At 71.4% G+C, this 115,343-nt stretch carries 94 protein-coding genes and 1 pseudogene (2 of these 95 cut by a window edge); 52 read left to right on the top strand and 43 right to left on the bottom strand.

The features are described from left to right. Together H295_RS0101010 and H295_RS0101005 are read right to left on the bottom strand one after the other, a co-directional pair. Nucleotides 1-2,501 carry the 5' portion of a hypothetical protein gene (locus tag H295_RS0101010; protein WP_020133479.1) on the bottom strand. 148 nt of this gene lie to the left of the window's left edge, so only the first 2,501 of its 2,649 coding nucleotides appear in the window; its start codon is at nt 2,499-2,501; its stop codon lies beyond the left edge, outside the window. 285 nt (nt 2,502-2,786) lie between these two features. Further along, nucleotides 2,787-3,500, bottom strand: a complete 714-nt coding sequence (locus H295_RS0101005; RefSeq protein ID WP_020133478.1) for a hypothetical protein — start codon at nt 3,498-3,500, stop codon at nt 2,787-2,789. Nucleotides 3,501-3,757: 257 nt separating this feature from the next. Here H295_RS0101005 and H295_RS44615 point away from each other — a divergent pair, with 257 nt between their 5' ends. After that, nucleotides 3,758-4,240, top strand: a complete 483-nt coding sequence (locus tag H295_RS44615) for a hypothetical protein (protein ID WP_063741177.1) — start codon at nt 3,758-3,760, stop codon at nt 4,238-4,240. 21 nt (nt 4,241-4,261) lie between these two features. Here H295_RS44615 and H295_RS45120 read toward each other — a convergent pair. The 3 genes and pseudogenes from H295_RS45120 to H295_RS0100980 all read right to left on the bottom strand — a co-directional run bounded on the left by H295_RS45120 (nt 4,262) and on the right by H295_RS0100980 (nt 9,658). After that, a pseudogene (locus tag H295_RS45120) lies at nt 4,262-5,043 on the bottom strand (IS5 family transposase). Between the two features lie 44 nt (nt 5,044-5,087). Next, the gene (locus H295_RS0100985) at nt 5,088-5,996 is read right to left on the bottom strand and encodes a carbon-nitrogen hydrolase family protein (RefSeq protein WP_234021543.1); all 909 of its coding nucleotides are present in this window, start codon (nt 5,994-5,996) and stop codon (nt 5,088-5,090) included. A gap of 413 nt (nt 5,997-6,409) precedes the next feature. Beyond that, entirely contained in the window at nt 6,410-9,658 is a 3,249-nt protein-coding gene (locus H295_RS0100980; RefSeq protein ID WP_028808927.1) for a S8 family peptidase, read from the bottom strand. A gap of 346 nt (nt 9,659-10,004) precedes the next feature. Here H295_RS0100980 and H295_RS0100975 point away from each other — a divergent pair, with 346 nt between their 5' ends. After that, on the top strand, nt 10,005-10,475 hold the full coding sequence (locus tag H295_RS0100975) for a hypothetical protein (protein WP_020133472.1): 471 nt from the start codon (nt 10,005-10,007) through the stop codon (nt 10,473-10,475). Between the two features lie 61 nt (nt 10,476-10,536). On the opposite strand, the gene H295_RS0100970 is transcribed toward H295_RS0100975, so the two are convergent. After that, a complete protein-coding gene (locus H295_RS0100970) occupies nt 10,537-11,697 on the bottom strand; it encodes a magnesium and cobalt transport protein CorA (protein ID WP_020133471.1) in 1,161 nt (386 codons plus the stop codon). 148 nt (nt 11,698-11,845) lie between these two features. Between H295_RS0100970 and H295_RS0100965 the strand changes: the two genes are divergently transcribed. Then, nucleotides 11,846-13,015 (top strand): winged helix DNA-binding domain-containing protein, encoded by a 1,170-nt coding sequence (locus tag H295_RS0100965; RefSeq protein ID WP_020133470.1) that lies wholly within the window; start codon nt 11,846-11,848, stop codon nt 13,013-13,015. A 10-nt stretch (nt 13,016-13,025) separates the two neighbouring features. Here H295_RS0100965 and H295_RS0100960 read toward each other — a convergent pair whose 3' ends face one another. The 4 genes from H295_RS0100960 to H295_RS0100945 all read right to left on the bottom strand — a co-directional run bounded on the left by H295_RS0100960 (nt 13,026) and on the right by H295_RS0100945 (nt 18,627). After that, nucleotides 13,026-13,673: a LysE family translocator gene (locus tag H295_RS0100960; RefSeq protein WP_028808926.1), complete on the bottom strand. Its 648-nt coding sequence runs from the start codon at nt 13,671-13,673 to the stop codon at nt 13,026-13,028. Nucleotides 13,674-13,830: 157 nt separating this feature from the next. After that, a complete protein-coding gene (locus H295_RS0100955; RefSeq protein ID WP_020133468.1) occupies nt 13,831-14,622 on the bottom strand; it encodes a S1 family peptidase in 792 nt (263 codons plus the stop codon). 214 nt (nt 14,623-14,836) lie between these two features. After that, a complete protein-coding gene (locus H295_RS0100950) occupies nt 14,837-17,653 on the bottom strand; it encodes a helix-turn-helix transcriptional regulator (RefSeq protein ID WP_028808925.1) in 2,817 nt (938 codons plus the stop codon). A gap of 143 nt (nt 17,654-17,796) precedes the next feature. Then, nucleotides 17,797-18,627, bottom strand: coding sequence for a helix-turn-helix transcriptional regulator (locus H295_RS0100945; RefSeq protein WP_028808924.1), 831 nt, complete (start codon nt 18,625-18,627; stop codon nt 17,797-17,799). Nucleotides 18,628-18,743: 116 nt separating this feature from the next. On the opposite strand from H295_RS0100945, the gene H295_RS0100940 reads away from it, so the two are divergent. Together H295_RS0100940 and H295_RS0100935 are read left to right on the top strand one after the other, a co-directional pair. After that, nucleotides 18,744-20,411 (top strand): AMP-binding protein, encoded by a 1,668-nt coding sequence (locus H295_RS0100940; RefSeq protein ID WP_020133465.1) that lies wholly within the window; start codon nt 18,744-18,746, stop codon nt 20,409-20,411. A gap of 43 nt (nt 20,412-20,454) precedes the next feature. Then, nucleotides 20,455-22,041: an AMP-binding protein gene (locus tag H295_RS0100935; RefSeq protein WP_020133464.1), complete on the top strand. Its 1,587-nt coding sequence runs from the start codon at nt 20,455-20,457 to the stop codon at nt 22,039-22,041. A 10-nt stretch (nt 22,042-22,051) separates the two neighbouring features. Here H295_RS0100935 and H295_RS0100930 read toward each other — a convergent pair whose 3' ends face one another. After that, nucleotides 22,052-22,816 (bottom strand): hypothetical protein, encoded by a 765-nt coding sequence (locus H295_RS0100930; RefSeq protein WP_078616544.1) that lies wholly within the window; start codon nt 22,814-22,816, stop codon nt 22,052-22,054. A 183-nt stretch (nt 22,817-22,999) separates the two neighbouring features. Here H295_RS0100930 and gcl point away from each other — a divergent pair, with 183 nt between their 5' ends. Further along, nucleotides 23,000-24,784, top strand: coding sequence for a glyoxylate carboligase (gcl, locus tag H295_RS0100925; RefSeq protein WP_028808922.1), 1,785 nt, complete (start codon nt 23,000-23,002; stop codon nt 24,782-24,784). 650 nt (nt 24,785-25,434) lie between these two features. Here the strand turns inward: gcl and H295_RS0100920 are convergent. Both H295_RS0100920 and H295_RS0100915 read right to left on the bottom strand, forming a co-directional pair. Continuing rightward, a complete protein-coding gene (locus H295_RS0100920; RefSeq protein WP_020133461.1) occupies nt 25,435-26,325 on the bottom strand; it encodes a 2-hydroxy-3-oxopropionate reductase in 891 nt (296 codons plus the stop codon). Between the two features lie 31 nt (nt 26,326-26,356). Next, complete coding sequence (locus tag H295_RS0100915) at nt 26,357-27,178, bottom strand: TIM barrel protein (RefSeq protein WP_020133460.1); 822 nt, start codon at nt 27,176-27,178, stop codon at nt 26,357-26,359. Between the two features lie 137 nt (nt 27,179-27,315). On the opposite strand from H295_RS0100915, the gene H295_RS0100910 reads away from it, so the two are divergent. The 7 genes from H295_RS0100910 to H295_RS0100880 all read left to right on the top strand — a co-directional run bounded on the left by H295_RS0100910 (nt 27,316) and on the right by H295_RS0100880 (nt 32,809). Beyond that, nucleotides 27,316-27,567 carry a hypothetical protein gene (locus H295_RS0100910; protein ID WP_043216915.1) on the top strand — a complete coding sequence of 84 codons (252 nt, stop codon included), beginning with the start codon at nt 27,316-27,318 and terminating at the stop codon, nt 27,565-27,567. 47 nt (nt 27,568-27,614) lie between these two features. Next, the gene (locus H295_RS0100905) at nt 27,615-27,923 is read left to right on the top strand and encodes a helix-turn-helix domain-containing protein (RefSeq protein ID WP_199788551.1); all 309 of its coding nucleotides are present in this window, start codon (nt 27,615-27,617) and stop codon (nt 27,921-27,923) included. An 84-nt stretch (nt 27,924-28,007) separates the two neighbouring features. Beyond that, nucleotides 28,008-28,520: a 2-oxo-4-hydroxy-4-carboxy-5-ureidoimidazoline decarboxylase gene (uraD, locus tag H295_RS0100900; protein ID WP_020133457.1), complete on the top strand. Its 513-nt coding sequence runs from the start codon at nt 28,008-28,010 to the stop codon at nt 28,518-28,520. Nucleotides 28,521-28,522: 2 nt separating this feature from the next. Beyond that, nucleotides 28,523-28,918: a hydroxyisourate hydrolase gene (gene uraH / locus H295_RS0100895; protein WP_020133456.1), complete on the top strand. Its 396-nt coding sequence runs from the start codon at nt 28,523-28,525 to the stop codon at nt 28,916-28,918. A 2-nt stretch (nt 28,919-28,920) separates the two neighbouring features. Then, the gene (pucL, locus tag H295_RS0100890; RefSeq protein ID WP_020133455.1) at nt 28,921-29,814 is read left to right on the top strand and encodes a factor-independent urate hydroxylase; all 894 of its coding nucleotides are present in this window, start codon (nt 28,921-28,923) and stop codon (nt 29,812-29,814) included. A gap of 10 nt (nt 29,815-29,824) precedes the next feature. After that, the gene (locus tag H295_RS0100885) at nt 29,825-31,204 is read left to right on the top strand and encodes an 8-oxoguanine deaminase (protein WP_028808921.1); all 1,380 of its coding nucleotides are present in this window, start codon (nt 29,825-29,827) and stop codon (nt 31,202-31,204) included. A gap of 228 nt (nt 31,205-31,432) precedes the next feature. Beyond that, a complete protein-coding gene (locus tag H295_RS0100880; protein WP_020133453.1) occupies nt 31,433-32,809 on the top strand; it encodes a nucleobase:cation symporter-2 family protein in 1,377 nt (458 codons plus the stop codon). On the opposite strand, the gene H295_RS0100875 is transcribed toward H295_RS0100880, so the two are convergent. Continuing rightward, nucleotides 32,794-33,543 carry a chitosanase gene (locus H295_RS0100875; RefSeq protein ID WP_078616543.1) on the bottom strand — a complete coding sequence of 250 codons (750 nt, stop codon included), beginning with the start codon at nt 33,541-33,543 and terminating at the stop codon, nt 32,794-32,796. The two genes, H295_RS0100880 and H295_RS0100875, sit on opposite strands and share 16 nt — an antisense overlap. A gap of 97 nt (nt 33,544-33,640) precedes the next feature. Further along, nucleotides 33,641-34,462, bottom strand: a complete 822-nt coding sequence (locus H295_RS0100870; protein ID WP_020133451.1) for an AraC family transcriptional regulator — start codon at nt 34,460-34,462, stop codon at nt 33,641-33,643. Nucleotides 34,463-34,549: 87 nt separating this feature from the next. Between H295_RS0100870 and H295_RS0100865 the strand changes: the two genes are divergently transcribed. Next, complete coding sequence (locus H295_RS0100865) at nt 34,550-35,413, top strand: NAD(P)H-binding protein (protein WP_020133450.1); 864 nt, start codon at nt 34,550-34,552, stop codon at nt 35,411-35,413. Between the two features lie 109 nt (nt 35,414-35,522). Here the strand turns inward: H295_RS0100865 and H295_RS0100860 are convergent, their stop codons facing one another. Beyond that, a complete protein-coding gene (locus H295_RS0100860; protein WP_020133449.1) occupies nt 35,523-36,986 on the bottom strand; it encodes an MFS transporter in 1,464 nt (487 codons plus the stop codon). Nucleotides 36,987-37,070: 84 nt separating this feature from the next. On the opposite strand from H295_RS0100860, the gene H295_RS0100855 reads away from it, so the two are divergent. Then, the gene (locus tag H295_RS0100855) at nt 37,071-37,466 is read left to right on the top strand and encodes a winged helix-turn-helix transcriptional regulator (protein WP_020133448.1); all 396 of its coding nucleotides are present in this window, start codon (nt 37,071-37,073) and stop codon (nt 37,464-37,466) included. Nucleotides 37,467-37,497: 31 nt separating this feature from the next. Here H295_RS0100855 and H295_RS0100850 read toward each other — a convergent pair whose 3' ends face one another. The 6 genes from H295_RS0100850 to H295_RS0100825 form a co-directional block, all read right to left on the bottom strand. Next, nucleotides 37,498-37,914, bottom strand: a complete 417-nt coding sequence (locus tag H295_RS0100850; protein WP_028808919.1) for an acyl-CoA thioesterase — start codon at nt 37,912-37,914, stop codon at nt 37,498-37,500. Between the two features lie 55 nt (nt 37,915-37,969). Next, nucleotides 37,970-38,605 carry a hypothetical protein gene (locus H295_RS0100845; protein ID WP_020133446.1) on the bottom strand — a complete coding sequence of 212 codons (636 nt, stop codon included), beginning with the start codon at nt 38,603-38,605 and terminating at the stop codon, nt 37,970-37,972. A gap of 108 nt (nt 38,606-38,713) precedes the next feature. Continuing rightward, nucleotides 38,714-39,313, bottom strand: a complete 600-nt coding sequence (locus H295_RS0100840; protein WP_020133445.1) for a histidine phosphatase family protein — start codon at nt 39,311-39,313, stop codon at nt 38,714-38,716. Nucleotides 39,314-39,471: 158 nt separating this feature from the next. After that, nucleotides 39,472-39,864, bottom strand: a complete 393-nt coding sequence (locus tag H295_RS0100835; protein ID WP_020133444.1) for a DUF5955 family protein — start codon at nt 39,862-39,864, stop codon at nt 39,472-39,474. A gap of 18 nt (nt 39,865-39,882) precedes the next feature. Further along, nucleotides 39,883-42,306, bottom strand: coding sequence for a hypothetical protein (locus H295_RS0100830; protein WP_020133443.1), 2,424 nt, complete (start codon nt 42,304-42,306; stop codon nt 39,883-39,885). Nucleotides 42,307-42,430: 124 nt separating this feature from the next. Further along, complete coding sequence (locus H295_RS0100825) at nt 42,431-43,639, bottom strand: pyridoxal phosphate-dependent aminotransferase (RefSeq protein ID WP_020133442.1); 1,209 nt, start codon at nt 43,637-43,639, stop codon at nt 42,431-42,433. An 87-nt stretch (nt 43,640-43,726) separates the two neighbouring features. On the opposite strand from H295_RS0100825, the gene H295_RS0100820 reads away from it, so the two are divergent. After that, nucleotides 43,727-44,365 carry a winged helix-turn-helix transcriptional regulator gene (locus H295_RS0100820; RefSeq protein ID WP_020133441.1) on the top strand — a complete coding sequence of 213 codons (639 nt, stop codon included), beginning with the start codon at nt 43,727-43,729 and terminating at the stop codon, nt 44,363-44,365. A 61-nt stretch (nt 44,366-44,426) separates the two neighbouring features. Here H295_RS0100820 and H295_RS0100815 read toward each other — a convergent pair whose 3' ends face one another. From H295_RS0100815 to H295_RS0100805, 3 genes are read right to left on the bottom strand one after another with little or no spacing between them, the layout of a single operon-like run. Beyond that, nucleotides 44,427-45,251: a hypothetical protein gene (locus H295_RS0100815; RefSeq protein WP_028808917.1), complete on the bottom strand. Its 825-nt coding sequence runs from the start codon at nt 45,249-45,251 to the stop codon at nt 44,427-44,429. Next, complete coding sequence (locus tag H295_RS0100810) at nt 45,251-46,516, bottom strand: VWA domain-containing protein (protein ID WP_028808916.1); 1,266 nt, start codon at nt 46,514-46,516, stop codon at nt 45,251-45,253. The genes H295_RS0100815 and H295_RS0100810 overlap by 1 nt, the downstream gene beginning before the upstream one ends. 45 nt (nt 46,517-46,561) lie before the next feature. Then, nucleotides 46,562-48,046: an IucA/IucC family protein gene (locus H295_RS0100805; RefSeq protein WP_020133438.1), complete on the bottom strand. Its 1,485-nt coding sequence runs from the start codon at nt 48,044-48,046 to the stop codon at nt 46,562-46,564. Between the two features lie 101 nt (nt 48,047-48,147). Here H295_RS0100805 and H295_RS0100800 point away from each other — a divergent pair, with 101 nt between their 5' ends. The 3 genes from H295_RS0100800 to H295_RS0100790 are packed head-to-tail and all read left to right on the top strand — an operon-like array spanning nt 48,148 to nt 50,884. Next, a complete protein-coding gene (locus H295_RS0100800) occupies nt 48,148-49,668 on the top strand; it encodes an IucA/IucC family protein (RefSeq protein ID WP_020133437.1) in 1,521 nt (506 codons plus the stop codon). Between the two features lie 20 nt (nt 49,669-49,688). After that, nucleotides 49,689-50,594 carry a HipA family kinase gene (locus tag H295_RS0100795; protein ID WP_028808914.1) on the top strand — a complete coding sequence of 302 codons (906 nt, stop codon included), beginning with the start codon at nt 49,689-49,691 and terminating at the stop codon, nt 50,592-50,594. After that, a complete protein-coding gene (locus tag H295_RS0100790) occupies nt 50,591-50,884 on the top strand; it encodes a SelT/SelW/SelH family protein (RefSeq protein WP_020133435.1) in 294 nt (97 codons plus the stop codon). Before H295_RS0100795 ends, H295_RS0100790 begins: the two co-directional genes overlap by 4 nt. Here H295_RS0100790 and aceB read toward each other — a convergent pair. Together aceB and H295_RS0100780 are read right to left on the bottom strand one after the other, a co-directional pair. Further along, nucleotides 50,874-52,499 carry a malate synthase A gene (gene aceB / locus H295_RS0100785; protein ID WP_020133434.1) on the bottom strand — a complete coding sequence of 542 codons (1,626 nt, stop codon included), beginning with the start codon at nt 52,497-52,499 and terminating at the stop codon, nt 50,874-50,876. The genes H295_RS0100790 and aceB overlap by 11 nt on opposite strands. Nucleotides 52,500-52,632: 133 nt before the next feature. Next, a complete protein-coding gene (locus tag H295_RS0100780; RefSeq protein ID WP_020133433.1) occupies nt 52,633-53,232 on the bottom strand; it encodes a nucleotidyltransferase family protein in 600 nt (199 codons plus the stop codon). 193 nt (nt 53,233-53,425) lie between these two features. Here H295_RS0100780 and H295_RS0100775 point away from each other — a divergent pair, with 193 nt between their 5' ends. Continuing rightward, nucleotides 53,426-53,710: a DUF5955 family protein gene (locus H295_RS0100775; protein ID WP_028808913.1), complete on the top strand. Its 285-nt coding sequence runs from the start codon at nt 53,426-53,428 to the stop codon at nt 53,708-53,710. Between the two features lie 141 nt (nt 53,711-53,851). On the opposite strand, the gene H295_RS0100770 is transcribed toward H295_RS0100775, so the two are convergent. Further along, on the bottom strand, nt 53,852-54,643 hold the full coding sequence (locus H295_RS0100770; RefSeq protein ID WP_020133431.1) for an IclR family transcriptional regulator: 792 nt from the start codon (nt 54,641-54,643) through the stop codon (nt 53,852-53,854). A gap of 282 nt (nt 54,644-54,925) precedes the next feature. On the opposite strand from H295_RS0100770, the gene allB reads away from it, so the two are divergent. Both allB and alc read left to right on the top strand, forming a co-directional pair. After that, nucleotides 54,926-56,263 carry an allantoinase AllB gene (gene allB / locus H295_RS0100765; protein WP_020133430.1) on the top strand — a complete coding sequence of 446 codons (1,338 nt, stop codon included), beginning with the start codon at nt 54,926-54,928 and terminating at the stop codon, nt 56,261-56,263. 53 nt (nt 56,264-56,316) lie between these two features. Beyond that, a complete protein-coding gene (alc, locus tag H295_RS0100760) occupies nt 56,317-57,432 on the top strand; it encodes an allantoicase (protein ID WP_028808912.1) in 1,116 nt (371 codons plus the stop codon). A 333-nt stretch (nt 57,433-57,765) separates the two neighbouring features. Here alc and H295_RS0100755 read toward each other — a convergent pair whose 3' ends face one another. Beyond that, a complete protein-coding gene (locus tag H295_RS0100755) occupies nt 57,766-57,969 on the bottom strand; it encodes a hypothetical protein (protein WP_020133428.1) in 204 nt (67 codons plus the stop codon). A gap of 169 nt (nt 57,970-58,138) precedes the next feature. Between H295_RS0100755 and H295_RS0100750 the strand changes: the two genes are divergently transcribed. From H295_RS0100750 to H295_RS0100740, 3 genes are all read left to right on the top strand, one after another. Further along, a complete protein-coding gene (locus H295_RS0100750; protein ID WP_043216843.1) occupies nt 58,139-59,398 on the top strand; it encodes a sensor histidine kinase in 1,260 nt (419 codons plus the stop codon). Between the two features lie 124 nt (nt 59,399-59,522). Beyond that, on the top strand, nt 59,523-60,212 hold the full coding sequence (locus H295_RS0100745; protein WP_028808911.1) for a response regulator transcription factor: 690 nt from the start codon (nt 59,523-59,525) through the stop codon (nt 60,210-60,212). A gap of 40 nt (nt 60,213-60,252) precedes the next feature. After that, nucleotides 60,253-61,440: a cytochrome P450 family protein gene (locus H295_RS0100740; protein WP_028808910.1), complete on the top strand. Its 1,188-nt coding sequence runs from the start codon at nt 60,253-60,255 to the stop codon at nt 61,438-61,440. Between the two features lie 70 nt (nt 61,441-61,510). On the opposite strand, the gene H295_RS0100735 is transcribed toward H295_RS0100740, so the two are convergent. Then, nucleotides 61,511-62,533 carry a Gfo/Idh/MocA family oxidoreductase gene (locus tag H295_RS0100735; protein WP_020133424.1) on the bottom strand — a complete coding sequence of 341 codons (1,023 nt, stop codon included), beginning with the start codon at nt 62,531-62,533 and terminating at the stop codon, nt 61,511-61,513. A gap of 129 nt (nt 62,534-62,662) precedes the next feature. Here H295_RS0100735 and H295_RS0100730 point away from each other — a divergent pair, with 129 nt between their 5' ends. From H295_RS0100730 to H295_RS0100710, 5 genes are all read left to right on the top strand, one after another. After that, nucleotides 62,663-63,400 (top strand): GntR family transcriptional regulator, encoded by a 738-nt coding sequence (locus H295_RS0100730; protein ID WP_199788550.1) that lies wholly within the window; start codon nt 62,663-62,665, stop codon nt 63,398-63,400. A 120-nt stretch (nt 63,401-63,520) separates the two neighbouring features. Further along, nucleotides 63,521-64,669 carry an ROK family glucokinase gene (locus H295_RS0100725; RefSeq protein WP_020133422.1) on the top strand — a complete coding sequence of 383 codons (1,149 nt, stop codon included), beginning with the start codon at nt 63,521-63,523 and terminating at the stop codon, nt 64,667-64,669. After that, nucleotides 64,666-65,250, top strand: a complete 585-nt coding sequence (locus H295_RS0100720; RefSeq protein WP_020133421.1) for a hypothetical protein — start codon at nt 64,666-64,668, stop codon at nt 65,248-65,250. Before H295_RS0100725 ends, H295_RS0100720 begins: the two co-directional genes overlap by 4 nt. An 85-nt stretch (nt 65,251-65,335) precedes the next feature. After that, the gene (locus H295_RS0100715) at nt 65,336-68,179 is read left to right on the top strand and encodes a DEAD/DEAH box helicase (RefSeq protein ID WP_020133420.1); all 2,844 of its coding nucleotides are present in this window, start codon (nt 65,336-65,338) and stop codon (nt 68,177-68,179) included. Then, complete coding sequence (locus tag H295_RS0100710) at nt 68,176-70,371, top strand: SWIM zinc finger family protein (RefSeq protein ID WP_020133419.1); 2,196 nt, start codon at nt 68,176-68,178, stop codon at nt 70,369-70,371. Before H295_RS0100715 ends, H295_RS0100710 begins: the two co-directional genes overlap by 4 nt. 244 nt (nt 70,372-70,615) lie before the next feature. On the opposite strand, the gene H295_RS0100705 is transcribed toward H295_RS0100710, so the two are convergent. Then, nucleotides 70,616-72,043, bottom strand: coding sequence for a glycoside hydrolase family 43 protein (locus H295_RS0100705; protein ID WP_020133418.1), 1,428 nt, complete (start codon nt 72,041-72,043; stop codon nt 70,616-70,618). A 742-nt stretch (nt 72,044-72,785) separates the two neighbouring features. On the opposite strand from H295_RS0100705, the gene H295_RS0100700 reads away from it, so the two are divergent. Next, a complete protein-coding gene (locus H295_RS0100700; protein WP_020133417.1) occupies nt 72,786-75,089 on the top strand; it encodes a beta-L-arabinofuranosidase domain-containing protein in 2,304 nt (767 codons plus the stop codon). 186 nt (nt 75,090-75,275) lie between these two features. On the opposite strand, the gene H295_RS0100695 is transcribed toward H295_RS0100700, so the two are convergent. The 3 genes from H295_RS0100695 to H295_RS0100685 form a co-directional block, all read right to left on the bottom strand. Next, nucleotides 75,276-75,932, bottom strand: a complete 657-nt coding sequence (locus H295_RS0100695) for a response regulator (RefSeq protein ID WP_020133416.1) — start codon at nt 75,930-75,932, stop codon at nt 75,276-75,278. Continuing rightward, on the bottom strand, nt 75,929-77,248 hold the full coding sequence (locus H295_RS0100690) for a sensor histidine kinase (protein WP_051135481.1): 1,320 nt from the start codon (nt 77,246-77,248) through the stop codon (nt 75,929-75,931). The genes H295_RS0100695 and H295_RS0100690 overlap by 4 nt, the downstream gene beginning before the upstream one ends. A 167-nt stretch (nt 77,249-77,415) precedes the next feature. Beyond that, a complete protein-coding gene (locus H295_RS0100685) occupies nt 77,416-79,653 on the bottom strand; it encodes an MMPL family transporter (RefSeq protein ID WP_020133414.1) in 2,238 nt (745 codons plus the stop codon). Between the two features lie 577 nt (nt 79,654-80,230). On the opposite strand from H295_RS0100685, the gene H295_RS0100675 reads away from it, so the two are divergent. From H295_RS0100675 to H295_RS0100660, 4 genes are all read left to right on the top strand, one after another. Then, on the top strand, nt 80,231-80,893 hold the full coding sequence (locus H295_RS0100675) for an NAD(P)-dependent oxidoreductase (protein ID WP_020133412.1): 663 nt from the start codon (nt 80,231-80,233) through the stop codon (nt 80,891-80,893). Nucleotides 80,894-81,195: 302 nt separating this feature from the next. After that, the gene (locus tag H295_RS0100670; RefSeq protein WP_028808908.1) at nt 81,196-82,494 is read left to right on the top strand and encodes an alpha/beta fold hydrolase; all 1,299 of its coding nucleotides are present in this window, start codon (nt 81,196-81,198) and stop codon (nt 82,492-82,494) included. 74 nt (nt 82,495-82,568) lie between these two features. Continuing rightward, nucleotides 82,569-83,204, top strand: coding sequence for an MBL fold metallo-hydrolase (locus H295_RS0100665; protein ID WP_020133410.1), 636 nt, complete (start codon nt 82,569-82,571; stop codon nt 83,202-83,204). Nucleotides 83,205-83,234: 30 nt separating this feature from the next. After that, complete coding sequence (locus tag H295_RS0100660; RefSeq protein ID WP_020133409.1) at nt 83,235-84,014, top strand: exodeoxyribonuclease III; 780 nt, start codon at nt 83,235-83,237, stop codon at nt 84,012-84,014. A 36-nt stretch (nt 84,015-84,050) separates the two neighbouring features. On the opposite strand, the gene H295_RS48675 is transcribed toward H295_RS0100660, so the two are convergent. Continuing rightward, complete coding sequence (locus tag H295_RS48675; RefSeq protein ID WP_020133408.1) at nt 84,051-84,470, bottom strand: GDSL-type esterase/lipase family protein; 420 nt, start codon at nt 84,468-84,470, stop codon at nt 84,051-84,053. Between the two features lie 27 nt (nt 84,471-84,497). Then, on the bottom strand, nt 84,498-84,968 hold the full coding sequence (locus H295_RS48670; RefSeq protein ID WP_420706176.1) for a hypothetical protein: 471 nt from the start codon (nt 84,966-84,968) through the stop codon (nt 84,498-84,500). A gap of 630 nt (nt 84,969-85,598) precedes the next feature. On the opposite strand from H295_RS48670, the gene H295_RS0100645 reads away from it, so the two are divergent. After that, on the top strand, nt 85,599-86,006 hold the full coding sequence (locus tag H295_RS0100645) for a DUF6278 family protein (protein ID WP_020133406.1): 408 nt from the start codon (nt 85,599-85,601) through the stop codon (nt 86,004-86,006). Between the two features lie 126 nt (nt 86,007-86,132). Further along, nucleotides 86,133-86,879 (top strand): amino acid ABC transporter ATP-binding protein, encoded by a 747-nt coding sequence (locus H295_RS0100640; RefSeq protein ID WP_020133405.1) that lies wholly within the window; start codon nt 86,133-86,135, stop codon nt 86,877-86,879. Nucleotides 86,880-87,049: 170 nt separating this feature from the next. Here the strand turns inward: H295_RS0100640 and H295_RS0100635 are convergent, their stop codons facing one another. After that, nucleotides 87,050-88,615, bottom strand: coding sequence for a CocE/NonD family hydrolase (locus tag H295_RS0100635; RefSeq protein ID WP_020133404.1), 1,566 nt, complete (start codon nt 88,613-88,615; stop codon nt 87,050-87,052). A gap of 116 nt (nt 88,616-88,731) precedes the next feature. Then, entirely contained in the window at nt 88,732-89,490 is a 759-nt protein-coding gene (locus H295_RS0100630; protein WP_020133403.1) for a hypothetical protein, read from the bottom strand. Between the two features lie 144 nt (nt 89,491-89,634). Here H295_RS0100630 and ggt point away from each other — a divergent pair, with 144 nt between their 5' ends. Next, nucleotides 89,635-91,431 carry a gamma-glutamyltransferase gene (gene ggt, locus H295_RS0100625; protein WP_020133402.1) on the top strand — a complete coding sequence of 599 codons (1,797 nt, stop codon included), beginning with the start codon at nt 89,635-89,637 and terminating at the stop codon, nt 91,429-91,431. A gap of 78 nt (nt 91,432-91,509) precedes the next feature. On the opposite strand, the gene H295_RS0100620 is transcribed toward ggt, so the two are convergent. Continuing rightward, entirely contained in the window at nt 91,510-94,017 is a 2,508-nt protein-coding gene (locus tag H295_RS0100620) for an ATP-dependent Clp protease ATP-binding subunit (protein ID WP_020133401.1), read from the bottom strand. Nucleotides 94,018-94,300: 283 nt separating this feature from the next. Next, complete coding sequence (gene map / locus H295_RS0100615) at nt 94,301-95,068, bottom strand: type I methionyl aminopeptidase (protein ID WP_020133400.1); 768 nt, start codon at nt 95,066-95,068, stop codon at nt 94,301-94,303. A gap of 32 nt (nt 95,069-95,100) precedes the next feature. On the opposite strand from map, the gene H295_RS0100610 reads away from it, so the two are divergent. The 9 genes from H295_RS0100610 to H295_RS0100570 all read left to right on the top strand — a co-directional run bounded on the left by H295_RS0100610 (nt 95,101) and on the right by H295_RS0100570 (nt 106,498). After that, nucleotides 95,101-95,352 carry a helix-turn-helix domain-containing protein gene (locus tag H295_RS0100610; RefSeq protein ID WP_028808906.1) on the top strand — a complete coding sequence of 84 codons (252 nt, stop codon included), beginning with the start codon at nt 95,101-95,103 and terminating at the stop codon, nt 95,350-95,352. A 134-nt stretch (nt 95,353-95,486) separates the two neighbouring features. Further along, nucleotides 95,487-97,436: a hypothetical protein gene (locus tag H295_RS0100605; RefSeq protein ID WP_020133398.1), complete on the top strand. Its 1,950-nt coding sequence runs from the start codon at nt 95,487-95,489 to the stop codon at nt 97,434-97,436. 179 nt (nt 97,437-97,615) lie between these two features. Then, entirely contained in the window at nt 97,616-98,458 is an 843-nt protein-coding gene (locus H295_RS0100600; protein WP_020133397.1) for a nitrilase-related carbon-nitrogen hydrolase, read from the top strand. After that, nucleotides 98,455-99,744 carry an aspartate aminotransferase family protein gene (locus H295_RS0100595; protein ID WP_020133396.1) on the top strand — a complete coding sequence of 430 codons (1,290 nt, stop codon included), beginning with the start codon at nt 98,455-98,457 and terminating at the stop codon, nt 99,742-99,744. Before H295_RS0100600 ends, H295_RS0100595 begins: the two co-directional genes overlap by 4 nt. A 23-nt stretch (nt 99,745-99,767) precedes the next feature. Beyond that, complete coding sequence (locus H295_RS0100590; protein ID WP_020133395.1) at nt 99,768-101,327, top strand: PucR family transcriptional regulator; 1,560 nt, start codon at nt 99,768-99,770, stop codon at nt 101,325-101,327. A gap of 155 nt (nt 101,328-101,482) precedes the next feature. Then, on the top strand, nt 101,483-102,325 hold the full coding sequence (locus H295_RS0100585) for a nitrilase-related carbon-nitrogen hydrolase (RefSeq protein WP_028808905.1): 843 nt from the start codon (nt 101,483-101,485) through the stop codon (nt 102,323-102,325). Between the two features lie 31 nt (nt 102,326-102,356). Then, complete coding sequence (gene hydA, locus H295_RS0100580; RefSeq protein WP_020133393.1) at nt 102,357-103,751, top strand: dihydropyrimidinase; 1,395 nt, start codon at nt 102,357-102,359, stop codon at nt 103,749-103,751. A gap of 11 nt (nt 103,752-103,762) precedes the next feature. Further along, entirely contained in the window at nt 103,763-104,782 is a 1,020-nt protein-coding gene (locus H295_RS0100575) for a TIGR03842 family LLM class F420-dependent oxidoreductase (RefSeq protein WP_020133392.1), read from the top strand. A gap of 165 nt (nt 104,783-104,947) precedes the next feature. Then, nucleotides 104,948-106,498 carry an NCS1 family nucleobase:cation symporter-1 gene (locus H295_RS0100570; protein ID WP_020133391.1) on the top strand — a complete coding sequence of 517 codons (1,551 nt, stop codon included), beginning with the start codon at nt 104,948-104,950 and terminating at the stop codon, nt 106,496-106,498. Between the two features lie 35 nt (nt 106,499-106,533). On the opposite strand, the gene H295_RS0100565 is transcribed toward H295_RS0100570, so the two are convergent. Further along, nucleotides 106,534-107,205 (bottom strand): hypothetical protein, encoded by a 672-nt coding sequence (locus H295_RS0100565; protein WP_020133390.1) that lies wholly within the window; start codon nt 107,203-107,205, stop codon nt 106,534-106,536. Between the two features lie 197 nt (nt 107,206-107,402). Beyond that, nucleotides 107,403-108,407 (bottom strand): carboxymuconolactone decarboxylase family protein, encoded by a 1,005-nt coding sequence (locus tag H295_RS0100560; protein WP_020133389.1) that lies wholly within the window; start codon nt 108,405-108,407, stop codon nt 107,403-107,405. Nucleotides 108,408-108,575: 168 nt separating this feature from the next. Here H295_RS0100560 and H295_RS0100555 point away from each other — a divergent pair, with 168 nt between their 5' ends. Genes H295_RS0100555 through H295_RS0100545 form a run of 3 tightly spaced genes read left to right on the top strand, consistent with a single transcriptional unit; the run spans nt 108,576 to nt 111,305 of the window. Further along, on the top strand, nt 108,576-109,790 hold the full coding sequence (locus tag H295_RS0100555) for a sensor histidine kinase (RefSeq protein WP_020133388.1): 1,215 nt from the start codon (nt 108,576-108,578) through the stop codon (nt 109,788-109,790). Beyond that, a complete protein-coding gene (locus H295_RS0100550; protein ID WP_020133387.1) occupies nt 109,787-110,449 on the top strand; it encodes a response regulator in 663 nt (220 codons plus the stop codon). Before H295_RS0100555 ends, H295_RS0100550 begins: the two co-directional genes overlap by 4 nt. 37 nt (nt 110,450-110,486) lie before the next feature. Beyond that, nucleotides 110,487-111,305, top strand: coding sequence for a class I SAM-dependent methyltransferase (locus H295_RS0100545; protein WP_020133386.1), 819 nt, complete (start codon nt 110,487-110,489; stop codon nt 111,303-111,305). Between the two features lie 18 nt (nt 111,306-111,323). Here the strand turns inward: H295_RS0100545 and H295_RS0100540 are convergent, their stop codons facing one another. Further along, nucleotides 111,324-112,319 carry a phospholipase D-like domain-containing protein gene (locus H295_RS0100540; protein ID WP_020133385.1) on the bottom strand — a complete coding sequence of 332 codons (996 nt, stop codon included), beginning with the start codon at nt 112,317-112,319 and terminating at the stop codon, nt 111,324-111,326. Nucleotides 112,320-112,594: 275 nt separating this feature from the next. On the opposite strand from H295_RS0100540, the gene H295_RS0100535 reads away from it, so the two are divergent. Then, complete coding sequence (locus H295_RS0100535) at nt 112,595-114,451, top strand: gamma-glutamyltransferase family protein (RefSeq protein WP_020133384.1); 1,857 nt, start codon at nt 112,595-112,597, stop codon at nt 114,449-114,451. Nucleotides 114,452-114,598: 147 nt separating this feature from the next. Continuing rightward, nucleotides 114,599-115,343: the 5' portion of an inositol monophosphatase family protein gene (locus H295_RS0100530; RefSeq protein ID WP_020133383.1), read on the top strand. It continues 101 nt past the right edge of the window; 745 of the gene's 846 nt are visible here — the first part of the coding sequence; its start codon is at nt 114,599-114,601; the stop codon falls past the right edge of the window.

The following is a 115,343-nucleotide window of genomic DNA, read 5'->3' as shown; positions in this document are numbered from 1 at the left end:
CGGTAGACGACACCGAGGTCGGTGGCGACGGCGAGACCCCCGTTGGGGGTGACGACCGCGGAGTCGGCCGGCACGTCGGGAAGGTTCGCCGAGATGTCCTTCCAGGTGGTGCCGCCGTCCTTCGATTCGAAGAGATGCCCCACGCCGGCGCCCGGTCCCTCGGTCCACTGCCGGGAGAAGCCGCTGACCGTGAGGTAGACGTGGTCGGCGTTCTTCGGATCGACCGCGAACCCGCTGAGGTAGCGGTTGGGCACGGTGCCGTCCGCGCCGGTGGCGGGCAGGGCGATGTCGTGCCAGCCGGTGCCGTCCGCGTTGCCGACGGCGATGCCACGGGTGAAGCCCTGGTTGTTGCAGGGACCGCACCAGGCCGCGTACACCTTGCCGCCCGAGGCGGCGACGGCGGTCGCGGTGTGGCCCTCACCGAGGTCGTGGACGCTCTTCCACTCGCTGCCGCTGCGGATGGCGTAGCCGTGGGTCTGCACCCAGATGTGCCGGCCGCCCGCGATCCACGTCGAGCTGTTCTTCGCGTCGGCCGCGAGCGGGGCGATGAAACGCGCCTCACTGGTGGCGTTGTCGGGCGGGGCGACCCCGTACGACGTCGCCTTGCTCGGGTCGGTGATCCAACTGCCGTCGTTGACCGCGCAGTTCTGGGTCACCTGGATGGCGAGGTAGACGTACTCCTCCGCGATGTTGCAGCCGTTGGCGGGGTCGGTGAGGGTGTCGCCGCCGTCGCCGCCGAAGTTGGAGCCCATCACGGTGTCGTTGCTGCGCAGCACGGACTGGCCGTTGTCCTGGAGGCCGCCGGTGACGGAGACACCGCCGTGGTCGAGGTCCTTGCCGATGCCCACCGAGTAGTACTGGAGGGTGTCGATGGTGCCGTCGTTGAGCGAGGTCCAGTCGGTGGCGTGCCCCGAGGCGTCCTGGGAGCCGTTCACCGGGCGCTTGTAGACGCCGCCGTCGTTGCCGACGTACACGAAGCTCTTGCCGTGGTAGCGGCCGATGGCGACGCCGTGCTGGTCGGAGTGGGTGGTCTGGTTGCAGTCACCGGACTGCTTGGCGGGGTCGATGGACCAGCAGGGGAAGTTGAAGTTCCAGTACGGCCCGACCGTCGACCAGGTGGAGCCGCCGTCCTTGGACTCGTAGACCTCTTCGAGACCGGCGTACACGTGGTCAGGGTCGCTGGGGTCGACGGTGAGGAACTGGTTGTACCAGGCCTGCACGCCCGGCATGTAGCCGGCGCCGGTCAGCGCGGAACCGGAGGCGGCCAGCCCCTTGTAGTCGGCGATCTTCGTCCAAGGGCCGGTCGGAGCACCGGACTTGGAGACGTAGATGCCCTCCAGGCCGCTGTCCGGGTTGGTGTTCAGCTGCTCGGGGGACTCGTCGATGGCGTAGTAGCGGGAGCCGTCGGCGGAGCGGGCGAAGGTGACGCTGCCGACGTCGTCCACGTCGGCGGGCAGGTCGCCGAGACCGCTGGTGATCCGGGTCCAGGTGCCGTGGACCTTGGTGTAGAAGCCGTTGTAGTCGTCACCGCTGCGCCAGCCGACGGCGAGCACGACGTTGCCCGGATGCTTCGGGTCGATCGCGATGTCGTTGGTGATGTTCTTGTACGGGGCGGCCGGGTCGTGGGCCAGCGAACCGCCCGGCAGGTAGTCGGGGTTGGGCGCGAACTCCAGCTTCCAGGAGCCCTTCAGCGTCTTCGTGGAGTGGCTCCAGACACCCTCGCTGGTCGCCGCCCACACCTTGCCGCCGCCGAAGCGCAGCTCGTGGATGGTGGTCGACTCCAGCTCGTCGCCGCCGACCCGGCTGCGGCTGGAGAAGGTGCCGTGGTGCGGGTCGGACAGGACGTAGACGCCGCTGCCGAGATAGGCGTCCGCGTTGGTGGTCGCCTCGCCGGTGCCCAGCCACAGCCTGCCGGCGCCGTCGAGCGCGAGCGCGCCGGTGGACTGGGACGGCAGCCTGTCGCTGATCGGCTTCCAGCGCCCGCCGCCGCGCCCGGACCGCCAGACACCGCCGCCGGCGCTGCCCGCGTACACGTACCCGTCGTCGTCGGCGGCGATCGCGGCCATCCGGCCGGTGACGTTGCCGGACCCGCCGCTGGAGTTGGAGTCGATGTCGCGGTAGCGGGAATCGTCGGAGTTGTACGGCAGGTCGGTGATGTTGCGCCAACTGCCGCCGGTGGAGGGAAGGTTGCTGAGGCTGCCCCAGGCGGCGCCGTAAGCGCCGGGGGCGACGACGCCGGGTGAGGTGCGGGCCTCGGCGTACTGGTCCGCCCCCTCGGCTATCTCGTCGGCCTCGTTGCCGTCGTCGTCCTCGGCGGCGACGCTGGGGCTGAGCAGGCCGGTGGACTGCGCACGCTGGGCGGCGAGTCGGTCGAGCGCGCGAGTACCGAAGGGAACATGCCCGTTGCCTGACGCGGCGCCCGCGGGTGTCGCGACGAGAACGCCGGATGCGGTGATGGCACAGATCGCGAGCCATCGTCTCTTACGGGTGGGTGCTGACACCGGATCCTCCGAGAAAGGTGGTCGTACAGCCGTTGTCCGAAACCCGACCACCGGTTCGAGGGGGAGTCCGGCACTTGAGGAGCCTTTGACCGCAACCTGCCAACAGATGGGGGAGAGCGTGAGGTTGCCGTGCCGGTGCCGGCGGCATGCTGCAGCACCCGGCTGGCGATGTCACAGCCGTCCCGGACAACCACCTTGAAAAATCCGGAACTGCTCGGCCCCCGCACCGATGATCAACCCGTTGAACTGTTCACCCAAGCAGCGCAACTGGAACCTGATGCGGCACTAGCTCGTGGAGACATGGAAATTCATGACGTCGATCTTGGTGATGGCCCGCCAGTCCTCCGCGCTGTATCCGTCCCAGTTCTTCGCCTTGCGGTCGGCCGGGAACTTCGCGGCCTGGTCGGAACCGACGAGGACGAGCAGGTAGGTCTCGCTGATTCCCTCCACGCCGGGATAACCGACCGAGTGGTTGTTGTCCTCCCAGCAGCCGCTGGACGTGAGGCTGACGGGGGTGCCCGGGTAAAACCGGCCGCTCCCCGGGTGTCCGAACTCGTCCTTGGAATCAGGGTCGGGCCGGGTGATGAGATAAAGGACCTGGCCTGCTGGGATGTTGAGGCTCATCTGACCCTTGACGCTGATTTCGGGACTCCGTGCAGGGCCGCCCACTTGGGTGTAGACACGGGGTGCGTTGTGGTTCGCGAACAGCGACTCGTTGTAACGCTGTGACGGCGGCTGGTCCCAGGAGTCGGCGAGCCGTTGTAGATCGCACGGGTCTTCGGACTCGGACGGGTTTGGTGCGGCGACTGAGATGCCGTTCGGCGGTTCCTTGGGGTCACCGGTCTGGGCGAACAGGGCTCCGGCGGTTGCGGCGGCGACGGCCGCCAGTGCACCGATGGACGCGATGACGATCCGTGTTCTGTTCTCGCCCTTGCCGCCCTCCCTCTGAGGTTCATTGCCCGCGGTGTCGCCGTCGGCGCCTGCTTCGGTGCGCGTCACTTTCGTCCCCCTTGTGCAGGAGTCCGTACTATCAGCGCTTTGTGTGTCCGGTAAGGGAGTGCGGGAGCGATTGAGGGGCGCGTGTCCATATCTCGTGCGCTGCTGACCTGACTGCTCCGTGGCGTCGAACGATGCGCTCCGTGGCTGATGAGAGGCCTGTTGTGGAAGTGCTGATCGCGTGGCCAGCCCAATCGGGCGGGCAGCCGGGCCGGTAGGACATGATTGGCGCTGGGAGCGAGCAGCTGCAGAGGAGTGCCGTGAGCAAGACAGTGCCGGTGATCTCCGGGGACGCGATGTTCTGGGCCTACGACGTGGCACTCGGAGTTCTCTTCATCGAAGCGGCGAGAGTCTGGGGAGAGACGCCGACGGATCAACGGCCCTCGTGGTGGGCGGAGTTGGAGCAGGATCTGCGCACGCACGCGTTGGCGGGCAGCAGTTTCGCCGTCCTGTTCGACGACTACGGCGTCGAACAGAAGCAGCAACTCCTGAACTGTGCTCTGGAGGCAGCTCGCCGGATCGAGACCCGCGGTGGCGTGGCCCGAGACGAAGTTTCGACCTGGCCTGAGTTGGAGGAGAGCGCCACCAGCTTCCTGCGCGGTGCACACCACATTGATGCCGCTCCGCTTGTTGAGTTGGCGGAGGCGCTGTCTGATCTTGCAGCTGGCACCCTCCCTCCTGCGCCGGCTGAGCGGCACTGGTACTTCGGGACCTCGGAGGGGCGAATCCTTCAGGGCGGATAAGCGTGGCTGCGACTGTGCTGGTCACAGCCATTCGTTGATGGCAGCGACCAGCACAGTCGCGTGGTAGCGGACGGCAAGCTTGTCGTACCTCGTCGCAACCGCGCGGTGGCGCTTGAGCCGGTTGATTCCGCACTCGACCGCGTGCCGCTGCTTGTAGTCGTCCTTGTCGAACTTGGGCGGGCGACCACCGCCGGAGCCGAGCTTTTGGCGGTTGCGGATCTGGTCGGCTTTCTCCGGGATGGGGTACTTCACGCCTCGTCGACGCAGGTAGGAGCCGCTCGCGCGGGAGCCGTACGCCTTGTCCGCCCGAACTCTGTCCGGCTGTGCCCCGGACGGCCTCGCACGACCCTGCTCGACTGCCAGGTGCAGCTTGGTGGTCAGCCCGCCTCGCGAGCGCCCGAGGCCTTGGTCGTCGGGCTCGGTGGCGATGCCACCGGGAGGTTCCTTTTGGAGATCCCCTTTTGACGCGCGCCAGCGGCATGCTGGTGGGCGCGGGCGATGGTGGAGTCCACGCCCACGTCCCACGTGATCAGACCCGTTGCATCGGCCTCGGCCTGCAGTTGGGTGAGGATCCGGCTCCAGGTGCCGTCGCGCTGCCAGCGGCGGAACAGGTCGTGGGCCCGGTCCCACGGCCCACAGCGCTCCGGCAGGTCACGCCAGGGACCCCCGGTTCGGATCCGCCACCGTATGCCGTCGATCAACTGCCTACGGTTCCAGGTCCGCGAGCGGCCCGGCTTCTTTCCACCCGGCAGCAACGGCTCCAGCCGCTCCCACTGGTCGTTCGTCAGATCACCTCGTCCCACGGACCGTGATCATCTACGGCCTTGATCCACTTTCGCAACAGACCCTAGAAGCCCGTCGTACGGTCCTCACTGCGCGGGTCGTTCACCTGGTGCTCCGTGTAGAGGCCCGAGCGCGACTTCCGACGCCAGGGGCGTGCGTGGGTCAGTGCCGATGTGGCGGTCTCGGAGCTGTCGTCCAGGTCCACCACTGCCACCGAAGGCGAACCGTCGGCGGGGCACCGCGCGAGCCAGTCACCGTTGGGAGCGACCACGCCTGTCGGCGCGGTGACGCTGTCCTGTGCCGGCCCCGAGATGCCGACCCAGTAGCCGTTGAACGCGGCATGGCCCTGGACCTGGGCCTCGGCGGTGATGTTGCCCGGTGTACCGCTGGTGGAGAGCAGCACGCAGTCGGCGTCCAGCCTCTCGTACTCCGCGAACAGTTCCGGGTAGTGGATCTCCATGCCGAGCAGGCAGCCGAAGCGCACACCGTCGACCTCGAAGGTCACCGGGGAGACGCCCGGCGAGTACAGGTACGAGACCTTCGTGTTCGACAGGAGTCGCTCGTCGTAGCGCGTGACGACCTCGCCGCGATCGGAGACGACGTAGAGGCTGTTGTGCGGGCGGTGCGGCTCGGTCAGGCGGTGCGCCGACGGAATCACCGTCCACAGCCGCAACGCGCGGGCCAGCTCGGCGATCGCCGCCAACTCCGCCCGGAGCACGGGCCACTGGCACCGGCTCCAGTCCGCGGGGCCGACCGCGTCCGGACCGTCGACGGACATGACCAGCTTGCCCGGAAAGCAGAGCGCGCCCTCCGGAAAGTGCACGATCCTCGCTCCCCGCGCCCCGGCCTCGCGCATCAGGGCACGTACGGCACGCCCGCTTTCGCGCAACGCCTCGACGTCTCGGGGGTCTTCTCGTACGACCGTCTGCGCCACGGCAAGCCGCACGCTCCTGGGAGTCCTTGCTTCCGACATGACGTCTCCTGATGGAGTCGGACGGAAGTGCCGCAGAGCGGCCGTATAGGACTCACCGGTCCTGGCGGCGCGGGCACGCACCTGGCGCTTGAAGTTCCTACGGGCAGTCATCGCGGCCTTCCACGCCCCGAACGACGGCTCCCCAGCAACCTCGCCCGCGGCGATCGGCTGCGACAACGGCCTGAGACGCTGGTCCCTTTGCCTCCGTGGGGAGACCGTGCTGGGGACGGTCGCGGGAGGTTCGGCGTAGGCCACGCAGTCGGTCATCCTGCCGTCACGGGCGGGCTCCGTCAACATCCCTCAACGGGTGCGGCGTCGCGAGCACGCAAGACGGTGCCCAGCCCCCGCTCCCCGCCGCATGGGGGAGCACATGCGGCGGGGAAGGAGCCGGGTCAGGCTCGCGCGGGGTGTCGTCAGCCGACCGTGTACGTGTACGGGATGCCGGTCAGCTCGGAGCCCTCGAGGCCGAAGCCGGAGTACGTGTCGATGTAGACCGTTCCGTGGACGACCGTGCCGACGGGCGCCGTCGGGGTCAGGGTGAGGTGCATCGTCGCGGTCGTCCCGGTGGCGGCCTCGACGGGGTTCCAGTCGGCGTCGGGGTCCCAGAACGCGCCGGTGGAGGCCTTCGCCGCCGGGTCGAGCGTCCGGGTCGTGGCGGTGAGCGTGACCTTCGCCGTGCCGGTGCCCGCGGGCCTGTCCGTGAAGGGGCCCGGGTCGTCGACGACCGTGGTCCACGGCCCGGACGCCAGCTCGCCCGCGGTGGCGGTGGCGACCGTGGTGTCGCCGCTGCCGGCCTGCGCGACCACCTGGGGAGAGGTGGTCGCGGGGAACATCGTCAGGTCGACCGGGCGGTCGGCGGTCGCGGTGGCGACCAGCTCGGTCGTGTGCGTGGGCACGGACCAGGCCGGGCCGTCCCCGTTGACCTGCGCGGTCCCCGACTTGTCGGATCCGAACTGCCGGACGGGAAGGTCGCTGGTGGTGTCGAGCCTCGCGTCGAGGAAGTACTGCCGAACCGCCGGACCGGGGTTCCGCACCCGCACGGGAACGGTGAGCGTGCTGCCGCGTCGCAGGACACGGGAGGCACTGTCCGGAAGGCCCGGTGCCGTCGCCGTCACCGAGTCGAAGCGGACCTTCCCGGTGATCTGTCGGCTGAACGCCTTGCCGCTGACCGCGTCGGGCAGTCCGACGATCAGTGTCCAGCGGCCCGCTGCCGGGCGGTCGACGGTCAGGCTCGCGTACTTCGTCGGCGCGCTGTGGTCGCCTGCGGTGCGGTCGACGTCCCGGGCGAGGACCTGGTCGTCGGGGCTGACCAGGTAGTACACCAGCGTGGGCGCGGGGTCCTCGGCGGTCAGCTCGATGCTCAGGTCGCGCCGGCCCGGCGGTACGTCCAGGTAGTAGCCGCCTGTCTGGCCGACGTCCCGGCCGACCCCGCCGGTGACGGTCGCCGAGAAGGAAGTGCTGTGCCCCGGCCTCGGATCGGTGGGGATCAGCGTCCGGCGGGCCACCGGGAGGGACAGCCGGGTCCCCGAGTCCGAGGCGAACTGGAGCGAGAAGGGCGCGTCACCGGCCGTACGCGGCAACGGGATCCGCACCGGGAACCGCGCGGTGCCGCCTGCCGGGACGACGCGGGTCTGCTCGGGTACTCCGGCCCGCGCGTAGCGGTGCCCGGTGATCCTGACACTGACCGGACCGCGGTAGCTGCCGGGCTTCAGCGGTTTGTCCTGGAGGAGCATGCGGCCGTTGCCCCAGACCAGCTTGACGGTCCAGGTGCCGGGGCGCGGGTCGTGGACGTCGACGTGCTGGTGATTGCTGTTCACGCCCCCGTCGTAGTCGTAGCTGACCTGTGTCAGCCGGCCGACCGGATCCAGCAGGACCAGGACGAGCTTCCCGGAGTCGGCGGTACCGGGCCACACCATCTCGGCGTCCAGCAGCGGGGTGCCCTTCGGCACCCGGACCGTGAACGGCCGGGCCGCGAGGCTCCCTTCGCGTGTGCCGTTGGCGAGCGGAGAACCGACGGTGACCTTGCGCTCGGTGAGGAAGGTCCGGGCGCCGGCCGTGCGCGAGGTCATGGTGACCCGCTGCGCCCGGTCCGCGGTGTTGGTCAGAGCGACGGAGGTGTTCCGCTGGGCGCCGGGAAGTCCCACGACCCTCAACTGGCCTACCGAAGGCACCAGTTCGGTGCTCTTGCGGTCGCCGCTCACCGTGTCGACGGCCCGCGCCGCGCGGACGGCCGCGTCGGTGTCCAGGAGTCCCGCGCCCTGTTCGCCGACGGGCGCGCGCAGGTCGGTCGCGGTACCGGTCAGGATCCGCTTGACCAGGTCGGGCGACGGTCGCGCTCCGCCGTGTGCGTCCCCGTACGCCTGGATGACGTCGGCCGCCGCGCCGGCCACGAACGGGCCGGACTCGCTGGTGCCGCCGAACACCTGGGTGGGGCGGGTGCAGTCGCTCCAGCGCGGGTCGACGGTGCAGGCGGCCATGCTGACCATGCCCGGCGCGACCAGGTCGACCAGCCTGTTGCCGGGAGTCGTCCCGCCGGAGGACAGGGGGGCGATGTTGTCGCTGGTCCACTTCCGGTAGCCGTAGGCCTGTGCGGCCAGCCGGAACGACGTGGAAGCGCCCACCGCGATCACATCCGGGTCGCTGGCCGGTGAACCCACCGTGCCGGACGGCCCCGAGTCCCCGCTGCCGGACACCACGGTCACACCGGCGGCGACGGCCGCGTCGTCGGCCAGCCGCTCGGGGTCGGTGGCCGGGTCCGGGTAGAGGTTGCTCCCGAAGGACTCGTTGATGACGTCGGCGTGGTGCTCGACCGCGTACTGGACGGCGCGCACGACCGAGGAGGCGGTGAAGGACACCCTCAGATCCATCAGTTGCACCCCGGGTGCGAATCCGCGCACACGGAACGTGCACCCCTTCGGCAGTCCGGCGTACGGCAGTTGCGTGGACAGGTCGTACGTACGGCTGCCCTGCGCGGCGATGGCACTGGCGTCGCCGAACGCCTCGCCGCCGCCGGTGTCGGCGTTCACACCGTCCCCGCCGAAGTCCTGGCGGTCGGTGACCACATGGCTGCCGTCGGGGCGGATGAACTCGGGGTTGTCCGCATCCAGCCCGTCGGAGACGACGGCGACCTTCACCCCCTTGCCGGTGGCGGTCCGCTGTGCCGCGTCGGTGTGCGTCAGCCGGAGCGCCTCGGGTTCGACGAGGGGCTTCGCGGGGTCCTTGGGGCAGGCGGTGCCGGTCGCGACGGCAGCCGTACTGGTTGCCCCGGCCGCCGCGGAGACACCGCGGTCCGCCTCGGGCAGCCGTAGCGGAAGGTCGGGGACGACGGCGGCCACGCGCCCGTCCTCACGAATCCGGGCGACGGCGTCCGGCCGCAACGTGGCGGACACGGCGTTGATCAGGGTCATTCCGCCGATGCGGGTGCCGCCGCTCTTCCTCAACTGCGCCATGACGGGCGCCTGGTCATGGGCAGCGGTGTGACTGCGCTCGGTGGCGCGCGTCCGCATCGGGAGGCCGCCGAGCTGGTCGCGCAGGATGACGATGACGCGCTGCGGGGCACCGGTCGCGCCGCTGTCCGACGCCTGGGCCGGTACGGCGGCCAGTGAGAAGGCGCTCAACAGGACCGTGCCCGCGAGCGCCGTTCTCCTTATGTAGCTGTACACGCAAGATCTCCGCTTGTGGGGGGTGTCGCAGGCGGCTGTGCCGGCCCGCCGGGACGATCATTCGCCGCAACTCCCGTATATCGCCAGGAATCCCAGGTCAAGGACAATCCAAGATTTCAGCGACGAGCGCCCACTGGTGCGACAGCACGCGGAACCAACGAGGCCCCAGCGTGACCCGATCAGCACGCCAGGCTGAAAACCCTCCGTGAACGGGGAGAGAACCGAAGCCCATGGGGCGGTGACCATTTGGGCGAACGGATCACGCTCCGCCCAATGAGGCTGTGCCGCGGGTATTTTGAGTCTTCAATCCGGCACTCACAGGGGGTAGTTGATCGTGCGTAGAGTCGTGAGGATCAGAACCATCGGGATCTCGGCCATCGCCCTGGCAGCCCTGGGAGCGACTTACGCGGGAGCCACTGCGAATGCCTCGCAGAGGATCGCCTCCGCGTCGGCCGCTCCGGGCGATGTCTACAAGGCGACGGCGGTGCACTCCGTCGGGACGACGGACACGCAGGTCGTCGCTCTGTCGCTCCCTGCCGGGACGTACACCCTGACCGGTTCCGCCTTCCTCATCTACGCAGACAAGGGGAATTGCAGGATCACCGGTGGCCCCAACATGGCCACGCCTCGCGGCAGCGGCTACAACGAGGCCTCGTTGAGCGCGACGGGGACGGTCACCCTGGCGACGGCGGGAAAGGTCCAGCTGCTGTGCAGCAGTGAGAAGGTCCTGGCCGCGCCACAGGATCCCGCGGCCAACGGCACGCTCGTGGCCGTCAGGGCCGGGCTTCTCGTCGATCAGGGAACCGGCGCGCAGTAGTCGCCTGGCGCCGCAGCCGCACTCCCCTCCATCCGTTGATCACCTCTCCCCGGAGAGAGGCTCACAGCCAGTCCCGCCGTTTGAAGATCACGTACAGGCTCACGCAGACCACCCCCATCAAGCCGATCGCGAAGGGGTACCCGAAGCTCCAGTCCAGCTCCGGCATGTGCTCGAAGTTCATGCCGTAGATGGTTCCCACGAGCGTCGGAGCGAAGAGGATCGCCGCCCACGAGGAGATCTTCTTGATCTCCTCGTTCTGTTCGAAGCCCGCCTCCGCCAACGCCCTCATCTCCGCGTTCTGTTGCTGGGTGACCAGGGTCGCGTTGACCGTGAGGATGTCCGTGAGGGCCTGGCGGAAGCCGTCGACGCGTTCGCTGGTGTGGGTGACGTGGTCGGCCACGTCGCGCAGGTAGCGCTGGAGTTCCTCGTCCGTGCCGTACTTCGCGAAACCGGCCATCAGGGCGTGCAGCATGCCCACCAGGGGGCGGGTCGCGCGCTGGAACTCCACCATCTCGCGGGAGAGTTCGTAGATACGGCGGGAGACCTCCGGGTCGCCCCGGAAGACCTCCGTCTCGATCTCGTCGATGTCGTTCTGGACGCCCGAGACGACCGGGGCGTAGCCGTCGACCACCGCGTCCAGGATGGCGTAGAGGACCGCCTCGGGGCCCAGCCCCAGCAACTCCGGTGTCTGCTCCATGCGATGGCGTACCGCCGACAGGTCGGGCGCCGCGCCGTGCCGGACCGTGATCACGAAGTCCGGGCCCACGAACACGTGCAGCTCGCCGAAGTCGACCTCCTCCGGTGCGTCCAGGTAGCGGGCCGCCCGCAGGACGACGAAGAGCGTGTCGCCGTAGCGCTCCAGCTTCGGGCGCTGGTGGGCCTCCATCGCGTCCTCGACGGACAGCGGGTGCAGGTCGAACTCCTCAGCCAGCGAGAGCAGTTCGCTCTCCGGAGGGCGGGCCAGGCCGATCCACGCCATGCCGGAGGGCTGTTCGCGCAGCTCCCGGAAGGTGTCCGCAAGGGTCTCGGGGGACGACACGCGGACGCCGTCGCGGTACAGCGCCGCCTGGACGATGCTCGCCGGTTCGGCCGGTTCGGGGTCGGCCGGCTCCGCCGTGGGCACCGGGGCCTTCGGGGTCGCGGAGGGCGGGGTCAGGGCGCGGCGCCAGGCGGACTTCCTGGCGGAGTTCTTCCCCGCGGGACGGGGGCGTCGCTCGGACATCGTATGCCTCTCGCTCTCGGGTCGAGCCGATGTCGGCGTGATCACAGAGCAGGGTATACGGGGCAAATGACTTTCCAGGAGGCCCGCCCCGCACCACGCCGTGAGTTGCGGACAGAACGTGTCCGCAAGCGCCGCTAGCGTGCTTCTCATGACGAAGACGACCGCGTCGGCCCCCGTGCTCGGCCCCCGCGCCCTGAACCGCGCGACCCTCGACCGGCAGCTCCTCCTGCGCCGGTCCGGCATGTCCGCGAAGGCCGCCGTCGGGCATCTGCTCGGCCTCCAGGCCCAGAACGTCAAGCCCCCGTACTACGCGCTCGCCGCCCGCCTCGACGGGTTCGCCCCCGAGGAGCTGTCGGCGCTGATGGCCGACCGCGAGGTGGTCCGGATCGTCACCATGCGCTCGACCATCCACACCCACACCGCCGAGGACTGCCTCACCCTGCGGCCGCTGGTCCAGCCCGCCCGGGACCGCGAACTCACCCAGTTCCGCAAGGGACTCGACGGCGTCGACCTCGACCGGCTCGCCGTGCTCGCCCGCGACCTCGTCGAGAGCGAGCCCCGCACCATGAAGGAGCTGAGGGAGGCCCTCCTCGTCGAGTGGCCGGACGCCGACCCGCAGGCCCTGGCCGTCGCCGCCCGGTGCAAGCTCCCGCTCGTCCAGGTCACCCCGCGCGGGCTGTGGGGCCGCAGCGGCCAGGTGGCCCTCACCACCGCGGAACACTGGCTCGGCCGCCCCGCCGACCCCGCGCCGCCCGCGGAACACCGGCCCACCGACCCAGCCCGCCCCACCTCCACCTCAACCCCCGCCCCCGACGCCACCGTCCTGCGCTACCTCGCCGCCTTCGGTCCCGCCTCCGTCAAGGACATGCAGACCTGGGCCGGACTCACCCGGCTCCGCGAGGCCTTCGAACGACTCCGCCCCGAGCTGCGCGTCTTCCGCGACGAGCACGGTGTCGAGCTCTTCGACCTCCCCGACGCGCCCCGTCCCGCCGAGGACACCCCGGCCCCGCCGCGCTTCCTGCCGGAGTTCGACAACCTGCTGCTCTCCCACGCCGACCGCACCCGCGTGGTGCCGAAGGAGTACTGGGGCCGCAGCTGGCAGGGCAACCAGGCCTACTGCACCCTCCTCGTCGACGGCTTCCTCGCAGGTGTGTGGAAGCTCGACGGGGACACCCTCGTCGTCGAGCCCTTCGGCCGGCTCACCAGGGCCCAGCGGGGGGAGGTCACCGAGGAGGGGCAGCGCATGGTGGCCACGCTGTACCCCGGGCAGCCGTACGACATCCGGTTCGGGACCGTCGTACAGCAGCGGGCCACCTGAACGGGACGGCTCAGTCCGCCCGCCCCGTCACCGCCACCGTCAGCCCCAGCCCGATCATCGTGAAGCCGCCCGCGCCGCCGATCAGGGACAGACGGCGGTCGGAGCCGGCGAACCAGGTGCGGGCGGCGGACGCGGTCAGGCCCCACAGGGTGTCCGTGACCAGGCCGATGGTGATGGGGACCAGGCCGAGCAGCAGCATCTGGGCGGGGACGTGGCCCGCCGCGTGGTTCACGAACTGGGGGAGCACGGCGGCGAAGAAGACGACGCCCTTCGGGTTGGTGACGCCGACCAGGGCGCCGTCGAGCACGGTCCGCAGGTCGCCCCGCGCCGGGCCCGCAGGTCCGGCGGTGATCGCCGAGGCCCTCAGTTCGCCCCGGTGCCGGAAGGCCTGGACGCCGAGGAGGACCAGGTATGCGGCGCCCGCGAGTTTCACCGTCAGATAGACGGACGCCGATCGTTCCACCAGCGAGCCGATCCCGATCGCCACGGCCACGACGAGCAGGTAGGAACCGAACACGTTGCCGAGGGCCGTCGCCACCGCGGTCCGGCGGCCGTGCGCCAGGGCCCGGCCGATCACGAACAGCACGCTGGGCCCCGGGATGACGATCACCAGCAGGGACATCGCGGCGAAGGCGAGGACACGGTCCGTGGACACCATGGCGGTCATTGAAACAGGCGACCGCCGTCCGCCTCCAGGGCCGTGCCGCCTGCCCGTGCAGAGCCAGGACATGGACAGGGGGCGTTGCGGGCCGCTCGTGGAGGCCCGCAACGCCCCCGGCTTCATACCTGAGGAACCCTCAGGAAACCTCTGGGGACTACGAGTTGACCTGTGCGGTCACCAGGCTGGAGAAGGTCGTCAGCCGGGTGTAGACACCCGGGTAGCCGGCCTGCGCGCAGCCCTCTCCCCAAGAAGTGATCCCTGCCAGGACGCCCCCGATGAGCAGGGGACCGCCGCTGTCGCCCTGGCAGGTGTCTGTGCCGCCGGAGGTGTATCCGGCGCAAACCATGTCGGACTGGACGAAGTCCGAACCGTAGGAGCTCTTGCAGCTGGAGTCGGACACGATCGGGACGGTCGCGGTCCGCAGCTGGTTGGAGGAGCTGCCGTTCGACGAGGTGGTGCCCCAGCCGAGGATGCGGGCCGTGGTGCCGGCCGCGTACACGCTCGTCTGGGAGGAGGAGACGTACGACGCCTTCGTGTAGGGCATCGACGTCGACAGGGTCAGCACGGCCACGTCGTCGCCGTTGGTGGCGTCCGTGTAGCTCGGGTTGATCCAGATCTTGCTGACCCGGCTGACCGTGCCGTTGGTGCCGTTGAGGTAGGTGCGGCCGCCGACGACTCTGACACTGCTGGTGGTCTCGCCGACCATGCAGTGGGCCGCGGTGACCACCTTGGTCGCGGAGACCAGGGTGCCGCCGCAGAACTGGTTCTGCGAGGCGTCCGTGATCTGCATCATGAACGGGTAGGCGGTCGTGGTCGTCGTCGTACCGCCGACGATGGGCTGGGGAGCGGCGACAGCGGTGGGGGCGCTGAGCAACGCGGTGGCGGCGGCAGCGGCCGTCGCCAGGCCGACGGCGCCGGCCTTCTTCGCACGGGTGAGACCGAACATCGGTGAGTCTCCTCAGGGTTGCCGGTGGGGGTCGCGCGGGTGTGGGGGGTGATACACGGGGGTCGCGGGACCGACCCCCGTATGCCCGGGCGAGCGGCACGTTCATAAGCTAGAACGCGGGAGTTCCCCTTCCCAATGAGGGAAGCCCCTAAGGGAGTTGGGCAGGGAAAACCCTCGGTCGGCCCTGAGTGGAGCCGTACGCAGGGGCGTTCGGTTACGACCTTCGTCCCGCCGCCAGCCGGACGATGTCCACGCGGGAGCGGATCCCGAGCTTGCGGTAGACGCGGGTGAGGGTCGCCTCGACCGTCTTCACACTGATGAACAGCCGCGCGGCTATCTCCCGGTTGGTCGCGCCCTCCATGACCAGCGCCGCCACCTGACGCTCCATCGAGGCAAGCCCTTCGAGGCTGTCCAGCCCGTCCTGCGCGGTCGTCAACGGAGCGGCCGGCTCCACCGGCCGGGTCAGCGCGGCCGTCTCCACCTGCCGCAGCCAGGGCAGCGCACGGCAGCGCCGGAAGAGCCGGGCCGCCTCGTCGTACGACGTGGGACCGGGCTGCCGGGTGCGCAACTGGGCCAGCGCGAACGCGGCGCGGGCCTCCTCCAGGCCGTAGCCCAGCTTGGCGAGCCGGTCCTGAACCGACGTCAACCGGTCGAGCGCGGAGTCGTGTTCACCACGCGCCGCCCGCACCAGCGCCTCGGCCCGGTCCAGCACGGCGAGCACGCTCTCCCGGCCGAGGCGCAGCGCGTTCACCCGGGTCCCGTCGATGACGTCCTGCGCCTCCCCGATCTCCCCGATGCGTACGAGGGCCTCGGCGAGGTCGCCCTGCCACCGGCCGCGCGCCGGGTCGGTGATGCCGAGGCCGTGCTCCAGCTCGCGCACCCGGCGCAGCGAGCGGACCGCGCCCTCCGCGTCCCCGGCGACGAGCTGGGCGTACCCGAGGGCGGCCAGGCCCCGGGACTCGTACATCTGGTCGCCGTTCTCCTCGGAGTGGCCGACCGCCTCCCGGGCCAGTTCCAGCGCCCGCTCGACACTGCCGCCCGAGGCCTCCGCCAGGGAGGCGAGCACGGCCGAGGCCACCTCGCCGATCCCGGTGTCGCGGGCCATCATCAGGCTCTCCCGGGCCAGGTCGAGCGCCCGCCCGCAGTGCCCGGAGCGCAGTTCGGTCTCGGCCACCCCGCGCAGGAAGTGCACCTCGCTCTCGACCGAGCCGCGGCGGCGGACCTCGCGCAGCAGGGCGGTGACCGTGGCGCGGGCCTCGGGCAGCTGGTCGCTCATGATCAGCCAGCGGAAACGGGAGTAACCGGCGCCGTTGTGGTGACAGGCCACCCGGGGGTCCTGGGGCTCCTTGAGGGCGCGCTTGATGGTCGCGGGGGCGTCCGGGTGGCCCATCAGTGTCTCCAGCTGGGCCTGGAGGGACAGGCCCATCAGCTCGTTGTACCGGTCGCCGGCCCGCTCGGCCAGCGCCGCCGAGCGGGCGGCCTCCGCGCGTGCCTCGTCGAAGTCGCCCTCGACGAGCAGGGCGCGCCAGGCCAGCTGGTAGCGGATCAGGGCGAGCAGTCCGGGGTCGTCGCCCGCGTCGGCCAGCGCCTGCGGGAAGACCGCGTCGACCTCGGTCATGGCGTGGCCCGCGGTGTCGATCACGATGATCCAGGCCCGCACCCGGTCCGCGGGCACGCTGGCCCGGGTCAGCACGTCCCGCGCGATGTCCCGGGCGAGGTCCAGCTCACCGGCGGTGATCGCGTCCTCGGCCGCGGTGAGCCGCCGTACGTCCGGGGCGGGCACGCTGTCCGCCGGGGTGTGGCGGGCCGACAGCAGTCCGAGCGAGGCGGCCATCGAGGGGGCGCCCCGGTCCCGGGCCAGGGCCGCGGCCTCGGCGAGCCGGGCGGCCACCTCCGGATCGGTGCCGTGGGTGGCGAGGGCCAGGTGGCGGGCGCGCTCGATCGGGTCGGAGGCGGCCGTGGACAGCGCGCGGTGCGCCTCCCGCCGGTCCTGCGCGGGCGCCTCCGCGTACAGGGCGGCCGAGATCAGCGGATGTGCGAACCGTACGGCGGGACCCTCGGCCTCCGTGGCGAGCAGGCCCAGCGCGGCCGCCTGGGCCATCTCGGCCTCGGCGTCCCCGCGGCCCGCGGCGTGCAGCAGGGCCGGGGTGGGGCGGGCGCCCGCGCTGGCCACCAGGAGGGTGCGGCGGGCCTCCTCGGACAGCATCTCCAGGCGGCTGAGCACCAGGGCCCGCAGCGAGGTGGGCACCGGCAGCGGGTCGCCGGGGCGCGGCGGCACCGGGCTCTCGGTGAGCGCGCGGCCGAGCTCCAGGGCGAAGAACGGGTTGCCGCCGCTGGTGCGGTGGATGTCCCGGACGGTGGAGCGCTGGAGGCCGGTGTAGCCGCGGTGGTCGAGCAGCGCGGCGGTCTGGGCGCGGGTGAGCGGGTTGAAGCGGACGGCGAGGCTGTCCGGGGGCAACACGCGTAGATGGTGGTCGTACTCGGGACCGTCGGTCCGGACCGCGCACAGCATCCGCACCGGGATGTCGCCGAGCCGGCGGGCGGCGAAACCGAGCAGCTCGAGACTGGCGGGATCCAGCCACTGCATGTCGTCGGCGACGATCAGGACGGGTCCCTCGGCGGCGAGGGCGCGCAGCGCCGACAGCACCGCGAGGCGCAGGGCGAGACCGTCGCGCTGGAGGGTGGACTCGCCGCGGCCGGTCAGCGCCGACTCCAGGGCGGTGCGCTGGGCGGCGGGCAGCTTGTCGGAGATGTCGTCCAGGACCAGGCCGAAGAGGTCGGCCAGGGCCAGGAAGGGCAGGTGGGACTCCGACTCGGTGGCCGAGCAGCGCAGCACGGTGCGGGCCGCGTCGCCGCATTCCGTGGCCAGGGCCCGCAGGACGGTCGACTTCCCGATACCGGCCGGGCCGTGCAGCAGCACGCTGCCGCCCCGGGTCAGCCGGTCACGGGCCTGGGCGAACAGGTCGTCGCGTCCGATCACCAGGTCGGGGCGGCATCGCGCGGGCTCCTGGAAGTCGCTTGGCACGGGCAGCGCTCCCCTCCCTGTGGCGTGTCGTGGCCAATATTAGGCAAGGTGCTGCGGAATTCGGCGGGAAGATGCGGTGAGGGAGATAACAACCGGTTACGTATCAAGAAATTCAAAGCGCCCGTACCTGAATGAGATGTCTACGAATGTTACGGGAGCAGCCCGGCCCGACGCGCGGCCGCGACCGCCTCGCCCCGGGTGCCGGCGGCCAGCTTCCGCATGGCCGACCGCAGGTACGCCTTGACCGTCTCGGCGCTCACCCCCAGCCGGGCCGCCGCCACGGCGTTCGTCGCACCGGCCGCCACACACGCCAGGACGTCCAGCTCACGCGGGGCCAGCGCGACCCCCGCAGGGGACGCGGGCGCCGGGGTCAGCAGGGCGCACGCGTCCAGCAGCTCGGTCCTGAGCGCCGGGTCGGCGATCCGCGGGGCCAGCGCCCGCAGCGCCGCGTGCGCCTCCCGGACCTGCTCCCAGCCGGAGCTGTCGCCCGGCGGCGGCTCGGCCCGCGCCGCCGCCAGCACGTCCCTGGCCTCGTCGCCGACGACCAGCGCCTGCTCGACGTCCCGCGCCGCGTCCACCGCCGCCGCCATCGTCCGGTCGCCCAGCGGCCGGGCGTCGCGCAGGGCGCCGTAGAGCACGCCCCGCACCCGGCGCCGTACCACCACCGGCACGGCGAGCACCGAGCGCAGGCCCTCGGCGGCGACCGCGGCGTCGTACTCGTGGCTGATCTGCCGGGACAGGGAGTAGTCGGCCACGGCGCACGGGCGGGCCAGCGCCACCGTCTTGCCGCCCAGGCCGTTGCCCGAGGCCACCGCGAGCGCCAGCAGCGAGGTGGTGGCCGTGCCGCTCAGCTCGCTGATCCGCATCCGCGGCCGGCCGGCCTCCACCAGGCCCCCGAAGGCGACCGGAAGGCCCGTCGTGCGCCGCAGCCGCACCAGCGCACGCCGGATCTCCACCGCACCGGCCGCGTCCACTGTCACCTGTTCGTCCCTCCACCGCGGCACACACCCCCGTTCGGGGGTAGTGAGACCCGCATCACGGATTACACGATGGCAGAGAGCCGCCCGGCAACAGTCCGGCACGAGGAGGACGAGAGATGACGGCTACGGAGGACTTCCGCGGGGCGCGGGACTTCCTGCTGGCGCACCGCGAGGACTACGCCACCGCGTACGAGGGCTTCGACTGGCCCCGCCCGCGGCACTTCAACTGGGCGCTCGACTGGTTCGACGTCATCGCGCGCGGCAACGACCGCACCGCCCTGCACATCGTCGAGGAGGACGGCGGCGAGGTCCGGCTCTCCTTCGCCGAGATGGCCGAGCGCTCCGACCGGGTCGCCAACCTGCTGCGCGAGCGCGGGGTGGAGGCCGAGGACCGGATCCTCGTCATGCTGGGCAACCAGACCGAGCTGTGGGAGACCGCCCTCGCCGCGATGAAGCTGCGGGCCGTCGTCATCCCGGCGACCCCGCTGCTAGGCCCCGCCGACCTGCGGGACCGCGTCGAGCGCGGCCGGGTGCGGCACGTGCTGGTACGGGCCGAGGACACCGGCAAGTTCGACGACGTGCCCGGCGACTACACCCGCATCGCGGTGGGCGGCGTCCCGGAGGGCTGGCAGCCGTACGAGGACGCCTACGCGGCCTCCGCGGAGTTCCTGCCCGACGGCCCGACCCTCTCCGACGACCCGCTGATGCTGTACTTCACCTCCGGGACCACCGCCCGGCCCAAGCTCGTCGAGCACACGCACACCTCGTACCCGATCGGGCACCTGGCGACCATGTACTGGATCGGCCTCGAGCCCGGCGACGTGCACCTGAACATCTCCTCGCCCGGCTGGGCCAAGCACGCCTGGTCCAATCTGTTCGCGCCCTGGAACGCCGAGGCGACCGTCTTCATCCACAACTACACGCGCTTCGACGCGGCCCGTCTGATGGCAGAGATGGACCGGGCGGGCGTCACCACCTTCTGCGCCCCGCCGACCGTGTGGCGCATGCTCATCCAGGCCGACCTGACCCAGCTGCGCACCCCGCCGCGGGAGGTGGTCGCGGCCGGTGAGCCGCTGAACCCCGAGGTGATCGAGCAGGTCCGGCGGGCCTGGGGCATCACCATCCGGGACGGCTTCGGCCAGACCGAGACCGCCGTGCAGGTCTCCAACAGCCCCGGACAGGTCCTGAAGACCGGCTCCATGGGCCGCCCCAGCCCCGGATACAAGGTGGAGCTGCTCGACCCGGTGTCCGGCGCGCCCGGCGCGGCCGAGGGCGAGATCGCGCTGGACCTGTCGGCCCGGCCGGTCGGCCTGATGACCGGCTACCACGGCGACCCGGACCGTACGGCGGAGGCGATGGCCGGTGGCTACTACCGGACCGGGGACGTCGCGTCCCGGGACGAGGACGGCTACCTGACCTACATCGGTCGCAGCGACGACGTGTTCAAGGCCTCCGACTACAAGATCAGCCCCTTCGAGCTGGAGAGCGTGCTCCTGGAGCACGAGGCGGTGGCCGAGGCGGCCGTCGTGCCCGCCCCTGACGAGCTGCGGCTCGCGGTCCCGAAGGCGTACGTGGTGCTGGCGGCGGGCTGGGAGCCCGGCCCGGACACCGCCAAGGTGCTCTTCGAGCACTCCCGTCAGGCGCTGGCGCCCTACAAGCGGATCCGGCGGCTTGAGTTCGCTGCGCTGCCGAAGACGGTGTCCGGGAAGATCCGCCGGATCGAGCTCCGGGAGGCCACGGCCGCCGGCTCGGACGCCGAGTACCGCGAGGAGGACTTCCGGTGAAAGCACGGGGAGGACTTCCGGTGAGCCGCGAGGAGGACTTCCGGTGAGCTCGTACACGCACGGCGTGAGCACGACCGAGCTGCTCGGCGACACCATCGGCGCCAGCCTCGACCGGGCGGTGGCCACCTGGCCCGACCGCGAGGCCCTGGTGGACGTGCCGTCCGGGCGGCGGTGGACCTATGCGCAGTTCGGTGCCGACGTCGACGAGCTGGCGCGGGCGCTGCTCGGTGCCGGGGTCGTGAAGGGCGACCGGGTGGGCATCTGGGCGGTCAACTGCCCCGAGTGGACGCTGGTCCAGTACGCCACCGCCCGCATCGGCGCGATCATGGTCAACATCAACCCGGCGTACCGCACCCACGAGGTCGAGTACGTCCTCAACCAGGCAGGCATCTCCCTGCTGTTCGCCTCGCTGAGCCACAAGAGCAGCGACTACCGGGCGATGGTCGACGACGTGCGGGGCCGGTGCCGTGAGCTGCGGGAGGTCGTCTACATCGGCGACCCGAGCTGGCGGGCCCTACTCGAACGGGCCGTCGTGGCACCGGAGTTCCCGGAGCTGTCCTGCGACGACCCCATCAACATCCAGTACACCTCGGGCACGACGGGCTTCCCCAAGGGGGCCACGCTCTCCCACCACAACATCCTCAACAACGGCTACTTCGTCGGGGAGTTGATCGCCTACACCGAACAGGACCGGATCTGCATCCCGGTGCCGTTCTACCACTGCTTCGGCATGGTGATGGGCAACCTGGCGGCGACCTCGCACGGCGCCTGCATGGTGATCCCGGCCCCGTCCTTCGACCCGGCGGCCACCCTGGGCGCGGTCCAGCAGGAGCGCTGCACCTCGCTCTACGGCGTCCCGACCATGTTCATCGCGGAGCTGAACCTCCCCGACTTCGCGTCGTACGACCTGTCCTCGCTGCGCACCGGGATCATGGCGGGCTCGCCCTGTCCGGTGGAGGTGATGAAGCGGGTGGTCGCCGAGATGCACATGGCGGAGGTGTCCATCTGCTACGGCATGACGGAGACCTCCCCGGTCTCGCTGCAGACCCGCAGGGACGACGACCTCGAACACCGCACCGGCACGGTGGGCCGCGTCCTGCCGCACATCGAGGTCAAGGTCGTGGACCCGGCGACCGGGGTCACCCAACCCCGGGGCGCGGCGGGGGAGTTGTGCACCCGGGGCTACAGCGTGATGCTCGGCTACTGGAACGAGCCCGAGAAGACCGCGGAGGCCGTCGACGCCGGGCGCTGGATGCACACCGGTGACCTGGCGACGATGCGTGAGGACGGGTACGTCGAGATCGTGGGACGCATCAAGGACATGATCATCCGGGGCGGCGAGAACATCTACCCGCGCGAGATCGAGGAGTTCCTCTACGGCCACCCGGGGATCGCGGACGTCCAGGTCGTCGGGGTCCCTCACGAGCGCTACGGCGAGGAGGTGCTGGCCTGCGTGATCCCCCGCGACCCGGCGGCCCCGCCGAGCCTGGAGGACCTGCGCGCCTTCTGCGAGGGCCGCCTGGCCCACTACAAGATCCCGACCCGGCTGCGGATCCTGGAGGCCTTCCCGATGACGGTGTCGGGGAAGGTGCGGAAGGTGGAGCTGCGGGAGGGGTACGGGGAGGGGTAGGGCGGTCCGGTCAGGTGTCGCCCAACTCGTCCGCCAGGGCGTTCACCGGCTGCGGGGTGCCCGTCAGGTCCAGGACGAACAGGGGGACTCCCAGGCTGTCGGCGCGGGTGCGGGCCTCCGTGGTGTAGCCGGCCAGGGAGAAGTAGACGCAGTGCGCGGACTCCGTCATGGCCGTCAGCCACAGGCACTCCACGTCCCGCGGTGAGGCGCGGCGCACCGTGGGGTCCACCTGGGCCAGCAGGCCGCGCGCGGCGAGACCGATGCCGGACGGCGGTCGCTGGTCCGCCCGCCGGATGTCCTGGTAGCCGAGCCAGCGCAGGTACAACGCGACCACGGTCACCGCGTCGCGCGCGGTGCGGATGGTGAGGGGCTGGAAGGCGCGGCGCGGGGGAGCGGGCGTGGCGGGTCCGCGGTTCTCGGCGAGGGAAGGCCTCTCTGCGGCGGCGGGCGCTTCCGCCGCGTCCGCCGTCCCGCCGCGCGCCGCGGCCCGTTCCGGTACCGAACGCGCCGGGCCGGCCCCGTCCGCCGTCACGGCGATCCGCAGCACCGTCCCGCACGCGCACCCCAGTTCCGGGTGCGGCCACTCCGACCGGCGCCCGCACAGCGCGCACTCCACGGTGACCCAGGTCTCTTCCCACACCTGATGCGTCACCGCCCGCGCTCCTGGCTCCAGCGGCGGCGAGACCGGGGCGCCGCACGCGCACGGGTATGTCGGCGCCGCGTAGAGGTGCTCGCGCCGACAGACCGGACAGCGCACCGGCACGCTTTCGGACATGGCCACATCGTCCTCCAGGACCCGGCCCGTTGTCCGCCTCTTGACGGTCTTCACCCACCGACCTACATTGCTTCCAGATAGCAGAAAATATATTCCGTATTACGGAAGCACTCACCGCGGGGCGCGACGGGAGTACGCATCCGACAGCCGACACAGTTGAAGCAGTCGAAGCAGGAGTACTCGATGGCTCGAATGACCGCTGCCCGCGCGGCAGTTGAGATCCTCAAACGCGAAGGCGTCACGGACGCGTTCGGCGTGCCCGGCGCGGCGATCAACCCCTTCTACGCCGCGCTCAAGGCGTCCGGGGGCATCCACCACACCCTCGCCCGCCATGTCGAGGGCGCCTCGCACATGGCCGAGGGGTACACCAGGACCCGCCCGGGCAACATCGGCGTCTGCATCGGGACTTCGGGCCCCGCCGGCACCGACATGATCACCGGGCTGTACTCCGCCACCGGCGACTCCGTCCCGATCCTGTGCATCACGGGCCAGGCCCCGACCGCCGTGATCCACAAGGAGGACTTCCAGGCCGTCGACATCGCGTCCATCGCGGGCCCGGTGACCAAGATGGCCGTCACCGTCCTCGAGGCCGCCCAGGTCCCCGGCGTCTTCCAGCAGGCCTTCCACCTGATGCGCTCCGGTCGTCCGGGGCCGGTCCTGATCGACCTGCCGATCGACGTCCAGCTGACCGAGATCGAGTTCGACCCGGAGACGTACGAGCCCCTCCCGGTCTACAAGCCGGCCGCGAGCCGCGCGCAGATCGAGAAGGCGATCGGGATGCTGAACGCGTCCGAGCGCCCGCTGATCGTCGCCGGCGGCGGAGTCATCAACGCCGACGCCGCCGAACTCCTCGTCGAGTTCGCCGAGTTGACCGGCACCCCGGTCGTCCCGACCCTCATGGGCTGGGGCGTGCTGCCCGACGACCACGAGCTCAACGCCGGCATGGTGGGCCTCCAGACCTCGCTCCGCTACGGCAACGCGACCTTCCTGGAGTCCGACTTCGTCCTCGGCATCGGCAACCGCTGGGCCAACCGCCACACCGGCAAGCTGGACGTCTACACGGCCGGCCGGACCTTCGTCCACGTCGACGTGGAGCCCACCCAGATCGGACGGATCTTCGCCCCGGACTACGGCATCGCCTCCGACGCCAAGGCGGCCCTTGCTCTCTTCGTCGAGGTGGCACGGGAGTTGAAGGCGGCGGGCAGGCTGCCCGACCGCGGTGCCTGGGCCGCGTCCGCGCAGGAGAAGAAGGCGACCCTCCAGCGCCGTACGCACTTCGACGACATCCCCATCAAGCCGCAGCGCGTCTACGAGGAGATGAACAAGGCCTTCGGCCCGGAGACCCGGTACGTCTCCACCATCGGCCTCTCGCAGATCGCCGGCGCCCAGATGCTGCACGTCTTCAGGCCGCGGCACTGGATCAACTGCGGCCAGGCCGGCCCCCTCGGCTGGACGATCCCGGCCGCGCTGGGCGTCGCCAAGGCCGACCCGGAGGCACAGGTCGTGGCGCTCTCCGGGGACTACGACTTCCAGTTCATGATCGAGGAGCTGGCCGTCGGGGCGCAGCACCGGATCCCGTACATCCACGTCCTGGTGAACAACTCCTACCTGGGCCTGATCCGCCAGGCCCAGCGCGCCTTCGACATCGACTTCCAGGTCAACCTGGAGTTCGAGAACGTCAACTCCCCGGAGCTGGGCGTCTACGGCGTCGACCATGTGAAGGTCGCCGAGGGTCTGGGCTGCAAGGCGATCCGGGTGACCGACCCGGCGGAGTTGGGCGCCGCGCTGGAACAGGCGAAGAAGCTGGCCGCGGAGTTCCAGGTCCCGGTCGTCGTCGAGGCGATCCTGGAGCGGGTCACCAACATCGCGATGTCCACCACCAACGACATCGGAAACGTGGTCGAGTTCGAGGAGCTCGCGACGGAACCGGCGCACGCGCCGACGTCGATCAGGACGCTGAAGGTCTGACACCGCGGGAAGTCTGACACCGCGCACAGCTGAAGGGCGGTCCCACCGTGATGGTCGGACCGCCCTTTCCTGTGCCCGGCTCCCCCGAAGCCGTCCCCCGTCGTGCGGCCCGCCGCCCCCGTGCCGGCGAACCTCACGTGATGAGAATGTGCCCGAGGCGGGGGTGAGTTGAAGCCCCCTGAGTCGTGTTCAGAGGTTGATTTGAGGTTTGTACGTCGGCTGCGGGCCGGTGGGGGCTGGTCGCGCAGTTCCCCGCGCCCCTAGGTGGGTTGCAGAGAGGCATGCTCGGACTGCACCGACTCAGGGGCGCGGGGAACTGCGCGACCAGCCACAACGCACCCGAACACAACAACGCGCGGGACACGGCAGAGCCGTATCCCGCGCAGGACCGCGGCGGCGGCGACGGTACCGGCAACCCCCCTCCCCTCAGGTCGAGGAAGAGGATCCCGGCGCCTTCACCACCGCACTGGCTCGCACACCGCCGCGGTCCGTTCCCTGCCCGGACGCCCCCGGGCGACCACCCCTCATCCGGGTCGCCGGTGCGTCGGGGCAGGGAGTCTCACAGGAGTTGTGGTGCCGGGCGGCGCCACCGCCTGGGCGCGACAGGACAGATGTCGGCGAGGGCGCCGCCCGGGGTCTTGGAGGGGGCGTCAGACCTGGGCGCCGGACAGGCGCTCCACGGCCCGCAGCAGCGCCGAGTGGTCCAGGCCCCCGTCGCCCTGCGCACGCAGACTCGCGACCAGTTGGGCGACCACCGCGCCGACCGGCAGGGCCGCGCCGACCGTGCGGGCCGCGTCGGTGACGATGCCCATGTCCTTGTGGTGCAGGTCGATCCGGAAGCCCGGCTTGAAGTCGCGCTGGAGGAAGTTGTCCTTCTTGCGGGTCAGCACGGTCGAGCCGGCGAGACCGCCGTTCAGGACGTCCAGCGCGGCCTTCAGGTTCACGCCCGACTTCTCCAGGAACACCACGGCCTCGGCGCACGCCTGGATGTTCACGGCGACGATCAGCTGGTTCGCGGCCTTCACGGTCTGCCCCGAGCCGTGCGGACCGCACAGCACGATGGTCCTGCCCAGCGCCTCGAAGACCGGCTCGGCCTCGTCGAAGTCGGCCTGCTCGCCGCCGACCATGATGGACAGCACCGCCTCGATCGCTCCGGCCTCGCCGCCGGAGACGGGCGCGTCCAGGACCCGGACGCCCTTCTCCGCGGCGGCCTTCGCGAGGTCCACCGAGGTCTGCGGGGTGATCGAGGACATGTCGATCAGCAGGGCGCCGGGACGGGCGTGGGCGAGGATGCCGTCCGGGCCGTAGGCGATGGCCTCGACCTGCGGGGACGCGGGCACCATCGTGATGATGACGTCGGCGTCGCGCACGGCCTCGGCGATCGAGGCGGCCGCGGTGCCACCGGCGGCGGCCAGCCGGTCCAGCTTGTCCTGCTCCAGGGTGTACCCGGTGACGTCGTAGCCCGCCTTGACCAGGTTCTCGGACATGGGGGAGCCCATGATGCCGAGGCCTATCCAGGCGATCTTGGGGAGACTGCTCATGTCGGGGGTGCCTCTCGGTGTGTAAGGGGGGTCAGCGGGCGAGCCAGTCGAAGGCCTCGGAACTCGGGCGGTCGCCGGGCTTGCACTCCAGGCCGACCCAGCCGTCGTAACCGGCCTTGGCCAGCAGGCCCAGCAGCTCCTCCAGCGGCAGCGTCCCGGTGCCGGGTGCGCCGCGTCCGGGGTTGTCGGCGATCTGGACGTGCCCGGTCTTCGGGGTGAACTCCTCGATCACCGCCGGGAGGTCCTCGCCGTTCATGGACAGGTGGTAGAGGTCCATGAGGAAGCGGGCGTTGCCGAGGCCGCTCGCCGCGTTGACCTTGTCGACGATCCCGACCGCGGCCTGTGCGCTCACCAGCGGGTACCGGGGCGACTCGGGCCTGTTGAGGGCCTCGACCAGCAGGACCGCGCCGATCCGGTCGGCCGCGCGGGCCGCCAGGACCAGGTTCTCCAGCGCCAGTGCGTCCTGCTCGGCCGGGTCCACGCCGTCGACGCGGTTGCCGTAGAGCGCGTTGAGCGCCGTGGCGCCCAGCGATCCGGCGAAGTCGGCGGCCACGTCGATGTTGGCGCGGAACCGCTCCGACTCCTCGCCCGGGATCGACAGGGCGCCGCGGTCGGGTCCCGGCAGCTCGCCGGCGTAGAAGTTCAGGCCCGTGAGCTGGACGCCCGCGTCCTCGACGGCCCGCTTCAGGGCGTCGAGCTCCGACTGCTCGGGGGTGGGGGTGTCGATCCAGGGCCACCACAGCTCGACCGCGGTGAAGCCGGCCGCGGCGGCTGCCGCGGGGCGCTCCAGGAGCGGGAGTTCCGTGAAGAGGATCGACAGGTTGACGTTGAAGCGCTGCTCTGCGAATCCCATGGACCCGGCGCTCCCTTCCGTTTCGAGTATTTCCGTAATGCGGAAGTTAATTTCTGCTTATTGGAAGATTGCCGTCGGGTCGAAGGCGTTGTCAAGAGGGCCCGGCGGAAAGCCGCACCGCGGGTTAGGTTGTGCGCGTGCGATTGAGAGTGGAGTTCACGACCGAGCCCTTCGACCTCGACGAGGCCCCGGCGCACGCCCTGGTGGCCCGCGAGGTCGTCGAGGCGGCCGAACTGGACGCGGTGGACGTCGGTCCGTTCGGCAACACCGCCGAGGGTGGCGCCGACCAGGTGCTCGGCGCCGTGGACGCCCTGCTGCACAAGGCCCTCGCCGCGGGCGCCACCCGGATCTCCCTCCAGGTCAACGTGGTCGCGGAAGGGGACGTGTGAGCGCCGACGAGTCGTTCATCGCGGCGGTCAAGCCGCTGGTCGACGCCATGGGCGGCGAGCTGCTGCCGCCGGACGAGGCGGGCCCTGACGACGTCGTGCTCGCCTGGGAGGGCGCCGACGTCGTCGCCGTACGGCTGCCCCAGCTCGCGGACTCCCTCGACCACATCCTGGCCGCCATGGAGCGCAAGCGCGGGATGCCGCTCGCCGACCTCGACCGCAAGGCCAAGCAGGAGGTCGTACGGGTGCTGGAGGCGCGCGGCGCCTTCTCGGTGCGGCATGGTGTGGAGACAGTGGCGAGCGCGCTCGGGGTGAGCCGCTTCACCGTCTACAACTATCTGAACCGGGACAAATCGTAGGCAACACGGCTGTGCGGGTTTCGTCATCCCGAATTTTCAACAAAGTGTTGACGTGATGTCGCGTCGGGGCGTTAGCTGACTGTCGTGACTTCGACTTCCACGCCCCCCGGCCTGGCCCGGTTCAACGTCCTGGAGGAGCCCGCGGCGCGTGCCGTCCTCCTCGAGGCGTGCGCCTCCACGGCGTGGGCTCGGCGTCTGCTCGCCGCCCGCCCCTACGACACAGCGGACGACCTCTACGCCACCAGCGACGCCGCCATGGCCGAGCTGACCGCCGACGACCTCGGCGAGGCGATGGGCGGGCACCCGCCGATCGGCCGGCCCAAGCCGGGCGACCCGGCCTCCGCCCGGGAGCAGTCCGGCATGGCCTCGGCCGACGACGCGCTCAAGGCCGAGATGCTCGAACTCAACCTGGCGTACCAGGAGCGGTTCGGCCATGTCTTCCTGATCTGCGCGACCGGCCGCAGCGCCGAGGAGATGCGGGACGCGGTCAAGGAGCGGATCGGCAACGCGCCGGAACAGGAGCGCGAGATCGTCCGCACCGAGCTGGGGAAGATCAACCGTATCCGGCTCGCCCGCATCGCCGAAGAGGACACCTGACCATGAGCACCAGCACCACCGCCTCCGTGTCCACGCACATCCTGGACACCAGCGTCGGCCGCCCCGCCGGGGGAGTCGCCGTCCGGCTCGCGGCCCGCAGTGGCCGGGACGCCGACTGGCAGGCGCTCGGCGGCTCCGCGACCGACGCGGACGGCCGGTGCAAGGACCTGCCGGCACTGCCGGAGGGGACCAGCCACGTACGGCTCGACTTCGAGGTCGAACCGTACTTCTTGAAGAAGCAAGCCGATGCGCAGCAGGACGCCCCCGCGAATCGGGACAGCGGTGCCGGAGCGTTCTTCCCGGAGGTGGCGATCACGTTCGCCGTCGAACCCGGCGAGCACTACCACGTACCGCTGCTGCTCAACCCGTTCGGCTACTCCGTATACCGAGGGAGCTAGCTATGCCCATTCTTGGACAGAACCAGTACGGCAAGGCCGAGAACCGAGTCGTCAGGATCACGCGGGACGGCGCCACCCACCACATCAAGGACCTCAACGTCTCGGTGTCGCTGAGCGGCGACATGGACGAGGTCCACTACTCCGGCTCCAACGCCAGTGTCCTGCCGACCGACACCACCAAGAACACGGTGTACGCGTTCGCCAAGGAGCACGGCATCGAGTCCGCCGAGCAGTTCGGCATCCACCTCGCCCGGCACTTCGTCACGAGTCAGGAGCCCATCCACCGGGCCCGGATCCGGATCGAGGAGTACACCTGGGAGCGGATCGCGATACCCGGCGAGGCCAGGCACTCCTTCGTGCGCAAGGGCCAGGAGACCCGGCTCGCCCAGATCACCTACGACGGCTCGTCGTGGGAGGTCGTCTCCGGCCTCAAGGACCTGACCGTGCTGAACTCGACCGACTCCGAGTTCTGGGGCTACGCCAAGGACAAGTACACGACCCTGCCCGAGGCCTACGACCGCATCCTGGCCACCGACGTCTCCGGCCGCTGGCGCTTCAACTGGACCGACGACGCCCAGGAGATGCCCGACTGGGACGCGTCCTACGAGCAGACCAGGCAGCACATGCTGCGGGCCTTCGCCGAGACCTACTCCCTCTCGCTCCAGCAGACCCTGTACCAGATGGGCTCGCGGATCATCGAGAACCGCGCCGAGATCGACGAGGTCCGCTTCTCGCTTCCCAACAAGCACCATTTCCTGGTGGACCTGGAGCCCTTCGGGCTCAAGAACGACAACGAGGTGTACTTCGCCGCCGACCGGCCCTACGGCCTGATCGAGGCGACCGTCCTGCGGGACGGCCGCGAGGCGAGGATCCCCGCGGACCTGACCACCCTCTGAGGGGCGCACCATGACAGCAGTTCAGCGCATCGTGATCGAGAACTGTTCGATCGCGACCGTAGACGCCGACGACACCGAGTACGCCTCCGGCCATGTCGTCATCGCCGGCAACCGCATCGAGTCCCTCGGCGCGGGCCCGGCCCCCCAGGGCCTCCAGGACGTGGTGCGCCGGATCGACGCCACCGGTCACCTGGTGACGCCCGGCCTGGTCAACACCCACCACCACTACTACCAGTGGATCACCCGGGGCCTGGCCACCGACCACAACCTCTTCAACTGGCTCGTCGCGCTGTACCCGACGTGGGCGCGCATCGACGAGGAAATGGTCTACGCCGCCGCCCAGGGGTCGCTCGCGATGATGGCCCGCGGTGGCGTGACCACCGCGATGGACCACCACTACGTCTTCCCGAAGGACTCGGGCGACCTGTCCGGCGCCATCATCCGCGCCGCCCGCGAGACGGGCGTCCGCTTCACCCTGGCCCGCGGCTCCATGGACCGCAGCGAGAAGGACGGCGGTCTGCCCCCGGACTTCGCGGTGGAGACCCTCGAAGGCGCCCTCGCCGCGACCGAGGCCACCGTCAAGGAGCACCACGACTCCTCCTTCGACGCCATGACCCAGGTGGCCGTCGCACCCTGCTCGCCGTTCTCCGTCTCCACCGAACTCCTGCGGGAGGGAGCCGAGTTGGCCCGCCGCCTCGGGGTACGGCTGCACACCCACGGCTCGGAGACCGTGGAGGAGGAGCAGTTCTGCAAGGAACTGTTCGGCATGGGCCCGACCGACTACTTCGAGTCCACCGGCTGGCTCGGCGAGGACGTGTGGATGGCGCACTGCGTCCACATGAACGACTCCGACATCGCCGCGTTCGCCCGGACGAAGACCGGCGTGGCCCACTGCCCTTCGTCGAATGCCCGGCTGGCGGCGGGAATCGCCCGCGTCCCCGACATGCTCGCGGCCGGCGTCCCGGTCGGCCTCGGCGTCGACGGCACGGCGTCCAACGAATCCGGTGAGCTGCACACCGAGTTGCGCAACGCGCTGCTCATCAACCGGCTCGGCGCCCACCGGGAGGCCGCCCTGAACGCCCGTCAGGCCCTGCGCCTCGGGACCTACGGCGGCGCCCAGGTCCTCGGCCGCGCGGCCGAGACCGGCTCCCTGGAGGCGGGCAAGCTCGCCGACCTGGTGCTGTGGAAGCTCGACACCCTGGCCCACGCCTCGATCGCCGACCCGGTGACCGCGCTGGTCTTCGGCGCGGCCGCCCCGGTCACGGCCTCGTTCGTGAACGGCCGTCAGATCGTCGAGAACAACCGCCTGTTGCACGTCGACGAGGACGCCGTCGCCCGCTCCACCCGGGAACAGGCCCGGCGGCTCGCGCGGATCGCGGCGCAGGACTGAGCAGTTCACCCGACTCCGGCCGAGAGGGACGGCTCTCGGCCGGCAGCCGTGGACCCCGTTGCGGGTTCCGCGGCGGCCGTGCCCGGGGCGCGCGTCGGACGCGCGCGCCCCGGAACGGTCCCCCTTCCCTCCCCGGGAACGTCCCGTCACGGTCCCGCACGACCACTCGCACCACCTCCATGAAACCCACGTCAGTGCCGACGTGTAACCGCCCGGAGGCGAGCCGCAGTGTCAGTCCACCCCGTCGACGAGAAACTCCCCGCCCTGAAGATGGCGACCACCGGCCTCCAGCACGTGGCCGCCATGTACGCCGGAGTCGTCGCCCCACCCCTGATCGTCGGCGCGGCCATCGGCCTCACCGCCGGCGACCTCACCTTCCTGACCGGCGCCTGCCTCTTCACCGCGGGCCTCGCCACCTTCCTCCAGACCCTCGGCATCTGGCGGATCGGCGCCCGGCTGCCCTTCGTCAACGGCGTCACCTTCGCCGGCGTCGCCCCCATGACCGCGATCGTCGCCTCCACGCACGACAAGACCGACGCCCTGCCCGTCATCTTCGGCGCGGTGATCGTGGCGGGCCTCCTCGGCTTCCTCGCCGCCCCCTTCTTCAGCAAGGCGATCCGCTTCTTCCCGCCGGTCGTCACCGGGACCGTGATCACCCTGATCGGCGTCTCCCTCCTGCCGGTCGCCTTCGGCTGGGCGCAGGGACCCGACCCCGGTGCACGGGACTACGGTTCGACGACCAACCTGGGCCTGGCGGCGGCGACTCTGGCCATCGTGCTGCTGCTCCGGCGCTTCACCCGCGGCTTCGTCAAGCAAGTGGCCGTCCTGCTGGGCCTGGTGGCCGGCACCCTGGTCGCGATCCCCTTCGGCGCCACGGACTTCACCCCCGTCGCCGACGCGGCCGTCGTCGGCTTCCCGGCCCCCTTCCACTTCGGCGCCCCGCAGTTCCAGCTCGCCGCGATCCTCTCGATGTGCGTGGTCATGGTGGTCTCGATGACCGAATCCACCGCGGACATGCTGGCGTTGGGCGAGATCGTGGAGCGCCCCGCCGACGAGCGGACCATCGCGGCCGGCCTGCGCGCCGACACCCTCGGTTCGGCCCTCAGCCCCCTGTTCAACGGCTTCATGTGCAGCGCCTTCGCCCAGAACATCGGCCTCGTCGCGATGACGAGGATCCGCAGCCGGTACGTCGTCGCCACCGGCGGCGCCTTCCTGGTGCTGATGGGCCTGTGCCCCGTGGCCGCCTCGCTCATCGCCGTCGTGCCGCGCCCGGTGCTCGGCGGCGCCGGGGTCGTGCTGTTCGGCTCGGTGGCCGCGAGCGGCATCCAGACCCTGGCCAAGGCGGGCCTGGACAGGGACAACAACGTCCTGATCGTCGCCGTCTCGCTGGCCGTCGGCATGATCCCGATCACCGCGCCGGAGTTCTACCACGCCTTCCCCGAGACCGCGAAGATCGTCCTGGACTCGGGGATCTCGCCCGGCTGTGTCGCCGCGGTGGTGCTGAACCTGGTCTTCAACCACCTCGGCCGGGGCGCCCAGGAGGGCCGGGACGCACGGGACGTCACCCACCCCATGGAAGCCGTCCCCGCTCAGTCGATCTCGTAACTGTCGCCGTACACACGCCACTTGAGCGGAGTGTCCAGGTCGAGATTGCCCGCGGCGAGGAACAGCCGCTGGGCGGTCTCGACCCGGCTCACGTCCCGGTGCGCCACCTCCTGCCTCATCGCCCGCACACGCGCGTCCAGAAAGGCGTCGAGATACGCCGTCTGGTCGCCGCCGTCCGCAGGGGTGTCCGCCTGTGCGCGGGCCCGGTCTCGGATGCCGCCGAAGCTGCGCGCGTCGCTGCCCGGACCGTGCATGACCATCGCGTCGTAGTAGATGAACTGCCCGAGCGCGCCGAGACCGTCCTTCTTGGCGCGGGCGACCGCCGGGTCGAAGTAGCCGCGGTCCCGCTCGTCCCGCTGCGCCCCGCGGAACGCGGAGGTCCGCGCCGCCGTGCGCCAGGCCGCCGGGAAGCCGGGGTCCAGGCCCTCGTGCGAGCCGGTGCCGTCCACCGCGCGCAGGGCGGGCAGATAGGGGGCGAGGGGGTTGTCGGGGACCCGGTCCGTGTAGAGCTCGACCAGCGCCAGCATGTCGCTCGTGCCGGAGCAGAACCCGATGATGCCGGCGGTGTAACCGCGGCCGTCCCCGATGTCCTCGATGTACCCGTACTGCGCCTGCCAGTCGAGCGAGGAGTTCTCCGCGCTGGACACCAGCCGCATCGCGAGATCCTTCTTGGCCGGCGCGTCGAGCCCGCTCGGCACCGCGGGGTCGGCCGACGGCCACCGGGCGCTCAGCATTCCGGCCCCGAGGGCGGCGAGCAGGGTGCGGCGGGCGGCCGCTCTGGACAGGAAGGCCACATCGTCTCCAAGTCTCCCGGAGGAGCGCTGTGCAGGGCTAACGGCTGTCGATCGCCTGGCAGGACCCGGGAGCGGGAAGCCGCCCGGTGAAGTAGGAACGCGGCGGGACACCCATCAGGGTGCGGAAGTCGGACGTCATGTGGGACTGGTCGTAGTAGCCGGTGGCGGCGGCCAGATCGGCCCAGCGCAGCTCGTCGGCGTGGGCCAGCACGGCACGGACCCGGTCGACACGGGCGTAGTGCTTGGGGGAGAGGCCGATGCCGTCGCTGAACAGGTTGCGCAACTGGCGCTCGCTGACGGCGAGTTCACGCGCCACGTCCCTGACCTGGCCGGGTATGTGGTCCGACCGGACCGACAGCGCGGTGACCGCGGCCCGCAGCAGCGCGTTCCGCCTCGAGTCGGCCCGGGTGGGCAGCCGGTCCGGAAGGAGGCCCCTGAGCCGGTCCACCGCGTCCTCGTGGTCCAGCCGCCCGAGTTCGTACGACAGCTGCCGCGCGGTCCGCCCGGGCAGCGCGCCCAGCGGGACGACCCGTCCGACGAGGTCGACGGCCGGCACGCCCAGCACCGCCCGCACGGTGCCCGGCGGCAGCAGGAACTCCGTGCAGGACACGGAGGGCTTGCCCCGGTGGTAGGTGGCCCGGACCCTGGGACCGGACACCAGCAGAGCCGGTCGGCCGGACCCCTCGGTCCGGACCAGCACCTTGGTCGCGGGGTCCGGCAGTCGCACGAACACCTTCGGCTGATCAGCGTCCTCGGTGCCGGTGCCGGTGCCGGTGCCGGTGCCGGTGCCGGTCTCAACGACCCACGGTCGCGGCTCGTCCGGGCGGCGCGGGGCGGGTTCGGCGGCGGAGTCGGTCACCTGTCCACGGTAAGCGGACGACCCCGGCGTCCGGGCCCGCGAAACGTGCCGGAATTTCCTATCGGCCGCGACGGTCCGACCGCCACCGTGATGGCCATGATTCTGGTGACGGGTGCCACGGGCACCATCGGCGGTGACGTCCTACGGCAGCTCCTGGCGCGCGGTGAGAAGGTGCGGGCGCTCACCCGGGACCCGGCCGCGGCCCAGCTGCCGCCCGGAGCGGAGGCGGCCCGCGGCCACCACCGGGACGCCGGGTCGCTCGCGGCGGCCATGACAGGCGTCGACTCGGCGTTCCTCGTGGGTGTCTTCGGCCCGGAGGACGCGGACAGCGACCGGGGGATGGCCGAAGCCGCACGGGCGGCCGGGGTACGGCGGATCGTGAAGCTCTCGGCGATCATGGCCGGTGACACCCGGACCGGCCTGGGCGGTGTCGCCCACGGCCGGGGTGAGGAGGCGGTCCGGGAGAGCGGCCTGGAGTGGGTCGTCCTGCGGCCGTCGGTCTTCGCGTCCAACACCCTGAGCTGGGCCGGGCCGCTCCGCTCGGGTGAGCCGGTGCCGAACATGCTGGGCTCGGGCCGACAGGGGGTCGTGGACCCGCGCGATGTCGCCGAGATCGCGGCAGCCGCACTGACCGATCCCGGCCACGCGGGACGGACGTACACCCTGACCGGCCCCGAGACCCTCAGCCCCCAGGACCAGGCCGGTGTGCTGGGCGAGGTGCTCGGCCGCCGTGTGGACCTGCGCGATCTCACCCCGCCGGAGTCCCGCGCCCTGCTGGTCGCCTCCGGCTGGAGCGAGGAGTCCGCCCAGGCCCTGCTGCGCAGTGTCCGCTTCGTGGCCGAGGGGGGCAACGAGGTGGTCACCGGGGAGGTGGCGGAGGTGCTGGGCCGTCCGGCGCGGACGTATCGGGAGTGGGCGCGTGACCACAGGGAGATGTTCGGCGGGGGATGAGCAGGAGATGTTCGGGGGCGGGGGCAGGGTCCGGCACGCTGTAGCCCGGGCCCTGCCTGAGCCTGAGCCCCTGCCCGAGCCCGAGCCCGTGCTCGATCCCGTGAGTCCGTCAGTCCCGGGTCTCCTTGCGTGGGCGCAGTACCACCGCCGCCAGCACCAGAGCCGTCACCGCGATCCCCGCCCCCACCCGGAACGCCGACTGGTACCCCTCCGCCGTCGCCGCGACCAGGTGAGCCCCCTCGCCGAGCAGCCCCTCCGTCCGGCGCGCCGCCACCACCGACAGCACCGCCAGCCCGAGCGAACCGCCCACCACCTGCGTGGTGTTGAACAGCCCCGACGCCAGCCCCGCGTCCTCCGGCCGGGCCCCCGCCATGGCCAGCCCGGTCAGCGCAGGCATCGCCGCCGCGAACCCGGTGGCCAGCAGAAGCAGCACGGGCAGCACGTCCACGACGTAGGACCCGTCGGCCGGCGCACGGCTCAGCAGGGCCATCCCGGCGACGACGAGGACGAGCCCCGCGAGCAGCACCCGGTACGCGCCGAACCGGCCGATCGTCCGGGCCGACAGCCCCAGCATCAGCGTCCCGATCACGATCGGCGCCGGCAGGAAGGCCGTACCGGTGAGCAACTCGCCGTAGCCCAGGACCCGTTGGAGGTAGAGCGCGCCGAGGAACTGGAAACCGTACATGGCGGCGATCATCAGGATCTGGACGGCGTTGGCGCCCGACAGCAGTCGCGAACCGAAGAGCCGCAGCCTCAGCAGCGGGCGGGCCGCACGCGCCTGCCGGAGGGTGAACGCCGTGAACAGGACGAGGGCCAGGGCCGCCAGGACGAGCGTCGCGGAGCTCCCGCGGTCGCCCGAACCGACGATCACGTACACCGTCAGCATCAGCGCCCCGGTGATCAGCGCGGCCCCCGGGAAGTCCGCGCCCCGGCCGAGGCCCTCGCCGTCCTCCGGGGCGAGCACACGGACGGCCGCCAGCAGGGCCACGAGCCCGATCGGCAGGTTGATCAGGAAGATCCAGTGCCAGTTCAGTGCCTGCGTCAAAGCGCCGCCGAGGAACGTGCCCAGCGCCCCGCCCGCCGCCCCGACCGCGCTGAACACCGCGATGGCCGTGGCCTGTTCGCGCGGCTCGGGGAACAGCGCGACCAGCATGCCGAGGACCACGGCCGTGGTCATCGCCCCGCCGACGCCCTGGAGGGCGCGCGCCGCGATCAGCACCCCCTGGCCGTCGGCCACCCCGCACAGCACCGACGCCGCCGTGAACACGGCCAGCCCGGCCGTGAACATCCGCTTGCGGCCGACCAGGTCGCCGAGCCGGCCCGCCAGCAACAGCAGTCCGCCGAAGGGGATCAGATAGGCGTTGACCACCCACGCCAGTCCCGGCCCCGAGAAGCCGAGGTCGCTCTGGACGGCCGGCATGGCGACCGTGACGATGTTGCCGTCCAGGATCGTCATCAGGGTCCCCGCGCACAGGACGACGAGGGCCGTCCAGCGGGAGTATGTTCGGCGCGGTGTGCGCGCAGGGTTCTCGACGATGGCCGTCATGGTGACGTGGGCCTCCGCAATCTCCATGGTTCCGACAAGTGGCCTTGGTGCACGACTTGTAACGGGGAACATCGTCAGTGACCATGGAGAGCGGCGTAAGGAGGCACTTCGATGTCCCAGAGGAACACCGGTGTTACCAGCCAGGTGGTGAACGCGCACGCGTGCCCGGTGCGGGAGGTTCTTGACAGGGTCGCCGGCAAGTGGAGCGTCCAGATCCTCGTCGCGGCGGCCCACGGGCCCATCCGCTTCACCGAGTTGGAGCGCAGCATCGAGGGCATCAGCCGCCGCATGCTGACCCTGACCCTGCGCAACCTCGAGCGCGACGGACTCGTCACCCGCACCGTGCACCCGACGGTCCCGCCCCGCGTCGAGTACGCACTCACGCCCGTCGCCCGCGAGCTGCACGAGACCCTGCAACGCCTGACCGACTGGGCCGAGCGCAACAGGGTCCACATCGCCGAGGCGCGCGCCGCCTACGACGCCGAGCATGAGCCGGAGCTCGTCTGAGCTGCACCGAGTGCGGACACGGGAGCGCGGATTACAGCAGGCCCGGGTCCGTGGCCAGCCCCTTGAGGACCTCGCCCGGGTTCGGGACCAGGCGTCGTGCGTTCAGGTCCATCAGGCCGCCGACCGCGGTGATCTCGGCCGCCACGGTGCCGTCCTTCTTGCGGATCTGCTGCTGTATGCGGAACGTCTTGCCCTCGCCCCACTCGAAACCGCAGCTCACCTCCACCTCGTCACCCGCCAGCAGCTCCCGCAGGTAGCGGATGGTGGTCTCCAGCGCCACCGGACCCACCCCGCTGCCGATGAGCCGGGCCTGGGTGATCCCGGCGGCCCTCAGCAGCGACCAGCGGGCGTGCTCGGCGTAGTTGAGGTACACGCTCTGGTTGAGGTGGCCCTGTACGTCCGTCTCGTACCCGCGGACGGTCACCGGTACGGAAAACGGCTCACTCACGTCAATCCCCTCTCACGCCACGGCAGTTACCGGAACCGATCCTGACACGTGCCCCCTACACCCGGCGTGGCGAGGCCAGCAGGTACCGGGTTCCGGTGCGCGGCTGCGTGTACTCGCCGACCTGCCAGCCCGCCTGCTCCAGCGTGCTCGCGCAGGCCCGCAGCGCCTCGGCGTCGGGGGCGTGCACGGCGACGGCCTCCGGCTGCGGGGTCGCGCGCACCCGGTAGCCGGGCGCGCCCCCCGCTTCCGGGGGATGGCCGGCCGCCTCCAGGGCCAGGGCGGCCGCCGGGACGAGGTGGCCGCGCTCCCAGCCGCACGGCCGGTCCGTGGCGCCGTCCGGGTTGGTCATCCGGCGCAGCTCCAGCAGCCCCTGCCAGGCGCTGTGCACCTCGCGCACCCGGGCCGGACCGGCGTCGGCGGGTTCCTCGGTGCCGCCGACGTGGGCCGTGAACACACCGGGGGCGGGGGTGGGACCGGTGGCGGGGGGCTGCTCGGGAGCCGCGGCGGCCGTCTCGCGTACGCGGTGGCCGGCCGGGGTCAGGAAGTGGTCGTGCGGTGGCCGGGGGTGCCGGAAGGCGAGACCACGCCTGACCAGCGCGTCCAGCTGGGACTCCGTGCCCTTGAGCCGGCCGGTGACGGGATCGGCGGCGTCGATGACACGCCGCTGGGCTGCGGTGGGCGGTCGGGTCACGGCGTGCTCCTTCCGGGCGACGGGCGATACGAGGACACGGCGAGACGGCCGGTCGTCCAGCAAGCCGCACCGCGGGCCGCGCGGGTCACCGGCCCTTCGCTTCGAAGGCTACGACGTGGGTCTGACATTCCACCCGGAGATCACCGGCCGCCCGTGCTCCGTCCCCAGCCGGCACAGCGTCCCCGTGGCCAGCTGGAACAGTGCCCCGGCCGACGCGGGCAGGCCCAGCCGGCGGGCGGTGAGGACCCGCAGGAAGTGACCGTGCGCGACCAGCACCACGCACCCCTCGGTGTTGGCGTGCGCCGCGTCCACCTTGGCCAGGACCCGGTCCGCGCGCTCTCCGACCTGCTCCGGGCTCTCCCCGGGGTGGTCGGGCGGACCGGGCGCGACACCGTCCGTGAACAGGAACCAGTCCGGGCGCTCCCGCTGGATCTCGACGGTCGTGACGCCCTCGTAGCCGCCGTAGTCCCACTCGCGCAGGTCGACGTCGACGCGGAGATCGTGCAGGCCGATGAGTTCCGCGGTCTCGCGCGCGCGTTGCAGCGGGCTGACGAGGACGGCGCCGATGCGGTGGGAGCGGATCAGTGGCACCAGGCCGCGCGCCTCCTGCCGGCCGTGCTCGGTCAGCGGTACGTCCGTCCAGCCGGTGTGCCGCCCGGACCGCGACCACTCGGTCTCCCCGTGCCGCACCAGAAAGAGATCACCCACGCCCGCACCTTTCCCAGTGGCCTCCCAGCACCGTGCCACAGGGCGGGGGGCTCCGCAGGGCGAGCCCCGCCGGCGGGGTCGTCTCACGGTCCTGCCGACGGGGTGATCTCACAGCCCGGCCGACGGGGTCACCTCACAGCCCCGCCGGCCGCGTCACCTCACAGCCCCGGCAACCCCTGCACCGACTGCGCGAGCTGACCCACCGCCACCACCAACGGTGTCACCGGCTGGACGAACTCGTTCAGACGGGTCAGGGCCCGGCGCAGAACCGTGGGTTCGGGTTCGGGCTCGTCCAGTTCCTCACGCAGACGGCGGAGTTCCCTGGTCGTGGCGTCCGGGTCGGCCAGCGCCGCCCGGTGTTCGTCCAGCAACCGCTCGACGTACGCGAGCAGTTCCGCCGTACGCTCGGCGTCCTGGAGCTGGAAGGAGACCGAGCCGGAGAAGGCCTGGGCACCGTGTCCCACCGCCTGGTTGCCGACGTGGTGCGTGCCGCCGCTGATCATGACGCCGTTGTTGACCGGAGGGTCCTGGCGTCCGTCGTCGCTGCCCATGATGAGGACCTCCTCTGTCTACGTGCCCGAACCTGCCGCGGCACCCGGTCCGGGCCCGCCCACGGCACCGAGCGCCGTCGAGGAGCCCGACTGCTGCTGCGGGAAGTTCTGTGTGGCGCTCGCCCCCGCGCCGATCGCCTGGTTGCCGATGATGCTGGTGCCGCCCTGCTGGATGAGCCCCTGGTTGAGGATGGTCTGCTGCTGGGCGCGGAAGTCGGTGATGTCGTAGCCGCGCGCCTCGAGGAACTCACGGATCGCGGCGAGCGTGTGCCGCTCCACCAGGGAGGTGATCCGCGTGGCGTCCACGACCTGGAAGTAGTTCTGGTAGTCGGGGCTCAGCGCCAGCTCCCGGACGCTCACCCGGGCCCCGAAGTCGTAGACCGGATCCTGCTCCAGCGCCCGGAGCTCGTCCACCATCCGTCTGCTGTGCCGCTCGTCGAAGTACGCCTGCCGCAGTGCCCGCAACGGCGCCGCGTAGAAGGCCTTGCCGGTGCGGGGGACCGCGTCCAGCAGCAGTCCCCGCCGCGCGGAGGGGGACAAAGGTCCGCGCAACCGGTCCACGACGTGGTACTCGGCGCGCACCGGGCCGAGCACATGGTTGCTGCAGTGCAGATGCAGCGTGCGCCCCGTCGTCGAGAAGTGCAGGAACAGGCTCGGGACCACGTCCCCGCCCCACAGCGGCACATGGACCGCCAGATGGTGGCGGACCGTACCGGTGGGGTGCTCCATGATCCGCTCGACCTCGTCGGCCGACAGCCGGGCGGCCGGGGAGAGGCTCCTGGTCCTGATGAACCGCGCGTCCTCCCCGATGCTGGTGCCGCTCGCGAAGACGCGGTCCTCGATGACGAGGGAGTCGAGCGGCGCGGGGGATCCAGCCGGTCCGTCGGATCCGGCCGTTCCGTTGGATCCGGAAGCCCCGGGGGCCTGCGCCGCGTCCGTCACCGCCGCGTCGGCCGCGCCGTGCGCCGCGGTCGTCCGCAGTCGCGCGCGTACGTGGTCGACGAGCTCGGAGAGGGTGAACGCCTCCGGCCCGCCCGGTCGCGACAGCCCGCCGACGGGGTCGCCCGCGGGCAGCAGCGGCACCGCGAGGGACCACTGCGCGGCGGCCCTCGCGTACCCGATGAAGGGCGTGAATCCGCTGTACACCGTGACGTTCCCGTCCTGCGCCTCCCTGATGGCCGCCAGCCGCTCCGCCATCCACTTGCGCCGCGGCACGGTCGGCCGCGGCTGCCGGGCGAACGCCTCGCGGGTCATGGTCGTGCGCAGCAGCCGGTCGACGTCGAGATCGTGGCGTACGACGGTGGCGTACGCGTACGCCACGGCCGCCACGGACAGCAGGGCGGCCGGCACCCCGGCCAGATAGGAGCCCAGCAGCCAGCTCACGAAGCCGGGGGCGGGCAGCGCGGAGACGAGGAAGCCGAGGACGAAGGCGAGGATCACGGCGAAGCCGGCGGCGACCGCCGTGCCGACCAGCGCCCTGCCCTGGGGCTGGTGGCGGCCACGGGTGGCCAGGCTCGGCCGGGTGACGGCCTGCCGGGTGGTCGACAGGAACACGGTGATGAACAGCAGCCACAGGGGCGCGAACACCCCCACCGCGGCGAAGGCCGCGGTCAGCCGCAGGTCGCGGCGCTGCCGCAGCTCCTGGGCCGTCAGACAGTGGCGCACCACCGCGACCAGGTCGACGTCGGGGGAGGCCGCCACGGCGCCGGCCTCGTCGGCCAGGAGGTCCTCGACCACCCGTTCGGCGAAGCCCTCGTCGACGTAGGCCGCGGCGCACAGATACCGGGTGACGTCACCCGGCGCGCTCCCGACCGGCATGTGGACCGGCGCGGTCGTCATACCGGGCCCTCCCTCTCTCCAGCGGCGGAGCGGCGCCGTCACGGCGCCGATGGAACTCGTGCCGGCGCTGCCGCCCCCGCGGGGCAGGCCGGTCGTGACCACCAGCAGCAGGGCACCCGCCACCAGCCCGAACAGGAGGCCGCTGGGCAGCAGGTAGTCCAGCATCTCGTCGCTGGGCCCCAGCCGTATCTCGGACACGAAGGTCGTGTGCAGGCCCCACCACAGCAGGTTGGCCGCCACCGGGACCGTCAGGCCCACGACGAGGCAGCGGATCCGGCCCGCTCTCCCGCGGACCGTCATCCGCCACAGGAAGAAGGCGAGGCACGCGATCAGGAACAGGACGGCGAGGTCGTTCACGACCAGCCCCGACGTGTTCCCGTACCGGGCGGAGGAGGTGTCCCAGCGGGGGACGAACGCCGCTTCGAACAGCCGGCGCAGGGTCGTACTGTCGGACGCCTCGATGTAGAACGTGCGCTCGTAGCGGTCCCAGAGGGGCTGCTGGACCCAGGGGCTGCCCAGCAGGACGAGACTCAGGACCAGCAGCGCGAGCCGGCCACGTAAGGCCGAAGGCGCGCGCGAGACGCGCCGACGAGACGACACCATCCGGGATCCCCCTGTCCCCCGGCCCTGCGGATCAGTGGCCGCACTCTAGGGCATCCCCGCTCTCCCCGACTGTGAACCCCGGCAACACCAGGCAACAGCAGGCGACTTCAAGCCGTACGGCGGGCTACTGCCGATAGCCGCTCAGGAACCTTCCGATCCGCCCGATCGCCGCCTCCAGGTCCTCCGCGTGGGGCAGCGTCAGGATGCGGAAGTGGTCCGGCGTCGGCCAGTTGAAGCCGGTGCCCTGGACGACCTGGATCTTCTCCCGCAGCAGCAGGTCCAGGACGAACTTCTCGTCGTCGTGGATCTTGTGGACCTTGGGGTCCAGACGGGGGAAGGCGTACAGCGAGCCCTTCGGCTTCACGCACGACACCCCGGGGATCTCGTTCAGCTTCTCCCAGGCCACGGTGCGCTGTTCGTGCAGCCGGCCACCGGGGGCGGTGAGTTCGTGGATGGACTGCCGGCCACCGAGGGCCGCCTGGATGGCGTACTGGGCGGGCGCGTTGGCGCACAGCCGCATGGAGGCCAGCATGGTCAGGCCCTCCAGGTAGTTCTTCGCGTGCTGCCTGGGGCCGGTGACCACCAGCCAGCCCGAGCGGAAGCCCGCCACCCGGTACGTCTTCGACAGGCCGCAGAAGGTCAGCACGACCAGGTCGGGCGCGAGCGCGGCCACGGAGTGGTGCACGGCGTCGTCGTACAGGATCTGGTCGTAGATCTCGTCGGCGAAGACCATCAGACCGTGCCGGCGGGCCAGGTCGAGGATGCCCTCGATGATCTCCTTCGGGTAGACCGCGCCGGTGGGGTTGTTGGGGTTGATGATGACGACGGCCTTGGTGCGGTCCGTGATCTTCGACGCCATGTCGTCCAGATCCGGGTACCAGTCGGCCTGTTCGTCGCACAGGTAGTGGACCGCCTTGCCGCCGGCGAGCGTGGTGACGGCCGTCCAGAGCGGGAAGTCCGGTGCGGGGATGAGGATTTCGTCGCCGTCCTCGACCAGCGCCTGTACGGCCATGGAGATCAGCTCGGAGATGCCGTTGCCGAGGAAGACGTCGTCGACGCCGACCTCCAGGCCCAGGGTCTGGTAGCGCCCGGCCACGGCCCGGCGGGCGGAGAGGATGCCGCGCGAGTCGGTGTAGCCGTGTGCCTGCGGGAGCATCCGGATCATGTCCTGGAGGATCTCCTCCGGTGCCTCGAAGCCGAACAGCGCGGGGTTGCCGGTGTTCAGGCGCAGCACGCTGTGCCCCGCCTTCTCCAGTGCGTCGGCGTGCTCGATCACCGGGCCGCGGATCTCGTAGCAGACCTCGCTGAGCTTGTTCGACTGCCGGAACTCCATGCGCTGCTGCCTCTCCGGTTTCGTGTGTTGCTTGGTTTTACCAAGTGGCAGCTTGGAAAGTCCAACAACTTGTCTAGACTGCGTCGCATGTCACCTCGCCGAAGCTACGACCAGTACTGTTCCGCGGCCCGCGCCCTCGACCTCGTCGGCGACCGCTGGACCCTGCTGATCGTCCGGGAACTGCTGGCCGGCCCGCGCCGCTACACGGACCTGCACGCCGACCTGCCGGGCGTGAGCACGGACGTACTCGCCTCCCGGCTGAAGGACATGGAGCGCGACGGCCTCGCCACACGACGCCGGCTGCCCCCGCCCGCCGCGGCCTACGTCTACGAACTCACCGCGCGCGGACGCGAGTTGCTGCCGGTGATCCAGGCTCTCGGTGCCTGGGGAGAGCCCGAACTCGGCGAGCGGCGGCCCACCGACGCGGTACGGGCGCACTGGTTCGCGCTGCCCCTGCTGCGCTCGCTTGAGGGCGAGGGACTCGTCGAAGTACGCCTGGAGGAGGGTGACTTCCATCTGTACGTCGGCGCGCCGACCGGTCCCGCGTACGGCGACGGGCCGGCCCCCGAGGAGCCGGACGCCCGGCTCGTCCTGGACGCGGCGACCTGCGGGGAGCTCGCCCGGGGGGAGTCGAGCCTGCGGGACGCGGTCCGCCGGGGGAGGGTCGAGGTGACCGGGGAGGGCACGATCGCCAAGGTGCTCAGAGAGGCGCTGACGGAGGTGTGAAACAGGGGAAGGCCCGCCGGAGCGGGCCTTCCTGCGGAGACGTCAGGTGTCCTGACCGCCGTCAGGCGCCCGGCGGCACTCGGGACGGCCGTCCCGATCCGCGGGTCAGCGCGTACCCGCCGACACCCGCGAGCGCGGCCAGCGCACCGCCGATCGCCGTCCACACCCACCGGTCGGACCACCAGCCGGAGGACCAGCCGTCCTCGGGCTCGATCGCGGACAGCACGGGGGAGTCGTCCTTCGAGCCGTCCTTCGAACCGGCCTCGTCCGCCTCGGACTTCACCGCGATGCCCGGCACCAGCGGCTCGGCCAGTGAGCCGTCCACCGCGGCCGAACCGCCGATGTCCTTGGAGTCGACCCGCACCTCGGTGCTGACCGGAAGACCCAGGTCGGCGGTGCCGACGCCGACGGCCGTGAGCCGGAGGTAGTACGTGCCCGGCAGCGGGTCGTTGGCCCAGGCCTCGGACCAGGCGCGGACCGTGCGCAGGGTGCAGGCCAGCTCCACGTCGGCCACGCCCGCCGCGGCGGTGCGCGTCTGGGAGCCGTACTGGCAGGACTGGCGGCGCCGCAGACCGTCGTACACGTCGATCTGCCAGGTCTCGGTGGTGTGCGACTGAGGCAGCTTCACCGTCGCCTTCACGGTGGGCCGTTGACCGGAGTCCGCGGGGAACGACCAGTACAGGTAGTCGCCCGTGGACCCGCTCGCCGTGGCGGTCTGGCCCTGCTCGATCTCGGTCGCCGTACGGAAGGAGGTGCCCGCCCGGGTGGGGGCGCCGGCGTCCGCCGAGGCCGAGTCCGTCGGGGTCGGCGAGGAGTCCGCCGCGGCCGGTGCGACGGCCAGCCCGAGCATCAGCAGGGTAGCGCTCAACACGCGTGTGATCCGCATCAGTTGGTCCTCCAGACCGCGACCCGCCAGCGCGACACCCAGCCCCACAGCAGACCGGCGACGAAGCCGGCGAGGATCAGCACGCCGAGCAGCCACCAGCCGCGCCCGAGGCCGAAGGAGGCCACGTCGCTCGCCTTCGACGGCCCGTCCACGACGTCCACGGTCAGCTCAAGCGGCAGACCCGGAGAGGTCTTCACCCCGGGGCCCGCCGAGAAGGAGTTGGTGACCTGGAGGCACACGGTCTCGGCCGGAGCGTCGTCCTCGTCGCTCTCCGGCTTCGGGTAGCGCAGGCCCGACGAGATCACGTCGGTACGGCCGTTGCCCGCCGCCTCGCCGCGCACGATCTCGCGGCCGTGCACGGTCACCGCCCGCAGCAGCACACCGTACGAGGGGTTCACGGCCCGGTCGGCTGCCACGCTCACCGAAGTCCGCAGCTCCTGGCCCGGCTTGACGTCGACCCGGTACCAGCGCTGCTGGGTGAACTCCTCGCGGTCGGTGTAGAGGCCGGACTTCAGCGTGGGCGCGGTGGTGCAGGCGTCGGTGCCCTCGGTGGCCACCGGTGTCACCACCGGGTCGGCCGCACGGTCCACCAACTGGTTCACCTTGTCGGTGAGTTCGTCGGTGTGCTCGACCGAGGTGTAGGTGCCGCCGGTCGCCTCGGCGATACAGCTGAGCTGCTTGCTCAGCTTGGTGCTGGGGACGAGGCCGAGGGTGTCGATGGTCAGTCCGACGCCCTTGGCGGAGATCTCCCGGGCCACCTCGCACGGGTCGAGCGGGGCGCAGGTGTCCTCGCCGTCGGTGATCAGCACGATCCGCTTCGAGCCGTCGCCCGCGGCGAAGTCACCGGCCGCCTTGAGCAGCGCGGGCCCGATCGGGGTCCAGCCGGTGGGGGAGAGGGTCGCCACCGCCGTCTTGGCCTCGGTGCGGTCCAGGGTGCTGACCGGGTAGAGCTGCGCGGTGTCCTTGCAGCCCGTCTTGCGGTCGTTGCCCGGGTAGTCGGCGCCGAGCGTCCGGATGCCGAGCTGGACCTCCTCGGGCGTGGCGTCCAGCACCTCGTTGAAGGCCCGCTTCGCCGCCGCCATCCGGGTGCCGCCGTCGATGTCCGCCGTCCGCATCGAGCCGCTGACATCGAGGACGAGATCGACCTGCGGCGCGCTGCCGCCCACGGGTTCACCGGCGGCCGCCGCGACCGGGAAGGCGATCCCGGCCGTCAACGCGGCGAGCAGGGCACCCACTCCCGCCGTCAGCCGTTTTCTTGTGATCATCGCCGGATCCTATTGATCAGGTGCGCCGCGCTCCAAAACGGCCGCTCACCACAGGGGGTTGGGCAGCTGCGTCCACTGGTCGCCCGGTGTCCCCGGCGAGAGTCGCATCAGCGTCAACGCCTTAGCGGGCAGCGGCTGTTCGAGCAGCGCGAGCAGATCGGGCGTGCGCGGCAGATCCCGTACGACACTCTCCAGCGCCCCGCGCAACGCGGCCGCCGAACCAGCCGTACCCGCGAGGGCGCCCGCCACCAGGGAGCCGAACAGCTTGCGTCGCAGGGTGGTCATGTCGTCCGTGACGACCCGTCCGGACAGCTCCGGCACCGGGATGCCGTGCCGGGCCAGCCGGGCCGGGCTGATCCGGATGTCGGCGAGGTCCCGGTAGACCAGCCGCACGGGCGCGCCTTCCTCGTCCAGCACGACGAGGAGGTTCTGGCCGTGCGCCTCCAGGGCGACTCCCAGCTCCAGCAGCCGCAGGCCGGCCGTGACGGCGAGCCGGGCGAACTCCGCGAGCCAGGCCGGGGATGCGGGCAGGTCGGTGGTGGCGAGGGCGGCCACCGGCAGCACCCGGTCGCCGTGGACCTGCGGGGACTCGCGCAACACGGCTGCGAGATCGGGGGAGTTGGCGGTGGCGGCGCCCAGCGTGCGGGTGAAGTGCAGCAGTCCGTCCATCCGTTCGGCCAGTGTCTCCGCGAACCCGGAGAGCGTGGCGGACAGACCGATCGAGTACTCGGAGATGTCCCGCACCGAGGACGTGAGGCGGGCGCTCAGGGCCGTCTTGACATGCCGTTCGCCGGACACGGCGAGGGTGCGCAGGGACATCAGCGGACGGGCGTCGAGGCCCTCGGAGGCGGACCGCTTCAGCACGTGCTCCGCCTGCCAGGGATGCACCGGCAGCAACAGCCGCTCCCCGTCCCGCAGATCCTCGGGCCAGGCCCCGGTCACCAGGCACTCGGAAGCCGGTACCGGCACCAGCCCCAGCCGCACCACGGGCCGGTGCTCCGGCCCGTAGGCCAGCTGCTCGGCCACCGAGAAGCCGGGCCGGGAACGGCAGTTGGGGTGGAAGGGGTGGCCGTCGACGACCCGCTGCTCCCACTCCCAGTCGTGCACCGGCCACGTGGCCGGGCGGGGCTCCTGAGTCGCCCTCGACAGCGCCAACGAGGCCACGCTGTCGTCGAGTTCGGCCGCGAACTCGGTGCCGTGCGGCACACCGAGACCGGTCATCAGGTGCGCGGGACGGTCGTACGCGGTCCCGTCCAGCCGCACGGCCCTCACGTAGGCGGCGGTGGCGTACGGGTCCGGGTGCGGGCCGTGCAGCCGGCGGCCGTCCGCGAGGCGCAGGGTGAGGCCCTCCCGGCCCGCCTCCCGCGCCACCACCCAGGGCAGCGGCTCGTGCGTGAGCCCACGCCACAGCCGGGACAGCACGGCCGCCCGGGCGTCGGGCAGCTCGGCCGCGTACCGCGCCGCGAGGTCGGGGCGTACGACGGCCAGCTCGTCGGCGAACTCGGCCTCGGTGGCGCGGGGACGGTGCACGGGAGGACTCCTCGGGAGCGACTGGTGTCACGGTGGAGGAATGACGGCAGACATACTGATCGTCATCGCCCCAGATCAACCGTAGAGAACGAGTGGAACGCGTGGACCTCCTGCCCCCGCCGGCCGACGCCGTCGCACACCGTGCCGACGCGTACGCGGCGGCGCCCCTGCTCAACTGTCTGCTGCGCGAGGTGGCCGAACGGCTCCGGGAACCCGGCGACCGCCCGGTGTACCGGCTCCCCGACGGACGGCTGCTCCGGGTGCGCGGCGAGCGGCGGCCCGCCGAGCCCGAGGTGTGCGTGGCGGGCGGCTGGCGGCGGGTGAACCACACCGAACTCGTGAAGCTCGTCGCCGAGGAACTGACCCGGCACACCGGACTGTCCAACCACGACCTGCCCGCCGAGATGATCGACAGCCGGGACGCGGTGGCCGCCCTGCTCACGGCCAGGGACCGGGCGACGGCGCCCCGTGACCCGTATCTGCGCTCGGAGCAGTGCCTCGTCACCGGCCACCCCCACCACCCCGCTCCCAAGGCCCGCGGCGGTGGCCCCGCCGCCGCCTGGCTGCCGTACGCCCCCGAGGCGCACGCCCGGTTCCCCCTGGTCCTGCTCGGCCTGCGTGAGGACGCCGTCGTCGAGGAGGGCGACACCGCGGCCCTCGACGCGCTCGGCGAGGCCCCGCCCGGCTACCGGCTGCTCCCGGCCCACCCCTGGCAGCTGGACCTCGTGGGCTGCGCGGAGGCCTTCGCGGACGGCCGCCTGATCCGGCTCGGCACGACGGGCTTCGAGGTCTGGCCGACGGCCGCGATCCGCACGGTGTACGCCCCCGCGAGCGACCTGTTCCTGAAGTTCAGCCTGGACGTGCGCATCACGAACGACATCCGCCGGCTCTGGCGTCACGACCTGCTCAAACTCCGCCGTACGGATGAAGCGGTGGTCCGGGCCTTCGCCCAGGGCCCCGGCTACTCGGGCCCCGGCTCCTCGGGGAGCCCCCGTTCCGCCGCCTGGCTGAGCGACCGCGGCTACCGCACCGCCGACTTCGCCTTCGAGGAACTCGCCGTCCTCGTCCGCGACGGCCTGGCCGGCCATGTGCGGCCCGGGGCGACCCCGCTGCTGGCCGCCGGCCTGGTGGAGGGCTTCGAGGGCAGCCCGCTCGACACCGCCCGGGACCCGGCCGCCTGGTGGGAGGCGTATCTGCGCGCGGTCGTACCGCCCGTCCTCGCGGCCTTCGCCGACCACGGCGTCGTCCTCGAGGCGCACCTCCAGAACACCCTGGTGGCCGTGGCCGACGACGGCACGCCCGTGCAGGCGCTGTTCCGGGACGCCGAGGGCGTGAAGCTCCTGACGGACGTGGAGCGCGCGGACGGCTGGGAGCGGCTGGTGTACTGCCTGGTCGTGAACCACCTGTGGGAGATCGCCGCGGCCCTCGCCGAACGCCGGCCCGGCTTCGACCCGTGGCCCGCCGCCCGCCGCGAACTCGCCCGCCACGCCCTCCCGGAAGCCGCCGCCCTCCTCACCGCGCCGACCCTCCCCGGCAAGACGAACCTGCTGCTCAGATGGACGGGGGCGGACGGGGCGGACGCCCGGTACCTGCCGTTGCCGAACCCGCTGGCCGGAGCCTGACCTGAACTACCCTGTCCGGTGTGCTGCGCACTGTGACTGCTGTTCGATACGTGACCCCGCTGAGGTCCGGCGGCTCCGTCCCCGGGGTCGTCGAGGCCGACGACCTCGGCACCTACGTCGTGAAGTTCACCGGCTCCGCCCAGGGACGCAAGGCGCTGGTCGCCGAGGTGATCGTCGGTGAGCTGGCCCGGGCCCTCGGGCTGCGCTTCCCGGAGCTGGTCCTGGTGCGTTTCGACCCGGCGATCGCCGACAGCGAGCCCCACCAGGAGGTGCGGGACCTCCACGCGGCCAGCGCGGGCGTGAACCTCGGCATGGACTACCTCTCGGGCGCCAGCGACTTCACCCCCGAGATCGCGAGGACGTTCCCCGTCGACCCGGTGGAGGCCGGCCGGATCGTCTGGCTCGACGCGCTCACCGTCAACGTCGACCGCACGGTCCACAGCTCCAACCTGATGGTCTGGCCGACGCTCGGCGTCGCACCCCCGCGCCTGTGGCTGATCGACCACGGCGCCGCCCTCGTCTTCCACCACCGCTGGGACGGCACCGACCCCACGAAGTCCTACGACTTCCGCCACCACGCCCTGGGCCACTACGGCCCGGACGTGCGCGCCGCCGACGCGGAACTCGCGCCCAAGGTCACCCTCGACGTCCTGCGCGAGGTCACCGCGGCCGTTCCCGACGCCTGGCTCACCGACTTCGCGACCCCGGACGAGGCGCGCGAGGCCTACGTAACGTACCTGCACGCGCGTGTGCGGGCCTCCGAGGCCTGGCTGCCCACCGACTTCCCCACCCGGGAGGAACTCGCCGCCGAGGAGGCCCTGCGCGCGGCGCGGACACAGGAAGGGCGGCCCAAGTGGCTGAAGCGGGTCCCCGACCTGCACGGCAAGCCGGCCGCGGAACAGGATTGGTCGGTGCACCTCGGATGAGTCCCGTCGTACAGATCGAGTACTGCACCCAGTGCCGCTGGCTGCCGCGTGCGGCCTGGCTGGCACAGGAGCTGCTCACCACGTTCGAGCAGGAGCTGGGCGAGCTGTCCCTCAAGCCCGGCACGGGCGGGGTGTTCGTGGTGCGGGTCGACGACGAGGTCGTGTGGGACCGGCGCGAGCAGGGCTTCCCGGAGCCCACGGCGGTGAAGCGGGCCGTACGCGACCGAGTGGCCCCGGGGAAGTCCCTGGGCCACTCGGACACGGTCTCCGCGGAGGACGTCAGCCCTTGAGCTGCTCGTACGCCGGCAGCGTGAGGAAGTCCGCGTAGTCCTCGTCCAGCGAGACCTCCAGCAGCAGGTCATGGGCCTGCTGCCAGTGACCGGCGGCGAACGCCTCCTCGCCGAGCTCGGCACGGATGTTCGCCAGCTCCTCGGCGGCGACCTTGCGGGCCAGCTCCGGCGTGGCCTTCTCGCCGTTCTCGAACTCCACGCCCGCGTTGATCCACTGCCAGATCTGCGAGCGCGAGATCTCGGCCGTGGCCGCGTCCTCCATGAGGTTGAAGATGGCGACCGCGCCCAGCCCGCGCAGCCAGGCCTCGATGTAACGGATGCCGACCTGCACGGCGTTGACGAGACCGGGGTACGTCGGCCTGGCCTTGAGCGAGTCGATCGCGATGAGGTCGGCCGCCTCGACGTGGACGTCCTCGCGCAGCCGGTCCTTCTGGTTCGGCTTGTCGCCGAGGACCTTGTCGAAGGACTCCATGGCGATGGGGACGAGGTCGGGGTGGGCGACCCAGGAGCCGTCGAAGCCGTCGCCGGCCTCACGGTCCTTGTCGGCCCGGACCTTCTCGAAGGCGACCTTGTTGACCTCGGCGTCCCGGCGCGAGGGGATGAAGGCCGCCATGCCGCCGATCGCGTGCGCGCCGCGCTTGTGGCAGGTGCGGACGAGGAGTTCGGTGTACGCCCGCATGAACGGGGCCGTCATCGTGACCGCGTTGCGGTCCGGCAGGACGAACCTGGCACCGCCGTCACGGAAGTTCTTCACGATGGAGAACAGGTAGTCCCAGCGGCCCGCGTTCAACCCCGAGGCGTGGTCGCGGAGTTCGTAGAGGATCTCCTCCATCTCGTACGCGGCCGTGATCGTCTCGATCAGCACGGTCGCGCGGACGGTGCCCTGCGGGATCCCGGTGTACTCCTGCGCGAACACGAACACGTCGTTCCACAGGCGGGCTTCGAGGTGGGACTCGGTCTTCGGGAGGTAGAAGTACGGGCCCTTGCCGAGGTCGAGCAGCCGCTGGGCGTTGTGGAAGAAGTAGAGGCCGAAGTCGACCAGGGCGCCGGGGACCGGGGTGCCGTTCGCGTCGACCAGGTGCCGCTCGTTCAGGTGCCAGCCGCGCGGCCGCATGACGACGGTGGCGAGTTCCTCGTCCGCCTTGAGGGCGTAGGACTTTCCGGACTTCTCGTCGGTGAAGTCGATGTTCCGGGTGTACGCGTCCGCCAGGTTGACCTGCCCGAGGACGACGTTCTCCCACGTCGGCGCGGAGGCGTCCTCGAAGTCCGCGAGCCACACCCTGGCACCGGAGTTGAGGGCGTTGATGGTCATCTTGCGGTCGGTGGGGCCGGTGATCTCGACCCGGCGGTCGTTCAGGGCCGCGGGGGAGGGGGCCACCTTCCAGGAGTCGTCCGCGCGGATCGCGGCGGTCTCCGGGAGGAAGTCGAGCGTGGAGGTGCGGGCGATCTCGGCGCGGCGCGCGGCCCGGCGGGCCAGCAGCTCGTCACGCCGGGGCGTGAACCGGCGGTGCAGCTCGGCCACGAAGGCGAGGGCCGCCTCGGTGAGGACCTCCTCCTGCCGCGGCAGGGGCTCGGCGTCGACGATGGCCAGCGGGGACGGCGCTGGTGCGGACATGAGCGGTCACTTCTCCTTCAACGGGCTGGAGCCGCCCGGTGCGGACGGTTCCGTGCCGGGGCTGTGAGTGGATAATAGTTTCCTTATCGTGGAAGTTCAATGATTTGTTGATGTCGAGATTCTCCGGATCGAGTCATTCCAGGTACCGGAGATCGTCGAGCGTGTCGATGTCGTACGCCTGGGCCACGTCCCCGCACTCGACCAGCGTGAGCGCCTCCCGGTGCTCCCTCAGATAGACACGTGCCCCTTGGTCACCGGTCGCAGTCGCGGCGATCCCGGCCCAGTGGACGCTCCCGAGCAGGACCGGGTGGCCACGTACGCCGTCGTAGGCGGCCGAGGCGAGCGAGGTCTCGTCCTCGTACGCGGCGAGCACCCGGCGCACGGCCTCCGCGCCGATCCCGGGCTGGTCGACCAGCGAGACCAGCGCGGCCCCCGCCGTCGTCCCGGCGAGCGACGCGAGCCCGGCCCGCAGCGACGACCCCATGCCCTCGGCCCACGCCGGGTTCTCCACGGTCACGCACTCACCGAGCTCCGCCCGCTCCCGTACGGTTGCCGCGGCGGCCCCCAGGACCACGTGCACCCGTGTGCAGCCCGCCGCGCGCAGGACGCCCACCGCGTGTTCGACGAGCGGGCGGCCCCGGTGTTCGAGCAGTGCCTTGGGCCGCCCGCCGAGCCGCCGCCCGCCGCCCGCGGCCAGGAGCAGCCCGGCGACCTGCTGTTCGTTCTCCGTCATGCGTCCTGCATACCTGACGCACCGGTGTGCGGCGGATTTCAGCGGGCTGGATTTCGGTCCGCACGGTGGCGCCGGGCGCCCCGTGTGGCGTTTACTGACCCGCATCCCTGGGCGCCTGACCGACGCCACCGGGACGTCGGAGTGCGGAAGGTGCGCGGGGAGAGCCGTGTTGCGGAGCTTGGGGCAGAGACCGGTGAGCGGCAGCGACAACGATCCGAGAGTGGCGGAACTGCGGACCGCGGTCTCCCGCCTGCGCCGCGAACTCGCCGCGCACCCGGCGGAGTTCCCCGACCGGGACATCGCCGAGGACGAACTCGCCGCGCTGGCCGCCATGACGATCGAGGGCTCTCCCGAAGTCCCCCGCCTGCGGCGGTCGTTGCTGCTGATCGCGGGGGCGATCGGATCGGTCAGCGCGTTGTCGCGGGGCCTGGGCGAGGTCCGCGAGGCGGTCGAACTCTTCGGGGAGCCGCGCCGCTAGCCGGGGAAGGCCCCCGGTGCCGCCACCTCGGCGGGCCGTTTCGACCGGTCAGCCGGGGAAGCATCCCCGGTACCGGTCGGTCAGCCGGGGAAGAGCCCCGGTACCGGCCGGTGCGGCGTCCCGGCTGTCGCTGTACGGCGGTCACGCCGGGTTCTGGGTGGCCAGGGCCTCGGAGAGTTCGCCGGCCACCTGCTGGAGCACCGGCACGATCTTCTCGGTGGCCGCCTCGGTGACCCGTCCGGCCGGGCCGGAGATCGAAATGGCCGCCGCGGTGGGGGAGTTGGGCACCGAGACCGCGAGGCAGCGGACGCCGATCTCCTGCTCGTTGTCATCGACGGCGTAGCCCTGCGCGCGTACGTCCACGAGGGCCGCGAGGAAGCCGTCCGGTGTCGTGATCGTCTTCTCGGTCGCGGCCGGCATACCGGTCCGGGCGAGCAGGGCGCGCACCTCGTGGTCGGGGGTGTTCGCGAGCAGCGCCTTGCCGACGCCCGTGGAGTGCGGCAGGACGCGCCGGCCTACCTCGGTGAACATCCGCATCGAGTGCTTCGAGGGTACCTGGGCGACATAGACGATCTCGTCCCCGTCGAGCAGGGCCATGTTGGCCGTCTCCCCGGTCTCCTCGACCAGGCGGGCCAGATAGGGCCGGGCCCAGGTGCCGAGCAGCCGGGAGGCCGACTCGCCGAGGCGGATCAGGCGCGGGCCGAGGGCATAGCGGCGGTTGGGCTGCTGGCGGACGTAGCCGCAGGACACCAGCGTGCGCATCAGGCGGTGGATGGTCGGCAGCGGCAGCCCGCTGCTCGCGGAGAGCTCGCTCAGACCGACCTCGCCGCCCGCGTCCGCCATGCGTTCCAGCAGGTCGAAGGCGCGCTCGAGGGACTGCACCCCGCCGGCGGACCTGGCGGAGTCGGTGGTGCTGGCGCTGGACGTCGGCACGGCGCGTTCCTTTCGGGGCTGCCTTCGGGGCGGGGCAGGAAGGAGCAGCAGCCTACCCGGCAGTCGGTTGACTCCCCGCTGGTGCATGGCTACGTTCTGCTTGCTGGAAGTCTAATTCCGCTTTGTGGAAACGTCCAGAGAGTCGGCGTCGGGCGCACTCTGGAGAAGTGTGCCCTTGACGGCGCCCGAACGGGAGTGAAGACTCCTTCAACAGAAAGTTGAATTCCGTTACGCGGAAGTTAACGGCGGCGCGGGAGTCATCCGCGGCAGAGAGGGGTCCGGGTGTCCGACACTGAACTGGTGCTGCGCTCGACGCGCGTCATCACACCCGAGGGGACACGGGCCGCGTCGGTCGCGGTCGGCGGCGGAAGGATCACGGCCGTCCTGCCGTACGACTGCGAGGTGCCCTCCGGCGCCCGCGTCGAGGACCTCGGCGACGACGTCCTGCTGCCCGGCCTGGTCGACACCCACGTGCACGTCAACGACCCCGGCCGCACCGAGTGGGAGGGCTTCTGGACCGCCACCCGCGCGGCGGCGGCCGGCGGCATCACCACCCTCGTCGACATGCCGCTCAACTCCCTCCCGCCCACGACGACCGTCGAGAACCTGCGCACGAAGCGCGAGGTCGCCGCCGACAAGGCCCACATCGACGTCGGCTTCTGGGGCGGCGCGCTGCCCGACAACGTCAAGGACCTGCGCCCGCTGCACGAGTCGGGCGTCTTCGGCTTCAAGGCGTTCCTCTCGCCCTCCGGCGTCGACGAGTTCCCGCACCTCGACCAGGACGGCCTAGCCCGCTCGCTGGCCGAGATCGCCTCGTTCGACGGCCTGCTGATCGTGCACGCCGAGGACCCGCACCACCTGGAGACCGCCCCGCAGCGCGGCGGTCCCAAGTACGCCGACTTCCTGGCCTCCCGCCCGCGCGACGCCGAGGACACGGCCATCGCCCAACTCATCGCTCAGGCCAAGCGGTTGGACGCGCGCGTGCATGTGCTCCACCTGTCGTCGAGCGACGCGCTCCCGCTGATCGCCCAGGCCAAGGCGGAGGGCGTCCGCATCACGGTCGAGACCTGCCCGCACTACCTGACGCTGACGGCCGAGGAAGTCCCGGACGGCGCCAGCGAGTTCAAGTGCTGCCCGCCCATCCGGGAGTCCGCCAACCAGGACCTGCTGTGGCAGGCGCTGGCCGACGGCACCATCGACTGTGTGGTCACCGACCACTCGCCGTCCACGGCCGACCTGAAGACCGACGACTTCGCCACTGCCTGGGGCGGCATCTCCGGCCTCCAGCTGAGCCTCGCCGCGGTCTGGACGGAGGCCCGCAGACGCGGCCACACCCTGGAGGACGTCGTCCGCTGGATGTCCGCCCGGACCTCCCAACTGGCCGGCCTGGACCGCAAGGGCGCCATCGAGGCCGGCCGCGACGCCGACTTCGCCGTCCTCGCCCCCGATGCCACCTTCACCGTCGACCCGGCGGCCCTCCAGCACCGCAACCGCGTCACGGCGTACGCGGGCAAGACCCTGTACGGGGTGGTGAAGTCGACCTGGCTGCGCGGCCGACGCATCGTGCACGAAGGCGAGTTCACCGCGCCGACGGGTCAACTGCTCACCCGAAAACCCTGATCCCCCCGCCCCGATCCCACCCGCACCGGCCCACTCCCGAAAGGCACATGTACGTGACGGCGATTCCCAGCTTCACCGGCGACGCGCACCCGTACGGCGGCGGCGACCCGTACGCGGACTACCGCACCGCCGACTTCCCCTTCACCCAGTACGTCAACCTCGCCGCACGGACGCTCGGGGCCTCCGTCATCGCCGCCAACGACGAGTTCTTCGCCCAGCGCGAGAACCTGCTGATGCCCGGGCGGGCCGAGTTCGACCCCGAGCACTTCGGGCACAAGGGCAAGATCATGGACGGCTGGGAGACACGGCGCCGCCGGGGTGCCTCGGCCGAGCACCCCTGGCCGACGGCGGAGGACCACGACTGGGCGCTGGTGCGGCTCGGCGCGCCCGGTGTGATCCGGGGGATCGTCGTCGACACCGCCCACTTCCGCGGCAACTACCCGCAGGCGGTGTCGGTCGAGGGGGCGAGTGTCGCCGGGTCCCCGTCTCCCGAGGAACTGCTGGGCGACGACGTGAAGTGGACGACCCTGGTCCCGCGGACGCCGGTCGGCGGCCACGCGGCGAACGGCTTCGAGGTGCCCCTGGAGCAGTGCTTCACCCACCTCCGGGTCAAGCAGCACCCGGACGGCGGCATCGCCCGTCTGCGTGTGTACGGCGAGGTCGTCCCGGACCCGGCGTGGCTGGAGGTCCTCGGCGCCTTCGACGTGGTCGCGCTGGAGAACGGCGGCCGGGCCGAGGACGCCTCGAACCTCTTCTACTCGCCCGCCTCCAACACCATCCAGCCCGGCCGCTCGCGCAAGATGGACGACGGCTGGGAGACCCGCCGCCGCCGCGACCAGGGCCACGACTGGATCCGCTACCGCCTGGTGGCCCAGTCCCGGATCCGAGCGATCGAGATCGACACGGCGTATCTGAAGGGCAACAGCGCGGGCTGGGCGTCGGTGTCGGTCCGTGACGGCGACGCCGGTGACTGGCGCGAGATCCTCCCGCGCACCCGGCTCCAGCCCGACACCAACCACCGCTTCGTCCTGCCGGAGCCGGCGGTCGGCACGCACGCTCGCGTGGACATCTTCCCGGACGGCGGGATCTCGCGCCTGCGGCTGTTCGGCTCCCTGACGGAGGCGGGAACGGCGGCGCTGTCGGCCCGCCACCGCGAGGTGGGCGGCTGAGCGGAGGCCTCGCGGCAGGCGCGGACCACGTCCATCGGCTGCCGCCAGGACGGCCTCCATCGGCAGCGGCCGGACATCGTCTCCGGGCCGCCGACCGGGCGGTGATTCCCCGCCCCCCTGGACAGGGCTCGCCCGGGACGCCGTGACAGGGCTCGTCCGGCAACTGACCGGCGAGCCCACGGCCTGCGAAGGAGCGGCCGAGACGGGGGTGGCCCCGGACCCGGGCTCGCCCCCCGGAACTCGGAGCCGGACCCTGCCCGCCTCGACGCGCCGTACGACGCCATGGCCGCGTCCGCACCCTCCCGCGCCGGCCGCAGGGTGAGGACACCGACGTCACCCCCGGCTTCCGACGGCCTCCGCAGCCGCGAACAAGGCGAACGCCAGCACGATCAGGGCGATGCTCGCGTAGACCTCGTAGCCGTCGAGGAAACCGATCCGCTGCACGAGTCCGACATGCCAGCCGGTGAACTCGTGCGCCAGGCCCATCCCGCCCTGCACCAGGGCGACGAAACCGACCACTTCCAGCAGTTGCTTCATGAGGAGACCCTCCACCGGCGGGCCCCGCGAGGGCATCGGCCGCGGGGTGCACGCGGTCGCGCGAAAGCATGACGCCCGCCGAGCCCCGTACGCCGAAAGTCTGCGCTGCCGCGACTTTGGTCGCCGATGCCGTCCATGGACGGGTGCGGCGCGCCCTCGCTGCGTAGATTTGTCGACCGTGAGCCGTGACGAGACAGTGTCCGACCCCGAGGCCTTCGCCGGCCGGCGCTGGCTGATGCCGTCGGCCGTGATCCACGAGTTCGACCCCTCCGCCGTACGGCCCGGGCGGCGGCCCCGGCGTACCGCGCGCGACTGGATCGTCGACTTCTCCTGCTTCCTCCTGGCCGTGCTCGTCGGCATCATCGGAGCGGAAGCGGCGGGCGACAACCCGCATCTCTCGCACTCCGCGGCCACCCTCGACCAACTGCTCGGGGCCCTCGCCTGCGCCGCCGTGTGGCTGCGCCGCCGCTGGCCGCTGGGCCTCGCCGTGGCGACCATCCCGTTCGGACTGCTCTCGGACTCCGCGGGCGGCGCCTGCGCGATCGCCCTGTTCACCCTCGCCGTGCACCGCCCCTTCAAGTACGTGGCCTGGGTGGGCGGCATCAACATCGCCCTGGTGCCGCTCACCTTCCGGATGCGCCCCGACGCCGACCTGCCGTACGTCGTCTCGGTCGTCCTGTCGGTCCTGGTGATCGCTTCGATCATCGGCTGGGGCCTGCTCGTGCGGTCCAAGCGGCAGCTCATGCTCAGCCTGCGGGACCGCGCCCGGCGCGCCGAGACCGAGGCGCGGCTGCGGGCCGAACAGGCGCAGCGGCTGGCCCGTGAGGCCATCGCGCGCGAGATGCACGACGTCCTCGCGCACCGGCTGACGCTGCTCAGCGTGCACGCGGGCGCCCTGGAGTTCCGGCCGGACGCGCCCCGGGAGGAGGTCGCTCGCGCCGCCGGTGTCATCCGGGAGAGCGCGCACGAGGCACTCCAGGACCTGCGGGAGATCATCGGCGTACTGCGGGCCGGGGAGCAGGACGAGGGCGGGCGCCCGCAGCCGACCCTCGTCGCCCTGGACACCCTGGTCGCCGAGTCCCGCGAGGCCGGCATGAAGGTCGTCCTCGACAGCCGGGTCACCGACCCCGCGTCGGTGCCCGCCTCCGTCGGCCGCACCGCCTACCGCATCGCCCAGGAGGGCCTCACCAACGCCCGCAAGCACGCCCCCGGCACCGAGGTCACGGTCACCGTCTCCGGCGGCCCGGGCGGCGGACTCGTGGTCAGCGTGTGCAACCCCGCGCCGGAGGGGGACGTGCCGCACGTCCCCGGCTCGGGGCAGGGCCTGATCGGCCTCACCGAGCGCGCGACGCTGGCCGGGGGACGGCTGGAGCACGGAGTGGAGGCGGACGGGGCGTTCCGGGTACGAGCATGGCTGCCGTGGCCGTGACACCCCCGCCCCGACGAACCGCCCCCACGGGCCGCCCGGCCGCTCGCCGAGCCCTGCCCGCCCCCGCAACTCGCCCGCCCGCGAAGGTGATTGCCCCCGGCCCGAGCGTGATTACGTAAGGCCCATGACTGTGATCAGACTGCTCCTCGTCGACGACGACCCCCTCGTGCGGGCCGGCCTGTCCCTGATGTTGGGCGGGGCCGAGGACATCGAGATCGTCGGCGAGGCCGCGGACGGCGCCGAGGTCGAGGCCGCCGTCGACCGGACCCGCCCGGACGTCGTCCTCATGGACATCCGGATGCCGACGGTGGACGGCCTCACCGCCACCGAGCGGCTGCGCACCCGGCCCGACGCCCCCGAGGTCGTCGTCCTGACCACATTCCACGCGGACGAGCAGGTCCTGCGTGCCCTGCGCGCGGGCGCCGCCGGATTCGTCCTCAAGGACACCCCGCCCGCCGAGATCCTCGCCGCCGTCCGCCGCGTCGCGGCCGGCGACCCGGTCCTGTCGCCCACCGTCACCCGCCAGTTGATGGAGCACGCGGCCGGCACCGCGGCCGACCGGCGCAAGGCACGCGCGCGTGAGCGCATCGGCGCCCTCAACGAGCGGGAGAGGGAAGTGGCCGTCGCGGTCGGCCAGGGACTGTCCAACGCCGAGATCGCCGCCGCCCTCTTCATGAGTGTCGCCACCGTCAAGACCCACGTGTCCCGCGTCCTGGCCAAGCTCGACCTCAACAACCGGGTGCAGATCGCGCTGTTGGCGTACGACGCGGGGTTGCTGGAGCAGTCCGCGGAACCCGAGCCGGACGGGCACTAGGCGAGGCCGCCGTGCGTTGACGGTGGGAAGGGGGAGCCTCATGACCGATCCAGTGATCGACCTCGGGAAGTACGGCGACGCGTTCCGCGCCGATCCGCACCCCGTCTACGCCGAGTTACGCGCCCAGGGACCCGTCCACCGGGTGCGACCACCGGGCTCGGACCCCGACTACTCCACGTGGCTGGTCGTCGGCCACGAGGAGGCGCGCGCCGCACTCGCCGATCCCCGGCTGGCCAAGGACGGCCGCCGCATCGGTGTGCTCTTCCAGGAGGACGGGCTGATCGGCCGCCATCTGCTGGGCAGCGACCCGCCGGAGCACACCCGGCTGCGCGCCCTGGTCTCCCGTGCCTTCACCCCGCGCCGCGTGGAGACACTGCGCCCCAGGATCCAGGAGATCACCGACGAACTCCTCGACGCGATGCTGCCGTACGGCCGCGCCGACCTGGTGACCTCCTTCGCCTACCCACTGCCGATCACCGTGATCTGCGAACTGCTCGGCGTGCCCGAGATGGACCGCACGGAGTTCCGCAAGCTCTCCACGGAGGTCGTGGCACCGACCAGCCCCGAGAGTTCGTACGACTCCGTCGTGCGCCTCGCCGCCTTCCTGACCGAACTCATCGAGGACAAGCGGTGCGCGGGCCTGAGCGACGACCTGCTGGGCGACCTCGTCCGCACCACCGCCGAGGACGGCGACCGGCTCTCCCCGTCTGAACTGCGCGGCATGGCCTTCCTGTTGCTGATCGCGGGTCACGAGACGACCGTCAACCTCATCACCAACGCCGTGCACGCCCTGCTCGCCCACCCGGACCAACTCGCCGCCCTGCGCGCCGACATGAGCCTGGTCGACGCCGCCGTCGAGGAAGCCCTGCGCTACGAGGGCCCGGTGGAGAACGCGACGTTCCGGTACGCCGCCGAGCCCCTGGAGATAGCGGGACGGGCCGTGGACCGGGGCGAGCCGGTGATGATCTGCCTCGGCGCGGCCGACCGCGACGACGCGCGCTACCCGGCCCCGCACGCCTTCGACATCCACCGCGACTCCCGCGGCCACCTCGCCTTCGGCCACGGTCTCCACTACTGCCTGGGCGCCCCACTGGCCCGCCTGGAAGCCCGCACGGCGCTGCGGACCCTGCTGGACCGGGCACCGGCACTCGCCTCGGACGGGCCGCCGGGGGAGTGGCTGCCGGGAATGCTGATCCGGGGGGTGCGGAGCCTGCCGGTGCGGTGGTAGGCCAAGGCGGCAGGTCGCGGCGAGGGCGTGAGGTCGAGGCAGTGGGTCACCCGGGGCGGCGTGACCGCTCTCAGAGCGCGCCCGCGCTCGTGCCGCCCGGGATCTCCGCCAGCCGTACGGCCCGGTGCTCCCGCCGGGACACCTCGCACGCCTCGGCGATCCGGAGCGCCTGGAGGGCCTCACGGCCGTCGCAGGGGTTGGCCCGCTCACCCCGGACCACCTCGATGAACGCGGCCAGCTCGGCCTCGTAGGCCGGTCCGAACCGCTCCAGGAACCCCGTCCACGGCTTGTCCGCGGCGGGCGGTCCGCTCGGCTCCGTGGACGCGATGGGCGTCCGGTCGTCCAGGCCCACCACGACCTGGTCCAGCTCCCCGGCGAGCTCCATGCGCACGTCGTACCCGGCCCCGTTCAGCCGGGTGGCCGTGGCCGTAGCGAGGGTCCCGTCGTCGAGGGTGAGCAGGGCGGCCGCGGTGTCCACGTCCCCCGCGGCCCGGAACATCGGCGGACCCGCGTCGGAGCCGGCCGCGTACACGTCGACCACCTCGTGCCCGGTCACCCAGCGCAGCATGTCGAAGTCGTGGATCAGGGTGTCCCGGTACAGCCCGCCGGACAGCGGCAGCCACTCCGCGGGCGGCGGCGCCTGGTCGGAGGTCAGCGCCCGCACGGTGTGCAGCCGGCCGAGCCGCCCCGAGCGCACGGCCTCCCGCGCGCCCGTGTACCCCGTGTCGAAGCGGCGCTGGAAGCCCATCTGGAGGACCGTCCCGGCGGTCTCGACCTCGGCGATGGCGTGCAACGTGCCGGGCAGGTCGAGCGCGATGGGCTTCTCGCAGAACACCGGCAGTCCCGAGCGCGCCGCCCGGCCGATCAGCTCGGCGTGGGCCGAGGTCGCCGTAGTGATCACCACGGCGTCCACGCCCCATTTGAAGATCTCGTCGATGCCGGGGGCCGCGGTCTCCCCCAGGCGGTGCGCGAGCTCCTGGGCCCGTGCGCCGTCCGCGTCCGTGAGGATTAAGGAACCGACCTCCCGATGGCGGCTGAGCGTGTTCGCATGAATGGTGCCGATGCGGCCCGTCCCAATGACCCCGATGCGCATGTGAACAAAATGTGGTCGATGACCGCCGTTGTCAATCCGTATGTCCGGACAACCGAACTACACGACTTCCCGTCAACAACGCACGCAGCTACGCTCGGGCCCGTGCCGAAACCAGAAGTGGACCCGACCGTGACGCTCGAGCTCAGTGTGGACCGCAGCAGCCCGGTGCCGCTGTACTTCCAGCTGTCCCAGCAGCTGGAGGCCGCCATCGAGCACGGAACGCTCACTCCCGGCAGCCTCCTCGGCAACGAGATCGAGCTCGCCGCCCGGCTCGGCCTCTCCCGTCCCACGGTCCGCCAGGCCATCCAGTCCCTCGTCGACAAGGGCCTGCTCGTGCGGCGCCGCGGAGTCGGCACCCAGGTCGTGCACAGCCAGGTGAAGCGCCCCCTGGAGCTCAGCAGCCTCTACGACGACCTGGAGGCGGCCGGCCAGCGCCCCGCCACGAAGGTCCTGGTCAACGCCGTCGTTCCCGCCACCGCCGAGATCGCCGCCGCGCTCGGCGTCCCCGAGGGCAGCGACGTGCACCGGGTGGAACGCCTGCGCCTCGCCCACGGCGAACCGATGGCCCACCTGTGCAACTTCATTCCGCCGGCCCTCCTCGACCTGGACACCGCACAACTGGAGACCACCGGCCTCTACCGCATGATGCGAGGGGCCGGCATCACCCTCCACAGCGCCCGCCAGACGATCGGCGCGAGAGCGGCCACGCCGGAGGAGGCGGACCGCCTGGCGGAGGAGACGGGTGCCCCTCTGCTGACAATGCAACGCGTCACTTTCGACGACACGGGCAGAGCGGTGGAATACGGCACGCACACATACCGCCCGACGCGCTATTCCTTCGAATTCCAGCTCCTGGTCCGGCCTTAAAGGGGCGCGGGGAACTGCGCGATCAGCCACGCACTGCGCGCACCCGGCATGACGCGCGCACCCCCCTTTGCTCCCCCGTGTTCGGCACCCGCAGGGACCGTGCGGCAGAATCGGGCCTTGATGAGCACCTACGGCAACTTCAGCGCCCCCATAGGCTCCCGCCGCGCCCCCGCCCTGCGCACCGTCGGCACGCGGGAACGCCGCTCACACCTGACGGCACCCCGTGTGCCCACGGTCGGCATCGACATCGGCGGCACCAAGGTCATGGCGGGTGTCGTCGACGCCGACGGCAACATCCTGGAGAAGGTCCGCACCGAGACGCCGGACAAGTCCAAGAGCCCCAAGGTCGTCGAGGACACCATCGTCGAGCTGGTCCTGGACCTCTCCGACCGCCACGACGTGCACGCCGTCGGCATCGGCGCGGCCGGCTGGGTCGACGCCGACCGCAACCGGGTGCTGTTCGCCCCCCACCTGTCCTGGCGCAACGAGCCCCTCCGGGACCGCATCGCCGGCCGCCTCGCCGTCCCCGTGCTGGTGGACAACGACGCCAACACCGCCGCCTGGGCCGAGTGGCGCTTCGGCGCTGGCCGCGGCGAGGACCACCTCGTCATGATCACGCTCGGTACCGGCATCGGCGGCGCGATCCTCGAGGACGGCCAGGTCAAGCGGGGCAAGTACGGTGTCGCCGGCGAGTTCGGCCATATGCAGGTCGTGCCCGGCGGCCACCGCTGCCCGTGCGGCAACCGCGGCTGCTGGGAGCAGTACAGCTCCGGGAACGCGCTGGTCAGGGAGGCCAGAGAGCTGGCCGCCGCCGACTCCCCGGTGGCGTACGGGATCATCGAGCACGTCAAGGGCAACATCGGTGACATCACCGGCCCGATGATCACCGAGCTGGCCCGCGACGGCGACGCCATGTGCATCGAGCTGCTCCAGGACATCGGCCAGTGGCTCGGCGTCGGCATCGCCAACCTGGCCGCCGCCCTCGACCCGTCCTGCTTCGTCATCGGCGGTGGCGTCAGCGCGGCCGACGACCTGCTGATCGGCCCCGCGCGGGACGCGTTCAAGCGCCAGCTCACCGGCCGCGGCTACCGCCCCGAGGCCCGTATCGCCCGGGCCCAGCTGGGCCCGGAGGCCGGCATGGTCGGCGCCGCCGACCTGGCCCGCCTGGTCGCCCGCCGCTTCCGGCGCGCCAACCGGCGCCGGGTGGAGCGGCACGAGCGCTACGAGAAGTACGTGGAGGCCCGCCGCACGTCCCGGGACACGGCGTGAACGCGTCCCTGCCGCGCCAGTCCACCGCGCCCCGCGACGAACCGCAGCGGCCCCCCGAGGACCGCCGGCACCGCAACCGGCGCCGGGCGATCACACTGCTCATCATCGGCCTGCTGATCGGCGTCCCGGCCGGCTATCTGGTGATCTCCGCCAACCAGAGCCGTGACAGCGGCAAGGACAAGGAGGCGAAGTACTCGGCGACGGGCCTCACCCCCGACTGGCCGTCCAAGGTCCAGCGCCGCCTGTACCAGGTGCCGGTCCCGCACCCCGCGGACCTGGTCGCCTCCTACGAGACCAACAACTGGAAGACCAGTCGCCTCTACGTCCAGTTCCGGACGAGCGACGCGGGCCTGGCCGCCTTCCTGACCGCGATGGGCGTCAGCCGCGCCGACCTGAAGAAGAACGACATCTCCATCAGCGAGCGCGACCAGAAGATCACCGGCTGGAAGTTCGACGGGCCCCGCTCCTGGTGGGGCCTGACCCACGCGCAGAAGGACCCGGCACCCACCCAGGACGTCATGGTCAACCTGACCGTCCCGAACGCCCCGAAGGTGTACGTCGTCTCCCGCACGGTTCCCTGACCAGGTCGCCGGAGCCGATTGTCAGACCCCGCCCGTAGAGTCGAGGACGACTGATCCGACATGTGGGCAGGAGGTGACAGGACGTATGAGCGACAGGGCTCTGGTGGCCGAGCGGGCCGGACCGGCCGCCTCTGTGCGACTCGCCGCGATCTTCCTCCCCGCGCCCCTGCCTCGCGAGGGCCGTATCGCGTTCTGGGACCCCGAGGGCGCACCCCTCCCGGCCGAGGGCCCAGACGCCGACGCCACGTCCCCCGAGCGCACCGAGATCACCGTCGTACGACCGCACGGCGCCGGAGTCCGCCGCCGGACCGCACCCGCCCTCTCCCTTCCTGTCGGGGAGGCCCTGCCGCTGCTCGTCCGGGCCCGCCGGCACCCCGCCGCCCACCCCGCCACCGCCTGCTGGGGCGCGGCCGCCCTGCACGCGCTGCGGCTCACGGCCCGCGGCCGGCTCCTGCCCGGCCTGACCGCCACCGGCCACGACGCCTGGCGGGCCGGCCCCCTGGACCCCGACGACATCGCCCACCTGCGCGCGGTCGCCGCCGCCCTGCCCTATGAGGGCCACGCGGTGCCGCTGCCGGGAACCGGCCCGCTGCGGCTGCCCGAACCGGAAGCACTGATGCGCTCCTTCCTGGACGCGGTCGCGGACACCCTGCCCCGCACCCCGGCCGCCCCCTTCGCCGCCGGCAGGCCGTTCGCCGACCGCGCACCCCAGCGGCTGCCGCACGCCCACGAATGGGCCGCCGAGGTCGCCGCCGGCATGGACGCGGGCGTACGGATCTCGCTCCGCCTCGACCTGTCCGCGTCCCGCCTCTTCAACGCCGACGACGCCGGTGCGCGCAGCGCGGGCGCCGCGATCGTCCAGGTGCACAGCCTCGCCGACCCGACCCTGGTGGCCGACGCGGCAGCCCTGTGGGCGGGCGAGGTCGGACCACGCGCACGCGTGGACGCGGCCCTCGCGGTGCGGCGCGCCGCCCGGGTCTGGCCACCGCTGGACCGGCTCTCCGAGCAGGACGTGCCCGACGTACTGGCCCTGTCCGACGAGGAGTTGGGCGACCTGCTGGGCGTGGCCGCGACCCGGCTCGCCGCGGCCGGCGTGGCGGTGCACTGGCCGCGGGACCTGGCGCAGGACCTCACCGCCGCGGCGGTCGTACGCTCCGCGCCGGGCTCCGCGACCGACGGCACCGGATTCTTCGAGAGCGAGGAACTCCTCCAGTTCCGCTGGCAGTTGGCGCTCGGCGGCGACCCGCTCAGCGAGGCCGAGATGGACGCGCTGGCCGAGGCCCACCGTCCCGTCGTACGCCTCAGGGACCAGTGGGTGCTGGTCGACCCCGCCCTCGTCCGCAAGGCCCGCAAACGTGAACTGGGCCTGCTCGACCCGGTCGACGCGCTCTCCGTGACCCTCACCGGCAGCGCGGAGGTCGAAGGGGAGACCGTGGACGCGGTGCCGGAGGGCGCGCTCGCCGCCCTCCGCGACCGCCTGACGACCGGTGTGCGGCCGGCGGAACCGCCCCCGGGTCTGCACGCCACCCTCCGCGACTACCAGCTCCGCGGCCTCGCCTGGCTGGACCTCATGACCTCCCTGGGCCTCGGCGGCTGCCTGGCCGACGACATGGGACTCGGCAAGACGATCACCGTCATCGCCCTGCACCTGCGCCGAGCCCGCCGTGAGCCGACCCTGGTCGTCTGCCCCGCCTCCCTGCTGGGCAACTGGCAGCGGGAGATCACCCGGTTCGCACCCGGCGTCCCCGTCCGCCGCTTCCACGGCACCGAGCGCAGCCTGGACGACCTCGACGGCGGCTTCGTCCTCACCACCTACGGCACCATGCGGGCGGCGGCGGCCCGGCTGGCGGAGCAGCACTGGGGCATGGTCGTCGCGGACGAGGCCCAGCATGTGAAGAACCCCTACTCGGCGACCGCGAAAGCCCTGCGCACCATTCCGTCGCCCGCGCGCGTGGCCCTCACCGGCACCCCGGTCGAGAACAACCTCTCGGAGCTGTGGGCCCTGCTCGACTGGACGACTCCCGGACTGCTCGGCCCGCTGAAGTCCTTCCGCGCCCGGCACGCCCGCGCGGTGGAGAACGGCGAGGACGAGGAAGCGGTGACCAGGCTGGCCCGGCTGGTCCGCCCGTTCCTGCTGCGCCGCAAGAAGTCCGACCCCGGCATCGTCCCCGAGCTGCCGCCCAAGACGGAGACCGACCATCCCGTCCCGCTCACCCGCGAACAGGCCTCGCTGTACGAGGCGGTGGTGCGCGAGTCCATGCTGGCCATCGAGACGGCGGAGGGCATCGCGCGCAGGGGCCTGGTGCTCAAACTGCTCGGGGCCCTGAAGCAGATCTGCGACCATCCCGCGCTGTACCTGAAGGAGGAGGTGCCTGCGGCAGCCGGCGACCGCCTCGCCGCCCGCTCGGGCAAACTGGCCCTGCTCGACGAGCTGTTGGACACCCTGCTGGCGGAGGACGGCTCGGCGCTCGTCTTCACGCAGTACGTCGGCATGGCCCGCCTCATCACCGCTCACCTCGCCGCCCGCGCGGTCCCGGTGGACCTGCTGCACGGGGGTACTCCGGTGCCGGAGCGGGAGCGGATGGTGGACCGCTTCCAGAGCGGGGCGATCCCGGTCCTGGTGCTGTCCCTGAAGGCGGCGGGCACCGGCCTCAACCTCACCCGCGCGGGCCATGTCGTCCACTTCGACCGCTGGTGGAACCCGGCCGTGGAGGAACAGGCCACCGACCGCGCCTACCGCATCGGCCAGACCCAGCCCGTCCAGGTCCACCGCCTCATCACCGAGGGCACCGTGGAGGACCGCATCGCGGAGATGCTCGAGTCCAAGCGGGCCCTCGCCGACGCGATCCTCGGCTCCGGCGAGTCCGCCCTCACCGAGCTCACGGACCGCGAACTGACCGACCTGGTCTCCCTCAGGAGGCCGTCATGACCCCGGGCCCCGCGGACGAGGCCCGCCGGGCCCTGCGGGCGGCACGGGAGCGGGCCACGGGGGCGGCCGACGGTGCCGACACCCCGGCGCCGGAAGCCGCGGGACATCGGGAGACGGCCGACTCGGCGGCTCCGGACCCGAGGAGCGCGCCGGCGGAGGAGGGCGGGGCTGCCCGGGCTTTCACGGAGGCCGATAGGCCCGGTGAGCAGGGCTCAGACGACTCGGGGGCCGAGAAGACTGTCAAGGCCCCTGCCCCGCCAGACCCCCGCCCCGGTGACGCGGCCCGCGCCGCCCTCCGCAAGGCCGTCTCGGGCGTGGACCACGGCACAGACCGGTCCGACGCCGTCGACGACCCCTCCGCCGCTGCCACGAGTGAGGAAACGGACCGGAGCCGGGAAGCGGATCGGCCTCCGGAAGCGGACCGGAGCCCGGAAGCGGTCCCGCCCCCCGCGGCAGCCCCCCTCGACAACCCCCCGCCTCCCGATCCCCGCCCCGCGGACGCCGCCCGCGAGGCCCTGCGTGCGGCACGCAAGAAGCGCGCGGAAATCGAGGCCGCGGAAGCGGAGGCAGCCCTCGTGCGCCGCTCCCGTCGTGCCACCGCGGCCCCGCCACGGGACCGGGCCCGTACGCTGCGCCCGGCTTCCGACGGCCGGGCGCGTGACGTACGGGCGCCTGACGTACGGGCCCGTGACGTACGGGAGTTGCTGGCCGACGCCTTCCGGATGCCCGACGACATGAGCGGCGGTCCGGTGGAGGGGACCGAGGACAACGGCCCTGCACGGCAGGACAGTTCCGGTCGGCGGCCACCCGGTGTCGAGGAGGTCCTCCTCGACACCACCACCCTGGCCCCCACACCCACCGGCACCGACTCGACGGCCCCCGCCGCCGAGCCCCCGTCCATGCCTCGCCACCCCCGCTCGATGGCCGCCCCCAACCGGGACAACGACCTGCGCCGCACCTTCCCCGCGTTCCCGCCCCACCCCTCCGGCGGTGCGCTGGACGCCCGTTTCGCCGCCACCTGGTGGGGCAATGCCTGGGTCACCGCCCTGGAGGAAGGCGCGCTGGACGCCAAACGGCTTGCACGGGGCCGGAGTTACGCCGAGCAGGGACACGTCGACGCGATCACCGTGACGCCGGGACTCGTGCTCGCGTACGTGCAGGGCAGCCGCCCCCGTCCGTACCGGGTACAGGTGCGCCTGCGGACGCTCGACGCCGCCGACTGGGACCGCTTCCTGGATCTCGCCGCCGACCGCACCGGACACATCGCCGCGCTGCTGGACCGGGAGATGCCCCAGTCGCTTGCGGAGTGCGGAGTGCCGTTGCTCCCCGGCCCCGGGGACCTCGAGCCGCAGTGCAGCTGCCCGGACCGGGGCCACCCCTGCAAGCACGCCGCCGCCCTCTGCTACCAGACCGCACGCCTCCTCGACGCCGACCCCTTCGTCCTCCTCCTGCTGCGCGGCCGGGGCGAGCGCGAACTCCTCGACGACCTGTCCCGCCTCAGCGCCGCCCGCGCGGCCCGCGCCGCCCAGGAACGGGAGCCGGCACCCGTGCCCGGCGTGAGGGCGAGCGAGGTCCTCGCGTCCCGCCGACTCCCGCCGCTCCCGGCCCCGTTGCCCGCCCCGCCGCACCCCGAGCAGCCACCGGCGTACCCCGCGTCCCCGGGCGGCCCCGACCCCTTCGCCCTGGACCAGCTCGCCACCGACGCCGCCGCCCGCGCCCACACCCTGCTCGGCACCGGCCATGACCCGGTCGGCGAACTGACGCTGTGGCAGGACGCGGTCCGGCTCGCCGCGGCCCGCCCCGGTTCCGGCCTCACCGCGGGCACCCGCGCCCTCTATGTCTCCCTGGCCGGCGCCACCGGCCGCACCCCGGCCGACCTGGCCCGCGCGGTCGCCGCCTGGCGTCAGGGCGGCCTCGAAGGCCTCGCCGTCCTCGAGGAGCCCTGGGACCCGCCCGCCGGCCGCTTCGACCGCGCCCGGCCCCTGCTGCTCGCCGCCGACCTCCCCGCCTTCCGCCCGTGGCGCAACCACCTCACCCACCCCCGCGGCCATGTCCAGCTCCGCCTGGGCCGCGACGGCCTGTGGTACGCCTACGAGTCCGAACCGGGCCACGACGACTGGTGGCCCCGCGGCACCCCCGACCTCGACCCGGTCGGCGCCCTCACCGGCCTGGGCACCCAGAGCGACCTGTGACCGCGACCTCGTACCCCCCGTGTGGTGTGAGGGCGGCCCGGTGCTGTTCTGTCGCCGGGTCCAGGGTGCCCGGGCTCCGGGGCCGGACCGTAGGAGAAGGCGGCTGGCGTCGAGGCCGTGAGCGAGACGGTGACGACCCCTGCCCCGTCACCCGAGGAAGCCCCGTCGTCCGACTGCCGGCGGGCGGATGCAAGGGGATGCCGGCGCTCTCCGTGGAGGCGCCGGCATCCCTGTCCGTGTCGGGTCAGCTGGTCACGCGGAACGTGGCGTCGCTGCGGGCTGTCGCGGTGGTGATCGGGTCGAGGCGCAGTTGGTAGGCGTAGTGGCGGATGTAGCGGTCGGGGTAGTTGTACGACTGGAACGAGGACCAGCCGGCGTCGGCGAGGCCGGCGACCTTGCGGAAGGTGGCGTCGGCGGCGAACTGGCTGCTGCCGTCGTTGAGGACGAGCTGGAAGTCGTAGTTGGCGTGGCGCAGGAAGTAGCCGGGGTAGTTGACCGACTCGAAGGAGACGGTGCCGGTGCCGGCCAGGCCGGGCCTGATCCGGAACTGGGAGTCCTCGACGGGGCTGACGTTCGGGTCGATGCGCACGTCGAAGCCGGTCTGGCGCACGTAGCGGTCCTGGAAGTTGTACGACTGGAGCCGCTGGGCGGGGGTGTTGGGCCAGCGGGCGAGCACGCGGCTCTCCTCGGCGGCCGTGAGGGCCGTGATCGCGCCGTGGCGCTTGGCGGTGCCGCCCATGTCGTAGTTGGCCGCCGGCTGGAGCTGGTAGGTGCTGACGTCGAACGGGTTGGTCGTCAGGATCGGCCGGTATTCGCGGACGCCCTGCGGGTTGTTGTAGTCGATGTAGAGGGCCCACTCGTTGCGGTTCTGGAACTTCATCCAGACCGGGCCTTCGACGACGTTGCCGGTGAGGCCGATGCTGGCGAGGTTGCCGAGGTTGGTCCAGGTCCCGAGGATCGAGTTGCTGCCCTCGACGTTGTTCTGGCCGTCGCCGGAGACCCTGAGGTAGCGGTAGGGGCCGGTTCCTGCGGGCACCTCGGTCATCTGGGTGTCGACGACCGCGGTGCTGCCGGGCGGGTCGATCCAGATCTGCGGGGTGGTGATGGAGCGGAAGTCCGTGGTGCGGGCGGCGTAGATCCGGTACTTGTTGATGCCGTTCAGCGTGGCGTTCGTCGCCCAGTACAGGACGTAGTCATTGGTCTCGGGGTTCCAGATCGCCTCCGGCGCCCACGCGTTCTTTCCGCCGGGGACCAGTGAGGCGGCGGGGAGCAGCCACGGCTTCGACCAGGTCACCAGGTCGGTCGACTCCCACACCACGAAGTTGGGGCTGCCGTTGGTATAGGTCGAGCCGCAGCGGATGCACAGATCCGTTGCGATGATCCAGTACTTCTTGCCGTCCTGGGAGCGCACCAGCGCGGGGTCGCGCACGCCCTTCGTGCCGATCTTCGAGTTGAGGACCGGCGCTCCGCCGTTGAGGTCGTTCCAGTGCAGGCCGTCCGTGCTGTGCGCGACGTACAGCATCTGGCCGGTCGCGGAGTCGTCGGTGAAGTGCACCATCAGGTAGCCGGGGTCGGCGGCGGCCGCCCGCTGGGGCGTGGTCAGGGCTTGTCCGGTGAGGAGGAGGATGACCGCGAGTATGACCACGGTCAGCCGGGCGCGTAGCGCAGACATGGGATCTCCTGTCGCGTGCGGGTGCCACCGCCAGGTAAGAGGAAGCCGGGCGGCGGAGGGAACTTGGTCTCGGGATGGCCAGGACGGGGCCCGAAATGCCGCGCGAGCCGGAAGGGCGGATCCGGACAACGGTGTTTCACCGCTTGGCCCATGGCGCCATGGTGACGGCGGGTCAGGGCGCGCGAGTACGCACATCCACCCAGTTGGAGAGGTTGCGGCAGGGGCCGGGTGGCTCTGCTTCTCAGCGCCCGTGAAGGCGTTTCAGGTGCGCGGCGCTTCGGCCGGAGGCCTTCGTAGTCAACTTGCTGTCCCATCGGGCCTGTTGATCGATATATCGAACGTTGTTCGTGAAATCGGGCAGAGGTTAGAGCGGGACAGGAGGGTGCGTCAATACATCCGACACATCCGCTGCGATCCGGCAATTACCTGCAAGACGTTCGCCCAGTTTCTGTTATTGCCCCGCCGTCCACCCGTCTCCCGTACATGCGCACCTATGGGATGTCTCGACGGCCGGTAAGAAACTTTTGTTCACAGGCTAGACACGAGCAACGTCCGCATCCGTTAATCCATCCAATGTGTCAGCCCAGATGTGCGTTCTGTATTTCGAACAACGTTTGAAAAGTCGAACCTCCAGTGCCGCGTCGCCGCACACGAACCGTGACGCGCCACGCTCGACCGTCGGACGTACGAGCAGGCACATCAGACGTCCAAGCAGCCGCTCTGCCGTATCGAAAGGTTCAAGATGTCTTCCTCCGTCAGCCGGCGTCGTCTCCTGCAACTGGCCGGGGCCACCGTGGCCGCCTCTGCCACCGGTTCCTTCCTCGGCGCGCCCTCCGCCCAGGCGGCCGTCCCTCCCGCAAGAACCGACATCGGGGTCCTGGCGCACCCCTTCGAACTCGGCGAGGTACGACTCACCGCGAGCCGGTGGCTGGACAACCAGAACCGCACCCAGAACTACCTGCGGTTCATCGATGTCGACCGGCTGCTGTACAACTTCCGCGCCACCCACAAGCTGTCCACCAACGGTGCGACCGCCAACGGTGGCTGGGACGCGCCGAACTTCGGCTTCCGCACCCACATCCAGGGGCACTTCCTCACGGCATGGGCCCAGTCGTACGCCGTGACCGGGGACACCACCTGCCGGGACAAGGCCACCTACATGGTCGCGGAGCTGGCCAAGTGTCAGGCCAACAACAGCGCCGCCGGTTTCAACCCCGGCTACCTCTCCGGCTACCCCGAGTCCACCTTCACTGCTCTCGAGCAGGGAACCAGTGGCGAGGTGCTGTACTACACGATCCACAAGACCCTCACCGGCCTGCTGGACGTATGGCGCCACATCGGCAGCACACAGGCCCGGGACGTGCTGCTCGCCCTGGCCGGATGGGTCGACTGGCGCACCGGCCGGCTGACCACCCAGCAGATGCAGACCATGCTGCGCATCGAGTTCGGCGGCATGAACGCCGTACTGACCGATCTCTACCAGCAGACGGGCGACGCGCGGTGGCTCACCGTCGCCCAACGATTCGACCACGCCGCGGTGTTCGACCCGCTGGCGGCCAACCAGGACCAGTTCAACGGACTGCACGCCAACACCCAGGTACCCAAGTGGATAGGTGCCGCCCGGGAGTACAAGGCCACCGGCACCACCCGCTACCGGGACATCGCCACCAACGCCTGGAACATCACCGTCAACGCGCACACCTACGCCATCGGCGGCAACAGCCAGGCGGAGCACTTCCGCGCCCCGAACGCCATCGCCGGCTACCTGACCAACGACACGTGCGAGAGCTGCAACACCATCAACATGCTCACCCTCACCCGGGAGCTGTTCACGCTCGACCCGAACCGCGCCGCTCTGTTCGACTACTACGAGCGGGCGTGGCTGAACCAGATCATCGGCCAGCAGAACCCGGCAGACGACCACGGCCACGTCACCTACTTCACCCCCCTCAAGCCGGGAGGCCGACGCGGTGTCGGCCCGGCGTTGGGCGGCGGCACCTGGAGCACCGACTACGGCACCTTCTGGTGCTGCCAGGGCACGGGCCTGGAGATGCACACCAGGCTGATGGACTCCCTCTACTTCCACAACGACACCACGCTGACCGTGAACATGTTCGTGCCGTCGGTGCTCACCTGGACGGAGCGCGGCATCACCGTCACCCAGACGACGACCTACCCGGTCAGCGACACCACGACCCTGAAGGTCACCGGCAGCGTCAGCGGAACGTGGGCGATGCGCATCCGCATACCGAGCTGGACCACCGGGGCCACGATCAGCGTCAACGGCGTCGCACAGAACATCAGCACCACGCCCGGCAGTTACGCGACCCTGAACCGCTCCTGGACCTCCGGCGACACCGTCACCGTCCGCCTGCCCATGCGGATCGGCATCCGACCCGCCAACGACAACGCGAACACCGCCGCGATCACCTACGGTCCGGTGGTCCTGGCGGGCAACTACGGTGACTCCACGCTCAGTGCCCCGCCCGCGCTGACCACGTCCTCGATCACCCGGACCAGCAGCAGCTCACTCGCCTTCACCGCCACCTCCAGCGGCTCCACCGTCAACCTGGGCCCGTTCTACGACGCACACGGCTTCAACTACGCCGTCTACTGGAACACCACCGGCACTACCGTCCGTCTCGTCAACGCGAGCAGCGGTCTCCTGCTGGGCATCCAGAACATGTCCACGGCCAACGGCGGCCGCGCGCTGCAATGGACGGACAACGGCACCGCCGACCACAACTGGGAAATGATCACCGACGGAGGCGCGGTCCGCTTCCGCAATGCCAACAGCGGCAAGGTGCTCGGCGTCCTGAACATGGACACGGCAGACGGCGCGACCGCCCTCCAGTGGTCGGACAACGGCACCGCCGACCACAAGTGGACCCTGCTCGACCAGGGCGACGGGACCTACAAGATCCGCAACGTGAACAGCGGCAAGCTGCTCGCCATCGCGGGCAACTCCACCGCGGTCGGCGCGTTCGCGGTCCAGGACGCGGACGACGGCACCGCCGACAACCGCTGGCGCATCGTGCTGAACTAACGTCCGCCCTGGAAGAAGGGCTAGGCCCCTCTCTTGTCTGCTTGTGGCGGTGCCTCTCGGACCCGCCACAAGCGACGCCGGTCCCGGCGGAACCGGAGGGCCGCTGACGGAAGCGTGTCCGCCGACAGGCAGGGCGGTTCACTGCGAGTGACGGAAATCTGCAAGGCCCCTCGGTCGTGGTGCCCGTCATGCGGGCCTGACCAGCCCGGTGTCGTAGGCGAAGATCACGGCCTGGACGCGGTCACGGGCGTCGATCTTGGCGAGGATGTGGCTGACGTGGGTCTTGACGGTGGATTCGGCGAGGTTGAGCCGTGCGCCGATCTCGGCGTTGCTCCAGCCGGAGGCGATGGCGGTGAGCACTTCACGCTCGCGCTCGGTGAGCGCGGAGAGCATCCGCTCCTGCTCGGGGCTGCGGCCGGGCATGCGGTCGGAGAAGGCGTCGATGAGCTTGCGGGTCAGACCGGGTGCGATGACCGCGTCCCCGGCGGCCACCGCGCGGATGCCGGCGACCAGTTCGTCGGGCAGCGCGTCCTTGAGCAGGAAGCCGCTGGCTCCGGCGCGCAGGGCGGCGTACGCGTGCTCGTCGAGGTCGAAGGTGGTCAGGACCAGGACATGGGAACGGCCGCCGGTCTGGACGATGCGGCGGGTGGCCTCGATGCCGTCCATGCCGGGCATGCGGATGTCCATGAGGACGACGTCGGGGCGGAGTTCGGCGGCCTTGCGGACCGCTTCGGCGCCGTGGCCGGCTTCGCCCACCACGGTCAGGTCGGACTGCTGTTCCAGGAGCATGCTGAAGCCGAGACGCTGCAGCGCCTGGTCGTCGACGATGAGAACGGTGGTCATGCCGGTGGGTTCTCCGTGTGAGCAGCTGAATGGGGCGGAGGAGGGATCAGAGTGGCGCGGACGGTCCAGCCGCCCCGGGAGTTGCGTCCCGCGGTGACCTGTCCGCCGTAGAGGGCGGCCCGTTCGCGCATGCCGACCAGGCCGTGACCGCCGCCCTCCCGGCCGGCCGCCCGCGGCGCTGCGGCCGGTCCGCTGTCCTCGACGCTGATGTGGACGGCGCCTGAGACGACGGCGATGACGACGTTCACGGTGGTGTCGGCGGCGGCGTACTTGAGGGTGTTGGTCAGGGCTTCCTGGACGATGCGGTAGACGGCGAGTTCGAGTCCCTGACCGAGGCCGGTCAGGTCGCCCTCGGTGTGCAGGGTGGCGGTGGGGCCGGCGTCCCGGACCCTCGCCAGCAGGGCGTCGAGGTCGGCCAGGCCCGGCTGCGGCGCGAGCGGGGTGGCCTCCGGCTTCTCGTCGCCCGCGCGGACGACGTTGAGCAGACGGCGCAGTTCGGCCAGGGCGCCGCGTCCGCTGTCGGCGATGATGTGCAGCGTGTCGGCGCCGCGTTTGGGTGAGGTCTCGGCGAGGCCCGCGGCGCCGTCGGCGAGGCCGACGATCACCGACAGGGTGTGGCCGAGGATGTCGTGCATCTCGCGGGCGACCCGGGCGCGCTCGTCGGCCACCGCGAGGCGGGCCCGCTGATCACGCTCTGTCTCCAGGCGGACGGCCCGGTCCTCCAGAGCGGCGATGTAAGCGCGGGCGACCCGGCCGGCCAGCCCCAGTCCGACCGTCGCCACGGTGCTCACGACCAGTACGGTCACCATGGCCGGGACCTGGGTGAAATGCGACGTCGGCCCGTACGACGAGAAGACCAGGCCGGTCACGACCGCCTCGGGAAGGCTGACCGCGAGGGTGACGGCCAGTTGGACCGGGGTCCCGAGACGGGCCACGTTGTACAGGACCACCAGACGGCTGACGTTGGAGCCCGCCATGACACCGGTGGCGATGTCCGCCACGGACACGACCGCGATGACGGCGAAGACCAGCATGGGACGCCGCTCGCGCCACAGCAGTGGGACGGTCAGCCCGATCACCAGCGCCACCGCCGTGGGGACGCCGGGCCCGGAACCTTCGACGGCCTTCGCCAGGGCGGGGATCCCGAACATGGCCTGGAGGACGGGCAGTCCCCAGTGCCTGACCCGCGGGTGGGCCTGGTCGGCCCGGTTCACCCGGACGAACCAGGACAGCAGCCGGACGATCATGCGGTGCTCGGAGTCGCCCAGCAGGGTTTCGGGGTCGCCGACCCGCTCCACTGTCGGCGGTGAGGTCACTGCGTACACCTCCGGGTGCAGGAGGACCGCCCGCCGGTGCCCGGGGGAGTTGGACCGGCGGGCGGGGTAGGGGTGTGGGCCGGGGTGCGATCCGGCCCGGGCCGGCTGTCCAGGGACGGTCAGGAGGTTGCCTGCCTGGCCCTGGACCGGATCGTACGACTGTCCGGTCAGCTTCGGCCGGGTGACGCGGGTGTCAGCGACTCGTGCCGCCCGTCGGACTCCGGGTCGGCGTCCTGCTGCCCGGCGAGGGTGTGCCGGAGCTTCTCGCCCTCGACGTCCACGTTGGGCAGGAAGCAGTCGAGCCACTTCGGCAGGGCCCAGGCACGGCGGCCGAGCAGCGTCATCACGGCGGGCACCAGGGTCATCCGGACGACGAAGGCGTCGAACAGGACGGCGGAGGCGAGGCCCAGGCCGATCGACTTGACCAGCAGCACGTCGTCCAGGAGGAAGCCACTGAAGACGGAGATCATGATGATCGCCGCGGCCGTGACCACCCGGGCGCTGTGCCGGAAGCCCGCGACGACCGCCTCGGTGGGCTCGGCTCCGTGCACGTGCGCCTCCCGCATCCGGGTGACGAGGAAGACCTCGTAGTCCATGGCCAGCCCGAACACCACACCGACGAGGAAGATCGGCAGGATGCTCGTGATCGGCGCGCTCTGCTCGACGCCGAGGGCGCCCGCGAGCCAGCCCCACTGGAAGACCGCGACCACGACACCGAGGGTGGCGCACAGGCTGAGCAGGAAGCCGACAACGGCCTTGAGCGGGACGAGCAGTGAGCGGAAGACCAGCAGCAGAAGCACCAGGGCGAGACCCACGACCACCGCGAGGTACGGCACCAGGGCGTCGGAGAGCTTGGTGGCGACGTCGATGTTCAGCGCGGTCGTACCGGTGACCATCATGTCGGCGCCGGTGTCCTTGGTGAACGCGGTGCCCTGGTCACGGATGCCGGAGACCAGGTCGATGGTCTCCTGGCTGTTCGGGGAGCTCTTCGGCACGGCACGGATCAGCGCCACGTCACCGGAGGCGTTGAACTGGGCAGGGCTCACCGACGCCACGTCGTCCATCGTGCCCAGCATGGTGGCCGCGTCCGCTGCCGCCGCCTTGGCATTGCCGCTGCCACGGGCGTCGACGACCACGGTCAGCGGGCCGTTGTAGCCGGCACCGAAGCCCTTGGTCACGGTGTCGTACGCGACGCGGGCACTGCTGCCCGGGGCGGCGACGGAGTCGTCGGGCATCGCCGTTTCCAGCGACAGCGCCGGAACGGCCAGGGCCAGCAGGCCCACGACGGACACCGCGAGCATCTTCACCGGGTTGCGGGTGACGAACCGCCCCCAGCGCACGCCCATCGACTCGCCCTCGCCGCGCTCCAGCCTCCTCATGCGCCCGGTCCTGAGCCTGCCCCTGGTGATCCGCTTCCCGGCGAAGCCCAGGATCGCGGGCAGCAGGGTCAGTGCGATGAGCACGGCGATCGCCACCGCGAACGCAGCGGCCAGACCGATGTCGGTCATCATCTGGATACCGATGACGCTCAGTCCCGCCAGCGCGATGACCACGGTGAGACCGGCGAACACCACCGCGGAACCGGCGGTGCCCAGGGCGCGTCCCACGGCCTCCTCCGGGTCCTGGCCGTCCTTGAGCTCGTTGCGGTAGCGGGAGACGATGAACAGCGCGTAGTCGATGGCGACCGCCAGGCCCAGCATCAGCGCGAGGGTCGGGGCGGAGGAGCTCAGGTTCCACAGGTGGGTCGCGATGGTGATCGAGAGCATCGCCATGGCGACACCGAAGATCGCGGTCAGCAGCGGCAGACCGCCCGCGGCCAGCGAACCGAAGGTGATGACCAGGACCACGGCCGCGACCGCGATGCCGATCAGCTCGCTGGCGCCGGTCTCGTTCTTCTCCTTGACAGCCGTGCCGCCGACGTTCACGGTGAGGCCCGCCTTGTCGCCCTCGGCGGCGACCTTGTGCAGGGCGTCCTTGGCCGCTTCACTGACGTCGGCCTGGGCCACCTTGTACGTCACCTGCGTGTAGGCGATCGTCCCGTCCTTGCTGACCGTCCCGGAGACGTACGGGTCCGAGACGCTCGCCACCTGCGGAGCCGTCTTCAGCTCGGTGACGAGGGCGTCGACCTCGGTCTTGGCGCTGCCGGACGTGATCTTCTTGCCGTCGGCCGTCTGGAAGACGACGCGCGCACTGGCACCCGATGCGGACGCCTGCGGGAACTCCTTGCCCAGCAGGTCCAGCGCCCGCTGGGACTGGCTGCCGGGAACGGTGAAGGTGTCGATGGCGTTGCCCGAGGTGTTCGCGGCGCCGAGCCCGAGGCCCGCCAGCACGAGGATCCACAACAAGGTGACCAGCCGGCGTCGCCGGAAGGCTAGCCGGCCCAGCCGGTACAGGAACGTGGCCACGGATTACTCCCAGATAGCGGACGAGGAAAGTGGTGCGAAGCAGGCCGCGGTCTCTGCACGGGGCCCAGAACTGACGCTAAGAGCGATCCGAGCCGTCTCAGCGGCACAAACGGACCGAGTAGCGGCGGCGGCCGTAGTACCCAGGTACTACGGCCGCTCATCCTTGGTGGTGTTCGCGGGCGTCCGCGCTGCCTCCGCACCGCTCAACTTTGAGGACCCGGGATGTCACGATCGGGCCGGCCGCCACCACCGTCGCGCATTCCTCTCCGGCACGAACACCGATGTGCCTTTTGTATCGGCTTCCGTGCTGTCCCATCCTGGCGCTACGAACAAATCGTAGGAATCAAAGCGCAGGCGTTGAGAGGCGCGTTATGAGGATCGAGATCTGGGCCCACGCCTCCGCGATCTTCCACGCGATGCCGCCCGCGCCCAGCACCTGGGCGCCACCGGCGCGCCCTTCATCGTCGTCGACGACCGCTACGGGATCCCCGGAGCCCCCAACCCGGTACCGGCCTGCGACTGACCCCCACCGTTCCCCCCGACCCGCCCTTGATCGATTCGAAAGGCTGAACTCTCCATGTCCCACCTGCTCATCCTCGGCGGCACCGGCCGCACCGGCATCCACGTCCTCAACGAGGCGGCACAGCGCGGCCACCGCGTCCGGGCCCTCGTACGCAACCCCGACGCCGCCCGGGCACCGGCCGGCGTCGAACTGATCCAGGGCACCCCCGCCAACATCGACGACATCCGCAAGGCCGCCCAGGGCACCGAGGCGGTGATCAGCGCGCTCAACAACTCCCGCGCCTCCGACAACCCCTGGGCCAAACCCGTCAGCCCGCCCATGTTCATGACCGACGTCACCCGCAACACCCTGACCGTGATGAAGGAGGAGGGCATCAACCGGATCGTCGTGACCTCCACGATGGGCGCCGGAGACGACTGGGCCCGGATCAACCCGGTGTTCAAGGCCCTGATCAGGGTCTCCAACATCAAGGCCGGATTCGACGACCACCACGGCGTCGACAAGCTCCTTCGCGCCTCGGACGTCGACTGGACCCTCGCCCGGGCCGTCGCTCTCACCGACAAGCGGATGAGCGGCGCCCCACGGGCCGCCGAGCCCGGCAGGGAGAAGCCGGGGACATGGATCAACCGCGCCGACCTCGCCCGCTTCCTCCTCGACACGCTGGAGCAGGACACCTGGACCCGCAGGGCCCCCCTCGTCTGGAACGCACGGGGATGACCCGCCCCATGCGTGCTGGACGAACAGAGAGAGCCACGCGGACCAGCGGCTGTAACTGAGCGCACCGCACCCGGCTACGGCCAAGGCTTCCACCAAGCATTCACCGTGTGGTGTTCACGCCGCTGTTGGGCGGGATTCCGGAAGATTTCCAGGCGATTCACGGCGAGCCTCCTCCGTGCCACCACACTTGATGCTGCAACGCGAACCGCTGGAGGCTGTGATCAACCTGCCGGAGCGGGGCAAGGCCCGCTGCGTCCGCCCCGGCGATGTGACATCTCGTGACAGATGAAAGGCTCGGGCGGGTGAGTGAGACACCGGTGAACACCCTGCAATACCGCTTTGACGGGCCAGAAGACGCTCCTGTCCTGATCCTCGGTCCCTCACTGGGCACCACCTGGCACATGTGGGACCGCCAGGTCCCGGACCTGGTCAAGCAGTGGCGGGTGTTCCGGTTCGACCTGCCGGGACACGGCGGAGCGCACGCCTGCCCGGCGGGCTCCGTCGCCGACCTCACCGACCGGCTGCTCGCCACCCTCGACCGGTTCGGGGTGCAGCGCTTCGGCTACGCGGGCTGCGCACTGGGCGGCGCGGTCGGCATGGAGCTGGCCCTGCGCCACCCGGACCGGCTCGCCTCGCTCGCGCTGATCGCCGCCTCGCCCCGCTTCGGCAGCGCCGACGAGTTCCGCCGGCGCGGGGTGATCGTACGGACGAACGGGCTCGACCCCATCGCCCGCACGTCGCCGGACCGCTGGTTCACCACCGGGTTCGCCGCGGCCCAGCCCGCGATCACCGACTGGGCCGTGCAGATGGTCCGCACCACCGACCCCGGCTGCTACATCGCCGCCTGTGAGGCGCTCGCCGCCTTCGACGTGCGGGCCGAGCTCGCGAGCGTCGGGGTGCCGACGCTGGTGCTCGTCGGCTCCGACGACCAGGTCACCGGCCCGGCCGAGGCCCGCACCCTGGTCGCGGGCATCCCGGACGCCCGGCTCGCCGTGGTGCCGGGCGCCTCCCACCTGGTGCCGGTGGAGCAGCCGGCCGCCGTCACGGACCTCCTGGTCAGACACTTCTCCACCGCCTGGCAGCCCGCCTTCGACTCCACCACCGGGCAGACCGCGATCCCCACGGCCCCGGTCGCACCGGTCCTCACATCGGCGCCGCCGCACCCCGTGCCGATCGCCGAGATCGCCCCGGCCTTCCAGGACCCCCAGGCGGCGGGTCGTGTCGATCCGTACGACGCCGGCATCAAGGTGCGCCGCGAGGTGCTCGGCGACGCGCATGTCGACGGGGTGCTGGCACAGGCCGACGACTTCTCGGGCGACTTCCAGGACCTCCTCACCCGCTACGCCTGGGGCGAGATCTGGGACCGCCCGGGGCTCGACCGCCGTTCCCGCAGCATCGCCACCCTGACCGCACTGGTCGCGGGCGGACACCTGGACGAGCTCGCCTCCCACACCCGGGCCGCCCTGCGCAACGGCCTCACCCCCTCGGAGATCAAGGAAGTGCTGCTCCAGACGGCCGTGTACTGCGGTGTCCCGGCGGCCGGCAGCGCGTTCAGGGTGGCCCAGCAGGTCATCCGCGAGGAGACCACCCCCGCCGAGTGACCGTCGGAGGCGGGTGGCGAGAGCACCCGCCCCGAGTTGCCCGGCCGTACGGGCAGAAGGGCAGGATGAGTCCCATGAAGCTCACCAAGAAGTCGCACGCCTGTGTTCGCCTCGAGAAGGACGGACGCAGCCTCGTCCTCGACCCCGGGGCCTTCAGCGAGGAGGACGCCGCCCTCGGCGCCGACGCGATCCTCGTCACCCACGAACACCTCGACCACTTCAGCGAGGAGCGGCTGCGCACGGCCCTGGACGCCAACCCCGCCGCCGAGATCTGGACCCTGAGGTCGGTCGCCGAGAAGATCTCCTCCGCTTTCCCGGGCCGCGTGCACACCGTCGGCCACGGCGACACCTTCACCGCGGCGGGCTTCGACGTCCAGGTGCACGGCGAACTGCACGCGGTGATCCACCCGGACATCCCGCGCATCACCAACGTCGGCTACCTGATCGACGACGGCCGCGTCTTCCACCCCGGCGACGCCCTCACCGTCCCCGACCACGCCGTCGAGACGCTGATGCTGCCCGTCATGGCCCCCTGGAGCAAGATCTCCGAGGTCATCGACTACGTCCGTGAGGTCAAGCCGCAGCGCGCCTACGACATCCACGACGCCATGCTCACCGACCTCGCCCGTCCGGTCTACGACAGCCAGATCGGGGCTCTCGGCGGCGCGGAGCACCTGCGTCTCGCGCCCGGGGAGAGCACGGCTCTGTGAGTGTCAGTGCCGCCGGGTAGGTTGTCAGGCATGCGCATCGCGACCTGGAACGTCAACTCGATCACCGCCCGTCTTCCGAGGCTGCTGGCCTGGCTGGAGAGCACCGGCACCGATGTGCTGTGCCTCCAGGAGGCCAAGCTCGCCGAGGAGCAGTTCCCGTTCGACCAGCTGCGCGAGGCGGGCTACGAGGCGGCGGTCCACGCGACCGGGCGGTGGAACGGCGTGGCGGTGATCTCCCGGGTGGGCCTGGAGGACGTCGTCAAGGGCCTGCCCGGCGACCCGGGTTACGACGGCGCCCCCGAGCCCCGCGCCATCTCGGCGACCTGCGGCCCGGTCCGCGTGTGGTCGGTGTACGTGCCGAACGGCCGCGAGGTCGACCACCCGCACTACGCGTACAAGCTCCAGTGGTTCGAGGCCCTGAAGGCCGCGGTCGCCGGTGACGCGGCCGGCAGCCGCCCCTTCGCGGTCCTGGGCGACTACAACGTGGCGCCGACCGACGACGACGTCTACGACGTGGCCGCCTTCGAGGGCCTCACCCACGTCACCCCGGCCGAGCGCGCCGCCCTCGCCGCCCTGCGCGAGGCGGGCCTGTCGGACGTGGTCCCGCGCCCCCTCAAGTACGACCACCCGTTCACGTACTGGGACTACCGCCAGCTCTGCTTCCCCAAGAACCGCGGCATGCGCATCGACCTGGTGTACGGCAACGAGGCGTTCGCGAAGGCCGTCACCGACGCGTACGTCGACCGGGAGGAGCGCAAGGGCAAGGGGGCGTCCGACCACGCGCCGGTCGTCGTGGACCTGGACGTCTAGACCCGGGGCCCCACAGCCGAGTCCAGGCCTGGAGCCTCACAGCAGCGTCAGATCCACCGACTCCGCGAGCGCGGCCAGTCCCGCGTCTCCCGGATGCAGATGGTCCCCGCTGTCGTAGCCGGCCCGCATCCGCTCGGGGTGGGCCGGGTCGCGCACCACACCGTCGAAGTCCAGGACCGCGTCGAACACCCCGGTGTCCCGGATCCAGGAGTTGACCGCGAGCCGCTCGGCGTCGACGGCGGCCGTGCAGCGCGCCTCGCCCCCGCAGGGCAGGATCGTCGCCGCGAGCATCCGCAGCCCGCGCGCCCGCCCCCGGTCCGCGAGCTCCCGCAGCCCCGCCACCACCTCCCGCGCGGACATCCCCGACCGCAGGTCGTCGACGCCCTCGAACACCACGGCCGTCCGCACCGACGCCTGGGCGAGCACATCCCGGTCGAGCCGGCTCAGGGCACTCACCCCCTGGGCGATCGTGGAGACCCCGTGTCACCACACGGCGGACGGTTCGGCGACGCCGTACACCTCGGTCCTCACCAGCCGGCCGCTGCTGACCGGTGTGGAGGTGGGCGCTGGGACGGGGTCCGTGGTGGTGCTCGGGGACTCGGTCACGGACGGGACGAAGTCCACGACGTGGTCGCCGGGCCCGCTCACGTACGACCGCTGCGCCCCGAGCCGGCGCACCGGCGCCGCGGTCACCGTTCCCGGCAGATGAAAGCTCACCAGCAGGTCGGTGCCGGCGGGCACCGCGAAGCCGAGCGGATCGCTGAACGCCTGTGCCCCGGCCGGGATCCCGACACCGCGAGCCCTCGCGAAGGTCACCGCGACCGGTCTCTCCCGCGCAGCCGCGCCCACCGCGCGCACCGCCACACTCGCGGCCCCGATCCGCACCGGCGCGGCCGCGAAGGTGTTGTCGAACCGCAGCCGCACCCGGTACCCGCCCGCCGAGGTGTGCACCACGAGCCGCAGCGTCCGGTCGGTCCACGGCCCCACGGCCAGGAGACCGGAGCCCGCGGCGGCCTAACTCCCGCTCCAGCCAATGCCTTTGGCCCGCACCGCGAGAGCGAACACATGCATGCCGGGCGCGCCTGCGGCAGCCGTACCGAAGCCACCTCGCGGTCCGGAGCCAGCGGCACCGTCATGACGAACAGCCGTGTCCTGTCGGTGAGTTGACCCTCGGGTGTGTTCACGTGCGGCAGCGCCACCGCCTTGATGGCGTTGTCGGGAGCGCCGGCCCGCCGGACCGGCCAAGTCAGCGCGGTTTCCTGCACGGTGAGGGTGCGGCCGGGGGTCCAGCCGGCGGTGGCGAGGTCCTGGGCCGAGAGGGAGGCGCCGGAGCCGTCGAGGTCCGCCTCGCCCGGGCGCCCCGGCGCGAGAGCCGCGCACAGAGCGAGTGCCACCGCACCACACCGGACACGTCGGTGAACAGGTGCCTCCTTCTTCTCATACGTCACAAAAAACGCATCGTTAAACTAAGGAGACATCCGTGGCAGGTCAACGCCCCATGCGCCAACTGGGCGCGAACTCGACCGGAAACGACAGCCCGCGCGCCTGTGGTGCAGGCGCCCGGGTGAGTGACACGCTGGGCGTATGAAGATCCCTTTTCTGGGCGGCCGGAGTGAGAATCCCGGGACCCGCGACGCCGAGGGCATCGCCGAACTGCTCGCCGAGTGCGAGCTGCTGCGCTCGCACGCGTCCCGGTCCGGTGTCGAACTCGACGACACGGAGGCGTCGTTGGAGGCGCTCGACCAGTTGGTGCCCGGCTGGCGCGACGACGAGGACGTCCTGCTGTGGCTCGGCAACGACGCCGGGCTGTATCTCGGCACGGTCATCGTGCGGACCGTCCCGGGGGCGGCCTGGGATCTGCGGTCGGACGGACAGCCGGTGATCCGGCTGGAATCCGGCCGTGAGTTCGATGTCGTGGCGGCAGGTCATGAGTGGGCCGGCAGCGGGGTCCCCGAGCTGTCCCAGCTCTACGCGGAGGTCGCCGAGGAGTGAATCCATGGCCGTAAGCTCGGCGTAAATACGGCTAATGGCCGAAAAGTGCGTGTCGTTCCTTATGCGATATCTTGCCTCGATAGGTTGCGGCAACCACGACACAGCTGAGAGTGAGTAGGGCTGGGCATGGCCGTCGTCGATCCGTTGATCGAACTGCGTGACGTCAACAAGTACTACGGAGAGCTGCATGTCCTCCAGGACATCAACCTCACCGTCGGCAAGGGGGAGGTGGTCGTCGTCATCGGCCCTTCGGGGTCGGGCAAGTCCACGCTGTGCAGGACGATCAACCGTCTGGAGACCATCAAGTCCGGTTCCATCACCCTCGACGGGCAGCCGCTGCCCGAGGAGGGCAAGGCCCTCGCGAAGCTCCGTGCCGAGGTGGGCATGGTCTTCCAGTCCTTCAACCTGTTCGCCCACAAGACGGTCCTTCAGAACGTGTCGCTGGCCCAGGTCAAGGTGCGCGGGAAGAAGAGGGAGCAGGCAGACCGCCGCTCCCGTGAACTCCTCGACCGGGTGGGCCTCGCCGACCAGGCCGACAAGTACCCCGCCCAGCTCTCCGGCGGCCAGCAGCAGCGCGTGGCCATCGCCCGCGCCCTCGCCATGGAGCCCAAGGCCCTGCTGTTCGACGAGCCGACCTCGGCCCTCGACCCGGAGATGATCAACGAGGTCCTGGAGGTCATGCGGCAACTGGCCCAGGAGGGCATGACCATGGTCGTCGTCACCCACGAGATGGGCTTCGCCCGCTCGGCCGCCCACCGCGTGGTCTTCATGGCGGACGGCCGTATCGTCGAGGACCGCGCTCCCGACGACTTCTTCACCCACCCGGACAGCGAGCGCGCCAGGGACTTCCTCTCCAAGATCCTCAAGCACTGAGAGGGGCGACGGCCTTGTCCGCGAGCCTCGACTACGATGGTCCGTTCATCCCCACGGTGATGGCGGTCGAGCCCCCAGGGACGCTGCTGCCGGGTGGGGATCCCCCCACGGCCCTTGCACCGTAGGGGGCAGCAGTCACAGAGCCATACCCGCCCGGCGCCGGCCGGAGATCACTGCTCGCGCAGCGGAATCGACACGTACGACGGGTCGTTCGCCGGCGAGGAGAAGGTCAGCTGAGCGCCGGACGGGTTGTGCTCGATGTAGAGCGGGTCGACCGTGTCGACCACCAGGGCCAGACGGTGCCCTGCCGGGACGTCGTAGGCCGTGGAGAACAGATCCAGGTCGACGCCGAACGGCTCCCCGGGCGTCCGCCCGTGGAAGGTGTACGGCGCGTTGGAGACCAGCTTGCCGAGGCCGAGCGGCCCCACGTCGTACAGGTAAGCGACGAGGGTGCCGCTCTCCTTGGTGGGAGTGAGCGTGGTGTGCAACTTCGCGGTACCGCGCACCTGTTGGACGCTCCGGTACTTCTCCGACTGCCATACGGCGGCCCAGCGGCGCGGCAGCAGGGGGATCGAGGCCATCGGCGGAGCCTGGGCGATCTGGTCGAGGATGCTGGACAGGAAGACGATCCCGCCGTCGGCGCCCGAGTCGACGTTGGTGTGGATCGTGGTGGTGCCCGACAGGGCGATCTTCTTCCGTTCGGCGCCGACGGACTTCCAGTCCGGGTAGCCCTCGTAGCCGCCCGTGGAACGGGACTTGAGCTGGACCGGCTCCTCGCGGTCGATCCCGTTGTCCTCGCCCTTGAGGTAGTGGTCGAACCAGCGCCCGGTGTCGGTCCACACGTCGTTGGGCAGTCCGAACAGCCCGGGGATCTCGGCGGTCGCGTGGTCGCCGGGCCTGAGCTCCAGCCGCTTCGGGCCGGTCAGTTTCTCGTAGAAGTCCGCGTACTGGTTGGGCGCGAAGACCGTGTCACCCCATGCGTTGGCCATCAGGACCGCCGCGCCGTTCCGGTTGAGCTGGTCCACGTAGGTGGCGGCCGAACGTTTCTTCCCCCAGTCGATCATCTCCTGTTCCTTCGACAGGTTCGACGCGTAGAAGTTGTCGAAGATCTGCCGGACTTCGGCGCTCTGGCGGCCGGTCACCAGGCTCGCGCCGTCCAGCACGGCGGCGGCCTCGACGTGCTGGGTGCGCCCGGAGTAGATCGAGTCGATCAGGTCGGCCCAGCCGCTGAGGGAGGCGACCGCCTTGATGCGCTTGTCGTGCGCGGCGGCGAGCAGGCTGATGCCGGCGCCGTACGAGACGCCCGCCATGCCGATGTGCCGGGCGTCGGAAGGGGTGTTGGCGAGCGCCCAGTCGATGACCTTGGACGCGTCGGCGGTGTCGGGAGGGCCCGCCACTTCTATCTCCCCGCCTGACTGCCAGAACCCGCGCACGTTGTAAGTCACCACCACATAGCCCGAGTTCGCGAGTCTCTGGGCCTGGGCGAGGTATTCGACCTGGGGCAGGCCCCAGCTGGTGGGCAGCACGATGAGCGGGAAGCGCCGGGAGCCGTCCGCGCCGGAGGGCGTGACGACGTTGGCCTTGAGGACGGTGCCGCCGTCGCCCGCGATGTCCACGAAGCGGACGGCGTCGCTCGCCTGGGCGGCAGGGGCGAGTCCGAGGGCGCCACCGGCGATCAGGGTCGCGGAGACGGCGCCCACGGTGGTCGTGCGCAGGGCCTTGCGAGGGTGTCCCACGGGTCACTCCCTACTCGTGTCAGTGCAAAGTGACCAGACGGTAACCTCGCCCGCTTACCGCAAGTAACCCGTCGGTAAGTTACGTGGGAGTAACGATTGTTGTGCTGTGAAGCAATTCAGGAGGCGCGGTGGGAGTTCCGTGGAGCCGTGACCGCCGGGAGCGGCGTCTTGGCCTCCCGGGTCACGTCCGCGACCAACTCCACGACGTCCGGCCCGTAGGCCCCGGAGTTGACCACCTTCAGCAGCAGCACGAAGCTGCTGTCACCGTACTTCCGGGTCAACCGCTCCTGGTTCCGGGCGAGATAGCGCGTCGTCGCCTGGTTGGTGATCGCGGTCTGGCCGCAGAAGAGGAACACCGGCCGGGCGCCGTTGCTCTGGTCGACGGTGAGCCGGGCGAGCAGGGCGTACTCGGACTTGCCGACCTCCACCCGGTAGCGCTCGGTGCCGACCTGGAAGGCGCCGCGATCGGGACTCGGCTCGGCGTCGACGTTCACCCGGACGCCGGGCAGCAGGGAGGAGAGGTGGGCTGCCATACGGCGGTTGGAGGCCGGGCCGCCCACGCAGAACTCGGTGCGCTCGCCGAAGCCCTGACGTGCCGCGTCATGCGGGAGGACCTGGGCGTGGGCGTTGCAGTCCTTGATGAGCGCGGCGAGTTCGAGCAGGGCGAACACGTCGTAGCGCATCACTGCCAGGTCCGGGCCGCTCGCGCCGCGGTTGACGACCAGCAGCGACTCGGAGTTGTCCGGCAGCCCGAAGAAGGCCTGCTTGCGGCGGAGTTTCCGCTTCCACAGATACGTCCGGGCGAGCCAGCCGAGCGCGGCGCTGATGCCCGCCGCCACCACGCCGAGGACGATGTTGCGCACGTCGTCGTTCATGTGCGCGCATGCTAGCGGCCCGACGGCGCTGCTACGTACCGGTGTTCGAAGTGTGGCATTCGCATGACACCTCCACCGAGGAGGGGTGTCGGTGCACCTGGGATGTGGTTACGCTGCGCGGACGGTCCTGGACTGGAGGTAAGGATGCGTCGCCCTGTCGCACGGAAACTGTCGGTCCTGGCGGTCTCGGCCGCCGTGGTGTCGGTGGGGGCGGCAGCGCCGCCGCAGGCCACCCCGGCACCGCAGAAAGTGCCCGTCGCCGTCGGCTACGGGGGTGCCGTCTCCAGTGTCGACGCGGACGCCTCCGCCGCCGGCATCGAAGTCCTCAGGAAGGGCGGCAACGCGGTCGACGCGGCCGTCGCCACCGCCGCCGCGCTCGGCGTCACCGAGCCCTACTCCTCCGGCATCGGCGGGGGCGGCTACTTCGTCTACTACGACGCCAAGTCCCGCACCGTCCACACCATCGACGGCCGCGAGACGGCACCGCTGAGCGCCGACGCGAACCTGTTCGTGGAGAACGGCAAGCCGCTCGCCTTCGCCGACGCCGTCAGCAGCGGACTGAGCGTCGGCACGCCGGGCACCCCGGCCACCTGGGCCACCGCGCTCGGCAAGTGGGGCAGCAGATCCCTCGGCACCGTCCTCAAGCCGGCCGAGCGGATCGCGCGGAACGGGTTCGTCGTGGACGACACCTTCCGCTCGCAGACCGCCTCCAACGAGACCCGGTTCCGGTACTTCCCCGACACCGCGAAGCTGTTCCTGCCCGGCGGCCAGCTCCCGGTCGTCGGATCGACCTTCAAGAACCCCGATCTCGCCCGCACCTACGCCGAGTTGGCGCGCAAGGGCGTCGGCACGATCTACCACGGCGTCCTCGGCGACGACATCGTCGACACCGTGAACCACCCTCCGGTGGACCCCGCCTCGGGCTGGAACGCGCGTCCCGGGAACCTCACCGAGAAGGACCTCGCCGCCTACCGGGCCAAGCTCCAGAAGCCGACCAGGACCTCCTACCGGGGGCTCGGCGTCTACTCCATCGCCCCCTCCTCCTCCGGCGGCACCACGGTCGGCGAGGCCCTCAACATCCTGGAGCACACCGACCTTTCGAAGGCCAGTGAGGTCCAGTACCTGCACCACTACATCGAGGCCAGCCGGATCGCGTTCGCGGACCGCGGGCGCTGGGTCGGTGACCCCGCCTTCGAGGACGTACCGACGAAGGAGCTGCTGTCGCAGAAGTTCGCCGACTCGCGGGCCTGCCTGATCAAGGACGACGCGGTGCTCACGAGTCCGCTGGCTCCCGGGGACCCGCGGCATCCCGCGGCCTGCGCCGACCGGGGGACCGCCGCCCCGACGACGTACGAGGGCGAGAACACGACGCATCTCACGGTTGCCGACAAGTGGGGCAACGTCGTCTCCTACACGCTGACCATCGAGCAGACCGGTGGCAGCGCGATCACCGTGCCGGGACGCGGCTTCATCCTCAACAACGAGCTGACGGACTTCTCCTTCGTGCCCGCGAACCCGGCGGTGCACGACCCGAACCTGCCCGGGCCCGGCAAGCGGCCGCGGTCCTCGATCTCGCCGACGATCGTGCTCGACCGGCACAACAAGCCGGTGGTGGCGCTGGGTTCGCCCGGTGGGGCGACCATCATCACCACCGTGCTCCAGGTGCTGACCGAGTTCGTGGACCGCGGGCTGCCGTTGGTGGACGCGATCGCGGCACCCCGGGCGAGCCAGCGGAACGCTGCGCAGACGGAGCTGGAGCCGGCGTTGTACAGCAGTGGGGTGCGGTCTCAACTGGAGGCCATCGGGCACTCGTTCAAGCTGAATCCGGAGATCGGGGCGGCTACTGGGGTGCAGCGGTTGCCTGGTGGGAAGTGGTTGGCGGCTGCGGAGACTGTGCGGCGGGGTGGAGGATCTGCGCAGGTGGTCCATCCCGCTTCATAGGCGTCTGCGGGCGCGTGGGGGCTGGTCGCGCCCCGCGGCGGAGCCGCAGTTCGACACAGCCCCGCGCCCCTGAAAATCTCACCTGAACGTCAGAGCGTCGGCTGCCGCGTCCACCGTCACGCTGTCACCGTCCTTGATCGTGCCGTCCAGCAGGAGGCGGGACAGCTGGTTGTCCACCTCCCGCTGGATCGTGCGGCGCAACGGGCGTGCGCCGTACTCTGGTTGGTAGCCGTGTTCCGCCAGCCAGTCCACCGCGCTGTCCGTGAAGGTGACCTCCACACCCTGGGCCCGGAGCAGGCGGCGGGTGCTCTGGAGCAACAGCTTGGTGATCTCGCGCAGTTGCTCGCCGGTGAGCCGGCGGAAGACGACCACCTCGTCGATGCGGTTCAGGAACTCCGGGCGGAAGTGGTCCCGCAGGGGGCGCAGGATCTGCTCCCGGCGGGCCTCCTCGTCCGTGCCACCCGACCCGAAGCCGATGCCCGCGCCCTTGCGGGTGATGGCCTCCGAGCCCAGGTTGCTGGTCATCACGATCACCGTGTTGGTGAAGTCGACCGTGCGGCCCTGGGAGTCGGTGAGGCGGCCGTCGTCGAGGACCTGGAGGAGGATGTTGAAGACGTCCGGGTGGGCCTTCTCCACCTCGTCCAGCAGGAGCAGGGAGTACGGGTGCCGGCGGACGACCTCCGTCAGCTGGCCCGCCTCCTCGTGGCCGACGTAACCGGGCGGGGCGCCGACCAGGCGGCTGACGGTGTGGCGCTCCTGGTACTCGCTCATGTCGAGGCGGACCATGCGTTCCTCGCTGCCGAACAGCGACTCGGCCAGGGCGCGGGCCAGTTCGGTCTTGCCGACACCGGTCGGGCCGAGGAAGAGGAAGCTGCCGATCGGACGGTCCGGGCTCGCGAGGCCCGCGCGGGAGCGCAGCACGGCGTCCGAGACGACCCGTACGGCCTCGTCCTGGCCGACCACCCGCTCGTGCAGGTGCTGCTCCAGGCCGAGCAGGCGGTCCTTCTCCTCCTGGGTGAGGCTGCTGACCGGGATGCCGGTAAGCCGGGACACCACCTCGGCGACGGCTTCGGCGGTGACCTCCAGGTGCTGCCCCTCGTCGGCCTCGTCGCCCCCGGTGGCCTCCCCGATCCGCTGCTTCAACTCGGCGATGCGGTCCCGCAGTTGCGTGGCCTGCTCGTACTGCTCGTCGGCGACCGCCCGGTCCTTGTCGTGGCCCAGCTGCTCGACCTCGCGCTCCAGGGCCCGTACGTCCGTCCCCTTGGTGCGCGCCCGCAGCCGTACCCGTGCGCCTGCCTGGTCGATGAGGTCGATCGCCTTGTCCGGCAGCCGGCGGTCGGTCAGATAGCGGTCGGAGAGCTCCACGGCGGCCACCAGCGCCTCGTCGGTGTAGCGGACCTGGTGGTGGGCCTCGTAGCGGTCGCTGAGTCCGCGCAGGATCTCGATGGCGTCGGTCGTGGTGGGTTCCGGGATCAGGATCGGCTGGAAGCGGCGGGCGAGGGCCGCGTCCTTCTCGATCCTGCGGAACTCCTCCAGCGTGGTCGCGCCCACGATGTGCAGCTCGCCGCGGGCCAGGGCCGGCTTGAGGATGTTGGCGGCGTCCATGGAACCGCCCTCACCGCCTCCGCCCGCGCCCACGACGGTGTGCAGTTCGTCGATGAAGACGATCAGCCGGTCGGAGTTGTCGCGGATCTCGCCCACGATGGTCGTCAGGCGCTCCTCGAAGTCGCCCCGGTAACGGGTGCCCGCGACGACCCCCGTCAGGTCGAGGGCGAAGACCCGCCGCCCGGTCAGGACGTCGGGCACGTCCCCGTCGACGATCCGCTGGGCCAGGCCCTCCACGACCGCGGTCTTGCCGACACCGGCGTCACCGATGAGCACCGGGTTGTTCTTGCCGCGCCGCGACAGCACCTCGATGGTCTGCTCGATCTCGTCGTCCCGGCCGATCACCGGGTCGATACGGCCCTGCCGGGCCAGGTCGGTGAGGTCGCGGCCGTACTTGTCGAGAGTGGGCGTGCTCGTGGTGCGCTGTGCCTCCGCGCGGGGCTGCCCGCCGTCCGGGGCCGCCTCGGGAGGCAGGCCGGCGGGGGCGAAGCGGGCCGAGTTGAGGATGTGCCCGGCGGCCGAGTCGGGGTTCGCGGCCAGGGCGCTCAGCACGTGCTCCGGGCCGATGTGGCCGGCGCCCCGGGCGCGGGCCAGTTCGTGCGCGTCCAGCAGGGCCCGCTTGGCGGCGGGGGTCAGCGCCAGCGAGGTGGGCGGCGGGGCCTCCTCCGGCTGGTGCTGGACGGGTCCGGAGCGTTCGTCGATCTCCGAGGCGAGGGTGTCGGGGTCGGCGCCCGCCCGGCTCAGCAGGGTCCGGGTCGGTTCGGCGGCGAGTGCCGCCCGCAGCAGATGCTGGGTGTCCAGGTCCCGGCTGCCGTGCTCGGTGGCGTACTGCGCGGCGTCCCGCACCAGCTCCCGGGCCGGCCGGCTCAGCAGCTGGCCGATGTTGATCTGCCGGGGGCCCGGTCGGGGGCCGCCGAAGAAACGGGCGAGGAACTCTCCGAAGGCGTCGTAGCCTTCCGGTCCGCTGAAGCCGCTGGTCATGGGCGTTCCCATCCGGCATCCCCGCGGGTGTCCCCCCGGGCCGAGTCCGTGGGCGGACTGGTGGAGGGCCGGGGACGCCCTCGCTGATCGACGTGCCGGGGTCGGGTAACCCGGGTGTCAGCCGGTTACACCTTCGCACGGATGGGGGAGCGGGGCACTTTCGGCCGTGAGCGCCGGGCAGGGCGGGTCGGCGGCGGTGGGACCGGCGCGGCCCTGCTCTTCCCGCGGGCCGGTCCTGCCCGTGGATCGGTCCTGCCCGCGGACCGGCCCTGCGAGGCCGGGCTCAGCGTGCCGTCAGGACGCGGGGGCCCGTGTCGGTGATCGCCACCGTGTGCTCGACGTGCGCCGCCCGTGAGCCGTCGGCCGTCTTCAGGGTCCAGCCGTCCGGTTCCTCGCGGTACCTGTCGGTGCCGCCCGCGATGAGCATCGGTTCGAGCGCCAGGACCATGCCGTGCCGCAGGGCGAGGCCGCGCCCCGGGCGCCCCTCGTTGGGGACCGGCGGGTCCTCGTGCATCCGGCGGCCGATGCCGTGTCCGCCGAAGTCGTCCATGATGCCGTAGCCGCCGGCCCGGCACACCGAGCCGATCGCGTGCGCGATGTCCCCGATGCGGTTGCCCACGACCGCGGCATCGATCCCGGCCGCGAGGGCGCGCTCGGCGGTCTCGATCATCTGTACGTCCTCCGGCCGCGCGGCGCCCACCGTGAAGCTGATCGCCGAGTCCCCCGCCCAGCCGCCGAGTTGGGCACCGCAGTCGATCGAGACGAGGTCGCCGTCGCGCAGCCGGTAGTCGTTCGGGATGCCGTGCACGATCGCGTCGTTCACGGAGGCGCAGATGACCGCGGGGAACGGGGTGGTGGCGAAGGTGGGCCGGTAGCCGAGGAACGGCGAGGAGGCCCCGGCCCCGCGCAGCACCCCGCGGGCCACCTCGTCCAGCTCCAGCAGGGATACGCCCACGTCAGCGGCCTTCTCCACGGCTGTCAGGGCCTGCCCGACGACCTGTCCCGCCTCGTACATGGCATCCATCGATGTGTCCGTCTTCAGTTCCACCATGCCAATTACTATACCGGTATTAGAATGGGGGCATGGTGCGCACCCCTCTGACCCCCGAAGAACGCGAACGCGGCGAGCGGCTCGGCCGGTTGCTGCGTGAAGCGCGTGGCGGCCGCAGTATGACCGAGGTCGCGGCGAGTGCCGGGATCTCCGCGGAGACCCTCCGGAAGATCGAGACCGGGCGGGCGCCGACTCCGGCGTTCTTCACGGTCGCCGCGCTCGCCCGGGCTCTCGGGCTGTCCATGGACGAGTTGGCCGGAATGTGCGAGGCCGCGGGCGTATGACGGGGGTTCACCCGGTGGCCGGGGTCGTGTCGGGAGACTCCTGCTGCGCCTTTGAAAACTCCCTGTAGCCCGTTCGTAACACTGCTGGTGTTGCCTTACGCACTGGAGTGCTCCGGTCTAACGGGAGTTGAGCGATGGCAGTGGATCAACTCCCGGGACAGGTGCGGGAGTTCGTGGCGTACCTGAGCGATGTGCTGGCACGTCTGGACCAGGGTGGCGGCTGGTGCGCGGTCTTCTGGCAGCGCGATCCGGACGGTATGCAAGCGTGCCTCGACGGCCGCGAGGTGCCGCCGTGGGACGTCGTGGAGTCACTCCTCCAGGACCTGGCCGGGGCGTACGGCCTCGACGCGGCCCGCGCCGAGGCCGAGCGGGCCCGTCCCCTGCACGCGGCCGCGCAGAGCGCCCACGACGCCCGTCCCGGCGGCCGGGACGCCCTCGGTGACCGCTTCGACGTCATGCTCCGCGAACAGCGCTACGCGGCGGAACGGCAGGCCGAACTGGGCCGCCTGCTCGCGGCCGCCGCCACCCAGGAGGAGGCAGACGCCCTGCGCCTCGACCTCGCCTGGGCCCGCGACGACCACGAGCGCGCGGTCCGCCGCTGCGCCGAACTCCGGTCCCGCATGAACGAGTTGGACCGCCGAACCATGGGCGACCGGGCCGACGCGGTCCGGCGGGGCCGGGTGGAGGGCGCCGGCTTCTTCCGCCGCGGCCGGCCCGCGGACGCGGCGGCGTACGGGGACGACGAGCCGGGCGTAGGACCGGGCGGGCGCGGGCACGGGCACGGCGACGAGTGGGCGGGCGGGCACACAGGCCCCGCCCACAGCGCAGGCTCCGCCCACAGCGCAGGCCCCGTCCACAGCGCGGGGACCACCCACAGCGCGGGGCCCACCCGCCTCGGAGCCCCGGACGCCGGCTTCCCCACCCTGCCCCAGCAGCGCGGCACCGCGGTCGCGGCGGCCACGGAGGTGGTCGGCACCGGCTACGCGGCGCAGCGCCCGGACACCGGCCCGGCCTCCGCCCAGGCCGCCGGACCGGACGCAACCTCAGCCACCGGCCTGGCCGCTTCTCAGGGCGCCGGACCGACCGCCACTTCCGCCACCGGCCCGGGGCCCGCCGAAGGGCCCCACCCCGGATACGGTCCGCGGCCGACGGCATCCGACGACGCATCCGTCCGCCCCGGACACGGCATCCCCCAGCCGGACAGCGCCGACGCGTTCGACCGGGCATACGCCCCGCAGCAGACCCCGACCGGAACCGCCGCCGACAACCGGACCCCCCGTACCGGCGAGGCCCAGCCCGGGACCCCTCCGGACACACTCCCCACCGCCAAGCAGCGCAAGCGTCGCCGGGGTGGTGCTCGGTTCGCCGGGGAGGCGGACGCCGAGGTCGGCCCCGTCGTCGCACCGCCGACCGCCGTACCGGATCTTCCCGCCGAGCCCGCCAAGCGAGGCCGCACTCCGCGAGGGGCGCGGTTCGCCGGGGCGGCCGAGGCCACGGACGTACGCCAGCCGGGGCGGACGCGGGCGCAGAAGGCGTCGAGCGGCCCCGAGGACGCGGCGGCGCCGAGGGAGACCGCGGACACCGTCGCGACACTGGTACGGCTGCGCGCCGAGGGCCGTACCGGCGAGGCGCACGCCCTGCTCGTCGAGGTCGCCCACTGGCCCGCCGCCCGTTTCCCGCTGCTCGCCGCGGAGCTCCAGCGCGCCGGGCTCGGCGCCGACTGGGCGACCCTGCTCTGGGAGGCCGCCTCGCTGCCCGCCGAGCAGCTGGTGGCCGCCGCGGACGCGCTGGTCGCGGCCGGACGGGCCGCCGACGGGGAGCAGATGCTCCGCCAGGGGGTCGCGAGGCCCGCCGGGGAGATCGGCGCGGCCGTGCTCGCCCTGCTCGCCGAGGGGCGGCGCCGCGAGGCCTCCGCGCTCCTCGACGCGTACGTCCGCGTCCGCACCCCCGAGGAGGCCGCCCGCAGCGCCGAACCCGACCCACGGACCCTCGTCCCGCTCCTCCTCACGGCCGCGAGGGCCGTGTCGCAGGAGCGGCACTGGGACCTGGTGCACGCCCTGCGCGTCGCCGGATTCTCCGCCTGACAGGTCCCGCACAATCCTGCTGCCGGGCACGTCACTCCTCCACTGGAGTGTGAAACGTGATCGACTTGCCGGGTTAACGACAATGGTCTTGGCAAGCCTCTCCAGGAGGCTTACGTTCGTCCCTCTACGGTCTGATCTACGGGCGTAGAGGCTCTGACGTCCCGCCGAAGGAGCAGCTCATGGCCAACGTCGTACGTGCCGCTCTGGTCCAGGCCACCTGGACCGGCGACACCGATTCCATGGTGGCGAAACACGAGGAGCACGCCCGCGAGGCGGCCCGACAGGGCGCCAAGATCATCGGGTTCCAGGAAGTCTTCAACGCCCCCTACTTCTGCCAGGTCCAGGAACCCGAGCACTACCGCTGGGCCGAGCCGGTACCCGACGGCCCCACCACCACGCGGATGCAGGAACTCGCCCGCGAGACCGGCATGGTGATCGTGGTGCCGGTGTTCGAGGTCGAGCAGTCCGGGTTCTACTACAACACCGCGGTCGTCATCGATGCCGACGGCAGCGTCCTCGGCAAGTACCGCAAGCACCACATCCCGCAGGTCAAGGGCTTCTGGGAGAAGTACTACTTCAAGCCCGGCAACCTCGGCTGGCCGGTCTTCGACACGGCGGTGGGCAAGGTCGGCGTCTACATCTGCTACGACCGTCACTTCCCGGAGGGCTGGCGGCAGTTGGGCCTGAACGGCGCCCAGCTCGTCTACAACCCGTCCGCCACCCACCGGGGCCTGTCCTCCTACCTGTGGCGCCTGGAGCAGCCCGCGGCCGCCGTCGCCAACGAGTACTTCGTCGCCGCCATCAACCGGGTCGGCGTCGAGGAGTACGGCGACAACGACTTCTACGGCACCTCGTACTTCGTCGACCCGCGCGGCCAGTTCGTGGGCGACACGGCGAGCGACAAGGAGGAGGAACTCGTCGTCCGCGACCTGGACTTCGACCTCATCGAGGAAGTGCGGCAGCAGTGGGCCTTCTACCGGGACCGCCGCCCCGACGCCTACGAAGGGCTGGTGCAGCCGTGACCAGGGACCTGCTGGGACGACACCGCGCCGTCCTGCCCGACTGGCTCGCCCTCTACTACGAGGAGCCGCTGGAGATCACCCACGGCGAGGGCCGGCACGTCTGGGACTCCGAGGGCAACAAGTACCTCGACTTCTTCGGCGGCATCCTCACCACGATGACCGCGCACGCCCTGCCCGAGATCACCAAGGCGGTCAGCGAACAGGCGGGGCGGATCATCCACTCCTCCACCCTGTACCTGAACCGGCCGATGGTCGAACTCGCCGAGCGCATCGCCCAGTTGTCCGGCATCCCGGACGCCCGGGTCTTCTTCACCACCTCCGGCACCGAGGCCAACGACACCGCGCTGCTGCTCGCCACGACCTACCGCCGCAGCAACACGATCCTGGCGATGCGCAACAGCTACCACGGCCGCTCCTTCAGCGCGGTCGGCATCACCGGCAACCGCGGCTGGTCGCCCACCTCGCTGTCCCCGCTCCAGACGCTGTACGTCCACGGCGGGGTGCGCACCCGCGGGCCCTACGCCTCGCTGGGCGACGACGACTTCATCGCGGCCTGCGTCGACGACCTGAAGGACCTCCTCGGCCACACCCGGCCGCCCGCGGCCCTGATCGCCGAGCCGATCCAGGGCGTCGGCGGCTTCACCTCCCCGCCCGACGGCCTTTACGCCGCCTTCCGCGAGGTGCTCGCCGAGCGGGGCATCCTGTGGATCGCCGACGAGGTGCAGACCGGCTGGGGCCGCACCGGCGACCACTTCTGGGGCTGGCAGGCACACGCGCGGTCCGGTCCGCCGGACATCCTCACCTTCGCCAAGGGCATCGGCAACGGCATGTCCATCGGCGGGGTCGTGGCCCGCGCCGACATCATGAACTGCCTCGACTCCAACAGCATTTCGACCTTCGGCGGCACCCAGATCACGATGGCGGCCGGGCTCGCCAACCTGTCGTACCTCCTGGAGCACGACCTCCAGGGCAACGCCCGGCGGGTCGGCGGGCTGCTGATCGAGCGGCTGCGGTCCGTCGCCGCGCAGGTTCCCGGCGTACGGGAGGTGCGCGGGCGCGGCCTGATGCTGGGCGTCGAGCTGGTGAAGCCCGGCACCGACGAGGCCGATCCGCAGGCCGCGTCCGCCGTGCTGGAGGCCGCCCGCGCCGAGGGGCTGCTGCTCGGCAAGGGCGGCGGGCACAACACCAGCGCCCTCAGGATCGCCCCGCCGCTGTCCCTGACCGTCGCGGAGGCCGAGGAGGGCGCCGCGATCCTCGAACACGCTCTGAGGAGCACGATCCAGTAGGCCCACAGCGAGGGAACACCGTCATGAGCACCACCTTGGAGCCCCTGGAGCCTCTGGAGTCCATGGAGCCGACCCTGTCGGTCCGGCAGATCCTCCTGCTGGAGCGGGTCCTCGCCGGGGAGCCCGAGGTGGTGGCCGGTGCCGGTCAGCTCGACCGGGCCGTGCGCTGGGTCCATGTCGCCGAGGCCGCCGATGTCGGGGTGATGCTCAGCGGCGGCGAGATGGTCCTCACCACCGGGGTGCTGCTGGCCGGGGACGACGGCAAGCAGGCCGAGTACATCCAGTCCCTGCACCGCGCGGAGGCCGCGGCCGTGGTCCTCGGACTCGGCCGCGCCTTCCCGGCGCCGCCGGACGCGATGCGCCGGGCCGCCGAGCGGTGCGGACTGCCCATGGTCGTCCTGCACCGGCCCTTCCCCTTCGCCGAGTTGACGGAGGAGGTCCAAGCCCGGCTGGTGCGGCGGAAGTTCGCCGCCGTCAGCATGTCCGAGGCCGTGCGGACCGCCCTCACCGGACTCATCACCGCGGGCGCCCCGCTCCAGCACCTGCTGGACGAGATCGCCCACCACAGCGGCTGCCCCGTCGTCGTCACCAACCTCGCGCACCGCGTCCTCGCCACGGCGGGGGAGCGGTCCGCGGTGGACGACGTGCTGCGCGACTGGGAGCGCATCGCCCGCCAGGCCGGCGGCAGCGAGGGCGACGGCTGGATCCGTGCCGAACTGGGCGGGCGCGGGGAGCGCTGGGGCCAGATCATGCTGTGCGGCTACCGCGGCGACACCGCCACCGGACGCCTCCTCGCCGACCGCGCCGCCGAGTCCCTGGTCCTGCACCGCATGCTCGGCGGCACCTCCGCCCACACCTGGGAGGAGCAGTCCGCGCAGAGCCTGCTCACCGACCTGGTCAGCGGGGTCGTACCGGCGCGGCAGCTGCTGCCCCGCGCGCGGGCGGCCGGGCTGCCCGTCAACCGGCGCACCTTCGTACCGCTCGTCGTACGGGACGGCGATCCCGCCGAACTCGACCGTGTCCTACGGCTGTTGGGGCTGCCCGGGATCGTCGCCGAACTCGCCGACGGGGCCACCGCCGTGCTGCTGAGCCTGGCCCGGGACCAGGACGCCACTGTGCTCACCGCCAACTTCGCGGCGCGGCTGACGCAGACGGTCGTGGCGGCGGCGGACCCGCGAACCGCCTGGGACGACGTCCCCGCCGGGATGCGTGAGGCCCGGCATGTCGCGGACGCGGTCGCCTCGGGAGCACTCGACCTGCCGCCTGTCGTCCGCCTCAAGGACGTCCATCTGCGCGGACTGATAAGGCTGTTGCGCGACGACCCGCACGTGCAGTCCTTCGCCGAGCGCGAGTTGGACGGGCTGCTGTGCGCGGCGGGCGAGGACCTGCTGGCGGTGCTGCGCACCTACCTGGCCACCGGCCGCAACAAGTCCCGCACCGCCCAGCTCCACCACGTCTCCCGGCCCGCGCTCTATCGCCGGCTGGAGGCGATACAGGGCCGGCTGGGTGTCGACCTCGACGATTTCGAACAGGCCGCCTCGGTGCACATCGCACTCCTCGCCCACGACGCGCAACAGGCCTGAAACATGCCACGACCTGGGAAAACGGCGGTGAAACATGGGCTCACGACAGGGTGACACCGTGGCACGCCACGCCCCCGCAGACGTGACACCGTGCAACTCAAAGCCAGTTTTCCGACTTCCTAGTCTTCTCGCACACCGAGCGACCGGAGGTCCCGATGAGCAGAGTGATTCGTGCCGCCCTCTTTCAGACCGCGTGGACGGGCGACAAGGAGTCGATGATCCAGGTACACGAGCAGGCGGCCCGGGACGCGGCCGCGCAGGGTGCTCAGGTCCTGTGCTTCCAGGAGCTGTTCTACGGGCCGTACTTCTGCCAGGTCCAGGACAAGGCGTTCTACGAGTACGCCGAGCAGATCCCCGACGGGCCGATCGTCAAGCGGTTCCAGGCGCTGGCCAAGGAGCTGGGCATCGTCCTGATCCTGCCGATGTACGAGGAGGAGCAGCCCGGCGTCCTCTACAACACCGCCGCCGTGATCGACGCGGACGGCTCGTACCTCGGCAAGTACCGCAAGCACCACATCCCCCAAGTGCCGGGATTCTGGGAGAAGTTCTACTTCCGCCCCGGCAATCTGGGATGGCCGATCTTCGACACCAAGGTCGGGAAGATCGGTGTCTACATCTGCTACGACCGCCACTTCCCGGAAGGCTGGCGGGCGTTGGGGCTCGCGGGTGCCGAGATCGTCTTCAACCCGTCGGCCACCTCGCGCGGACTGTCCGCCTACCTGTGGCAGCTGGAGCAGCCGGCCGCGGCGGTCGCCAACGAGTACTTCGTCGGGGCGATCAACCGGGTGGGTGTGGAGGAGCTGGGCGACAACGACTTCTACGGGACGACGTACTTCGTCGACCCGGAGGCCCAGTTCGTGGGCGAGGTGGCGAGCGACAAGGAGACCGAACTGGTCGTCCGCGACCTGGACATGGCCAAGCTCCGCGAGGTCCGCGACCGCTGGCAGTTCTACCGCGACCGCCGTCCGGACGCCTACCCGCCGCTGACCGCACCCTGACCGAACCGACCACCCTGGCAGGAGAGGGAACATGAGCAGCCGTACCGTCATCAGCGGTGGACTCGTCATCACCGCGTCCGACGAGATCCACGCAGACGTGCTGATCGAGGACGGCCGCATCGCCGCCCTCGCCGTGCCCGGTACCCAGAGCTGGACCGCGGACCGCACCATCGACGCCACCGGGAAGTACGTCATCCCCGGTGGCGTCGACGCCCACACCCACATGGAGCTGCCCTTCGGCGGCACCTTCGCCTCCGACACCTTCGAGACCGGCACCCGGGCCGCCGCCTGGGGCGGTACGACCACCATCGTCGACTTCGCGGTGCAGAGCGTCGGCCACTCCCTGCGCGAGGGCCTCGACGCCTGGCACGCCAAGGCCGAGGGCAACTGCGCCATCGACTACGGCTTCCACATGATCGTCTCCGATGTGAACCAGGAGACGCTCAAGGAGATGGACCTGCTGGTGGAGGAAGGGGTCACCTCCTTCAAGCAGTTCATGGCGTATCCGGGGGTCTTCTACTCCGACGACGGCCAGATCCTGCGCGCCATGCAGCGCTCCGCCGAGAACGGCGGACTGATCATGATGCACGCCGAGAACGGCATCGCGATCGACGTCCTGGTCGAGCAGGCGCTGGCCCGCGGTGAGACGGATCCGAGGTACCACGGTGAGGTCCGCAAGGCGCTGTTGGAGGCCGAGGCCACCCACCGCGCCATCAAGCTCGCGCAGGTCGCGGGCGCCCCGCTGTACGTCGTGCACGTCTCGGCCATGGAGGCAGTGGCCGAGCTGGCACGCGCGCGGGACGAGGGGCTCAACGTCTTCGGCGAGACCTGCCCGCAGTACCTGTTCCTGTCGACGGACAACCTCGCCGAGCCGGACTTCGAGGGCTCGAAGTACGTGTGCTCGACGCCCCTGCGCCCGAAGGAGCACCAGGCCAAGCTGTGGCAGGGTCTGAGGACCAACGACCTCCAGGTCGTCTCCACCGACCACTGTCCCTTCTGCTTCGTCGGCCAGAAGGAACTCGGCCGCGGCGACTTCTCGAAGATCCCCAACGGCCTGCCCGGCGTCGAGAACCGCATGGACCTGCTCCACCAGGCCGTCGTCGACGGGCACATCACCCGCCGCCGCTGGATCGAGATCGCCTGCGCCACCCCGGCCCGGATGTTCGGCATGTACCCGAAGAAGGGCACCATCGCCCCCGGCGCCGACGCGGACGTGGTGATCTACGACCCGAACGCCGAGCAGATCGTCTCCGCCGAGACCCACCACATGAACGTCGACTACTCGGCGTACGAAGGAAAGCGCCTGACCGGCCGGGTCGAGACGGTTCTCTCGCGCGGCGAACTCGTCATCACCGAGCGGGAGTACACCGGGCACGCCGGGCACGGCACCTACACCCCCCGCTCCACCTGTCAGTACCTCAACTAGGAGTGGCGCCCATGGACTTCGGACTCGTTCTCCAGACGGACCCGCCCGCCTCGAAGGTCATCAGCCTGATGAAGCGGGCCGAACGCAACGGCTTCACCTACGGCTGGACCTTCGACTCCGCCGTGCTCTGGCAGGAACCGTTCGTGATCTACAGTCAGATCCTCGCCAACACATCGAAGTTGACGGTCGGCCCGATGGTCACCAACCCGGGCACCCGCACCTGGGAGGTCACCGCCTCCACCTTCGCCACCCTCAACGACATGTTCGGCAACCGCACGGTCTGCGGCATCGGCCGTGGCGACTCCGCGATGCGCGTCGCGGGCCGTACGCCCAACACCCTCGCCCGCATCAGCGAGGCCATGAAGGTCATCAGGGCGCTCGGCTCCGGCCAGGAGGCCGACCTCGGCGGCACCGTCGTCAAGTTCCCGTGGATCAAGGAGGGCGCCGAACTCCCCGTATGGATGGCGGCGTACGGGCCCAAGGCGCTGAAGATGACCGGCGAGGAGGCCGACGGGTTCATCCTCCAGCTCGCCGATCTGTACCTCACCGAGTACATGGTGAAGGCGGTCAAGGACGCGGCCGCGGCCGCCGGCCGGAACCCGGCGGACGTGAAGATCTGTGTGGCCGCCCCGGCCTATGTCACCGAGGACGACTCGCCGGAGGCACTCGCGCACGCACGCGAGCAGTGCCGGTGGTTCGGCGGGATGGTCGGCAACCACGTGGCCGACCTCGTCTCCAAGTACGGCGAGCACTCCGCCGCCGTCCCCGACGAGCTGACGGACTACATCAAGGCCCGCGAGGGCTACGACTACTCGCACCACGGCCGGGCCGACAACCCCGACACCGCCTTCGTGCCCGACGAGATCGTCGACCGGTTCTGTGTCATCGGACCGCCCGAGAAGCACATCGAGAAGCTGCACGCGCTGCGCGAGCTGGGCGTCGACCAGTTCGCCGTCTACGACATGCACGACGCCCAGGAAGCGACCATCGACGCCTACGGCTCCACGATCATCCCCGCCGTCAACGCCTGACCCCCACGCCCGGAACCGCTCGACCGACCCCCCACTCCTTGTCCCCCCTTCCCTCCGTCCAGGGGAGGGGTGGCGGGGCCGGGAAGGGCCTCCCCGCCCGTCCCGGCCCCGCCCGAGGCCTCCGCACGGCCCATCCCGTCCCGTCCTGATCCGATTGGCCTGCCCATGACCGAAACAGTCCCCACGGGGTCGTCGATACCGCACAACACCGGCGCTCGCGTCGAGCTCGCCCCCGAGGCCTTTCCCGCCGACAGCCCCTTCGCCAACGAGGACCTGCGTCCCGTCCCGGTCGCCGAACGCAAGTGGACGACGTACAACTTCGCGGCCCTGTGGATCTCCATGGCGCACTGCATCCCCAGCTGGACCCTGGCCTCCGGCCTGGTCGCGCTCGGCATGGACTGGAAGCAGGCCGTGTTCACCATCGCCCTGGCCAACATCATCGTGCTGTTCCCGATGCTGGCCACCGGGCATGCCGGACCCAAGTACGGCATCCCCTTCCCGGTGCTCGCCCGTGCCTCCTTCGGCCTGCGCGGCGCCAACATCCCGGCGCTGATCCGGGCCGCGGTGGCCTGCGGCTGGTTCGGCATCCAGACCTGGATCGGCGGCAGCGGCATCTTCGCGCTGGGCTCCAAGCTGACCGGCGGCCACTGGGAGGATGCGGGCAAGATCGCGGGCAATCCGTGGCCCCTGTGGCTCTGCTTCATCCTGTTCTGGGCGCTCCAGATCGCGATCATCTACCGCGGCATGGACTTCCTGCGGCACTTCGAGAACTGGGCCGCGCCCTTCGTGATCGCCGGCGCACTCGTGCTGCTGATCTGGATCGCGGTCAAGGCCGACGGCTTCGGCGCGCTGCTCGACCAGCCCTCCAAGCTCGGCTGGGGCCCCGACTTCTGGCCGGTCTTCTTCCCGTCCCTCATGGGCATGATCGGCTTCTGGGCCACCCTGTCCCTCAACATTCCCGACTTCACGCGCTTCGGCGCCAGCCAGAAGGCGCAGACCTGGGGGCAGGCCCTGGGGCTTCCGACCACCATGACCCTGTTCGCGGTCCTCGCCGTGCTCGTCACCTCCGGCTCCGAGGCGGTCTACGGCGAGGCCATCTGGGACCCCGTCGCGCTCGCGGCCAAGACGGACAACGCCTTCGGGCTGCTGTTCGCGCTGATCGTGGTGCTGGTCGCCACGATCTCCGTGAACATCGCGGCGAACGTGGTCTCACCGGCGTACGACCTGTCCAACCTGGCCCCGAAGTTCATCAACTTCCGTACGGGCGCGCTGATCACGGGTGTCGTCGGCATCCTGATCTTCCCGTGGAAGCTGATCTCGACGCCGGAGTTCTACATCTTCACCTGGCTCGGTGTGGTCGGCGGTCTGCTCGGCACGGTCGCGGGCATCCTCATCGCCGACTACTGGATCGTCCGGCGCACGGTCCTGCACCTCGCGGACCTCTACACGCCCGGCGGGCGCTACTGGTACGCCAACGGCTGGAACTGGCGGGCGATAGTCGCCTTCGTCGTCGGCGGACTGCTCGCGGTCGGCGGCTCGTACTCCGCCGTGGGCGCGGACGGCAAGAAGACCGGGCCGTTCCCGGTCGACGGTCTGATCCCGTTCCTCAAGCCGCTGGCCGACTACGGCTGGGCGGTGGGCCTGGCCACCTCACTGCTGCTGTACGTGGCGCTCATGCTGCCGAAGGGCAAGGAGCAGGAGGGCCTCGCGGCCTGACAGCGGAGCGGTCAGGGGGCCCGGGCCGGTTCGGCTCAGGCCTTCTGACCGCTTTCCAGTGCCGCCACCGCTTCCTTGGCGGCCTTGATGGCCCCCTTGTTGATCTCGTCCGTGGCGGGCGCCTTCTTCGACTCGAAGTCGCTGCCGTTGTACGTCACGGTGACCAGCGCGTTGGACGCCTGGATCATGACCACGCCCTCACGGGTCTGCTGCTTGTCCTCGGTGGTCAGGTTCACCACCGAGTACCCGGCGTCGCCGACCCCGGGCACGGTTCCGCCGCCGCTCTTCGCGGTGACGTTCTCCTTGTACGACTTCGCGGCCGCCGCGTTGGACTCCGTGATCTCGAAGGAGACGTCGAGCCAGCGGTAGTCGTACCCCTTGAGCGCGTTCCAGGAGCAGGTGCGGCGCAGGGCCGGGTCCGTGGAGGGGATCTCCTTGCCGGCCGTCTTGGCGCCGGGGACCAGCGACTTGATCGTCGCCGCGCCGATGCTGCCGCAGGGGGCGGGGGCGGCGGAGTACCGCTTCACCGTGGCCGCCGCCGACGCCCCGCCGTCCGAGGACGGCTGGTCGGCGGACGGCGGTGCCGACTCCTTCTGGGTGGCCGGAGTCGCGGCCGGGCCTGACGTCAGCACCCAGCCCGCCGCGGCGAGCACGACGACGGGCGAGATGCGCGCGGTGAGGGCGAGCGGCAGGGAAAGAGTTCGCACGGCGCACTTTTCGTGGGGGACGGACGGTGCGGACGGGTCCGCACTGCGGACGGTACGACAGTTTCACACGTCTCCCTGTGGGGTGGAAGCGTGAACTCGCTCCGTGGTGGGGCCGTCACGGCACCCTGCCGTCGATGCGTCATGTGTCCCTTTATGTCCGCACGATGGGGTGGTCGGGGGCCGATGCGCCGACCGTTTCAGGTCCTGGCGACGGTGCGGGGGAGGGCCGACTCGATGCGGTCCACGGCCAGGAACGCCCCGTAGGCCACGAGGTGCACCAGGCACCGGTCGGTGTGCTCCGGCCGCCGCCAGGCCGCCACGTCCTCGTCCGTGATCCGGTACGGCGCGAGCGCGGCCAGCAGCACCAGCCGTGCCCCGGGACGCTCCCGCCGGTCCGGGAAGGTGCGCAGGTCCAGCGGGGGATGCGAGCCGTCCCAGTCCAGCAGGACGTCCTCCACGAGATCCTGGTCGTCGGTGTCGAGGAGCCCGGCGCCCGTCATGGCGGCCCGCAGCAGCGCCGCGTACGCGAGTCCCACCGGTGTGCCGTCCGCCCACGCGGGGGCCTCGCCCGGATCGGGCAGGTCGAGCAGCGCGAGGGACGCCCCCGGCCGGGCCGGCCGGCGCACGGTCCGGGCGAGCGTCCGGCCCGCGAGGCTGCGCACCGCCCTGGAGCGCTGGGCGTTGCCCGGCAGCAGGTTCTCGGTGAGCAGGGCGGACACGATCCGGTTGATGAAGTGGAAGGCGAACGCGGTACCCAGATAGCCGGGGGCGTGCTCGCGCGGGAACGGGTACGGTCCGGCGCCCGGGCCGCCCGGCACACGCGTGTGCCTGCCCCACTCCAGTACGCGCGCGTGGTCCTCGTTCTCCGGCCGCTCTCCGCGGACGACCCGTTCGGCGAGGGCGTGGTCACCGGTGGCGTGCAGCAGCATGGTGTGCGCGTCCACGCAGAACGGGCAGCGGTTGGCCAGCGAGACCCCGAGCGCCGCCAGCTCCTTGCCGGTGCGGCTGCCGGGACCCGCGATCAGCGACTCGCGCAGCAGCGCCCAGGTGGGGGCGAGGAGCTCCGGCGCGGAGGAGAGGACCACGAAGGTGACGGGGCGGGCGAGGCCGAAGTCGCGGGCCAGCTGCTCGTAGACCTCGGCGACTCGGCCGGTGGCGGCCTTCGGCGGCTGGGGACGGGTGTACCGGAAGGGTGTGGGCATGGACTGCAGCGTGCGCCCCGGCCCCGGCGGCGGTCGTCCTACGGCCGAAGGGAGTTGGCGCTGCGTCCGTGAGGGCGGCCCGGGCGGGGGACTACTCCCGGGGGAGTAGCGCAGGAGTTGTCCACAGGGCTGACGCCGGTGTCGCCGGAGCGGTCTAGCGTGTGGGGGATGAGCGGGCACTCGGTCGACTCGACCGTCTCACAGCGGTTCGCCGACCTGGCCGTGGCGGTCGTGGTCGGCGCCCTCGCCCTGGTCGCGGCGGCCTACGACACGGACACGACCGCCCTCGACCAGGGCCTCCTCGTGGTGAGTTCGGCCGCGCTCGCGTTCCACCGCGCGGTCCCGGTGGCGGTGCTGGCCGTGTCCACGCTGAGCGGGGCGGCCTACGTCCTGCACGCCCACCCGGGGCCCCTCGGCGCGCTGTCCGTCCTCGCCGCCGTGCACCTGGCCTCCCAGCAGGGGCGCCGGGGGTGGGCGGCCGCCGCGAGCGGGCTCTTCCTCGCCGCGTACGCCGGCACGGGCCCTACCGTCCCTGAGGCCGTGGAGAAGACCGCTCTGCTCGCGGGCTGGTTCCTGTGCGGGGTCGTGACCGGCCTCGCCGGCAGCAACTGGCAGGCCTACCTGCGCCAGACCGAACAGCGCGCCCTGGAGGCCGAGCGGACCCGCGAGGAGGCCGCGCTGCGCCGAGCCGGAGAGGAACGCCTGCGCATAGCAAGGGAGTTGCACGACTCCCTCACCCACAGCATCTCCATCGTCAAACTCCAGGCGGGAGTCGCCGTCCACCTGGCCCGCAAGCGGGGCGAGGAGGTGCCGCCCGCCCTGCTCGCCATCCAGGAGGCGGGCGGCGAGGCCATGCGCGAGCTGCGCGCCACGCTGGAGGTCCTGCGCACCGACGAACCCACCGGCACCCCCGGGCTGCTCGTGGAGCGGGCGAGGGCGGCGGGACTCGCCGTCGACCTGCGCGTCACCGGCGAGGAGTGTGCCCTGCCGGCGCCCCTCGACCGGGCCGTCTACCGGATCGTGCAGGAGTCCCTGACGAACGCGGCCCGGCACGCGGGACCGGCAAAGGTGCGGGTGGAACTCGCCTACGGGAAGGACCGATTGACCGTACGGGTGGACGACGACGGGGCCGCGGACCCGGACCGTCCGCCGCAGCCCGGCCACGGCCTCACCGGCATGCGCGAGCGGGTCACGGCCCTGGGCGGCACGCTGCGCACCGGACCACGGGACGAGGGAGGGTTCTCGGTGCGCGCGCACCTGCCGTTGGAGCCGGGGCCGCGACTGCCGTCCGGGGCCGGGTCGCACCTGCCGTCCGGGGCGGGGCCGCGACTGCCCTCCGGGGTGGATCAGCGGGCGCTCGCGGAGCCGGGGGAGTCGGCGTGATCCGAGTGGCCCTCGTCGACGACCAGGCGCTCATGCGGGCCGGGTTCCGGGCCCTGCTCGACGCCGAGGACGGCATCGAGGTGGTCGGGGAGGCCGCGGACGGGAAGCAGGGCGTGGAGCTGGTGCGCGCGCGGGTGCCCGACATCGCGCTGATCGACGTGCAGATGCCGGTGATGACGGGCATCGAGGCCACCCGGCTCATCGCCGAGGACCCGGAGCTGGCCGCGGTCCGCGTGGTGATCCTCACCAACTACGGCCACGACGAGTACGTCTTCGAGGCGCTGCGGGCCGGTGCGAGCGGCTTTCTGCTGAAGGACACCGAACCCGCCGACCTGCTCCAGGCCATCGAAGTGGTCGCCCGCGGCGAGGCGCTGCTGTCACCCGCGGTCACCCGTACCCTGATCGGCGAGTTCGTGTCCCGCCCTCCCGACCGGTCCACCGCCCCCGGCCTGGAGTGCCTCACCCGCCGCGAGCGCGAGGTCACGGCCCTGGCGGCCCGGGGGCTGAGCAACGAGGAGATCGCCGAGCACATGGTGATCAGTCCTCTGACGGCGAAGACGCACGTCAGCCGTGCGATGACGAAGCTGGGGGCCCGGGACCGCGCCCAACTGGTCGTCTTCGCCTACGAGTCGGGACTGGTCACGGCGCGCGTCAACTGAGTTGCGGACCATGGGCGTTGATCAGCACTCTGAGACGATGACCGGGACGGCACCGCGGGTGCGTGAAGAGATCCTCGCCTACTACGCCCAGGGCAAGGGGGACGCTCGCCTCAGGGACGGTGGTGCCCCGGCAGGGCGGCTGGAGTTCTGGCGCACCCAGGACGTGCTGCGGCGACTGCTGCCCGCCGCGCCCGCACGCGTGCTGGACGTCGGAGGCGGCAGCGGGGTGCACGCGGAGTGGCTCGCCCAGGACGGACACCGGGTGCACCTCGTCGACCCCGTACCGCTGCACGTCGAACAGGCCGCGCGGCTCCCGGGGGTGACCGCACGCCTCGGGGACGCCCGCGAACTGACCGAGGCCGACGCCTCGTACGACGTGGTGCTGCTGCTCGGCCCGCTGTACCACCTGACCGAACGGGCCGACCGGGTACGGGCGTTGGCCGAGGCGGAGCGAGTGGTCCGGCCCGGCGGGCTGGTGGTCGCCGCCACCATCAACCGGTACGCGCAACTCCACGACCTGCTGCGCGGGGAGCACTACTTCACCCCGTCGGTCCGCGCCCACACCGACGCGGTCCTCGCGGACGGCAGGCACCCCTACCAGGAGGGCGGCTTCTTCACCGTCGCCCACTTCGCCCAACCGGACGAGGTGACGCGGGAGTTCGCCGAGGCGGGGCTTTCTGCCGAGGGCCAGTACGGCGTCGAAGGCGTCGCCTGGCTGATGGACGGCGTCGAGGACTGGCTGGACGACCCCGGGCGGCGCGAGACGGTCCTCGCGGCCTGCCGGCACATCGAGTCCGAGCCTGCACTGCTGGGAACGAGCGGGCATTTGCTCACGGCGGGCAGACGGCCTCGGTGACCGCCTGCCCGCCGGTCACTACGCGGCCGTACCGCCCGAGTAGTCGCTGCTGAAGGTGGTCTCGACCGTGGTGGCCACGGACTGGGCCACCCCGGTGCCGGTGAGGATGATGCCCAACTCCCGGTTGGCGGTGAGGGAGTTGCTGCTCAGGTTCATGGAGCCCGCCTCCACCTCCTGGGTGGCGAGGCCGTAGTCGGCGACCATGGCCTTGGCGTGGATGTAGAAGCCGTTCGGATCGGAGTACCCGACGACCGTGCCGCCAGCCGCCTTGATCTCGGAGACCTCGCTCGCGTAGTCGCCCGGCGTCTCCAGCACCACCCTCACCTTCACCCCCGCCTTCGCGCGTGCCGCTATCGCGTCGACCACCGCGCTGTCGCTGAACTCCAGTTCCTCGACGTCGAGCGTCTTCGTGGCCGCGTTCACCACGGCCAGCAGCCGGTTGCGGGAGTCCGTGGGCGACCAGAGCAGATGGTCGCCGTCGGTGGGGGTGACCGAGGTGCCGGCGTAGTCCGCGGCGAACACCTTCTCGATTGCGGCGACATCGCGACTGTCGTCGGTGAACACCCCGTAGTCGCGGCCGGTCGCGTAGTACTGGGAGGTCAGATTGCCGGTCAGGACAAGTGACTTGGCGCCGTCCACGGTGATCGTCTTCTGGTGCGTGTAGACGAAGCTCGACGGCGACCACACCACGCCTACACCGGCGTTGGTCAGTGCGGTGTAGGCGGAGCTGTTGGCGTTCTGGTGCGCGCGGTCCAGCACGACCCGGACGGTGACGCCCTTGGCCTTCAGGGCGATCAGGTCGTTGACGGCCGTGGTGTCCTCCAGCTCGTACATGGTCATGTCGAGGGACGTGGTGGCCGAGTCGATGAAGTCGTAGATCGTGGGCTGCGTGGTACCGCTGCGCGAGAAGGCGAAGGCGGTGTAGGTCGCGGCGTTGGCGGGGACGGAGGCGGCGAGTACGGCGGCGCCGGCGGCGAGCGTGACACCCGTGCGGGCGAGGACCTTCGACAACATGCGTGACTCCTGGTCGAGTTGGGGCCCACGTGGGGGAGCGCGGGCGTTCGCATCGCACCACGCGCGTAGAACGCGGAGGAAGGGCAGGCCGGTGAACTCGGGGTTACCGGCGGTCCCAGCAGCCGGGCAAAAGGGACTCCGTGCAGGTGGTGGGTGGTTCATGGAGTTCTCGTGCACTCGCAAAGACTTCGTAGACAGGTCGGTGGGGGATGAAAGGATCCCCGCAGGCGACCGCTTCGGACCGGCCGAGGCGGGCCCGATGCGCGAGGTGAGAGATGTCGTTCACCACCCGGCCGACCCTCCAGGGCACCTTCGGCATGGTGTCCTCCACCCACTGGCTGGCCTCGCAGTCGGCGATGGCGGTGCTGGAGGACGGTGGCAACGCCTACGACGCCGTGGTGGCCGGCGCGTTCGTGCTGCACGTCGTCGAGCCGCACCTGAACGGCCCCGCCGGTGAGGTGCCGATCCTGCTCGCGCCGGCCGGCGGCGAGGTGCGGGTGCTGTGCGGACAGGGCGTCGCACCGGCCGGGGCGACCGTGGCCCACTACCGGGGACTCGGCCTGGACCTTGTGCCCGGCACCGGACCCCTCGCCGCCGCCGTACCCGGCGCCTTCGACGCCTGGATGCTGCTCCTGCGCGACCACGGCACCAGGTCCCTCGCCGACGTCCTCCGGTACGCCATCGGGTACGCCGAGGACGGGCATGCCCCCGTGGAGAACGTCGGCGCGACGGTGGAGAGCGTGCGGGAGCTGTTCGAGACGGAGTGGACCTCGTCGGCGGAGGTCTATCTGCCGGGCGGCAAGGCCCCGCGGCCCGGTGAGCTGTTCCGCAACCCCGCCCTGGCCGCCACCTGGCGGCGGCTGGTCGACGAGGTGGCGGACGCGGGGGACCGGGTCGCGCAGATCGACGCGGCCCGCGCGGTGTGGCGTACCGGATTCATCGCCGAGGCGCTCGTACGGCAGGCCCGGCGGCCCACCCTCGACACCAGCGGCACGCGCCACACCGGCACGCTCACGGCCGCCGACCTCGCCGGGTGGTCGGCGAGTTACGAGGCGCCGGCGACGTACGACTGGAACGGCTGGACCCTGTGCAAGGCCGGCCCCTGGAGTCAGGGCCCGGTCCTCCTCCAGCAGCTCGCCCTGCTGCCGCCCGAGCTGCCCCGGTACGGGTCCGCGGAGTACGTCCATCTGCTGGTCGAGGGCTGCAAGCTGGCCATGGCCGACCGGGAGGCCTGGTACGGGGACGCGGCCGAGGTGCCGCTGAAGGAGCTGCTCTCGGCGGAGTACAACGCCGGCCGGCGCGCCCTCGTGGGCGACAGGGCCTCGCACGAGCTGCGGCCGGGCAGCCCCGGGGGGCGCGAGCCGCGGCTCAGCGCACACGCGCGCGTGGTCGTCACCGACGAGCCCGGGTTCAGCCCGATGGGCGTCGGCGAGCCCACGGTCGCGAAGAACCCCACGTCCCCCGTGCCGGGCGAGCCCGCGACCCACCCCGTGCCGGGCGAGCCCGAGGTCGGCCCCGACGGCACGACCCGGGGCGACACCTGCCATCTCGACGTCGTCGACCGCTGGGGCAACATGGTCGCCGCCACGCCCAGCGGAGGCTGGCTCCAGTCCAATCCGGTCGTGCCCGAACTGGGCTTCCCGCTGGGCACCCGGCTCCAGATGACCTGGCTGGACGAGGGCCTGCCGAACTCCCTCACACCGGGCCGCCGCCCCCGCACCACCCTCACCCCCTCCATCGCCCTGCGCGACGGTGTGCCCGTCCTGGCCTTCGGCACGCCCGGCGGGGACCAGCAGGACCAGTGGCAGCTCCACTTCTTCCTGGCCCTCGCCCTGCGCGCCCCGGTCCGCGGCGGCCTCGACCTCCAGGGCGCGATCGACGCCCCGAACTGGCACAACGACAGCTTCCCCGGCTCCTTCTACCCGCGCGGCATGCGGCCCGGGAGCGTCACGGTGGAGGCCAGGACCTCTCCCGAGGTGGTCGCGGAGCTACGGCGGCGGGGGCATGACGTGACGGTGGCGGACGCGTGGTCGGAGGGCAGGCTGTGCGCGGTGGCGCGGGACCCGGAGACGGGGGTGCTGTCGGCCGGGGCGAACCCGCGCGGGATGCAGGGGTACGCGGTGGGGCGATGACCGGGGCGGGCCTTTGGGGGTGCGTGCGGTGGCGGGGACGGGGCGGTGCGAGTGAACGGCGTCCCCGGCACCCGGTGTTCACGGTGATTCCGTACAGCGTCCATCGGGCGGGTGGGGTTTGTCAGTCCCGCGTGCTCTCATGGACTCATGATCGGAGACACGGAAACCATCGACGAGTTTCTCGACCTGCACGCCGGCGACGTGGAAGAGGCGGTGCGCAAGGCGGCCGCGGCCGAGGTCATGCCTCGCTTCCGGCGGCTCGCCGCACACGAGGTCGACCAGAAGGCGGGTCCGCACGACCTGGTGACGGACGCCGACCGGCTCGCCGAGCGGTACCTCACCGAGGCGCTCGGCGCCCTGCTGCCGGGCTCGGCCGTGGTCGGGGAGGAGGCGGTGCATGCCAACCCGGCCTCGTACGAGGCGATACAGGGCGACGCCCCCGTCTGGATCGTCGACCCCGTCGACGGCACCCGGCAGTTCGTGCACGGCGACCCCGGCTTCTGCATGCTGGTCGCGCTGGCGAAGAGCGGTGTCCTGCTGGCCTCCTGGACCTACGCGCCGGCGCGCGACCAACTGGCCACGGCGATACGGGGCCGGGGCGCGTTCCTCGACGGCGAGCGGCTGCACGCGGGCGCCCCCGAACCGGGCCGGGACCTCCAAGTGGCCACCTCCCACCCGGACTACACGACGGAGGACCAGAAGCGCGGGCTGCGGAGGCTGTGGACGGACGGCGTCGCACCGCGCGCGTGCGGCTCGGCGGGGCTGGAGTATCTCGCCGTCGCCCGCGGGGAGTTGGACGCGACCGCGTTCTCCTGGGAGGCGGCCTGGGACCACGCGGCGGGCCTGCTGCTGGTCGAGGAGGCGGGCGGCGCCCATCTGACCCTCACCGGCG

Origin of the sequence: Streptomyces sp. 351MFTsu5.1, assembly GCF_000383655.1 — a bacterium.
Taxonomy (GTDB): Bacteria; Actinomycetota; Actinomycetes; order Streptomycetales; family Streptomycetaceae; genus Streptomyces; species Streptomyces griseorubiginosus.
Note: the sequence above shows the minus strand (reverse complement) of the source record. Positions and strands in the feature narration are given on the sequence as shown.

Excerpts from the sequence above, each read along its gene's own strand:
- H295_RS0100985 (WP_234021543.1), bottom strand. The coding sequence starts at position 5,996 with ATGTCGGAAGCAAGGACTCCCAGGAGCGTGCGGCTTGCCGTGGCGCAG.
- H295_RS0100970 (WP_020133471.1), bottom strand. The coding sequence starts at position 11,697 with ATGTCCGAGCGACGCCCCCGTCCCGCGGGGAAGAACTCCGCCAGGAAG.
- H295_RS0100965 (WP_020133470.1), top strand. The coding sequence starts at position 11,846 with ATGACGAAGACGACCGCGTCGGCCCCCGTGCTCGGCCCCCGCGCCCTG.
- H295_RS0100960 (WP_028808926.1), bottom strand. The coding sequence starts at position 13,673 with ATGGTGTCCACGGACCGTGTCCTCGCCTTCGCCGCGATGTCCCTGCTG.
- H295_RS0100955 (WP_020133468.1), bottom strand. The coding sequence starts at position 14,622 with ATGTTCGGTCTCACCCGTGCGAAGAAGGCCGGCGCCGTCGGCCTGGCG.
- H295_RS0100940 (WP_020133465.1), top strand. The coding sequence starts at position 18,744 with ATGACGGCTACGGAGGACTTCCGCGGGGCGCGGGACTTCCTGCTGGCG.
- H295_RS0100930 (WP_078616544.1), bottom strand. The coding sequence starts at position 22,816 with ATGTCCGAAAGCGTGCCGGTGCGCTGTCCGGTCTGTCGGCGCGAGCAC.
- gcl (WP_028808922.1), top strand. The coding sequence starts at position 23,000 with ATGGCTCGAATGACCGCTGCCCGCGCGGCAGTTGAGATCCTCAAACGC.
- H295_RS0100920 (WP_020133461.1), bottom strand. The coding sequence starts at position 26,325 with ATGAGCAGTCTCCCCAAGATCGCCTGGATAGGCCTCGGCATCATGGGC.
- H295_RS0100915 (WP_020133460.1), bottom strand. The coding sequence starts at position 27,178 with ATGGGATTCGCAGAGCAGCGCTTCAACGTCAACCTGTCGATCCTCTTC.
- H295_RS0100905 (WP_199788551.1), top strand. The coding sequence starts at position 27,615 with ATGGGCGGCGAGCTGCTGCCGCCGGACGAGGCGGGCCCTGACGACGTC.
- uraH (WP_020133456.1), top strand. The coding sequence starts at position 28,523 with ATGAGCACCAGCACCACCGCCTCCGTGTCCACGCACATCCTGGACACC.
- pucL (WP_020133455.1), top strand. The coding sequence starts at position 28,921 with ATGCCCATTCTTGGACAGAACCAGTACGGCAAGGCCGAGAACCGAGTC.
- H295_RS0100885 (WP_028808921.1), top strand. The coding sequence starts at position 29,825 with ATGACAGCAGTTCAGCGCATCGTGATCGAGAACTGTTCGATCGCGACC.
- H295_RS0100875 (WP_078616543.1), bottom strand. The coding sequence starts at position 33,543 with ATGCTGAGCGCCCGGTGGCCGTCGGCCGACCCCGCGGTGCCGAGCGGG.
- H295_RS0100860 (WP_020133449.1), bottom strand. The coding sequence starts at position 36,986 with ATGGAGATTGCGGAGGCCCACGTCACCATGACGGCCATCGTCGAGAAC.
- H295_RS0100855 (WP_020133448.1), top strand. The coding sequence starts at position 37,071 with ATGTCCCAGAGGAACACCGGTGTTACCAGCCAGGTGGTGAACGCGCAC.
- H295_RS0100835 (WP_020133444.1), bottom strand. The coding sequence starts at position 39,864 with ATGGGCAGCGACGACGGACGCCAGGACCCTCCGGTCAACAACGGCGTC.
- H295_RS0100830 (WP_020133443.1), bottom strand. The coding sequence starts at position 42,306 with ATGGTGTCGTCTCGTCGGCGCGTCTCGCGCGCGCCTTCGGCCTTACGT.
- H295_RS0100825 (WP_020133442.1), bottom strand. The coding sequence starts at position 43,639 with ATGGAGTTCCGGCAGTCGAACAAGCTCAGCGAGGTCTGCTACGAGATC.
- H295_RS0100820 (WP_020133441.1), top strand. The coding sequence starts at position 43,727 with ATGTCACCTCGCCGAAGCTACGACCAGTACTGTTCCGCGGCCCGCGCC.
- H295_RS0100815 (WP_028808917.1), bottom strand. The coding sequence starts at position 45,251 with ATGCGGATCACACGCGTGTTGAGCGCTACCCTGCTGATGCTCGGGCTG.
- H295_RS0100810 (WP_028808916.1), bottom strand. The coding sequence starts at position 46,516 with ATGATCACAAGAAAACGGCTGACGGCGGGAGTGGGTGCCCTGCTCGCC.
- H295_RS0100790 (WP_020133435.1), top strand. The coding sequence starts at position 50,591 with ATGAGTCCCGTCGTACAGATCGAGTACTGCACCCAGTGCCGCTGGCTG.
- aceB (WP_020133434.1), bottom strand. The coding sequence starts at position 52,499 with ATGTCCGCACCAGCGCCGTCCCCGCTGGCCATCGTCGACGCCGAGCCC.
- H295_RS0100780 (WP_020133433.1), bottom strand. The coding sequence starts at position 53,232 with ATGACGGAGAACGAACAGCAGGTCGCCGGGCTGCTCCTGGCCGCGGGC.
- H295_RS0100755 (WP_020133428.1), bottom strand. The coding sequence starts at position 57,969 with ATGAAGCAACTGCTGGAAGTGGTCGGTTTCGTCGCCCTGGTGCAGGGC.
- H295_RS0100745 (WP_028808911.1), top strand. The coding sequence starts at position 59,523 with ATGACTGTGATCAGACTGCTCCTCGTCGACGACGACCCCCTCGTGCGG.
- H295_RS0100740 (WP_028808910.1), top strand. The coding sequence starts at position 60,253 with ATGACCGATCCAGTGATCGACCTCGGGAAGTACGGCGACGCGTTCCGC.
- H295_RS0100735 (WP_020133424.1), bottom strand. The coding sequence starts at position 62,533 with ATGCGCATCGGGGTCATTGGGACGGGCCGCATCGGCACCATTCATGCG.
- H295_RS0100725 (WP_020133422.1), top strand. The coding sequence starts at position 63,521 with ATGAGCACCTACGGCAACTTCAGCGCCCCCATAGGCTCCCGCCGCGCC.
- H295_RS0100715 (WP_020133420.1), top strand. The coding sequence starts at position 65,336 with ATGAGCGACAGGGCTCTGGTGGCCGAGCGGGCCGGACCGGCCGCCTCT.
- H295_RS0100710 (WP_020133419.1), top strand. The coding sequence starts at position 68,176 with ATGACCCCGGGCCCCGCGGACGAGGCCCGCCGGGCCCTGCGGGCGGCA.
- H295_RS0100705 (WP_020133418.1), bottom strand. The coding sequence starts at position 72,043 with ATGTCTGCGCTACGCGCCCGGCTGACCGTGGTCATACTCGCGGTCATC.
- H295_RS0100700 (WP_020133417.1), top strand. The coding sequence starts at position 72,786 with ATGTCTTCCTCCGTCAGCCGGCGTCGTCTCCTGCAACTGGCCGGGGCC.
- H295_RS0100695 (WP_020133416.1), bottom strand. The coding sequence starts at position 75,932 with ATGACCACCGTTCTCATCGTCGACGACCAGGCGCTGCAGCGTCTCGGC.
- H295_RS0100675 (WP_020133412.1), top strand. The coding sequence starts at position 80,231 with ATGTCCCACCTGCTCATCCTCGGCGGCACCGGCCGCACCGGCATCCAC.
- H295_RS0100665 (WP_020133410.1), top strand. The coding sequence starts at position 82,569 with ATGAAGCTCACCAAGAAGTCGCACGCCTGTGTTCGCCTCGAGAAGGAC.
- H295_RS0100660 (WP_020133409.1), top strand. The coding sequence starts at position 83,235 with ATGCGCATCGCGACCTGGAACGTCAACTCGATCACCGCCCGTCTTCCG.
- H295_RS0100645 (WP_020133406.1), top strand. The coding sequence starts at position 85,599 with ATGAAGATCCCTTTTCTGGGCGGCCGGAGTGAGAATCCCGGGACCCGC.
- H295_RS0100640 (WP_020133405.1), top strand. The coding sequence starts at position 86,133 with ATGGCCGTCGTCGATCCGTTGATCGAACTGCGTGACGTCAACAAGTAC.
- H295_RS0100630 (WP_020133403.1), bottom strand. The coding sequence starts at position 89,490 with ATGAACGACGACGTGCGCAACATCGTCCTCGGCGTGGTGGCGGCGGGC.
- ggt (WP_020133402.1), top strand. The coding sequence starts at position 89,635 with ATGCGTCGCCCTGTCGCACGGAAACTGTCGGTCCTGGCGGTCTCGGCC.
- H295_RS0100620 (WP_020133401.1), bottom strand. The coding sequence starts at position 94,017 with ATGACCAGCGGCTTCAGCGGACCGGAAGGCTACGACGCCTTCGGAGAG.
- map (WP_020133400.1), bottom strand. The coding sequence starts at position 95,068 with ATGGTGGAACTGAAGACGGACACATCGATGGATGCCATGTACGAGGCG.
- H295_RS0100610 (WP_028808906.1), top strand. The coding sequence starts at position 95,101 with ATGGTGCGCACCCCTCTGACCCCCGAAGAACGCGAACGCGGCGAGCGG.
- H295_RS0100605 (WP_020133398.1), top strand. The coding sequence starts at position 95,487 with ATGGCAGTGGATCAACTCCCGGGACAGGTGCGGGAGTTCGTGGCGTAC.
- H295_RS0100600 (WP_020133397.1), top strand. The coding sequence starts at position 97,616 with ATGGCCAACGTCGTACGTGCCGCTCTGGTCCAGGCCACCTGGACCGGC.
- H295_RS0100590 (WP_020133395.1), top strand. The coding sequence starts at position 99,768 with ATGAGCACCACCTTGGAGCCCCTGGAGCCTCTGGAGTCCATGGAGCCG.
- H295_RS0100585 (WP_028808905.1), top strand. The coding sequence starts at position 101,483 with ATGAGCAGAGTGATTCGTGCCGCCCTCTTTCAGACCGCGTGGACGGGC.
- hydA (WP_020133393.1), top strand. The coding sequence starts at position 102,357 with ATGAGCAGCCGTACCGTCATCAGCGGTGGACTCGTCATCACCGCGTCC.
- H295_RS0100575 (WP_020133392.1), top strand. The coding sequence starts at position 103,763 with ATGGACTTCGGACTCGTTCTCCAGACGGACCCGCCCGCCTCGAAGGTC.
- H295_RS0100570 (WP_020133391.1), top strand. The coding sequence starts at position 104,948 with ATGACCGAAACAGTCCCCACGGGGTCGTCGATACCGCACAACACCGGC.
- H295_RS0100560 (WP_020133389.1), bottom strand. The coding sequence starts at position 108,407 with ATGCCCACACCCTTCCGGTACACCCGTCCCCAGCCGCCGAAGGCCGCC.
- H295_RS0100555 (WP_020133388.1), top strand. The coding sequence starts at position 108,576 with ATGAGCGGGCACTCGGTCGACTCGACCGTCTCACAGCGGTTCGCCGAC.
- H295_RS0100545 (WP_020133386.1), top strand. The coding sequence starts at position 110,487 with ATGACCGGGACGGCACCGCGGGTGCGTGAAGAGATCCTCGCCTACTAC.
- H295_RS0100540 (WP_020133385.1), bottom strand. The coding sequence starts at position 112,319 with ATGTTGTCGAAGGTCCTCGCCCGCACGGGTGTCACGCTCGCCGCCGGC.
- H295_RS0100535 (WP_020133384.1), top strand. The coding sequence starts at position 112,595 with ATGTCGTTCACCACCCGGCCGACCCTCCAGGGCACCTTCGGCATGGTG.